Genomic DNA, 113,876 nt, shown 5'->3' with positions numbered 1-113,876 from the left:
CCACGCTTCGACTTCTCCCAGGTCCCAAACGACGCAGCGGGGAGTCAGATTGAACCGTCGGGGGAACTCGCCTCGTTGTTCCATTTCATAAATGGTCGTGTCCGATAACGGGACGATTTCTCGCAATTGCGATCGGCGAACAGTTCGCACGACCTGTCGCGCCTCAATGTGCGGTAGAACCGGAAGGGAGCTGTCCGCTGGCGCGGCGGCCTCTATGCCTTGGCAGCTTTTGCATTGAGTTGGCTTCTGCCGTTTGACCATGTGCATACCGAAGGGCTCCTTCGGATCAAAGATCGTGCATCTGCTCCAATCCAGCTATAGCTCTCAACTACGATCCCATCGTCTCCTTTGACCAGCAGGCGAGATTTGGAGGCATTATGATAGCGAGGTCTGGAATCTTCTATCGCCATCACGCCAGCTCATCTTCCGCATACGGACGCCAACAAGCCCCCTCAGCCGTATCTCCTGCCGCTGGGTGGCACTAGGCAGCAAATGTCCACGTCGATTCTCGCCGCTTGCAACGCCCACAAACCGAGTGCACACGGGCATTTTGCAGGCCCGAATGGCCGCCCCTCCGCATGACTCCGTTCGGAAGGGCTTTCGGGATGCGAGCTGGCGAGCCACCCCACGGCCGAGTTCTACGATGTTGTGCCGTACCTCTAGCTCTTCCAGGTCAAAGGACATACTAGAAGGACAGTAATACTGCCTTAATTGCTTGTGCTTTCTTACTCACAGAACAGGAATCTCTGTTTACTTGCCAATCAAGTTCTGCATAAAAAAGAGGCAGGCGCCGATTCGGTAGCCTGCCTCTGTCTCTACGCGTACTCGCGGTAAATGTGGCGCCGAGTGGACGAACAAAGACCGCGAGTCCGCTCCCTAGCAGGTCGGTAGCTAGCGTCCTGAGGCTTCATTGGCAAGCCACAGGAGTAAGACTAATGGCGAAGAATCCTCCCCTTCGGCCTGGTCAACCCGCTCCACGGTCAGGTCAGTACGAAATTACTGGCCCACGTGGCGGCAAAGGACCGGAAAGAACAGTGACTCGCAATGAGCCACTGCCGCCGACTCCGTCAAAGGGATCCACTTACAAGCTTGTGGATCCGACCAAGCACGGAAAATAAAGTGACGGCGGGCTTCGGCCCGCCGGTTTCGCGATCAGCTGAGGGACGAATGGTTAAGAAGATTGAAGTTGTTAAAAGGCCTGCCGGTGACGGGAAGACTCGCACTGGCGCAACCAACGAAACAAAATCTCTGAGTACCGATCACTACAAAGCGAGGCTGGGCGTGAAAAGCGGCGGGAAGAAGTCTTGAGTCTCAGCAATTTGGCCGATCTCTTCACAGTGATCGGCTTTCCTCTTGGCTTGGTTGGCGTCGGACTAGTTTTGTACCAAATGCGAACCGACAAATTGTCAGCCTCGGCAGGGGCCGTGGCTACACTACACGAGAATATTCGTGTACGTATCGACATGTTGTCCCGCTTAGAGCCCACCCTCGGCGATAGCAAAAACCCTGAATGGACCGGTGCCTTTCGCGACCTCCTAAACGATCTGGAAGTAGCTTGCGCCACCTACCTAGATAGCCAATTCAGCGGTAGGACTGGAAAGCTGGCCGAATTCCTCATTCACGACATGTTGAAGTTATTCCAAGATGATGAGTCGCTACGGGAGCATCTAAGGGCTCAATCCACGATCCAGATACATTCGCTAACATCAGGGATTTTTTAGCTCTGGAGAACTAGACGGAGGGTGACCCCAGGGTCATCACAGCTGGTAGGCGACACCGAGCCGTCTACGATATCCTCTTGCGTCGCTCTCTAGCGTTAACCCCAAGCGATCGGTGACGCTATATGCCACCTTCCGGCGCATCCAACCTATGTGCTGTTTGGCGCAGTTGATCGGAACAAAGAGAGAGCAAACTGGGTCTGAAGACGGCTCCATCGCGTCTCTAGGTTCGGCAATTGTCCCATACAAAATGGCGCGATTGCTTGAGCAGGCAGCCCGTCCCGTCGGCCTTCAAATATTGAGGCTTAGCCGGCATGAAACCCTTTATTCACAAATTTCAAACGCGACTGGTTTTTTTCTTGCGACTGCCATTGCGTTAGGTTCTATGTGGTTCGTTCTGCATGGGGGTGTAGTTGTCTGACGTGGAAAAATCGGTCTTCCAGAGCGATCTGCCTCTGAGGGAGAAACTCGAGCGTGCCAGGATGGAGCTGCTCGACCTTTCCGCGCGCAATCGGCTTTTGAACGTGCCGCGGTTTTCCAAGAGCGCGAAGACGATCGACATCGTCGATGAGAAGTCGTCCGAGATTTATCGGTTGCTGGTGAAGGAAGGCAAGGCCTTTACCTTCCTCGCCGGCAAGCCCGATAGACCGAAGGCAGGCCAAGAAGCCGCCGCGGATGACGAGATTGACCACTCGCTCATTTCCCTGGCTCAGCCAGAGGACGATGGGGTCGACGATCGGGGGATCTCGGCGCGACATTCAGACACCAAGCTGCAGACGCGGATGACTCCCACCGGCTTGCAACGCCGCCTTCTTGATCTCTACCACGATGCCAGGACGCTAGAAGAGGAGCAGGGCGTTAACGTCCTCTTTCTGGCGCTCGGAATGCTGAAGTGGGTTGACCCGAACAACAAGGAAAACATTCGTCAAGCACCGCTCATTTTGGTACCGGCTCGTCTCGAGCGAGGAACGGCCGGAGAGAAGTTCCGGTTACGCGCACGGCCTGAGGATCAGAGCGCGAATCTCTCTCTCGAACTCTATCTCGATCGGATGCACAAGCTCGCCATGCCGAGCTTCGATGCTGGAGACGACTTCGACGCCTCAAAGTACCTCGATGCCGTGGCCGCAGCGATCTCAACCAAAGAGGGTTGGGAGGTGCTCCGGGACGACATGGTGCTGGGGTTCTTCTCGTTCGCGAAGTTTTTGATGTACCGGGACCTTGATCCCGAAATCTGGCCCGATGGCACCAAGATCATCGAACAGCCAAAGATCCGCTCGCTCCTTTCAGACGGCTTTGAAGCACCCGAGCCGCTGATGTCTGACGATATCGCGATCGATCCGCACATTGCGCCTGCGGAGATGTTGCATATCGTCGACAGCGACAGTTCCCAGACGCTCGCGATCCATGATGTCAGGAAGGGGCGCGACCTTGTGATCCAAGGTCCTCCCGGCACAGGCAAATCGCAGACGATTGCAAACGTTATCGCGTCGGCCGTGGCCGACGGAAAAACCGTCCTTTTCGTAGCCGAAAAAATGGCCGCGCTGGAGGTCGTTAAGCGTCGCCTCGACAATGCCGGGGTAGGGGACGCTTGCCTGGAACTCCACAGCAACAAGGCGAATAAGCGCATGATGCTGGAGGAGTTGCGCCGCACCTGGCAGCTCGGATCGCCACGAGGCCAATTTCCGTCTGCGCTCACCGACCAGTTGTTGCAGGCGCGAGATAAACTCAATGCGCATGCCGACCGGCTGCATGTACCGTTTGGCTCATCCGCCCTGACGCCGTACCAGGTGTTCGGCCAGTTAACACGGCTCAGGCAGAGCGGGCAAAAACCCGTTGATATCAAACTCGAGGGTGCCACCGATTGGACGAGTGAGGGCGTCTCGTCACGCCGGAAGCTGCTCGACGAGGTCTCTCAGCGGATCAACGAAATCGGGCTACCCATCCACCATCCCTGGAGAGGGGTTGGCCTGGATGTGGTACTGCCGACCACCGTCGAACGGTTTGTCCCGCGGGTATCATCCTTGCTGGATCAAGCGAAGGCCGTACAGGCCAAACTGATTGACATTGCCGCGCGGATCGAGGCCGAGCCTCCGCGAATTCTGAGCGACAGCGGCGAGATAGAAGGTCGCGCGGAACTTCTTGCTTCTGCACCAGAGCTGCCCGCCGACGCGTTGGTCTCGCTGGCGTGGGACGACCAGCCGAAGGAAATCGCGTCGGTCCTTTGGACAGGAACGGATTTCGCCCGCAAATTCGAAGACGTTTCTCAGCATTTGGCGGCGACGGCGATCGACACCCCAATTGACGATCTCGAGACAGAGCTTGCGAAACTGCCATCGGAATTTCCGAAAGACGGCTTTGTCCGCGCGCACCAGCTGGCCGTTCTGCTCCCGCGATTGCGGGATGAAGCGGAGCGGTTGAACCAGGAGCTGGGGTCAACGGTTGTACCGGACACGCTGGCAGGGCTCGTTAGACTCATCGTGATGGGGGAAAGAGTTGCGGCCGCACCTGACGCAAGTCCGGAAGCGTTTGCTGCGACTGTGTGGGACTCAGGACTTGAACAAGCAGCAGATCTTGCCGAGAGCGTCGCAACGCTTGAGGCGGTTCAAGCAGAACTGAGCGGCAAGGTTGTCGACGCTGCCTGGAACACGGACGTAGCACCGACAAGGCAGGCTCTCGCCACCCATACCGGACTGTTGAAGGCACTGAGCGGCGACTACCGTCGCGCCAAAGCACTTGTGCGATCCCTTCTGGTTGATTCCAACGCGCCGCCGACCGAGATCGTGCGTCTCCTAGACGTATTGATGAAGGGACAAGCGGCGGCCTCGAGGGTCCGTGATGGCGACACCTTTGGTCGTTCCGCCTTCGGAGCAGATTGGCGCCGGGAGAAATCGTCGTCGGCACCGCTCCTGGCGCTGGTGGAATGGATGCGCACGCTGAGGGGGCTTGGCTCGGAACCGCGTCTTATCGCTGGGCGGATGGCCGAACGCTCCGAAGCGGGCGCGCGGGCGCTCCGGGTTCGCAAGGTGATCGATATCGGCCGGCCGATGATCGAGGGCTTCTGGAATGATCTCAGTCACCTCGCGCCGTCCATGCTGGGTGACGTGGCTTCCGCAGAAAGAGCTTCACTGCAGCTGATGGAAGTGAAGGCGCGCGCCGTGGCACAAGCGGACGAAGCGTCTAGAGAGCTTCTGGCCACCGTGCCCGATCAGTTGTCGCATCGGCTGGAGCTCGTAAGACGCCTGGGCGCCCTACAGACGCTTGCTCAAGAGATCGATGCGGCTCACGCCCTTGGCACGTCAGCATTCGGTTCGTCTTGGCTCGGGCGAGGATCCAACTGGGCCGCGCTTACGCAGGCCGAGCTCTGGCTGAAAAATAATAGCGCACTTCGACACCTTGTCGCCCGTTTGCCTGACAGGGTCGAGATTGCGAAATCAGCTCGTGCAACGCGAGAAGCGACCCAAGCCGCGGCGCTGCAATTCAGGGCGGTTGCAGAGGATTTGAAAGCAGACGCTTCGTCGTTGTTTGGAATAGGCGATTTCTCCGAGGTCGTGATACCCGAGTTGATTGCTCGATTGCAGGGTTGGGTCGAGCATCACGAACAGCTCTCGAAATGGGTTGCCTACGAAGAACGATCCGACACTGCCCGAAAGGCCGGATTAGGGCAGTTGATAGACGGCCTTGCCAACGGCCAGATTCCAACCGCATTGGCGCGGTCGGTTTTCGATATGGCCTATTACGAGAAAATGCTGACGGCGATGGCTTATAGAGAGCCGGAGCTAGGGAGGTTCGACGGCGAGCTCCATTCCAGAGCTGTCCGCGACTTTGCTGATTTGGACCGACAAAGGATCAAGGCTAGCGCCATCGAGGTCGTGACCGCACATCATCGGAAGATACCTCCAAGAGATGGCGGAGCTGGGCCTGTCGGATTACTTCGATCTGAGATGGCTCGCAAGAGAGGCCATATGCCTGTCCGGCAGTTGATGCTCAAGGCAGGGCCTGCTGTCCAAGCGCTGAAGCCGGTGTTCATGATGAGCCCGCTTTCGGTGGCACAGTTTTTGTCGCCCGGTCGGATGTCGTTCGACCTCTTGGTTATGGACGAAGCGTCTCAGATCCAGCCGGTGGATGCGCTCGGCGCAATTGCCAGGGCGAACCAGGTGGTTGTCGTTGGCGATGAACGGCAACTGCCGCCGACCACATTTTTCGCGAAGATGACGGGCTCGCAGTCTGAAGATGATGACGGAGAGGGTGCACAGGTCGCTGATATCGAGAGCATCCTCGGGCTTTTCACGGCTCGTGGTTTGCCGCAGCGGATGCTTCGATGGCACTACCGCAGTCGCCATCAATCGCTGATCGCCGTGTCGAATAGCCAGTTCTACGAGAACCGGCTCTTCATTGTGCCGAGCCCCTTCACCCAGGAGGCCGGCATGGGGCTGCGATTCCATCACGTGCCGGACGGGGTGTTCGATTCAGGAGGGACCGGAACGAACCCGATCGAGGCGCGAGCTGTAGCAGAAGCGATCATCCGTCATGCGAAATCGAATCCGCAGGAGTCTCTGGGCGTTGCGACTTTCTCTGTTAGCCAGCGTCGTGCGATCCAAGATGAGCTTGAAGCGCTGCGGCGACTGAATACCGACACGGAAGACTTCTTCCACGCCCATCCGAGTGAGCCGTTTTTCGTCAAGAACCTGGAGAACGTTCAAGGCGACGAGCGGGATGTGATCATTATCTCGGTAGGGTACGCGAAGAATGCCCAGGGCTATATGGCCATGCGCTTCGGCCCACTCGGTTCGGAAGGCGGTGAGCGTCGCCTCAACGTTCTCATAAGCCGGGCCAAGCGTGCCTGTGAAGTGTACGCGTCGATAACAGATGAAGACATCGACCTTGAGCGCGGAAAGGGCAAGGGGGTGTTCGCCTTCAAGCTCTTTTTGCACTATGCGAGGACCGGGCGTATCTCGCTCGCCCAGACGACGACCCGGGAGATGGATTCAATCTTTGAAGAACAGGTAGCCAACGCATTGATTGAACGAGGCTATCAGGTCCATGCGCAAGTCGGTATCGCGGGCTTCTTCATCGATCTGGCGGTTGCTGATCCGGAGCGGCCAGGGCGCTACCTACTAGGCATCGAATGCGACGGCGCTGAGTATCATTCGTCGCGCTCTGCCAGAGATCGGGATCGGCTGCGTCAGGCTGTCCTGGAAGACCATGGCTGGATCATACATCGCATTTGGAGCGCTGATTGGTTCCAACGGCCGCGCGAACAGCTCGAGCGGACAGTGGCAGCGATTGATGCTGCGACAAGAGAACTCGCTGAACGAGCAGAGTTGGGAAACCAGAGAAGCCGTGCCGCAGCCGTACAAGTCGTAACCGTCGACCGAGGTAATGTCACCGAAATCGGCTTGGAAACCGCCAACGGAACCGCGGCACCAGATCGGACCTACTCGGAAGCCCATATACAGAGACCGCCCGGCCAGTTTGAACTTCACGAGACGCCCACCGGTCTTCTGGCTGGGCTGGTCGAGCAGGTCGTGGCTGCGGAGACGCCAATCCATCTCGATGAGGTAGTATCGCGTATTCGGCTTGCGTGGGGCCTGCAGCGGGCCGGCGGTAGAATTCAGGACGCGATTGAGCGCGGCCTTCTTGTCGCCGAAGCACGGGGAGCGGTGGCACGGCGGGGCGGCTTCTGCTTTAAGCCCGGCGCCCCTATTCAGCTACGGGACCGCAGCGGTGTCATGTCCCCTGGATTGCGTAAGCCCGAAATGATCTCATCGGAAGAAGTTGCCCAAGGAGCCATTGAGGTGGTGAGATCCAATCTCGGCGCGACGGAGGACGAAATTGGACCGAGCATCGCGAGGATGCTGGGCTTCAAAGCCACAAGCGCTCAATTGAGGCAATTGATTTCAACGGCGGTCGCCGCTGCTGTCGCCAAGGGATCGTTGCGGTACCAAGACGGGCTGCTGATAGACGGCGCAAACGCTCAGTAAGAAATCAGCGAAATGTGAGGGTGGGCTTAATCGCCCTCGCTAAATCAGAGCGAACCTGGGACGAACCCTGTCCTTGGCTGGAGACTGAATGGCATTTCGATTTGTTCACACGGCCGACATCCATCTCGATTCACCGCTGCGTTGTTCAGCGAGTTGTTACGCTAGTTTCGATGATTGAGTTGACGCCAGAGAATCCAATTTGCGAATCGTATTTTTCAGCTGAACAACTAGACTTGCTCACCCGCAGATGGCCGGTAGAAATAAATGATACTGTTCTCCACAATGGATGGTCCGCCGAACGTGGGTGCGAATCTCCGCGTCTACAAAGTCCTTAGAAGGAAGAGGGTTTGATGCATTAGAAATCTGACTGTATATTATTCCACTTCCAAATAGGTAAGTGTAGCGAGGTTAAGGCGCAGCTGGACATGGCGCTCCGTGAGGAGACCGCTGCCATTCGCTGGCGGAAGGATCGGACCTCGCACCGGCCTGATCGCTTAAGCCCAGACCTGACTGACGCGTGCGTCACGATGGACGACTATCCACCAGCGCCCGCCAACTTGCCGCGGGCGCAAGATGGCCGTTCGAAACTTTTCGGCGGAACCCGCCAGGCGTTGCGAGTGCTGGTTGGCTAGAGCAACGAATCGCATTTTAGGGTGGACATTATGTTCAGACGTATTTCTAGCATCAAGGATTTCGGTGTCTTCAACAACTTCACCGGAGGTACCTTACCGGAGTTCGCGCCGTTCAATCTGATTTACGGCTGGAATTACTCAGGAAAGACAACGCTGTCGCGTGTGTTTCGCTGCCTGGAAGATGGCGCACTTCATCCGGATTATCCCAATGCGCGCTTTGACGTGGTGCACGCTGACGGCACACAGTATGATCATTCCTTTGCAACGCCCTGCAACGTACGTGTCTTCAATGAGGATTTCCGCAAAGCACATCTTCGTTGGGATGATGCCGACGGTTTCAATCCCATCCTCCTGCTCGGTGCCGAAAATATCGAACGACGCGATAACCTAGTACAGAAGCAAATGCAGCGCGCGCAACTCGACGATCAGCGTAAGGCAGCCGTCGCTGAGGCCAAGAGACTTGATGACAGAATCAGTAAGGCTGAAACGGATTGTGCCAGCCAGATCGTGAACGAGCTTCCGGTCGGCCGTTTCAACAGGACTAACCTGCGTCCCATAATCAGTGCTTGGAATGGCACGATGCCCGATGCGCTACCTCCCGAGCAGGTTCAGGCAGCACGCGGCAAAGTGAGTGCCGAGCAGAAGGATGTTCTGCCCGATCTTCCGATTGTCACGCACTCCATCAACCAACTCTGGCGCGACGGCATTGCTCTCCTGAGCGACCAGATCGATTCATCTGCCACGATCGCGCGCCTTGTGGAACACCCGGATATTGCAACATGGGTTGAACATGGGCGACACCTGCATGACGGCAAGTCGCACTGTGAATTCTGCGAAGGAGAACTGACTACCGCGCGCAAGGCGGCACTCAACGCCCACTTTTCCGATGCGTTTGATGATCTCATGAAGCGGATCACCACAACGATTGATGAACTTACTGGGCAACGGATGGAGTTTTCCGGTGCCGCCTATCCCCGATCAGGCTTTTATGCGGATCTGCACGATGGACATATACAGGCTGGTCGCGAGCTGGCACTCGCTAGAGACGGCTTCAACGGTGCCATACAGGCGCTCATCGATGCCCTGAAGATAAAGCAGAGAAATCCGTTCGACATTGTGCAGGCACCGGACGTCGAACCACAATCCGATCCACTCGCTGCGGCAGCGAGGCGTTTTCAGGCCCTGATAGACGAGAACAATGATCGCACCCGTCGGTTCAGCTCCGCGCGCAACGAAGCTGTTGCCATGCTAAAGGATCATTACGCAGCCGACGCGATGCGCCGGATAGATCGGTTTGCACTTGAGGTCCGAATTGGTGCTCAGAAGAAAGCTGTAACGGACTCTGAAGCGCCCCTTGTTGTCCTTGATCTGGAGATCGCCAACCTTCAGGCGGAACTCTCAAACGCGACCAAAGGTGCGGAAGCCATCAACGAGACCCTTCGGCAATTTTTCGGGAAAGCCGATATTCAGGTGAAAGTCACTGACAGCGACCGTTTTCAGCTGATGCGCGGCGAAGCACCTGCCCGAAACTTGAGCGAAGGCGAGCGTACGGCGATCGCCTTCTGTTACTTCATCACCAAGCTGCTCGAAAACGGAAACAATCTCTCGCAGACCATTGTCTATATCGACGATCCGATATCGAGCCTTGACGCGCACCATCTTCTGCACGTTTGCGCATTCATCAGAACCATATTTTACCGGTTCAACGAAGGGGCGCCCAAACCCGCCAGGCATGAATGTCTGGCCAGGCAACTGTTCATCTCGACCCACAGCCATGAGTTTTTCAATCTCATGCTGGATTGGATGAGGAAGATGACTGATCAGATGTATCGGACATATCTCGTTGAGCGGACGGACGCGAATGGCCTTGTCGCTTCGAAGATTATTCCATGCCCTGACAGCATTCAGAAATATCGCTCCGAGTACCTCTACATCTTTCACCAGATTGCCGGCTACGCCGAGAACCCCCAGAATGATCATCAGATCATCTTCAATCTCGGCAATATGGCGAGGAGATTCATCGAAGGGTACGCTTCGTTCAAGTTCCTCGAGCACGTTAACATAGATAGCAGTATTGATCGTCTCATCACCGATCCGGTTGATGCTGAGCGCGCCCGCAAATTTATGCATTTCTATTCTCACACGCTTTCGAGAAGTGCCGGAATGCGTTTACCAGACATGAGTGAGGCGCAAGCAATCGTTACATTGATCCTGGATGCCGTGCGGAACCACGACCCCGTTCATTACGGCTCGCTTGAAGCAACACGCTGACACTCTTCAGGAGCCTGGATGACTGGCGTTGCCGAACGATCAGTCGCCTGTGAGCAAATGGCAGTAATCCGCTGCAGTCGTTCCGATAGCCGACGGTCTGCAGTCGTGACAGAGGTGACCTTCGCGATCAGCTTGAGGAGATATCTTCTGATGCCGCATTTTGAGCGGCAACAGTGGCGGAACCGTACGGAACGATACGGGAAGGTTCATGGATAGGTGCCCACGAAAAAGGCAACAGAATCAACGATTTTCATTCGCCCTCCGGGCCCACCATTATCGCTATTTATCAATAAGTTGTCGTGTTTTATTTGCCTCGGTTAGCCAAATCAGGTTGGCGAATCTCCGTCGATCTCGTTGAATTCACTGATTTATAATGGGCTCCCGAGGACTGCCGATCAAACTGCTTTACAACATAGGGCGGCGCGAAAGGAATCGAACTGCCGCAATGCGCTCGTTCCATCCGTTTCGGGCGGGTGCAGTCCTTCGGCGCGACAGCGGGCTAACTCTCCGCAAATATTTCCGCCGTGCTCCCGGGCTGATCGAGTTTCCAGACACGGGCTATGCAGCGACGCATCTCGTCAGCGGTGGCCCCGCCTCGAAATTCGGCAAGACGTATGGCCTTGGCTTCCAGTTCCTGTTTCGAAAGGGTGTTGCCGGGATCTCCCTTGGGCTCGTCGACGCGGGCATTGAATTTGCGGCCGTCAACGGTCGTGACGCTCACCTTGCCGACCCACTGCTTGGGATAAAGGGTGTCGACCTCGGCGTCGAGTTCCATACGCACCTTCGCGCGGAAGCGTGCGACGCGGGTGTCCGCAAGCGCGTGGTGTTCGAACGCGTCGAGGTCGGCGACGCCGTGAACGGCGATCAGCCCCAAAACCGTGCCCATGGAGAACTTCGCCTGGTGGACGGTTTGCGGAATGACCACCGCGCCCAGGACATCGATGGCTCCCTGATGGACATGGGCCACCACGTCGGTGATGTCGTCCGGACCGAGCCCTTCGCGGCGCATGAGAGACTGCAGCGCGTCGGCGGCCGGATGAGTGTGCCGGCAGGCTGCGTGCCATTTGAAGGAGGTCTCCTCGGTTGTCCAACGGCTGCCGAGCCCGTCCGTCAGGCGGGCCGGATCGGCGTCGCTGGACATGCCGGCAGCCATTCCTTGCTGGCCTTCGAGGATCCGCGCGGCGCCCTTGAAGCCATCGCGCGCCAGATAGGCAGCGAACAGACCGTTGGCGGCCGCTCGCGCGGTATGGAGTTGCTTGGAATCGGCAGCGTCACGCAGAAATTCCCAGAGACCTGCCGCCTGCGTACCGGCCGAGCCGACAGCATGGTTGAGCCCGGCTGCGTCCAACCCGATCAACTTGCCGACCGCCGCGGCTGCTGCCACTGCGCCAGCCGTGCCGGTGGTGTGGAATATCTCGTAGTGCGAGCGTCCGAGGAATTCTCCCACGCGGATGCCCACTTCATAGCCGGCGATGCAGGCAGTCAGGACTTCGCGGCCGGTCTTCCCCTCAGCCTCCGCAACCGCCAAAACGGCCGGAAAGATCACCGCCGCCGGGTGAAAGACCGAGCCGTTGTGAACGTCGTCCTGTTCCACGACATGGGAGGCCGCCGCATTGACCATCGCTGCGAAGTAGGGGCTTGTGCGCCGCCGCGTCGGGATGATGGTGCTTGGGCCGTCCGCCGGCCCCATGGCACGCGCAAAGCCGTCGATCATCTCGATCTGGTGCGCGCCCTTGCCGGCCAGCGCCGAGCCGAGCCAGTCGATCATCAGTCCTTGCGCGAAATGAACGACGCGCGGCGGGATCTGTTCGAAGTCGAGTTCGGCGATGAAGGCGCAAAGCCTGGCGGTCGGCCAATCGGCGGTGTCCGTGCTCATCGGTTACTTCTCCTCTGCATGCCCTTCAGACCAAAGCGGCCCGGCGCAGGACTTGCCTTGCACGTTTGACGACCGGTCGATCCACCATCTCGCCTTTCACCAGGCTGACTTCGCCTGGTGAGGCCGCGCCAATGATGTCGCGTGCCCATGCGATGTCACTATCGCTCGGGCGAAAGCCATTGCGAATCGGCTCGATCTGCCTCGGATGGATGGCCATCTTGCCGCCAAAACCCATCTTCATGGCGTGGCGGGCGTCATCCTCGGTGATTTCGGGACTGTTCAGGTCGGTCGTTACGCCGTCGATCGGCGCGGCCCGGCCAGCCGCGCGCGAACGCCAGACGATTTCGTTGCGAGCCGCAAGCAGGATCAGCCGATCATGCGCGCAACCGAGATCGAGCGAGAAGTCGACCGAGCCGAAGGCGGCGGCAACGACGCCAGAGGTGGCCAATATGTCCGGCAAGTTGGCGAGACCGACGGCGCTCTCGACCAGCGCGATGACGGAAACGCTGCGTGCCATGTGCCTGGCCATATCGGCAATGTCTTCCGGATGTTCTGCCTTGGGCAGCATGACGGAGACGCCGTCGAGGCGCCGCACGGCGTCGATGTCCGCTTCGTGCCAGGGTGTTCCCGCGGCATTGATGCGGACCACGACCGCGGATTTCAGCGCGGCTGCATGAGCAACGACCGCTTCCCGAGCGCGGTCCTTGTCGCCAGGGGCGACAGCATCCTCGAGGTCTAGAACGACCGCGTCCGCGCCGCTGCTGTCGGCTTTGGCAAACCGCTCAGGACGTGAGCCCGGCACGAATAGCGGCACGACAGGCGTGACGAAGCTCACCATTGCGCCGTGGCTTTCACCGTCACATGGCCGTCGGACGACCGTGCCTCGAGAGCCATGCCGTCCTGGCCTGGGGATGTTGCGCTCAGAAGCAGGCGCTGCGGGCCAGTCGCCGGATGGACGCCGCGGAATGAGAAACGGCGCGGCGACTGACCGACAATGGCGGCGGCGAAGTTCATCAGCAGCGTCGCCTGCAGCGGGCCATGGATGACGAGCCCGGGATAGTGCTCGACCCCCGTGGCATAGGGCGCGTCGTAGTGGATGCGATGCCCGTTGAACGTCAGCGCGGAATATCGAAAGAGCAGCACGGGATCGATGTCGATCGTGCGCTCGTGCGATGTGGCCAGGGGCGAATTGGCCGGCGGGGCAGGGGACGCAGCAGCGGCTTCGGCGCCGCGATAAACGATGGTCTGGTCCTCCTCGATGACCGGACCGGAATCGTTGGCGATGTCGTGCCGGACCGTGACGAAGGTGAGCGGGCCGGTGCGGCCCTGCTTCTCCTCGATGGCGGCCAACGTCGAGCGGCGGCGGATGCGGTCGCCAGAGCGGATCGGCGCTATGAAACGCACGTCGCTGGCAGCCCACATGCGACGCGGAAGCGGCACCGGCGGCAGGAAGCCGCCTTTGGCCGGGTGCCCGTCAGGTCCGAGTTCTCGCATGGCGGCAATGTCGGGTGTCAGGCACCAATGCAGTCCGGGCGCGGCCGCGCCCTCGGCAGTCTGCGCCGCGTGGTCCCCAAGCGTGGCGCCAAAGCTGGCCAGCAGGCGCGGGGTCACAACATCCTCGACCTCGTGCGTGCGTCCAACCCATTCCTGCAGTGTGCTTGTGTCCAGGCTCATGAGGTCCTCGTCAGGCGGCGAATTCGGACCGGATCCGGTCCGTATCGGCGCCAAGCGCGGGGACGCTTGGAACCGTTGCAAATCCCTCCGGCCGCCCTGCCGGCTTGGGTACTGCGATGCGCTTGCCGTCCGGCAGTGCCACCTCCGTCCGGCGGAGCGCCTTGTGGTGCGGCAGGTCGCGCATTGCACTCACCCGGCCCCAGGCGATCTGCGCCTCGTCGAGACGGTCTATGGCCTCGTCGCAGTCGATTGCCGCGAAGATCGGTTCGATCTCGGCGTCGAGCGCCGTGCGGTTGGCAACCCGCCAGGTATTGGTGGCGAAGCGTTCGTCGGCGAACAGATCCTGCCTTTGCAGCACGAGCGTGCAGAAGCGCTTCCATTCATTGTTCTGCTGGATGGACACGACCACGCTGCCATCCCGACAGGCATAAGGTCGATAGGGGTAGATCGAAGCGTGTGCCAGGCCATATCTCTGGGTCTCGCAGCCCGCATATTCGTAGTGCAGCAGCGGCACGGTCATCCAATCGGCCATGGCGTCGAACATGGCAATCTCGACAATGCGGCCGCGCCCGGTTTTCTGGCGCGCCAACAGGGCTTCGAGGATCGCCGCATGGGCATTCATGCCGGTGGCGATGTCGGCGGCGGAAACCCCGATTTTGCTTGGCGTGTCCGGAGTGCCGGTAACGGCGCAGATGCCGCTTTCGGCCTGCACCAGCATGTCGTAGGCGCGCATGGCCGCGTAGGGCGTGTCCTGCCCGTAGCCGACGATGTTGATGGCTATCAGCCGAGGAAACTCTTTCGCAATTGTATCGGCCGAGAGGCCGAGCCTGTCGATGGCGCCCGGCACGAGATTCTGCACGAGGACGTCGGCGCGCGCGACCATCCGGTGCAGGAGAGCCAGGTCGTGCTCACTCTTCAGGTCGAGCACCGCGCTCTCCTTGCCGCGGTTGAGCCAGACGAAGTAAGCCGACATGCCTTCCACTGCGGAATCGTAATGACGCGCGGTTTCGCCTTCCGGACGCTCGATCTTCACGACGCGTGCGCCGGCATCGGCAAGGCGGACCGTGCAGAGCGGAGCGGCGACGGCCTGCTCGATCGAAACGACAAACAGGCCCTCCAGCGGGCGGGCGTCAGACATTGCGCTGCACTCCCGAGCGCGCCAGCACGCCAGGCTTCAGCCGCTCGTTCTTGCCGTAGTCCTCGGCTGCGTGGAAGAACAGATGCGGCGTGCCATCAATGTCCTCGAGCCTCTTGCGGTAGGCGTCCAGATAGGCCTTGCGGCCATCGTCGCCGACGCGGCCCGGCATGTAGGCGACGAAGGGCGGCAGCACGTCGAAGCCGGAATAGCGCAGCAGACCATTGTGGATCGGCCACAGCACCGTGAGGATGTCGCCGTCGATGCCATCGGGCGCGTAGGTGTCGGCCGACGTGCCCGTGGTGGCGGCCACCATGGCGAGCTTTCCCCTGAACATGCCGGTGTCGTATTTGCGGCCCGGCAGATAGGCGAAACCGCGCGCGAAGACGCGATCGGCCCAGCCCTTGAGCATTGCTGGCATTCCGAACCACCAGACCGGGAACTGGAACAGCACGAAGTCCGCCCGCTTCACCTTTTCGATCTCTGCACTGATATCGGCCGACAGTGCGCCGGCCTCGTAGGCGGCGGTCTGTTCGCGCGGCAGGCTGAAGAAGTCCGGATCGTTACGCTCGCCCGATACGTCGCCCGGCCCTGCGACAGGATTGAAGCCCATCGCATAGAGGTCGCTGACGACTACATCGTGGCCTGCGCGGGTCAAGGTTTCCACGGCCAGATCCTTCATGGCGCCGTTGAAGGATTTTGCTTCCGGGTGTGCATAGACGATGAGGACGTTCACGGACGACTCCTAGTAGGAACGCGGCAGTCCAAGCACGTGCTCGGAAAGGTATGACAGGATGAGGTTGGTCGAGATCGGCGCGACCTGATAGAGACGCGTCTCGCGGAACTTGCGCTCGACATCGTACTCTTCCGCGAAACCGAACCCGCCATAAGTCTGGATGCAGACATTGGCGGCTTCGTTCGAAGCGTCGGCCGCCAGCATCTTGGCCATGTTCGCTTCGGATCCGGGGTTCTTGCCGGCCTCGTAGAGGTTCAGCGCCTCGCGCACCATCAGTTCGGCCGCGCGCATGTTGGCGTAGGCCCTTGCGATCGGAAACTGGATGCCCTGGTTCTGGCCGATCGCCCGGCCAAACACATGCCGCTCCTTTGCGTAGGTGCTTGCCTTTTCGATGAACCATTTCGCGTCGCCGACGCATTCGGCTGATATCAGGATGCGCTCGGCGTTCATGCCCGAGAGGATGTAGCGGAATCCCTTCCCCTCTTCGCCGATCAGGTTTTCGGCGGGTACGCGCAGATCGTCGAAGAAGACCTCGGTGGTGGCATGGTTCATCATGGTGCGGATCGGCCGGATTGTGAGGCCGTTGCCGACGGCTTCGCGCATGTCGACGATGAGGACGGAGAGGCCGTCGGTCTTTTTCATGCCGTCCTTCAGCGGCGTGGTCCGCGCCAGCAGCAGCATCAGATCCGAATGCTCGGCGCGGCTGGTCCAGATCTTCTGGCCCTTGACCACGAAATGATCGCCGTCGAGGCGAGCAGTGGTCTTGAGCGCCCCCGTGTCGGTCCCGCTGGTCGGTTCCGTGACGCCGAATGCCTGCAGGCGCAGTTCTCCCGTGGAGATCTTTGGTAGGTATCGCTGCTTCTGCGCTTCCGAGCCGTGGCGAAGAAGCGTGCCCATCGTGTACATCTGGGCATGGCAGGCGCCGCCATTGCAGCCGGCGCGCTGAATTTCCTCCAGCACGGCAGCGGCGGCCGAAAGCGGCAGGCCCGAGCCACCATATGCCTCCGGGATCAGGATCGAGAGCCAACCGGCCTGCGTCAACGCTGCGACGAAGTCGCCGGGATAGGCCATGTCCCTGTCGAGTGCGCGCCAGTATTCTCCGGGAAAGCGCGTGCACAGCCTGGCGACGGCATCGCGAATGTCCTGATAGGCTTCCATGAGGTTTGTCCGGGTTTTCGTCTTGCTGCGGGCCTCACTATCGCGCCTCCATGCCCTGTCAGCAATGCAGAGCGGACGTGAGCAGATATAACGCAATTCGAATGCTTATGGTGGAGGGCCGAGAAGTTGGCCGACCCAGACGGCCCGCCCGACAAGATCCTTGGCGATGTCCTCTATCGCTTGTCCGGCAAACCGCGCCAGCCGCGAGGCAGGCCGGTCCGCCGGGTAGGCAAGGATCAGGCGGCGCACGGGCACCGGATCGATCAATGGCGCGGCGGTGAGCAGCCCGGCAGTCACGTCGGCATGGATGGGAGCGAGCGGCAGGATCGTCCAGCCATGGCCGTTGCGCACCAGGTCCTTCAGCGCCGAATAGGAGTCCGCTTCGATGCCGACATCGAGCGTGATGCCGGCATCCGTGGCGCAGCGTTCGACGATGATGCGCAGCCCGTGCTTGATGCTGGGCAGCAGCAGGCGCTTGCCGGCGAGCGAGGCGAACGATACGGCGCGCACAGTTGAAAATCCCGCATCCGGCGGTCCGATCAGGAAGAGGTTTTCCAGGAGCAGCGGGCGCGAGCGCAGCGAACGCGCCATGCGCGGGTCATAGAGCACCGCGACGTCCACCTCGCCGCGGTGCATCCAGTCCAGCAGATAGCCGGTGTAGGCGCTGACAAGTCTGAGCTTCGCCTTGGGATGGGCCTTGCCGAAGGCGGCCGCCAGCGGCAGCGAAATAATGTCGGCAACGGTGGGCGGCAGGCCGATGGCCACTTCGCCGGTCAGCGGCGCATCGGCGGGCGTGGCCGTGGCGCGGATCTCGTCGATCTCGGCCATCACGCGCATGGCGTGCGCCAGCACCTCCTTGCCCTGCTCGGACAGCACCATGCCGCGTCCATGGCGCAGGAAAAGGGCAAAGCCCAATTCCTCCTCCAGCATGCGCACCTGCCGGCTGAGCGCCGGCTGCGCAATGTGCAGCCGGTCGGCGGCCTTGCTGAGGCTGCCGAGTTCGGCGACGTGGATGAGGGTGCGTAGCTGCGATAACTCCATGAGCTATCGAATACCATTATATCTGATCACGAGAAAGAGACGAAGATTGCATCGGTCAAGCGCGCTAGTCTAATGCCAGTCCAATATCTCGGAGATGCAAGGTGACGGCGAGCATACAAGCAAAACCTCCGGAAGCAGCAGCGCTTGCCGCCGCTCCGACCGTGTCTGAAAGGCAGTGGCCGGATCAGGTCTATGAGGTGCTCAAGGCTGCCGGCATCAGCCACATGTCCTATGTGCCGGATGCCGGTCATACCACATTGATCCGCCTTTTCAGTGAGGATCCCGAAGTCGTCACCAATGTGCTGACGACGGAGGAGGAGGGCATCGCCATCGCAGCAGGCTCCTGGCTCGGTGGCAAGCGGAGCGTCGTGCTCATGCAATCCTCCGGTGTCGGCAATTGCATCAACATGCTGTCGCTTCCCGTGCAGGCGCGCTTCCCCTTGCTCGTCCTGGTGACGATGCGGGGCGAATGGGCCGAGTTCAACCCGTGGCAGGTGCCGATGGGGCAGGCGACGGAGGCGTCGCTGAAGGCGATAGGGCTCAGGGTGCTGCGCGCCGAAACCGGTCCCGACCTGGTGGAGACGGTGGCGCAGGCAGCCTTGATGGCCTTCGACGCCGACCAGCAGATTGCCGTGCTGATCGGGCAGCGGCTGCTCGGCAAGAAGAAGTGGTGAGCGACATGAATTTACCGACGATGGACCGCCGGGTTGCGGTGAAGAAGCTGCTTGACGCCCGCGACGGAGCCCTGGTCGTGACCGGTCTAGGCTCGCCGAGCTACGACGTGCATGCTGCCGGTGACCGCAACGACAACTATTATCTGTGGGGCGCCATGGGGGGTGCTGCGCTGATCGGCCTCGGGCTTGCCCAAGCCCAACCCGACAAGCGGGTCATGGTGATCACCGGAGATGGCGAACAGCTGATGGCGTTCGGTTCGCTGGCGACGATCTCGGTGGCGCGGCCGAAAAATCTCGACCTGATCGTGCTCGACAATCAGCATTTCGGCGAGACCGGCATGCAGTCCAGCCATACCGGCAAGGGCATTGGTTTCGACAAGGTCGCGGCCGCTTGCGGTTTTTCGAAGACCGCCGAGCTGCGTACGCTGGAGGAGGTCGACATGCTCTGTGGAGAACTTCGGCGCCCGGCCGACGGTCCGCGCCTTTTCGTGCTGAAAATCACCGCCGAGAACCTGCCGCGCTCGCTGCCGCCGCGCGACGCGGTCGAGGTCAAGAACCGCTTTCGCGCCCATCTGGGCTTTGCCACCTGTTGAGGACCGATATGGCGCTGGTCAGTTTCCAGAACACGGTCGGCGGTCGGTTGCAATCGACAGCCGATACATTCGAGAGCCATGATCCGTTCACCGGCAGGCCCTGGGCGCTGATCCCGCGTGGAGGAGCGAGCCAGGTGGACGCCGCCGTGGCGTCCGCGAAGGCAGCATTCCGGTCGAAGGAATGGGCCGGCATCACGCCGACCGCGCGGGGCAAGCTGCTCGTGCGGCTGGCCGATCTGATCGCCGAGAACGCAGATCGTATTGCCGCCATCGAGACGCGCGACAATGGCAAGCTGCTCACCGAAATGACGGCACAGCTGCGCTATATCCCGGAATGGTTCCGCTATTTCGGCGGTCTTGCCGACAAGATCGAAGGGTCGGTGCTGCCGATCGACAAGGCTGGCATGTTCGCTTTCACCCGCCACGAGCCGCTGGGTGTCATTGCAGCGATCGTGCCCTGGAATTCGCCGCTTTTACTCCTGACATGGAAGCTCGCGCCGCTGCTGGCGGCAGGCAACACTGTCGTCATCAAGCCGTCGGAACACGCCTCGGCCTCGACGCTGGAGTTCGTGAAACTGTTTGCGCGGGCAGGCTTCCCGCCCGGCGTGGTCAACACCGTTACCGGCATGCCGCTTGATGTCGGCGCGCCACTCGTCTCTCATCCCGACGTCGCCAAGATCGCCTTCACCGGTGGTGAGCCTGGCGGGATCGCGGTCTATCGGGCGGCTGCCGAACAGCTAAAAGTCGTCACGCTGGAGCTCGGCGGCAAATCGGCCAACATCGTCTTCGACGACGCCGATATCGAGAGCGCGGTCAACGGCGCGATCTCAGGCATCTTCGCGGCCAGCGGCCAGACCTGCATCGCGGGTTCGCGGCTGCTGGTGCATCGCAAAATCCACGACCGGTTCGTGGAAGGCGTCATAACGCTGGCGGCCAGCGCTCGATTGGGCAATCCGGCGCTGCAAGAGACGCAGGTCGGGCCGATCACCACGCAAGCCCAGCGCGAGAAGGTGCTGTCCTATCTCGGCATCGCGCGCCGCGAGGGTGCGCTTTGCGTGCTGGGCGGCGGCAAGCCGGCCTCGGGTGAACTGGCCGAGGGCTGGTTCGTCGAGCCCACCATCTTCACCGGCGTGAACAACACCATGCGGATCGCGCGTGAGGAGGTGTTCGGGCCGATCCTGTCCGTCATCCCCTTTGACGACGAGGACGAGGCCTTCGCCATTGCCAATGACAGCCCCTATGGGCTGGCGGCGGGAATATGGACCAGCGACATGGGCAGGGCGCTGCGCGGCGCGGCCGCGATGGAAGCGGGGATGGTCTGGATCAACTCATACCGTGCCGTCTCCTACATGGCGCCCTTCGGCGGCTACAAGAGGAGCGGTATCGGGCGCGAAAGCGGGCAGGATGCCATCAATTCCTATCTGCAGACCAAGACGGTGTGGATAGACACCGCCGGCAAGACCGCCAATCCCTTCGTTATCCGCTAGGCTAGGCTTCGGTGGGAGAAACCCCATTCCTAGCCAAGCTCGGCCCATGCTCCCTGAGACGGTGGCCGACTTACAAATGATCGAAGGATTGGACATGAGACAGGCAGGCAAGGTGGCGGTTGTCACAGGCGCGGCGCGCGGCATCGGACGCGCTTGCGCGGAACGCTTTTTGGCCGAAGGCGCGAAGCTCGTGCTCGGCGACATCGATGCCGTGGAGTTAAAAAAATGTGCCGCTGAAATCGGTACCACCGACAGCGTCCTGGCGGTCGTCACGGATGTCAGCAAGAAGGACCAGGTCGATGGGCTGATTGCAGCGGCGGTGGCGAAGTTCGGCCGTGTCGACATCATGGTCAACAATGCCGGCATCGCTCCGGTCCAGGACTTTCTCGACATCACAGAGGCGGACTACGACAGGGTTCTCGCCGTCAATCTCAAAGGTGCGTTCATGGGCACCCAGGCCGCAGCCCGCCAGATGATCGCGCAAGGTGGAGGCGGCGTCATCATCAACATGTCGTCGATCAATTCGGGCCTCGCCAACCCACGTGTCGCCACCTACGCGATCTCCAAGGGCGGCATGAACCAGGTCACCAGCACCGCGGCCGTCGCCTTCGCCCCCCACGGCATCCGCGTGGTCGGTGTCGGGCCGGGCACCATCGCCACGGACATGGTCATGGACGGGACATTCATCGACTCGGAAGAAATGCGACGGGCGGTCCTTTCGCGGACACCTCTCGGGCGCCTCGGCACGGCAGCCGAGATCGCCTCGGTCGTGGCATTCCTAGCCAGCGACGACGCTTCCTACATCACCGGCGAGACGATCTACCCCGACGGGGGGCGCCGCGTTCTGAACTATACGGTCCCGATCAAGGAGTGAGAAGAATGGGGAGTGACGACATGGGCAATTTCGACAAGCTGCATCACATCTGCATCGTCGTGCACGATATCGACAAGGCGCAGGCCTATTATGACTCCATCGGCATCGGGCCATGGGAGTCCTATCCGCCGCTGGCCGAATACGAAGAACTCCAGGTCCCAAGCCCCGAGGGTTTCAAGGCGATGCAATACCGGATTTGCAACTTGCCGAACGTTCAGCTGCAGCTGTGCGAGCCGAACGGCGATCCTTCACCGCAGCGGATTCATCTCGACAGCAAGGGTGAAGGCGTCTTCCATATCGGCTTTGAGGTTCGCGATGCGGATGCAGCCGAGGCCAAGGCGCAGGACGACGGGCTTCCCGTGCTGATGCGCGGGCGCCGGGAAAACCGCACCGGCTTCACCTATTACGATACGGCCGACAAGGCGGGCGTGATCCTGCTGACGAGGGCGACCAATCTGCCCGGCAAATGATCTTCGCGCGAAGGATTGGGGCTGGACAAGGAGACGGGGCGACTGATCAGCTGCCCCGCAATTCCTCAAGCCGGTCGACCAGGAATTTGCCGCTGGTGATGATATGCATTTCCAAAAGGCCGACGGCGCGCAGCGTATCTTTGGCTTCGCATAGGTCGATGAGCTGCCAGTGGTCGCGGTCGGACTGGGCCTGGATCTCGGTGAGCGTCACCATCATGCGCGTGTAGCGTTCCAGCTGCTGATAGATGCGCCCGACCAGTTCGATCGTCGCCTTGCGGCCGGACGGCGCGTAGAGCGCGGCGTGGAAGTTCCAGTTGAGCTGGTTCGAATACTCGCCGGTCTTGCCCTGCTCCTGGTGCTGCTTTGCGCGCTCGCGGGCCAGCGCGAGGTCGGCCTCCGTCATCCTTGGAATGGCGAGGGCCAGTAGCCATGTTTCGATCCGGGCCCGCAATTCGTAGAGCTCGAGGATCTCGTCCAGGGAAATGGAGGTGACGACGGCGCCCTTGTGGGAAACCAGCGTGACGAAGCCTTCCGAATGAAGCTGATGCAGCGCCTCTCGCACCGGAATTCGGCTGACGCCGAACTCGGTGGCCAGATGCTCCTGCCGCAACTGAAAGTTGGCCTCGTATTCGCCGATCAGGATCTTCTGCCTGATGGCATCGGCGACCTGGGTCGAGATGGTTTTCTTCTGTACGAGCATGAATCAGCCTGAGGCGGCCGCCGTGTTTGTTGACTGGCGCCGTGTTGATTGAAGAAGTGGACGCATAGCACCGTTGTCACCGCGATGCCATGTCGCCCGTTTCGCTTCAGTAGACATGTTCCTCGATAGGTTGATTGCCAGCGATCCGTTCGTAGCGGAAGGCCGACAGGTCGACAGAGCGGTACTCGCCATAGGCAATGAGATCACTGACGCCCGACCCGGTCGCCGCTGCATGCATCATGCCGTGGCCGCTGAAGCCGGTGGCCAGGACAAAGTTCGAAACCTCGGGATGCCGGCCGATGATACCGCTGTGGTCGAAGGTGTTGTATTCGTAGAGCCCCGCCCAGGCGCGCAACATCCGCAATTGCTCAAACCCGGGCACACGATGGGCGAGCGCCGGCCAGATCAACTCGTCGAACAGGTCGTAATCCACATCCAGTTCAAAATCGTCCGGCTCGTTCTCGCGCACCGGCGGAATACCGCACAGGAAGAGCTGGCCTTCCGGCCGCAGCCAGAAGCCGCTCGTGTCGAAGACGAAGGGGCAGTTTTCGATCCTTGCCGGCGTTTCGAAGACGAAGACGCAGCGCTTGCTCGGGACAACCGGCAGTTCGGCGCCGGCCATCTTGGCGATGCCCGCGCTCCACGGTCCGGCCGCGTTGATCACCGTGCCGGCGGCAAGCCGGTCGCCATTGTCGAGCACCACTTCGCCGACCTTTTGGGGAGACGCCATGGTCAGTCCGGTCACCGTCGCGGCAAGATAGTCCACGCCCTGCGTGCGCGCCTTGCGGCGAAAGGCCTGCATCAGGCCGGGGCCGTCGAACCAGCCTTCGCTGCCAAGGCCGAGCGAGCCAAGGGCGAGATCGTCCGTGTTGAGCCACGGGAAGCGTCGTGCCAGATCAACCTGCTCGATCAGTTCGGCGTCGACGCCCATGCCGCGCTGAACGCGGTTCTTGGCACGCTGCGCGTCTGCCCGCTCGGGTGTCGCCAGCACGAGGTAACCGGGCTCATGCAGGCCGATGTCGGCCAACTCGTCGCCGATGGCAAGCCGCGTCTTTACCTGGCGCAGGAAGTCGATGCTGAACTTCGACATGGCAATGTTGGGCGCCGTGCCGAACTGCTGGCGGATGGCGCTGGTCGACAAGGAAGACGAGGAGGCCGTGTAGTAGGGGTCCCGCTCGATCACCGCAATACTGCCATCGAAATCCGGATTGGCTGACAGGAAATAGGCGATCGAGCTGCCGACAACGCCGCCGCCGACGATCACCACATCATAGTTTGTGCCCATTCCAATCGTGTTCCCTATCTCGAATGTCATACGCGGCGATGAAGGATTGGATACTTTCCTCTATCGACCCACCACGGGAATGAGACATAACCCGGTCTTCGATGCAGAAAAAGGGGTTTGACGCGAAAATCAGAATACATTATCCAATCTTCACCAGATATCACCTGCCCGGCAACGTCGCGGCAGCCATGACGAGGATTTCCCGTGGGCCTCATCGCTCCCCGTCTTGACGTCATCAAGCCAAGCCCCAGCATGGCGGTCACCGCGCGGGCAATCGAAATGCGCTCGGCCGGCATCGACGTCATCAGCCTGAGCGCCGGCGAGCCGGATTTTCCAACGCCTCCGCACATCGTCGAGGCGGCCTACGAGGCGATGCGCAGGGGTGAAACGCGCTATACGGCGGTCGACGGCACCGCCGCGCTGAAGAAGGCGGTGGCCGGGAAATTCAGGCGCGAGAACGGCCTCGACTACAAGCCTTCGCAAATCAGCGTCGCGGGTGGCGCAAAGCAGATCATCTACAACGCCCTGCTGGCAACGCTGGCCCCCGGTGACGAGGTGGTCGTCCCCGCGCCCTATTGGGTTTCCTACACCGACATCGTCCTGCTCGGCGAAGGCAAGCCCGTGGTCGTTCCTTGCACGGAGGCGCAGGGCTTCAAACTGACACCGCAAGCCCTGCGAGCCGCGATCACCGGGCGCACCAAATGGCTGCTGCTCAACACGCCTTCCAATCCGACTGGCGCCGTCTACAGCCCCGACGAACTTGCCGGCCTGGCCGGGGTGTTGCTCGATCACCCGCATGTGCACGTTCTGACCGACGACATCTACGAGCATATCCTGTTCGATGGACGTACCTTCCATACCATCGCCGGCGTCGAGCCGAGGCTGAAGGACCGTACGCTGACAGTGAATGGCGTGTCGAAGGCCTATGCCATGACCGGCTGGCGGATCGGCTATGCCGGCGGGCCGGAACCGCTGATCCGCGCCATGGCCACCGTGCAGAGCCAAAGCACGTCGAACCCGTCATCCATCTCGCAGGCCGCGACCATTGCCGCACTGGAAGGTCCCCAGGACTTTCTTCGCCCTCGGGCGCTCGAATTCCAGGCTCGGCGCGACCGCGCTCTGGAGCTGCTGCGCAAGATTCCCGGCCTTACCTGCCAGACGCCCGAGGGCGCCTTCTATCTCTATCCCAATTGCTCGGCCCTGATCGGCCGTCGTCGCCCCGACGGCACTCCCATCGGCAGCGACGATGATTTCTCGCTTTACCTGCTCGATCAGGCGCGGGTCGCGGTGGTGCAGGGCTCTGCCTACGGGCTGTCGCCGCATTTCCGCATTTCCATAGCCACGTCGATGGATCTGATCGAAAAAGCGATCGGGCGAATCGCCAAGGCTGTCGAAGCGCTGCGATAGGGTCGGCGATGGATCTCGACTTCGTCCAGAAGCTGATCGAATTTGTCTCGCGTTCGCCCATTGCCGAACTGGAGATCGAGCGCAATGGCGTTCGCATCCGCATGTCCAGGCAGATGGCGCCGGCGCAATCCGCGTCGCAAGCGCAATCTGCGTCGCAGTCGGGGCCAGCCGCCGTCCCTGCCGTCTTCACAAATCCGGCTTCGACATCTCCGCCCATCGCACGCTATTCGATCCGCGCGCCGCTGACGGGCGTGTTCTACCGCTCCGGCACCGAAGGTGAACCGCCGCTCGCTTCGGTTGGCGATGTGGTCGTGGAAGGGCAGAAGGTTGGTGTCCTCGAAGCCATGAAGACGTTCAATGTCGTGGAATCCGATCGCGCTGGGCGGATCGTCCAGATCGCGTTCGACGACCATGCCGCGGTGCAGTCCGGCGATGTGCTGTTCGTTCTCGAAGATTTGGGCTGAGGCGATGTTCGACACCGTCCTCATCGCCAATCGTGGTGAAATCGCGCTGCGCATCCTGCGCGCCTGCCGCGACCTCGGATTGAAGACGGTGGCGGCGCACTCGGAAGCGGATGCGAGCCTTCGACATGTCGCGCTGGCGGACAGGGCGATCTGCATCGGACCGGCGGCCGCGACGGAGAGCTATCTCAACATCGCCGAGATCATCGCGGCCGCGCAACTCACCGGCGCGGGCGCGATCCATCCGGGCTACGGCTTCCTCTCGGAAAACGCCGCCTTCGCCGAGGCTGTCGAGAATGCCGGCCTTGCCTTCATCGGGCCGTCGGCGGCGGCGATCCGCACCATGGGCGACAAGGTCTCCGCCAAGCGCACGATGATCGCCGCCGGCGTTCCCTGCGTTGCGGGCTCGGAGGGGGCGCTGCCGCAGGACGAGCAGGCAGTGCGCGCCATTGCCGAGGCCATCGGCTATCCGGTCATCGTCAAGGCAGCGGGCGGCGGCGGCGGGCGCGGCATGCGCATCGTGCGCGAGCAGCACGCCCTGATGGAAGCCGTTTCAATGGCGGTGAAAGAGGCGGACCGGGCCTTCGGCAACCCGCAAGTCTATCTGGAAAAATTCCTCGAGCATCCGCGCCATATCGAGATCCAGATTCTGGCGGACAAGCATGGTAGGGCGGTCTGGCTCGGCGAGCGGGATTGCTCCATGCAGCGCCGCCACCAGAAGATCATCGAGGAGGCGCCGGCGCCCGGCATCGCCCGCGAGGCGGTTGCCGAGATCGGCGAGCTGTGTGCCCAGGCATGCCTGACCATCGGCTATACAGGCGCGGGCACATTCGAATTCCTCTACGAGGACGGGCGCTTCTCTTTCATCGAGATGAACACCCGCGTGCAGGTGGAGCATCCCGTCACGGAACTTGTCACCGGCATCGATATCGTGCGCGAGCAGATCCGCATCGCCCGGGGCGAACCCCTGTCGTTCAGCCAGGAAGACATCCGCATCCAGGGCCACGCCGTCGAATGCCGCATCAACGCTGAAGATTCATACAGCTTTCGCCCGCATCCGGGCCGGGTCGAGCGCTGGACGCCGCCCGGAGGTCCCGGAATCCGCGTCGAATCGCATCTCTACTCCGGCTACACCGTGCCGCCGCACTACGATTCATTGGTGGCCAAGCTGCTGGCGCATGGCGTGACGCGAGCCGAGGCGATCCGGCGCATGAGTGGCGCGCTGGGCGAGATGGAGGCCGTCGGCATCGCCACCAACGCGCCGCTGCACGGCCTCCTGATGGACGAGCCCGGCTTCGCTGCCGGCGGCTTCGATATCCATCATCTCGAACGTCTCATTGAAGGCGGTCTGCTCCAGGGACGAGGCGGCGATGACGGTTGAGGAGATCGAAAGGCTGGCCGCCTGGTGCGCTAGCGCCGGCATCGGCGAGATCGAAGTGTCGGAGGCCGGGTTTTCGTTGCGCTTGCACATGCAATCCGTTGTTGCCTCGACACCCCCGGTCGAAGCCCTGAAGGCCGAAACGGTCTTCAAGGGCGTGCGCGCGCCCGGCGTCGGCGTGTTCCGTCTCGATCACCCAACGACCGGTCGTCCGATCGCCGAACCTGGCCAGACGGTTCGCAAGGGCGAGACGGTCGGCGTCCTGCAGGTCGGCCCATGCCTGAAGGCAATCGTTGCGCCGGCAGACGGTGTGCTGGGTGCAGCGCTGATCGAGGACGGAGCGGTCGTCGGCTACGGGACGCCGCTCTACGAGCTGGTGTGAAGCAAGGCGACGGTTCGAACCACTGAGGAAAGCGCCATGGCGGCCCAAGGATTGCAGGTCGATATCAATTCCGACATGGGCGAGGGTTTTGGAGCCTACAGGCTCGGCGACGATGCGGCGATCCTCGACATCGTCAGTTCAGCCAATGTGGCCTGCGGCTTTCATGCCGGCGACCCCGAGATCATGGCGGCCACGTTCTCGATGGCGCGCGACAAGGGCGTCGCCGTTGGCGCGCATCCGAGCTTTGCCGATCTGTGGGGGTTCGGACGCCGCATCATCCCGCATTCCATGGATGAGATCGAAAGGCTGGTCGCCTACCAGATCGGCGCGGCGCAGGCGCTTTCCGCCTATGCCGGCCACCCGATCCGCTATGTGAAGGCGCATGGCGCGCTGGGCAACCTTACCCAGACCGACCGTGGCGTTGCCGAAGCGGTGACGCGCGCGGTCAAGGCCGTCGATCCCGGCCTGATCTGCCTGTCCATTGCGCTCGGCTTCCAGGACAGGATCGCGCGCGACGCGGGCCTGACGGTCAGGTCCGAAATCTTTGCCGACCGCGCCTATACGGAGGAAGGCTTTCTTGTCTCGCGCAAGCTGGAAGGCGCTGTCATCCACGACGCCGAGAAGGCGGCAGAACGGGTCGTGCGGATGGTCAAGCAAGGCGCCATCGAGACGCTTTCCGGGCAGATGCTGCAGACGCCGATCGATTCGATCTGCGTCCACAGCGACACGCCGGCAGCCGTCGCCATCGCCGCGCGCGTTCGGCGACGGCTGGAGGCGAGCGGCGTCAGGGTCAGAGCGTTCGCGGCCTGAGCACGGCCGCGTCCGTTTCAGAACCAGACGTCGCTGAGGCGATGCCCGCGTGGATAAGGGTCTGTCGGGTCGAGGCCATATTGGCCGATGCTGGTGATCCAGGCCTGTCCGGCGATGGTGACCACGACAGCGTCGCGATCGCCGAGGCGCGTATTGGCGATCACGCGGGAATCGAAATGGGTCCCGATGATCGATCTGTTGCGGAACAGCTCGCCCTTGGCGATCTGCCCCTTTGCCGACATTACCGCCAGCCGCCCGGTGGTGCCGGTGCCTGTCGGCGAGCGGTCGAGCCTGCCATGCAGGCACACCGTGCCGTTGACGCTTTCCACGCGCCCGTCGACGCGCTCGATCGGACCTTCGAAAATCACGTTGGACACGTCGCGGATCTTCGGGTTCTCCGGATGCACGACCTCGAGCTGTTCGTTGACCGCCTTCTTGATGCGTTGGCCCATCAGCGACATCTGGTGGGCCTCGTCGGGTGTTATGGAAAAGCCGAGTGCGCGCGCATTGACATGGGCGAAAGTCATGCCGCCATAGGAGGTGTCGACGGTGATCGTGCCGAGCCCTTCCACCTCGACATGCGTGTCGAGGTGGAGTGCAAAAGCCGGTACATTGGTGAACTCCACCTGCTTCACCTTGCCGTTCTCGCAGAGACAGCGCACCTCGATCATGCCGGCCGGCGCTTCCATGCGCAGCAATGTCTCAGGCTCCTTCATCGGCACCATCCCCGTTTCCAGCGCCACTGTGGCGACGCAGATGGTGTTTGAGCCAGACATGGGCGGGTATTCCGTGCTTTCAATTATGACGTAGCCGAGATCCGCCGAGCGATCGCAAGGCGGCAGGATGATGTTGCCGTTGACGTAGGGCGCACCGCGCGGCTCGAACAAGAGCAGCCCACGAATGTCGTCCATATGCGCTTCGAGATACTCCTTCTTTTCGAACATGGTCTTGCCCGGAACGTCCTTGACGCCTCCGGTGATCACATTGCCGACTTCGCCCTCGGCATGGCAGCCGACGACCGTGAATGTTTTCGTCCAGCGCATTTTTCTCCTCCTGTGATTGGTCTTGGCCCTGGCGATACCGATTCAGACCGCGTCGAGCCCTCGTTCGAGAAAACGATCGAGTTGTTCCATTTCCTGGTGCGATAGGACGATACCGTCGCGCTCCGACGTCTCGCGGGCTAGGAACCGCCTTTGCGAGGGCAGGCGCGCACCCTGGCCCAAGATCGCCTCGAACAGCGCTTCAGCACGGCCCAGCGGATTGCCGGGCCGGCCGGCGGCGAAGGCTTTCGGCGAGAAAGCGATGACCAACTCTCCGTGCGACGGATAAAGCGTCGTGGTGCCAAGCAGCTCGAGCGCCTCGGGGCTGGTCAGGTCGCCGATCATGATCCCGGCGAGCAGCTCGATCATCGTCGCGATGGCGGAGCCCTTGTGCCCGCCGAAGGGAAGCATGGCGCCCGCCAAGGCAGCTTCGGGATCGGTCGTTGGCCTGCCGTCCGAATCCATGGCCCAGCCTTCCGGCAGCTTCTTGCCGGCCCGGCGGTGGAGCTCGATCTCGCCGCGCGCGGCAACCGAGGTCGCGAAGTCGAAAACGTAGGGAGGCTGCTCTTCTCGCGGCCAGCCAAAGGCAAAAGGATTGGTGCCCAGCAACGGTCCGTTGCCACCGGTCGGAGCGACGGTGGCATAGCTCGGGCACATGGCCAGGCCGGTCAGGCCTGCCTGTGTCAAAGCTTCGACCTCCACCCAAAGGGCGGAAAAATGCACCGCATCGTTGATCGCGAGTGCGGCAATGCCGCACGACCGTGCCCGCTCGATCAGCACGGGCAGACCCAGTTCGAAGGCTGGGTTGGCGAAACCATGCTTCGCATCCACTTTGACGAGGGCGGGAGCGTCTTGCGGCAGCAACTCGGGCAGCGCGTCCGGTTTTACCTTTCCGGCCTTGATCGTCCGCAGGGCGCCTTCGATCCGGTAGATGCCATGCGACTTGCAGGCATCGCGTTCCGCCGCGACGATGACCCTTGTAATGGCGCTGGCCTGAATGGGGTTCAGTCCGGCCTTGCGGAAAATTGCATCGACGCGCTCATGCAGGGCATCGATGGTGATCGTGGTGTTGGTCATTTCTGGCCTTCGGGCTTGGCTGCGCGCAAACGCTGCCTTTAAAAATCCAGACCACCGGCAAAGGCTCTTAGATCCTGTGCAAGCAAAGCGGGCTGCTCGAGGGCTGCGAAATGACCACCGCGCGGCATCGCTGTCCACTGGCGGATGTCCTTGAAGACGCGCTCGACCCAACTCCTTGGCGGCATCGGCAATTCCTTGGGAAACAAAGCCACTGCAAGCGGGACGTTGATCGCCGTGCCGGGCGCGAATGCAAGCGGACGGGCGCGCGTTTCCCAATAGAGCCGCATCGACGAAGCGACGGTCCGGGTGAACCAGTAGAGCGAGATGTTGGCGAGCATGTCGTCGCGCGAAAAAGCGGCGTTGGCCAGATCGCCATCGCAATCGCTCCAGTCGCGGAATTTTTCGATCATCCACGCCGCCAGTCCGACCGGCGAATCCGTCAGCCCGTAGGCAAGCGTTTGCGGGCGCGTCGCTTGAATATGAGCATAGGCGCCATGAAGATCCGCCCATCCGGCTTTCCGTTCCAGGAAGGCGCGTTCTTCCAAGCTCAGGTCGCCATCCGGGCCTGGATCGTGAGGAGGTGAGTATGAGCCGGGGATGAAGTTCAGATGCACGCCGGCGAGACTGTCTGGATACGCGTGCGCCAGGCAGGTCGACACGCCGGCGCCCAGATCGCCACCTTGCGCGAGATATCGTTTGTAGCCGAGACGGCTCATCAACTCGGCCCAAAGGTCGGCGACGGTGAACAGGTTGAGACCAGGCCTGGTCGGTCGGCTTGAAAAGCCATAGCCGGGAATCGAGGGGGCCACGACGTTGAAGGCGTCCTCCTGTCTTCCGCCATGCGAAAGCGGATCGGTCAGAAGCGGGATCAGCCTGTGAAATTCGAAGACGCTGCCTGGCCAGCCATGGGTGAGTATGACCGTTCTGTTGGTCGCCACAGCGGCACGCGCATGGATGAAATGGATGGTTTCGCCGCCGATATCCGTCTGGTAGTGCGGATGGATGTTCCAGGCGGCTTCCTGCTTGCGCCAGTCGAAGCCGGTGCGCCAGTGCTGCATTAGTCGGCGCAGTTCCTCGTGCTCCGTTCCCTGCGCCCAGCCTATCGCCTGCAACTGGTCCGGCTCGTGCCAGGTCGAGATGCGCTTCTTCAAATCGTCGATTTCAGACTGGGCAATCTCGATGGTGAAGGGGCGAATTTTCATGGAGTCCTCTGCTCGCCGGCCATAAGGTTTCGGGCGGCGATAAAGTCGTGACTTTGCTGCCGGTTCGCGCGAAGCGCTTCCGTCGACGCTTCTATCGAGACCGCTGAGAAACGCAGGCGCGCGCCGACCGGCGCTTGCGCCAGCCGCCAGAGGTCGGCTTCGATCACCGTAGCGATCTTCGGATAGCCGCCGCAAGTGTTGGCATCGGCAAGTTGGATGATCGGTTGGCCGGACGGCGGCACCTGGACTGTGCCTGGTACGATGCCGTGCGAGAGCAGTTCGAGCGGTGAGAGGAGCGAAAGCGTCTCTCCAGCAAGGCGATATCCCATACGGTTGGCGTCGTTGGTGATGCGCCATTCGCTGCCGGTGAAAGCCGCCTGGGCCTCCGGCGTGAAGGCGTCGAACTCGGCGGCCGGCAGAACCCGCAATTCGATTGCCGAGGCCAAGGCGTCCGCCGCGCCTCGTCGCTCCTCCAGCGCTGCGCCGATGCCGCCCGCGGGAAGGCGGCATTGCGCAGGTTTGAGCGCAAGCCGGTCACCGCGCGACAGGCCGCGTCCAGCGAACCCGCCGAAACCGCCTTTCACATCCGTCGCGCGCGACCCCATGACGGGCGGCAGATCGATCCCGCCGGCAAAGGCGATGTAGGAACGAGCACCGGCGCGCAGCGCCTCAAGGACAAGGGTCTCGCCTGCGCGGATCGTCATGGCCCACCAGGGCGGGCAGGGCCGGTCGCCGATGCTGACGGCGCAATCAGCGCCGGTGATGGCGACGGCGGTGTCGATATGCGCGCGCAGCCGGAACGGGTGAAGCGCGACCTCGATCCCGGCGGCCGAAGGATCATTGCCTAGCATGAGATTGGCGATCGCCAGTGCCTGCTTGTCCATGGCGCCGCCATGGCTGACCCCCAGCGCCAGATGGCCGGGCCGGCCGAGATCCTGGACCGTGTTCGGCAGGCCGGTGGTGAGGATCTCGATCATGCCTCGATCCCTGCAATTGCGAAGCGAATCTTGTCTCCGGGCCTGAGCAGCACGGGCAATTCCGCTTCGGCCTTGAAGAGCTTCACGTCGGTATGGCCGATGATGTGCCATCCGGACGGCGCTGTCATCGGCATGATACCCGCCTGCGCGCCGCCGATGATGACGGCGCCCTCGGTAACTTTGAGGCGAGGCGTGCTGCGCCTTGCCCAGGCAAGCCGCGGGTCGAGACCGGACAGATAGGGAAAACCCGGCATAGCGCCGATGGCGGCGACGGTGTAGCGGGCCGCCGCGTGGCGCCTGACGGTCTCGTCGACAGACAGGCCGCAATGCGCGGCCCAGCCGGTGAGATCCTCGCCGCGCGCGCCGCCGTAGTGAACGGGAATCGCATGATGCGTGCCGGTCACCGGGTGGGCATCGGTGGCGGACCAGAGCGACATCAGTTGATCTCCGACGCTGTGGGCGTCTGTGGCGAGGGGATCAAACACCACCAGCAGGTTGTTCATGCCGGGAACGGCCTCGCGCACCCCTTCGAGGTCCAGCGCGGCCTTCGCCACCGCCCAGACCAGTTCCTGGGTGGCATCGTTGAAAGCCCCCTGCGTTCCATCGAGCAGCAGCGCGCCCGATCCCGCAACACTGATGTGGGGCGTACCGACAACCATGAGCGGTCAGTCCTTCACCGGCACCGTATAATTCAGGATCAGACGGCCGCCGTCCGGATAGATGGTCTGGCCGACAATGTAGGAAGCGTCGTCGCTGGCCAGGAAGGAAGCGACGCTGGCAATCTCCGATGGCTCGCCACAGCGGCCGCTCGGCGTGCGCGACAGGATGGTCTGGCGCTGCGCTTCGCTGGCCATGACCGAGCTCTTGACCATGTCGGTCAGGATGGTGCCGGGGCCGATGGCATTGACGCGGATATTGTGCGGGATCAGTCCGACGGCCATCACCGCGGTCAATTGCTTGATGCCGCCCTTGGACACGGCATAGGCGACGGAATTGGGGATGGCCAGAATGGCGTTGATCGAGGACATGTTGATGATCGAGCCGCCGCGTCCCTGTGCGATCATGGCTCTTGCCGCGGCCTGCCCGAGCAGGAAGGGCGCCTTGAGATTGATCCGCTGAACCAGGTCGAACGCCTCCTCGGGGAAGTCGACGAAATCGTCCAGATGGATGATGCCGGCATTGTTGATGAGGACGTCGACGCCGCCGAATCGCTCCGTGGCCTTGGCAACAATATCAGCTGCCATTTCCTGCGTGCATTCGGAGAGATCCGCCGATAGCCAGGCGGCACGCTCACCAAGACGTTCGGCATGCTCGCGCCCGCGATCGGCCTGTATGTCGACAAGCACCACCTTGGCGCCATCGGCATGAAAGCGCTCGGCGCAGGCAAGGCCCAGGCCTCGTGCCGCCCCGGTGACGATCACGACTTTTCCTGCGTGCTTCACAACCCAATCCCTTTTTCACAATACGCATTCATGGATATGTTATCCAATCTATCTTGAACTTCGACGCCATTGCAAGCCCCGGATAAGTGGATCTGTTGGGTCGGTTCTGCAGCCGTTTGCCGTTCCTAAGCCACTTTTGGCTTTTTTCTGCCAACCATCTTAAGCCGGTTGACTCCACTGAATTAAGTGTGATTGGATATTATATTCATAAAGTGACGACGGCGAGGAGTGTAGGCGATGGCGGATGGATCTCAGGAAAGCGAACTGATCGACGCGTTCCGCGCCCTTGCGACGGCGTTGATCAGCGACAATCTCGCTCGTGTCCCCGGGGCTGTCGGGTTACGGCCGTTTCATCGGGTGAGCGGCGTCATGGCGGGGAGGGCGCTGACGGTCAGGACCCGCCCCGGCGACAACCAGTTCATCCATCGTGCGCTCGATCTGCTGCAGCCCGGCGACGTCATTGTCGTGGACGGCGGTGGCTATGAGGGGCGCGCGCTGGTCGGCGAAATCATGACAAGTGTCGCGGCTTCGCGCGGCGCCGCAGGCATTGTCATCGACGGCGCCATTCGCGATGCCGGTGCCATCGGCCGCAATCCGTTCCCATGTTTCGCGCGGTCGGCCATCCATCTCGGACCTTACAAGGATGGTCCGGGAGCCATAAATGTTCCCGTCTGCATAGGCGGCATGGTCGTCGGTCCTGGCGACATCGTCGTCGGCGACGAGGATGGCGTCGTGGCATTTCCAATCGACGGTGCCGCGGCCTTGCTGGCGGCCGTCCGGGCGCAGGAAGCCCGCGAGGCCGAGATCATGCAGAGCATCCAGGAGAACCGTTATCAGGGAGCCTATGCCCGGGCTTCAAGCGGCAGTCACTGATCTGCCGGGTCAGTCCTTGCCGGTGACAATCGTGTGGCCGGCTGGCGATCCTGCTCAACATAACCGCTCCGCAGCTAACCGAGGGGCGAAACAATGCATTTCGGGCACGCCGCCTGGATGCACCAACAGGGGAAAATGGAGAGAATTGATGGTTGTTTCCTTCAAGAGGCTAGCTTGCGCCACCGCCCTTGCCGGGCTGGCTCTGACCACGATGGCCGCGGCTGCCGACATCAAGATCGGCATCGTGGCCCCCATGACTGGCCAACTGGCCAGTGAAGGGCAGGATATGGAGAACGCCGTGAAGATGGCGATCGATGCCGTCAACGCCAAGGGCGGCGTAAACGGCGACAAGATCACTATCACCACCGCCGACGACGCCTGCGATCCGCAACAGGCGGTGACCGCAGGCAGCAAGCTTGTCTCGGAAGGCGTGACCGCCATCGTCGGCGGCTACTGCTCGGGCGCCGTCTTGCCGACATTAAAGATCTATGGTGACGCCGGCATTCCGTTCGTCATCATCGGAGCGAACTCGACCAAGCTGGTCGCCGCCAATCAGGGCAATGCCTTCCTCGCCAATTCGACCGGCGACATGCAGGCGACGACAGCCGTCGAACTCTTCAAGAAGAATGGCTACAAGAAGTTCGCGTTCGTGGACGAAGGCGATGCCTATTCGTCCGACCTGGCCAAGTTGACCGCCGAAGCTTTCAAGAGCGCTGGCGGCGAAATTGCCGCCAAGGAGACCACCACGGCCGGCGAGCAGGACTATTCGGCGGTCGTCACCAAGATCAAGTCGAGCGGCGCCGATGCTGTCTTCTGGACCGCCTACCATGCCGGTGGCGCTCTGCTCACCAAGCAGCTCCGGCAGGCCGGGTTCCAGGGCGGCATCGTGCTGGGCGACGGCAACAATTCACCGGAATATCTGGAGATCGCCGGGTCGGCCGGTGAGGGCGTGTACCTGTTGTCTCCGCCGACTGTCGACCTCTTGTCCGGCGCCGCCGACTTCAAGGCCAAGTACAAGGAAACCTATGGCCGCGACGCCGGCGCCTATGCGGCGCTCTCCCACGATGTGGGCGACCTGATCGTCGATGCGATCACGCGGGCCAAGTCGGCGGATCAGAAAGCGATCATCGAGGCGCTCAAGGCGAGCGATTTCAAGGGCCTCGCCGGTGAAATCAAGTTCACCGACAAGAACACGCTCCAGACCTCGAACTTCCGCCCGGTGATTGCAAAGGGCGGCAAGTGGGTGGCTGTCGAATAAAGGCCAACCGGATTGATGCCGAGGCAGGCCTTGTGGCGGCCTCGGCGTCACCGCCGATTGTCTGGTGCGCCGACGCTGCGCCCAGACAAGACTTTTTCAATTCTGCCCTGGAGCATCAATGACGCTCGACCTGCTTATTCAGCAACTGGTGAACGGTCTTATCGTCGGCTCGTTCTATGCCCTGATCGCGCTTGGCTACAGCATGGTCTTCGGCGTCATCAAGCTCCTGAATTTCGCCCATGGCGACATCTACATGAACGGCGCCTTCGTCGGCCTCATCGTGTTCTCCTTTGTCGGCATATGGGTCGGCAATGGCTGGCTGGGCGTGGTCTGCGCCCTGCTTGTGTCGATGCTGGCTGTCGGCTTGCTCGGCGTCATCATTGAACGCTTCGCCTATCGGCCGATGCGCAATGCGCCGCGCCTCTCCATCCTCATCACGGCGCTTGGTGCCTCGATGGTGTTGAACGGCACGGCACTCGCCCTGACCGGCGGGCGGCATTACGCCTTCAACACCGACCTCGGTTTTGCCGGTGTCGACATTTCCACCGTTCATATCACCTACACGCAGATGGTTCTGGTGGCCGCCTCCATTGCTCTTATGGCAGGCATGCAGGCCTTTGTCTCCCGCACCATGTACGGCAAGGCGATGCGCGCCGTGTCCATCGACATGGGGGCGAGCCGCCTGATGGGCATCGATGTCGACCGGGTGATCGCCTTGACGTTTTTCATGGGCTCGGCGCTCGCTGCCGGCGGTGGGGTCATGGCCGGCGCCTATTATGGCAGCGTCCATTTTTTCATGGGCTTCATCATGGGGCTCAAGGCCTTCACCGCCGCTGTCATAGGCGGGATCGGCAGCGTGCCGGGCGCCATGCTCGGGGGCTTGCTGCTCGGCCTGCTCGAGGCTTTCGGTTCGTCCTTGCCCTTCGTCGGATCGGAGTGGCGTGACGTCTTCGTTTTCGGGACCCTGATCCTGTTCCTTGTGTTCAAGCCGACCGGCCTTCTTGGACGCTCTGTCGTGGAGCGGGTGTGATGATCGACGAAGTCAGAACCATGCCGACCGCCGTGCAACCGCAATTGATGCGCTGGTCCGTCGTGCTGCCCGGCCTGACGGCACTCGCCGTCGCGCTGGTGTTGCCGCAATTCGCCAACGGCTATGTGACGGAGGTGGCAACCACGGCGCTGCTCTATGTCGTTCTGTGCCTCGGCCTCAACATTGTCGTCGGCTATGCAGGCCTGCTCGACCTCGGCTACGCCGCCTTCTTCGCGGTCGGCGCGTACACGTCAGGCATCCTGACCGCCGAATTCGGGTTCAATTTCTGGCTCACCATCCCGGTCGCCATGGCGGCAGCCTGCGTGGCTGGCATCATCATCGGGGCTCCGACATTGAGATTGCGCAGCGACTATCTGGCGATCGTGACGCTGGGCTTCGGCGAAATCGTGCGCATCATCGCCCGCAACCTCGACATCACCGGTGGCGCGAGCGGACTCATCGGCATCGAGCGCCCGGAGATATTCGGCTTCAGGTTGATGCAGGTGCAGCACTTCTACTATGCGTTCCTGGTGCTTGCGCTGCTCACCGCCTTCGTCTGTCTGAGCGTCGAGCGATCGCGAATGGGACGAGCCTGGTTCTACGTTCGCTACGATGAGGACGCCGCCGCTGGCATCGGCATCAACCGTGTCACGGCCAAGCTGCAAGCCTATATGATGGGCGCCGTGATCGCTTCCGTGGCCGGATGCCTCTACGCAGCCAAGATGACGGCCATCTCGCCGGAGAGTTTCACCTTCAACCAATCGCTGCTCATCCTTCTCGGCGTCGTCCTGGGCGGCATGGGCCGCATTCCCGGCGTCGTTCTTGGTGCTGTTCTCGTGGCCCTGCTTCCGGAGGTGCTGCGCGGCGCGGGGACCTATCGTCCCCTGGTGACTGCGGTTGCGCTGCTGGCAATCATGCTCTTCAGGCCGAACGGGCTGTGGCCGGACAAGCGAGTTTGACCATGGCGCTGCTGGAAGTCCGCGATCTGCGCCTCAGTTTCGGAGGACTGAAAGTCCTTCACGACATTTCGTTCTCAGTTGAGAAAGGCGCCATCAACAGTCTTATCGGGCCGAACGGGGCCGGCAAGACATCACTCTTCAATTGCCTGACCGGCTTCTACAAGCCGAAGGGCGGCTCGATCAGTCTGGGCGGCCGGCCAATCACCGGCTTGCCGCCGCATCGCATCACCGCGCTCGGCCTCGCCCGCACGTTCCAGAACATCCGGCTGTTCAAGGAAATGACCGTTCTGGAAAACGCCATGTCCGGCCAGCATTGCCGCAGCCGCCACGGCATCATGTCGGCGATCCTGCACTTGCCGGCGCAGCGGCGCGAGGAGGAGGCGATCCGCGCGGCTGGCATGCGCTGGCTCGATTTTGTCGGTATCGAGCAGCATGCGCATCGCCGTGCCGGCGGTCTCTCTTATGGCGATCAACGGCGGCTCGAACTCGCAAGAGCCCTGGCGTCGGCGCCCGAGCTCATCCTGCTGGACGAGCCCGCCGCCGGCCTGAACGAGCGCGAGAAGCTGGACCTTGTGCACCTGATCCGCCGCATCCGTGACGAAACCGGTGTCACCGTCCTGCTGATCGAGCACGATATGGGCCTGGTCATGCAGGTGTCGGAGAAGATCGTGGTGTTCGACTATGGGCAGAAGATCGCCGACGGACCGCCGGAGGCCGTGCGAACAGACCCCAGGGTCATAGAAGCCTATCTCGGTACGGAGGAATGATGGACGCCGAAATCGTTCTTTCCGCGGACCGCATCGTCGCGCGCTATGACGGCATCGAAGCCCTTCATGGTGTCAGCCTTTCGGTCAAACGCGGCCAGATCGTCGCCCTGCTTGGCGCGAATGGTGCGGGCAAGAGCACCACGCTGCGCACGCTGTCCGGCCTCGTTGCCGCATCCTCCGGATGTGTCCGCTTCCTGGGCGAGGATATAACCAAAGTCCCTGCCCATCGCCTGCCGCATCGCGGGCTCGTCCACGTTCCGGAGGGAAGGCGTATTTTCGGCGACATGACGATCAAGGAGAACCTTGACCTCGGCTCTTTCACGCTTGCCGACGACGCCGAGCGCCGCCGGCGGCTGGATCATGTTTTCGAGCTCTTCCCCATCCTGGCGCGCAGACAGAATGGCGATGCAAGGAACCTCTCGGGAGGCGAGCAGCAGATGCTGGCGATCGGCAGGGCCCTCATGGCCGCGCCCAAGGTGCTGTTGCTCGACGAGCCTTCCATGGGTCTGGCGCCGCAACTGATCAAGGAAGTCATGAACATCGTGCAGCGCCTCAATCGTGAAGGCGTGACCATTCTGCTTGTGGAGCAGAATAGCAAAGTCGCCTTGAAATTCGCCGACTATGGCTATGTGCTCAAGGCTGGGCGCGTTGTGCTTGAGGGACCAGGCAGTGATCTTGCGAGCAACGAAGCGGTCATCAGCGCCTATTTAGGTGGCGTCGCTGCTTAGCTGGCAAAGCTGCCAACTCCCGGATTTTTACAAAATGAGGCCGCCACTCCAGTCCAGCCCCTAACATATTGATTTGTGCAGGAAGCACTGACCCTCAGAGACATAATCATTATTTGTCAACAGGTTACGAAGCCGTTCGCTCAAATCGATTCAGGAAGCTGATCCAGCCATTTCGCTGACCGAATTTATCTCAAGCCGAATGGCGGCTTTGCGCCTCAAGTCGGTCATTAAGACCAGCTTCGCCGTTTCCCGAAAGCCGACATCATCGGACTACGCTGGCTTAAGATGACTGTTCCTCTAGACGGACGGCGGCGACAGGATGAAAAGCGCTTGCGCCTGCTTGGTGGCGGAACTGTTGCGGAAGGTGTGGAGGCGTCTTGGGTCGAAGGTCGTGGCGTCGCCTTCGAGCAGGACGACCTCAATTGATGACGCAGGCTGAGCGTGAAGGAATGGATCGCGGCCTGTGAGAGCAAGACGAGCGTCGAGTTCCAGGAACATCCGTCGTTGATTTGCGTTTGCTCTCCGAGGTTAGACGTTTTCAAACCGAAGGAGAACGGTGTTATGGACTGGAACCGCGTGGAAGGAAACTGGAAACAGGTGAAAGGCAAGGTCAAGGAGCAGTGGGGTAAACTCTCGGATGACGACCTTGACCGCATCGCCGGCAAGCGCGATCAACTCGAAGGCAAGATCCAAGAGCGTTACGGCCTCGAAAAGGACCGTGTGCGGCGCGATATCGATGACTGGTACGGTCAACAGGGCTGGTAAGCGCGTGAGCCCCGGGCCGCGGCCAATTCCAAGACGCGGCCCAACAGTCCGGCAGGTCCGGCTCATGCAGATGCCGAGCCTTATCGTCAGTTGAATTTTGCAGCAAGGATTTCGTACTGTGTCAGAAGATATCTCTCGCAAGCAAGAGCAACGGGGGACAAGAAGGATCGTCATGTGGGCGATCGCAGTTACCGCTGTGATTTTCCTTGTTCTGCTGGCTACATTCGTGTTCGGCCCGCTGGTATGATTTTCGTCGCGATGATTGAGTTGTTTCCAGCGAGATCCGGGGATGATCGGGCGTTTGAGGGCGCTTGCAGCGGCCACCGGGCCGCGTCTTGCGACTGCGGCAGCCGGCGCGGATGAGCCGACAACCCGTCAGGTTGATGCCATCCGCGCTGCCCTGGGTGGCAGGCGTATCCGCGGCAATCGCCATTGTTCCGGTAGTTTGCGCCGTCAATTTGGTCCGCGGCGACAATCTCCGGGAAACCACCATTGCACAGGCCATCGGTGGCGACCCTGACCGGGCCGTCCCGGCAATGATCCGCAACGGCTGTGGCGGATGTCACGAAATCCCGGGAGTGCCCGGCGCCCGTGGCACCGTCGGTCCATCCCTGCAAGGCGTCGTCGAAAGAGGATATACCGGGCCGTCGCGAGCCACCCCGGATGCGATGATGCGCTGGATCAGCAGGGCGCGGGACGTTGACCCGAAGACGGCCATGCCCAATACAAATCTGTCGCCTCAAGAGGCGCGCGACATTACCGCCTATCTCTATGCGCGAACATGAGGCGCGCTGAAGTCGCCCCACGGCGCAGGCGTCTTGCCAGCAAAAGCAGCAGGCCAAGCATCAACACGGCGGCGCCCGCTACAAGTGATTGAGCCGCCAGAATCATGATCGTCTGGCTGGTTGTCGTTCCTGCCCGCATCTGGCGTACATCGGCCGCAGTGACGCTGAGGTCGGGATTTCCGAACCGCGCGGTGACGTAATTTGCAAGAGCTGCCACCTGGCCATCGTCCAGCCAGCCGCCGAAGGCCGCCATCGATTGACGCCCGGCCACGTCACCAGCTTTGACGCCTTCAAGGATGGTCATGACGACATCCTCGGGCGTGGCCGCGCCGGGGGTGCTGTTACGGGTCAAGGACGGATAGGATCCGTCTGATGATCCGCCTCCGTTCGCCCCATGGCACGTCGAACAGAGCGATCGATAGAGATCATCGCCGGTTGCGGTTCCGCTGCCTTGCGTCATCCCCTCGGTTCCAGCATCGCCGTCTGCCGCGGCCGCGTTACCCCATGAGAAACGCGGCTGCTTCTCGTCCCCCGGTTGGGCGGGCACGTCCCTGAGATAGGCGACAATAGCCTGGATGTCGTCGTCGGAAAGATGCTGCAGGCTGTTCATGACCGTTTCCGCCATCGGCCCGCCCGCGTAGGCCTTCCCGGGCACGACGCCGGTTTTGAGGAATCGAGACAACTCTTCGTTGCTCCAGCCGCCGACGCCTGCGATCTTGTCGCTGGTGATGTTGCCAGATGCCGGCGGTGCCGCCGGCAAGCTTGTGGTCTTCATCCATGCCGAACGTCGCATTCCTTGGCGTGTGGCAGGCACCGCAGTGGCCGAGCACCTCGACAAGGTAGGCTCCCCTGTTCCATGCGGCGGTCCGGCTCCGATCAGGCGTGAAACTGCCGCTTTGGAGGTTCGTGAGCTTCCACAGCGCAACCGTCCAGCGTGAATGGAAAAGGCAGAATGTTTCGCGGCCGCGGCTGGGAAATCGGCGGCTGCGCAAGGAGATAGGCCCGGATCGCAAGCACGTCCTCGCGGCTCATTGCGGCGAAGCTGTCATAGGGCATGGCGGGGTAGAGATCGGCTCCGTCGCGCCTGATACCTTTCTGCACGGCTCGCACGAACTCGTCCGCGGAATAGCGTCCGATGCCCGTTTCGAGATCTGGTGTGATGTTGGTCGAGTATACATCGCCGAAGGGTGTCGGCACGCGATAGCCTCCAGCGAAGGGGCGGCTCGGATTGGACGTGTGACAGCCGATGCAGTCGGCCGCTCGCGTGAGATATTCACCCCTCTGGATTTCGCTCGCCCGCAGCTCGGTGCAAAGCGCCTACGACGACCGCCCGAGAAATGACGGCTGGGAATGGAATGCCCGTGGCAGGCCAAAGCGCGTACCGGCGGCGGATGGCCAATCTCCGCGTCTTTGGCGTCGTCACAGTTCGCACCCGCTGAAGATCAGCCCTGCCACCACTTGCGCCAGCAAGATGAGCGTGAACAGCGCCCCGATGCCCACCGAAGTCCTGGCAAGGAACGCGCGCGTGCGCGCCTTCCGGGGCGGGATCGTACCATGCCCGCGGTCATGAACGGCGTGCCACGACAGGAGCGTGCCTGCCAGGGCGACAGCGGCGCCTATCAATGAGAACAAGGCAGTGGGACGAAAGCCGGCATGGCACTGCCAGGATGCAATGGAGTAATCGAGCTGCAGGGCTATTGCCCATGCAACTGGCCCGCTGACCAGGCCTGCCCAGGAAACGCCGGTACGGATCGCCTGCATCTCACATCCTCGGAGCCCAATAGATAACAAGATAGAGCACGACCCATGAGACGACGACGAAGTCCCAGTAGAACGCATTGTCCGAGACGTCGCTGAAGCGGCGGCCCGCCTTGCCTTTTTGCGTGAACATGAGAACCGCCAGGACGATCGTGTCGCCGACATCGCTAAGAAGATGCGTGGTATGCAGTCCAAGCAGGAACCACACGATCGATCCGTAAGCGTTCTGATCCCAGGAAATCCGCAGAGCCGGAAATTCCCAGATGCGAACGATCAGCGGAAGAATCCCGACGACCGACATGACGACCATGCCAAGGCGAACTTTCGCGAGGTCCTGGCGACGCGCCCAAAACTCGATCAGGTGGTTGGGCACGACGCTCGCAACCAGAATGATCAACACTGCCGTGCCCGGCAGCAAATCTGGCGCCGGGGCTCCGATGGGCCAATGCCGGGCCAGCACGGCCAAATAGAAGTAGGTGCCTATCGCCAAGGCAAAACCTGTTGCCTCGAGAGCAATGAAGGCAAGGGTTCCCCACCACATCGGGCTCGCCGACCCGAAATCATATGTGGGCAGGTGGCTGACGTCGGCGACGGGACGGTGCCTCATTCCTCGTCCTCCGGCTCGCCTTTCGGCCAGAACCAACAGATGAAGCCGATCGAAACCGGGATCGCTCCCCAGACCACCGCCCATGGCGTGTATATCGAACCGAGAAATGCACCGCCCACCGCAATGGCCGACAGAAGCGGCCAGATGGAGTTGTCAGCCGATGGCACCCTTAGTTGCGGCACCGCATCGGCGACCGTGCCGGCGAGCACCTCGCGTGCGTCGACACGCAGACCCTCGACCACGGGAAGCGTATCGGGCTCGGCCCAAAGCGGTTCGAGGTGAGTTACCACGGGCAGCCGCGAAAAATCGTAGGAGGGCGGCGGCGATGTCGTCGCCCATTCGAGCGTGCTCGCGCCCCAGGGATTGTCTCCGGCAATGCGGCCGTTGCGAAGGCTGAGCAGGAGGTTCAGGAAGAAAAGCGCAAAGCCGGCGAACACCACCAGTGAAGAGAGGCTGATGAAGAGGTTCATCTCGCCCCAGCCGCTCGCCGGCGGATACGTATAAACGCGGCGCGGCATGCCTTGCAGACCGAAAATATGCATGGGGAAGAAGGTGAGATTGAACCCGAGGAAGACGAGCCAGAAATTCCAGCGGCCGAGCCTCTCGGACAGCATGCGTCCGGTGATCTTGGGAAACCAGTAGTAAACGGCGCCGAGCAGGGGGAAGACGGCGCCCCCGACCAGCACATAGTGGAAATGGGCAACCACGAAATAGGTGTCGTGTACCTGCAGGTCGAGCGGCACCGAGGCGACCATGACCCCGGTCAGGCCGCCGATCACAAAGGTGAAGATGAAGCCGAGCACGAAAAGCATGGGCGTGGCGAAGATCGGCCGGCCGCCCCAGATCGTCGCAATCCAGCAGAAGATCTGAATGCCGCTCGGAATGGCGATCATCATCGAGGAAGCGGTAAAGAAGCTTTCGCCGAGCTGCGGCAGGCCGGTAGCGAACATGTGGTGCACCCACAGGCCGAAGGAAAGAAAACCGATCGCGATCAACGACAGGACGATCCCGAGATAGCCAAAGATCGGGCGGCGAACGAAGGTCGGCAGGATCGCGGAGACGAAGCCGGTCGCCGGAATGAAGATGATGTAGACCTCGGGATGGCCGAAGAACCAGAACAGATTCTGCCACAGCAGTGCATCGCCGCCTGCAGCGGGATCGAAGAATTTCGTGCCGACCAGGCGGTCCAGGATCAGCATTGTGCTCGAGACCATCACGGCCGGCATGGCGAACAGGATGACGAAAGCCGTGACGAGGACGGACCAGACATAGAGCGGGATGCGGTCAAGCGACATGCCGGGAGCACGTTGTTTGAACACTGTCGCGATGATCTCGACCGCTACCGCGAGCGCGGACACTTCAGTGTAGGTCACCATCTGCGCCCAAAAATCGGGGCGCTTGCCGATGCCATATTCGGGTCCGGCGAGCGGTACGTAGGAAAACCAGCCGGCATCCGCACCGGTTTCGAAGGCGAAGGCGATCCAGATCATCAGCCCGCCGGAAAGATAGACCCAGTAGCTGAATGCATTGAGCCGCGGAAAGGCGACATTGCGAGTGCCGATCATCAGCGGCACCAGGTAAATGGCGAAAGCTTCCATCACCGGCACGGCGAACAGAAACATCATCGTCGTGCCATGCATGGTGAACAGCTGGTTGTAGAGATCGGGGCCGATGTGGCCGGCCTCAGGCTGGGCAAGCTGGAAACGCATGGCGAGCGCTGATAGACCCGCAAGGATGAGAAACAGGAAAGCCGTCACGATATAGCGCCGTCCGATCAGCTTGTGATCGACCGTGACCAGCCAGCCGTAGAAGCCTTTCGGCGTTCGCCAGGCATGCCCCAGAAAGGCGCGCAGTCTCACCTCTTCGAGGCCGGTGTCACGGATGCCTTTCAGGCCCTCCTGGGTATGCTCGGCCGGCTTTCTCCCAAAGCCGCTCATTCGAGGCTTCCGAGATAGGCGACGACCGCGTTGAGATCGTCGGCGCTAAGGGCAATGCGCGGCATCTTGGCGCCGGGCTTTACCGACTGTGGATCGGCAATCCAGGCGGCGAGCGCGCCAGGGGTCATGGCCAGCGTATCTGCGGCCAGTGCACGTCGGCTGGCGAGATGCGTAAGATCAGGACCGACCGTTCCGCTGGCAGGCGTGCCTCTTATCGTATGGCAGAGCGCACAGCCGGTGAAAAGAAATGCCTGTTGGCCGCGGCGTTCTTCCTCGCCGCCAGGCGCGGATGCGACGGCGTTTTGCCTGGATTGCCATGCGTCGAACGCTTCGCGGCTTTCCGCGATGACGGTGATGGCCATATGGGCGTGCTGATAGCCGCAGAATTCGGCACACTGGCCACGATAGATGCCGGGCTTATCGGCGATGAGGGTAAGCTGGCTTGGCCGGCCCGGAATGAGATCGCGCTTACCGGCAAGGTTCGGCACCCAGAAGCTATGAATAACATCGAGCGAATCGAGTTCGACCTTGACCGGTTCGCTAACCGGGACATGGATTTCATTTGCCGTGACGATCGATTGCGAGGGATCATTACCGGCATACCGGACCTCCCACCACCATTGGTGCCCCGTGATCCGCACGGCAAGCGTTTCCGTTCCGCTCAGCGAAGCAATGGATTTGCCGGCGAAAAAACTCGCTATCGTCATCATGACGAGCACCAGAACGGTCAGCGCAACGGCGCTGCCGACAGCGCGGGTAAATCGGCGCTCCTGATGTGAATCGATCTCGAGCGGCGAGCGCGTTGTCTCGGAGAGGCGGCGACGCAAAAGCGCTGCCGCCAAGACCAGCATGACAAGCAGCCACGTGGCCGCCGCGACTGCGCTGAAAGACCAGATCAGATCAAGGATTCTCCGGGCGTTCGCACCGTGTGCATGGAGGGCCGATTGCCGATCGCCGCAACGTCGACGCTGCGCTGACCCACCTCAAACGCGGTTGCGCAGCCTTTCCCGGAACAATGCCAGTCAGGATTTGCGTTGGACATGTAAAGGCAAGCGACATTTGCGGTCATGTCCGCCTGCGAGAGCGGGCCAACGGACTCATGCACCTCGCCATGAAGAATCCACCATCGTTGCCAAGGCCATAACGCAGCTGGCTGAAAAAGGATGCTTGGCAACACCGCCCGGTGAAAACCGACGTGAAGCGGTGCGGGTTAGACGATGCGCAACTCCTGGGGAGCCTGATGCCGCCGGCTGCTCGTTTGAATCCAGAAAGCGACCGAGAGCAGTGCGGCTCCGCCATAGATCAGGCCAGCGGGAATCCACATGATCAAGCCTGCAAGTTGCTGGTCCTCGAGCGGGCTGAGCCCCCACAGATCCGAGCCGACGGCATTAGCCGGATACCACAGCTTTGGCGAGACGACGAGCAAAACCCCGAGCAGCCCGGTGTGGAGCGAGGTGAAGAAGAGATGCATCACCGCATTGCCGCAAGCGTGCTCGCGGCCAGGGCGAGGCAGCAGCACCCACCAGAACAAAAGCCCGGTACCGAGGAAGCTCGCATGCTGGGCATAGTGCAGGAAACCCTGCTGGAGGGCAGCCTCGAACAGCGCCGGGACATGCCAAATCCATATCGCGGCTCCGTGCAGGACGGTCGCGACCACAGGGCGGCTGATGAACGACCAGATCGCCCGAAGCGTATTTGCATGTCCGGCCGCTCCGAATATCTGGCGCAGCTGTACCGGCAGTGCCCACATCATCGCCGCTGTCGGGCGGGAGGCAACCAGCAGAGGCGCTGCGACCGCCATCAGCAATTCATGCTCGATCATGTGCGCCGCAAACACATGTTCGCCCAACGCATGGATCGGGCTTACAAGGGCGAACGCCAGGACGGCCCAGCCGGCAGCAAACTGGAAGTCCTGCCGTGATCGCAAGCGACGTCCGCGTCCGCTCCGTCGCCACAGTCGGCTGGCGCCCGCTGTATAGAGCGACACGACTGCCAGGAGCGGCAATGTGATTGGAAGCGCCAGTGTCCAACCGGCTTGCGGGGCGCCGTTGCCATAGCAGATCGAGGTCGAAAAGAGCGCGTCGAAGCTCATGATCCGCATCCGTCAGCCGGAAGAGCACCGGAGCTCCGGTTCATCTGGAAAGATCCAGATTGAAGCCACTGAGGCGCTGTTCTCACCTCCGTGCCTCTAGGCGTCCATCATCGATTTCGCCGGCTCCCGGGCGATGTTTTCTTCTATGCGTTCGTGTCCCGGCGTCCGCGGCAGGGCCTGGCGGAAGTTCTTGGCGTAGTCTGCCGGCATTTTGGGCGGCATCAGCGGCTCATACGCATCTACCAGCGCTTCGATCACGACTGGGCCTTGCGTGGCGAAAGCCTGGTCGAGAACCGTCTCGATCTGATCGGCCCGCTCGATGCGAAAACCCTTTGCGCCCATTGCTTCCGCCGCCATGGCAAAATCGATCGGCTGCAATTCGCAACCGAATTGCGGATTGCCCAGAAACATCATCTGCTCCCAGGCGATCTGATTGAGCATGTTGTTCTTGATCACCAGAACCTTCAGCGGGATCTTGTAGCGCACCGCCGTCGAGAATTCGCCAAGCTGCATGGCAAAGCCGCCATCCCCGACGATGGCGGCAATCGGTCGACCGGGGAACGCGATGCCGGCAGCGATGGCGTAGGCGAGACCGCAAGCCATCGACGCCAGCGATCCGGACACCCCGAATGCCTGGCCGCTGCGAAGATCGACATGGCGTGCGGCCAACTCCGTGTTCTGACCGGAATCCGTGGCCAGCACTGTGTCGTCGGCCAACCGTTGTCCGAACGCCCGGGCAATCGCTTGTGGCTTCAAGGGTTGCGCCTGCATGTCTTCCGACTGCCGCATCATCTCGCGCCATTTTCTCATGGTCTCCTGGGAACGGTGCAGGAATTCATCGGAGGGCTTCTGCGTCAGACGTTGGTTGAGCGCGCGCAATGTCTCGGCCGCGTCGCCGACAAGGCCGGCCTCGACCGGAAAGCGCAAGCCGATCCGCTGCGCATCGCTGTCGATCTGGACGCCACGGGCCTGCCCGGGCTGCGGGTAGTATTCGATATAGGGAAAGGTCGAACCGACAATCAGCACCGCGTCACAGCTCTCCATCGCCTCTTGCGAAGCCAGGGTTCCAAGAATGCCGATCCCGCCGGTGGTGTAAGGATGGTCGTCCGGCAGCACCGCCTTGCCCAGCAAGGCCTTCGCGACAGGCGCCTGCAACAGGCGCGCCGTGTGTTCGAGTTCGGCGGCCGCGCCGATGGCGCCGCGTCCGGCCAGGATCGCAACCCGCGAAGCGTCATTGAGAATGGCGGCGGCTTTGTCGAGCTCAACCTCCAGCGGTACGCTGTGACCGGCGAACATATCCTGCGGCGTGTGCGCCGGGCGATTGCGCTTGGAGCGCTTCGACGGATCGCTCTCCTGCTCCTGGATGTCGCTGGCAATCGAAAGATGGGCGACGCCCTTGCGCGCCAGCGCGGTTCGGCAGGCAAGGCTGGCGACGTTTTCCATATGCGCGGCGTCGGCGACATGTGCATTGTAAACGGAGACATCGTGGAACACGCGCGTCAGATCGACATCCTGTTGCGTGAACGTCTCGATCAGATCGTGGAACTGCATGCCCGTAATCGCCAGCACCGGAGCCTGGTCGAGCTTGGCGTCATAGAGGCCGGTCAGAAGATGTGTTCCGCCGGGACCGGACGTCGCAAGGCACACGCCCAGCTTTCCTGTCCACTTGGCATACGCACATGCCATGAAGGCAGCCGACTCTTCATGCCGGACCTGAACGAAGGCAATCTTGTCGCGCCGCGTCCGCAACGCTTCCATGACGCCGTTTATGCCGTCTCCCGGCAAGCCGAACACCACCTCCACGTCCCAGGCGACGAGCGTATCGATGAGAATTTCTGCTGCATTTGGCATGTCGGGGTAGCTCCGGTGGATGGTGTCCGAACCGGTGAATCCCGAGTTGGTTCCTTCGTCACAATAAATCGTGGAAGCGATCTTCCAGGAGCGGTCTATTCGATCTGCTCAAACGTGCATTGCCGTGGCGCCTTGTCGGGGCGCCAGCGCAGCAGTTTGGTGCCGTGGCGGAACCGATTGCCGGTAACGTGGTCGAAGCGGACCTCCACCACCAGTTCAGGCTGCAAGGGTTCCCATTGTCCGCTGCGCTCCGTGCTCCAGCGGCTCGGGCCGCCGGGCGCCTTGCCGGTGAATCCGGGCTCTGACCGCAGCCCTTCCAGCCGGCGCGTGAGCGCTCCTCTGTCGGTCCTGGCGATGGTCGACGTGAAGCCGACGTGATCGAGCTTGCCGTCGTCATTGTAGAGGCCGAGGAGCAGCGAGCCAACCTCACGACTGTCCGCGAGATAACGGAAACCGCCGACAACGCAATCGGCGGTGCGCCTCGGCTTTACCTTCACCATCGCACGTTCGCCGCACAGATAATGCCCATCAAGCACTTTGGCCATGATGCCGTCGGTCGATGCATGGCCGGAGCCGTGTAGCCATCGAGCCGCCGTGGCTGCATCATAAGTGCACTTCGACAGGCGAAGATCTGGACTGTTCGAGGAGGTCACCAAGTCCTCGATCGCTCGCCGCCGTTCCACAAGTGGCTTGCCCGTGATGACCTCGCCGCCCGGCCTGGCAAGCATGTCGAAGAGGATCAGACTGGCAGGCGTCTGCGAACTCAGTTTGCGGATTCTGCTTTGTGCCGGGTGAAGGCGCATCTGCAGCGCCTCGAAGGAAAGCTCACCGTCAACCTCAATGACAATCTCGCCGTCGATGACGAAGTGCCCGCGCTTGAGGTCACGCAAAATGTCCGTGATTTCCGGAAAATAGCGGCCGAGCGGCTTGCCGGATTTGGCGCGCAGGTCAACGGTGTCGTCGCTCTTGAAAGCCAGGCAGCGAAAACCGTCCCATTTGGGCTCGTACTGCCAGCGGTTTCCATCCCGGGGGATTTCATCGGCAAGCTTGGCCTCCATCGGAGACGTGTCCAGCGGGAGCGGGAAGGCGTTTATTGGTTCATGCACGGGTAGGCCTCCAAAACCGGTTCAGGAACGGCTCCGGCTTTTTTCAACTTCCAGGACTGGCACCGCGTTCCATCTGACGGTTCATGCCTGGTTCTTCGCGATGGGACATTTTCATTTGCCGCGGAACCCGGATGACGGCTGGCCGCTTTGATGTCATCGGCAGCGCTAACGGAGATGCCCCATCGATCCCTCATTGTGGATAGCTTTTGTCGGAACCGTCATTCTCATGCAGGTGCCGCCAGGTCCCGACAGCATGCTGGTGATGGCCCGCGGCATTGGACAGGGGCGCGACGTGGCGCTGTTCACGGTGCTCGGCATGACGCTGGGCGCCGGACTTGTGCAGCTTCCGCTGATTGCATTCGGCCTGTCCTCGCTTGTCCACGCCTCGCCCCTGGCGTTCAATCTGCTTCGATGGGCCGGGGCGGCCTACATCGTCTGGCTGGGTGTCCGGCTGCTGCTTTCATCCTCGGCAACCATTCCCACAGGTGACCTCAAGGCCCTGCGGCCGCTCGCCGCCGCCCAGGAAGGAATGATCGCCAATCTGAGCAATCCCTGGCCTTTGATGTTCATGGTTGCGTTCCTGCCGCAGTTGTCGATCCGCACAGGGGCTCCGTCACGTTGCAGCTGGTGCTGCTTGGCGCAACACAGAAGATAACCGGTGTGCTGGTGCTGGGAGCCTATGCCTTGGCATCGGGCGCGGCCGGCGCATGGGTCATGCGGCACCCTCGCGCAAGGCTTTGGCAGCAGCGGCTCGCCGGCTGTCTCATCATCGGCCTCGGCTTACGGATGGCGATCGGCGGCGGTACGAGCCGCTGACCAAGCGGATGAACGGGCTGGGCCGAACACTCGACTTTGGCGCCGCGGGATTTTCTTTAGGGGAAAGTTTTGTGCCAAGTCGCCTGAATGACAGGCTCCGACACCCTTCTTCAGTGGAGCGGAGCATTCGCTTGGATGTCCGGCTCCGCCGAAAGAACCCGCATCGGATGAAACGTCGTCGCGGGCCGGGACTGGTCCAGGAACAAAAAGCCTGACCAGAGGTTCGAGCCTCGATCTCAATGCAGCTTGAAACGGCTGCTTCATCGCCGTCCGATTGGAATGTTCGTCATGATTTCTTGCGTGGCAAGCGGGCAAAAAAAGGGCGGCGTCGTTCGGGCTCTCGGGCTTGGTCTGATCACCGGCGCGGCCGATGACGACTGCTCGGCCATCGGTACCTACGCGAGCGCCGGAGCGCGGTTCGGGCCTGACCTGCTGTGGACGGCACCTGTCACGCTGCCGATGATGTATGTCGTCGTCTATCTTTCATCCAAACTAGGCCAGGTTTCGGGTCGCGGGCTTTTCAAGGTCATATCGCACTTCTATCCGCGTTGGCTGCTATGGTCCGTGCTGGTGGGCGTGCTGATTGGCAACACGATCGAGGCAGCCGCAGATCTTGGCGCCATGTCGGCGGCCATCGTGCTGTTCGTTCCTCTGCCTGCTCCCTTGGTCGTCATTGCCGTTGCGGTGGTCATTTTTGCCCTGCAGGTGTTCGGATCGTATAAATTGATCCGAAATGTGTTCCGGTGGCTGGCTCTGGCTCTGCTTGCCTATGTGGTCTCCGCGGTGCTTGCCAAACCGGATGCAGCCTCCGTTCTGCGCGGCACGCTATTGCCAAAAATCGAATTCAGCCGCGAATACCTGTCCATCCTCGTGGCCATCATCGGGACCACGCTCTCCGCATACCTTTACACGTGGCAGTCCAATCAGGAGGTGGAGGAGGAGATAGCCAAGGGTCGAACGAGCCTCGAAGAGCGCAAAGGCGCCACGGAGAGCGAACTGCGCCGATCCCGCCGCGACATCCTGATCGGCATGACGTTCTCCAATCTGATCATGTATTTCATCATTCTTTCGACAGGTTCGACGCTCTACAAGGCCGGGCAGACGCAGATCGAGACAGCGGCACAGGCGGCCGAAGCGCTGCGGCCGCTTGCCGGCGACGCTGCCAGCATTCTGTTTGCGGCCGGTGTAATTGGCGTTGGCTTTCTGGCCGTGCCGATCATGACCGCTGGCGCCGCTTTCGATTTCGCTCAGGCGATGGGATGGAAGAATAGCCTGCATTCCAAACCCCGCCAGGCTCCCAAATTCTACATCGTGATCGGGATCATAACGCTGGTGGCGGTGGGCCTCAATTTCTTCGGCTTCAACCCGATGAAGGCCCTGGTCTGGTCGGGCATTGTGCAAGGATTTTCAACGCCACCTCTGCTGCTTCTCATCCTCATCATGACCAACAACCGCAAAATCATGGGCGACAAGGTCAACAGCACAAGCACGAACATCCTGGGCGGCGTGACGATCCTGGCGATTTTTGCGGCGTCGGCGGGACTGGTGGCAAGCTGGTTCCTGTAGCTCGCCGGGCGGGAAGGATGTTCAGGCGCGGTGGAACATCGGCGGTCAATTCTCGTTGAGACGCTTGTGGGAGAGGAGATGTCCATGTCAAAGTTGCAGGCCGCCACTCCGGATCGTCTAAGACAACTCAGGCTTGAGGCGTCGGCCCATTTCGCTCCGTTAATGCTGCACGAGGCTTTGCTGCGTCTTTCCCATGCCTGTGGGAGTGAAAGTCTTGAGCGGTTCGAGAAAGCCATGGTCAATCGCATCGAAGAAGCAAAAGACGATCGTGCGGACTTCGAAACTATCAAGGAATTAGCGATCGAGCAGTTATATTCCTTGATTCGAGACGCGAACGATTCGCCAAAAAAGAAACAGCCGCTGGAGAACATAGAAAGTCGCAGAACGCACGGCCGCTCCGAAGAACCCCAAACACTCGAGGATCAGTTACAGGCAGGATTGGAGGATTCTTTTCCGGCCAGCGATCCGCCTGCGGTCGTATCCACAGCAATTCCGGGTGGAGCGAAGAAGCTGGTCGGAACCGACGAAGTTTTGAAAAAGCAGCGAGAACAAGCAGCTAGAAAGAGCAGCTAATCATAGCGCGCCGTGCCAGAAGGCTAGGAGGCGAACCACCCAGATTGCGGCAGCCGGCATCTTGCCGGCTGTTATCGCGTCAAAGCTTTACAGCCGCCTCCCTTGCCCAGAGCCGCAGTTTGCGGCACGACTGCACAAATGTCTCGACCGAGGCTGCCGTATCCAATGCTATCAGCCCCTCATCGGCATCGGGAGCGACGCCTGCTTTGGCCAGGAGCGGCTCGGCCCCCGGGGTGAAGCCGATGAACTTGCAGTGCGCAAACGCGTCAGACACGAAATCCTTCGCAGCGGCCTCCTTAACCAGCAACTCGGCGCCCGCCTCGGAGAGGAGCAGCACCACCGCGTCGAACAACACGGACGGACCGCCGTCGATCATGTGCCTTGCCTCGATGTGAGTGCCGTCGGCGGCTTCGACGCCGCCCACCTTGGGCGCAACCACCTCCATCACCGCGCCTTCCGCTTCGATGGCGGAACGAAGTTCCTCGAACAGCGCGACATCGGCTCCATCGCTAAGCATGACACCGACTTTGCGGCCCTCGAAACTGTCAGGCCCGTTTTGGATGATGCTGAGCGCCGGCGACGGCGGCAAGTCATCGCGCGGTGAAACGGCGGCTTCGGCAGGTTGGGGCATGTCACGGATGCCGAGCTTGTCGGCGACCGTGGTCGCCAGCGTTTCATCGATGTTCAACAAATGCGAAACCATGCGCTCGCGGATCGCCGGCGCCTGGACCTTGCTCAGTTCAAATGTCAGCGCCATCGCGATGTGACGCTGCTCCGGTGGTGTCTGGCTGTTGAAGAATTGCCGGGCCTGGCTGTAGTGATCGGCGAAGCTCTCCGCGCGCAGACGTACTTTCTGCCCTTCTTCGGCATCGGCGAAAGAACGGAAGCCACGCTGCGGATCCTCGCGCGGTCCCAGTCCCCATGAGTTCGGCTCATAATTGGCGCGACCGGCCGGATTGCGCATGGCCATGTGCCCATCCTGTTGAAAATGGGCGAACGGGCACTTCGGCGCATTGATCGGCAGATGGGTAAAGTTCGGGCTGCCCAGTCGCTTCAATTGGGTATCGAGATAGGAGAAGTTGCGGCCTTGCAGAAGCGGATCGTTGGAAAAATCGATTCCGGGCGGCACATTCTGCGTCATGAATGCAACCTGCTCGGTCTCGGCGAAGAAATTGTCCGGCATCCGGTCGAGCACCAGCCGACCGACTGGAATTGGCTCGAGGATCTCCTCCGGAATGATCTTCGTTGCGTCCAGGATATCGAAGTCAAAACTGTCGGCAAATGCCTGATCGAACAGTTGCACCGTCAACTCCCATTCCGGGAAATTGCCGGCCTGTATGGCCTCCCACAGATCGCGGCGATGGAAGTCGGGGTCGGCGCCATTGATCTTGACCGCCTCGTTCCAGACCACCGATTGCATGCCGAGCTTCGGTTTCCAGATGAACTTGACGAAGGTGGATTCGTCCTTCGCGTTGACGAGGCGGAACGTGTGCACACCAAAGCCTTGCATGAAGCGGAAGGAACGCGGGATCGCGCGATCCGACATGATCCACATCACCATGTGCATCGATTCCGGCATCAGGCTGATGAAGTCCCAGAAATTGTCGTGCGCCGTCTGTGCCTGCGGGAAGGCACGGTCCGGCTCCTGTTTGGCGGCGTGGATCAGATCGGGAAACTTGATGGCGTCCTGGATGAAGAAGACCGGGATGTTGTTGCCGACCAGATCCCAATTGCCCTCCTTGGTGTAGAGCTTGACCGCGAAGCCGCGCACGTCGCGGGCGAGATCGAACGAGCCCTTGTTGCCGGCAACAGTCGAGAAACGAACAAATGCCGGCGTCTTTTCGCCAACTCGCTGGAAAATGTCGGCACGTGTGTATTTGGCAAGTGACTCGTAGGTCTCGAAAAAACCATGCGCGCCATAGCCGCGGGCATGAACGACCCTTTCCGGGATGCGTTCGTGGTCGAAGTGGAAAATCTTCTCGCGAAAGTGAAAGTCTTCGATCAGCGATGGTCCGCGCTCACCGATCCGCAATGTGTTTTGGTCGTCGGAGACAGGCGTTCCGAGCGCCGTCGTGAGCGCAGGCGTTTCGTCCCCCGCGATCTGGTGCAACTCGCCGCCATTTCCGCGCGCGCTATTCTGATCCAGTCCACTTGCCGATTGGCGAGCGGAGGGGCGAGCGGATTTGGCCATGACAGGTCCTCGATCGATACCGGAAGGTTGAAGTGGTCAAGCCATCAAACTGCCGGTGAGCGGCTTTGTTCCCGTAAAAATGGACGCTGAAGACACCGCTGTCGGTGGAGCCGTGACTGCTGCGGCGATGGTGCGCGCCAATCGGATGACAGATATCTCCGCCTGCGCAGAATTTATGAAGAGTTGCCTCCAGCAGGAGGAACGAACCAAACTTCCATGCATTTAGCTGGGGCTGCGTTCACACACTCTTTCTTCTGGGAGCTGGACCATTGTCATCCGGAGGCTGCCTTTTGGCCGACCAGGAAACCAATGAAGTTTCCATCGTTGACCTGATACCTGCTCTGCGGGCATTCGCGCGCACCTTCTGCCGCGTCCCCGACGACGCCGACGATCTCGTGCAGGAGACACTGACCAAGGGTCTCGCCAACATCGACAAGTTCGAACCCGGTACGCGCATGAAGTCGTGGCTCTTCACCATCATGCGCAACACTTATTATACCCGGGTCAAGATCGCTGCCCGGGAATCGCCAGGCTTGCTCGACTGCGCGTCTTCGAGACCAATTTCGGAAGCCACCCAGGAATGGACCGTTCAGAGCAAGGAAGTTCACGGCGCCATTCAAAGGCTGCCTGAACACCAACGCGAGGTCCTGATGCTGATCGGCGTTTTGGGAGTGAGCTACGAGGAAACCGCCGACATATGCGGTTGCGCGGTCGGGACGGTCAAAAGCCGCCTGAACCGTGCGCGCGCCAACATCCTTGAATTCCTGGGGGAGAGTTCGCTGCAGACATTGATGGAAAGACGAAACCAGCTGTCGGATGGTCAGCTCGATGTCGAGGTCGACGGCCGGAGATAGTCAGTTCTTCACGTCGCGCCGACGTTTCCCGACGAGCGCGTTCTGCAATTCGATCGCCAGCTTGGTCAGGCGGTCTGGAATTTTTTCCTGCTCTATGGCGGCCAGCAGGGAAGCAATCTCCTGATCCACAGCCATCTCGACATGCGGATCCGGGGTATCGTCGCTCGAACGAGACATCACATTCTCTTGATAGCGGGTCCCTTGATCCTAGTGTGGTGATAAGCGCCTGGCATTACAAGGCGGTGTCCGCCGCCAAGAAGCTCACCAGCGGCCCCTTGCACAGATTTATTTCCTTGCTGCTCCTTCGTCGTCCCGGGCCATGGACGCGCGGCGGTGGCGTTCAATCCCTAGGCAATCGGTCAGCGGCGTGATCCTGATATTGATCGGGCTTGATCCGATTGCCGTCCAGCCCGCGCTCCTGGCCATGCTGCTTCTTGTTGCGATTCGACAAGACCGCGTTTTCTTCGATCTTGTCCCTCTCCAGGGAGGTCATCGCGCCGGCGCCGGCACTCTTGCCTGGCTGCTGCGGCCGAATTGTTTTTTACCGCCGGATGCCATGATTATCCTCCTTCAAATAGGGTACACTCGTCGGTGCCCGTTGTTCGACGTCCGAACTGGCATCGCGCTGTAATGTTCCGCTTCACCCAGCGAGCAGAAAGGCGCTGCCATCCCACGACCGAAACGGCTTCTCGCCGTCGATGAGGACCCGCAATTGATGAGCTTGCGCCAGACGGCCGATATCATCGCGGTCTGAGAGAAGTGATCCGCGATAGGAATAGTTCAGCAAGGCGAGCCAGCCCGGCCGTTTCAGAACGCGCGCAATTTCGTCGAAATGCCGATCAGCCATGCCGGCCAGAACCAGATAGGGAAAGCTGTCCACCGCCAGCACGCAATCGAAACTGGCATCGGCGAATTCGGACAGATCGAGACCGGAGGTTTGTCGCAACTCGACATTGCCGAGTGCGGCGCATTGCTCGGAGGCGATGGAGATCATCCGCGGCGATATGTCGATGCCGACCATCCACTTGAAGGATTTGCACAGCGCGCGCTCGAAACGGCCGATGCCGCAACCGATGTCGAGAATGCTCCGTTCCCTTCCGGTGAATCCTCGCGCTTCCAGCCATGCGACGATTTCGTTGGTCGTGACTGTGAGCCTTGCCTCATCGCCGAGGGATGCCAGTTGGACACTCGCGGCTCCCGAAATCGCTGCCGCGGCATCGAAGCTGGAGGCCAGCCGCATGACGACAGCGACATTCGTCTCGTCCTCATCGCGCTCATGCCGAACGGCGCCACCCGTTGCCCGCAACATGGCGAAGACGTCTGGTTTGCAGCGCAGCAGTCCGGCGACCTTTCGCAGCCTTGCTGCGTCGCCGGCATCCGCCGGCTGGACCTTCAGCACGACCTCCGCCAATTCCGCCGCTCCAATTGTGGGCGGCAGGTGGAGCGCCAGCCTGACGAGAACACCTTCGGCGCAAATGCCATCGGCCATGCAGTCTTCAACCGCCAGCCTGACCGATGTCGTGCGCCGGGCGGCTTTCGGTGCGGTTACACTCATGCATCAACTCCGCGTCCAGACCCTGCGCATCGTCCACCTGTCGACGGCGCCCCAGCCATATTTATAGGCCTCCTGGCCGCGCAGAAAATCGAACTCGCGCGCATCTTCGCGGATCGCTTCCGCGATTGCGTGGCCAATCAGGATCGCACCTGGGCTCTCCTCGGCATAAGCAGGGTCGAAACCACCGAGATAAGCATAGGCACGGCCGCGGTGGTGAAATCCGTAATAGGCGCCGACGGTTCCGCCATCGATCGCGAACAGCCAGCATCGCACCAGACCGTGAGCGTCGAGCAAGGGAAGTGAGAGCCGATGGAATTGCTCGACGGCGGCGTTGGCCAACACACCGCCTCCTTGTTCGGCCCAGCGCATATTGTGCAGGCGGATCAATTGATCGAGGAAAGTTTGCGGACTGCCGCTTGCCGACAACAGCGCGATCCGGCCGCATCTTGATGCGGCTTGACGCGCCCGACGCAACTGGCGTCTGCGTCTTGCGGGGACGCAGCCTGCAAGCGTTTCGTCGCCGGCGAGGGCGAGCACGGGGCAGGCGGCATGGGCGGTCGGCCAATCGATCTCGGGATGCGTCATCGCAAGGGAGAGGCTGTCCTGCGGCAAGTCCGACAAGATCCATTGCGCCCACCCGATCGAGAGGATCGACTCGGCGACAATGTCGACGACCTCGGCTTCGCTCCCAGGGACAGCCAGAATGTCCAGATAATCGCTGAGCGAAATGCCGACCGGAAGCAGCTTCGAACCGGATATCCCATGCTCGAGGTAGAATGGCGCCAGCCCGACCAGATCGTCGCCACGCCAGACCGCGACCGTCGCCAGTTCACCAGGTGCGAATGCGTGCCACCACGGCACCAGCCAGGCGGGAGATTGAAACGGAGTCGCCGAGGGACTCTGCTGCCACAGTTTCCACCAGTGCGGCGTCAAGGCGTCCAATTGTGCGAGGTCACCGATGATTTCGCTGCGCAGCACAGTTTAGCTCACGGCGTCGCCGCGAAGCGCCGGCGACCAGTGCCAAGCTGTGCCAGCGCCTGATAGGCGTCCATGTAAGACGAGATCATCCGTTCCAGCGAAAACCGCCGTCGCGCTTCGGCCCTGCATGTCTCGGCATCCAAGCTGGGCGCCGCAAGAATGGCTTGGGCCATCTCGTCGACCGTGTCGACGAGAAAGCCCGTTCTGCCGTGCTCTATGACATCGGGAAGCGCACCATTTGGAAAGGCGACCACCGGGGTACCGCAGGCGAGGGCCTCCATGGCCACAAGCGAGCTGGTCTCGGCTGCGAGACTCGGAATGACCAGACAGCGCGCTGCATTGAGAATGCGTCGCTTGGCGATGAAGCCGAGCGGACCAAGGAAGCGGCGGCGGCCATCGAGGCGAGGTTGGACCTCATCGCGAAAGTACCGCGTATGCATTTCATAGGGATAGACCTTGCCGCCGATGACCAGTTGCACATCTGCCTGTTTGGCTGCGTCGAGCGCCAGGTGGACGCCCTTTTCCGGACAAACCCGGCTTAGAACAAGGGCAAAGTCGCGCTTCGACTGCAGCAGGGTCAGTGCTTCGATGTCAACGCCGTTCGGAATCGGCGCCGTCAGCCGGGCGTCTGATGGCGCGGTTTTCTGCTGGGTGGGCGAGACCGCATGGAGCCAGAGGTCACCGCGCGTCGGGCGCAATGCCGCGGCCGGATACCAATCCAATGGCAGGTGGAGGGTCACCAAGGTCGGACCATCGTCGGGCAGATAAGCGTCGAAATCTATGCCGTGCAGATGAACCACGTCGATGGGCCATCGGGCACGGGCAGCCGCGATCGCCTCGCGATGGGCCTGTTGCGCGCGGCTCTTCGCCGCCTCGTCGAGTACGCCGTTTTCGGCCGGTATTTCCACAAGCGTGCCGCTCGTTCTGGAGCCTCGGCAGCCAATGACGATAGATCGATGACCGGCCTGAACCAGTGCCCGATCGAGCATCGACAGAACCTGTTCGGCACCGCCGACAGCGTCGGGGCCGACGGGCGCGAGAGGGTAGGCAACATTGAGGACGGTGAGTGTCTCGCCTGGGCACGTCTCGTTGCCCTGCGCCGTATCCCCACCCGTCAACGGCGTCGCGAAGTCCTGCATCTGATGCATGGGCAGCATGACATTTCACGCGGCCGAGGCCCGCTGCGTGGGGAGCGAGGCGGATGTCATGCCAGGCGCATAGCGGCGGATCATGGTTGAACAGAATTCAGCGAACTCCTCCGGCACCAGGGGCGGGCTGGTGTGGTGGGGCATCATTCCGCGGTGCTGAGGTGTGAAGCAGAAGGTGACCGTCACATCGAAATCGGCGAGTGCTTCCATCTGCCGGTCGAACCAGTCCAGCGCATTCGGCCGAAAACTGTCCGCCCAGGAAAGCCCGGTACGCATATTGGTGACACCCAGCCGCTTCATCCAGGCGACGGCATCGTCCAGCCGCGGGTCTTCGAAATGAAACCACTGCACCAGGCCCATTGCGGGTGTATGGCGCAGGAATTCCTCCAGCGCGGGCTTTGGCGTGCCGTCCTGGCGTAGCAGCCCCATATGGAAATGCCGGTAATAAGAGGAGCCCTCGGCTTCGCGGTGACGCGTCGTTGCTTCCCATTCACGCGGAAGATCGTAGAGGCTGTACCATTGGATGCGTGGCGCATTGCCGAGCAGCAATTCAGCTGTGCGCTTGAGCCCCCAGACTTGGATTTCCTCGGCGCCGAAGGTCGATACGCCGACTTCGCTGACCCAGATGGGAAGATCGGTGACGGTCGCGATCTCGCCGATCTTCTGCGGCCATTCCTGGATCTGCCACAGATTCCAGTCGAGGGGAAAGCCGTGCACGGCGACGGCATCGACATGATCCAGCACGCCGAATTCCTTCATGCGGGTGATGAACCCCGGATCTATCGGCGAGATGCCACCGAGCACTTTGGTCAAAGCCGGGTTTTCAGATGCGATTGCGTCCGCCGCCAGGATTGCCATCCTGGCGAAGCGGCTCCAATCTGGATCGAGCTCGGGATCCCAATGCGATTTGTTGTTGGGCTCGTTCCAGATCATCGCGGCTTCAATCATGGCGCTGTCCTTTCGAGGGGTAGACGGGACCCCCACTGGCCGCGCCGCCGGCGGCGCGGCAGAAATAGACCTCCTGCTCCGGATGCAGGACGATTTCAAAGCCGGCGCTGCGCAGCATCGCTTCGGTGCAGGCGCGGTTGGGTATCCACCAGTTGGTCGGGTCATCGGCATAGCGGTGCTCGATGAAATGGAGCTTGGGAAATTCCGGCCGGTCGAACAGGTCATGCGTCCAGAAATGATAGTTCTCTTCCATCTCGGGCAGATCTGTGCTGCCGCGCTGCATGGACTGGAAGATCATCAGGTCACCGGCGACGTGCTCACGGATAAGGTCGAGCGCGAGCAAGGGGTGGCGCAGGTGATAAAGCACCCCCATGAACAGCACGACATCGAACGTTTCACTCAGGGCGCCGACGTCGTAGACCGAAAGTTTCTGGAATTCGATCTCGCAATCGGCGATCTCGGCGGCAAAGCGGGCCTGCGCCAGATAGGCCTCATCGAAATCGATGCCGAGGACACGGGCAGCACCTCGCCGTTTCATCTCGATGGAATAGAAACCGGCATTGCAACCAATATCCAACACCGTCTTGCCTGTCAGATCGGCGGGAATGGCCTCGGCGAATTTGCGCCATTTGATCAGCGGATAATTGCCGAGAAAATGGTTGGGAGCGGTTTCGACACCCGCCAGTTCCATGTTGTGGAACCACGGGCCGAGAGCATCGATACGGCGGCGGATTTCGGCATGGGAATGCAGCATGATCAGGCTCCTTCGCCGGGAACGACAGGCACATGCGAACGGGCACCTGGCATAATCGTGGCGGGTTGGTGATGGACGGGTGCGGCGCCGTCCTCGAGCAGCCGCAGGGCCGTGCGATAGCCGTTGAAAGTGCCGACATCGACATAGGCGGACCCAGCCTTGATGCCGGAGGCTTGACCTCCGGCCGCAAGGTAGGCGTTGACCAACGTGCCGATATATTCGTCACGGCATTCCCGTTCACGCCAGAGTGCCGCAAGCTGATGCAGGATCTGGCCCGGCATCTTGAACGCACCCCAAACCCAGTTCGTGGCGGCGTCCTGTTGCTTGACCTGGATTTCGATCACGCGCTCGTGGTCATCGACAACGACGGCGTCGAAGAATTCGGGACGATCCACCGGGAAGAGCAGAAATGAAAGCTGATCGTCAGGCAAATGACAGAAGCCGTCCTCGGGAAACCAGATCGTGTCGGGAAGGCCGACCAGGACGACCTCATCGGACGCGACGAGAGGCGCTGCCCGAAAAATCGCATCGCAAAGTCCAACGGGAATGGGCTGCACCACGAAGAGAGCCGCGGCCTCACCATAGCCGGCAGCGTAATATTCGAGGATGTCGGATTTGCCCGATCCAATGATGAAACAGATCTTGTCGACGCCAGCGTGCACCATCCGCCGCACCAGATACTCGCTCACGGCGCAGGGACGCTCGGTCTGTCCATCGATCCGGCTGCCGACCGGCAGCAGCTCTTTCGAGAAGCCGAGCGGTTGAATGCGGCTGCCGCGCCCGGCAGCGGGCACAATGCCCAACATCAGACTGCTTCCATCATCGGTTCGCCGGGAGATCTTTGAAAGGCGTCGTTTAGAATCTGGTCCAGCTCCGCCGCGCGCCGGCCAGAAGTGTGTTCGTCGAGAACCCGTTGGCGCGCACGGGTTTTGATAGCATCGAGTTCTCCTGCGGGTAAGGCGAGCGCCGCGACCACGTCATCGGTGTCGTGGGCCAGCAGGATCTCGCTGCCGGGTTCGAAGAAGCTGCTTAGGCCCGGCCATGTGTCGGTTACGATAGGCACTCCACATGCCGCTGCTTCGAACAACCGGCCCGAAGGGCACCAGCCCTTTTGCGCCATCGCCTCGCGGGTCACATTCAGTGTCAGACGAGAGGATGAGAAAAACGCCGGGTGATCGGCCGGCGGAAGGTGCCTGACGAAGAAGATGTTGTCGCTCCACGGGAATTCCTGCGGATATTGTGCGCCGCCGATGATGAAGCGCTGGTCCGCCAAGCGCGCAGCTGGGCGAACCAGCAGATTCTCGACGGCCGCCTGGCGATCGGGCGCGTAGGTTCCGAGATAGGAGAGATCGGCCTTGAACTCGGCCCGCGGCGTAGCCGGCCGGTGTTGATCCGGATCGACATGCCCATAGAGCGGCACCACGTGACGCGCGCCCAGAACCGCCTTCAGCGCGTCGACCGCCGAGCCGCCTGTGTAGCTCAGGACGAGGTCGAAATCGGCAAGACCCTCGGGGCCGAAATAGGGTGGACGCTCACCTTGTTCGATGCGGGCAAGCGTGACCGGAGTGTCCAGATCGTAGAAGACCCGCAGTCCGCGCCCTGCCTGCTGCGCCAGCCGCGAGGCGTCCACGGCATCGGGACAATAAGAGGTGACGATAACGACATCCGATCGTTTGATCGTTTGCTCCGCGACCCGGCGGATATCCTCCCAGTCCGGATAGAGCACGATGTTGCCGCCGTCCAGATGATCAACATCGCGCGTTCCGGCATAGTAGGGTGTGTCGCGTTCGAAGAAGGTGATGGACCAGCCGCGCCGGGCGAGGGCTCTGATCAGTCCCCTCCATAAGGTGGCATGGCCGTTACCCCATGAAGACGTGACGGTAAGACCGAAAATGACCATCTGCATCCGGCAAATCCTCGTCAGGCAACTTCGTTCAATCGGATCAGCTTCGCCCCCCAGTCGCCCGACACGATCGTGGTGATCGAGGCGGGATCGATGTCGAAGCGAAAGCAGTCGCCGGCCGGCAAGCCAAGGACTTTGCAAACGGCGGCCTTGATCACATCGGCGTGGCTGACCAGGGCGACACACTGATTCTGATGCTGCTCGTGGACAGCGTTCATCACCGCGACGACGCGCTGCTGGACATCCAGCATGGTTTCGCCGTTTGGTGTCCTGGCCTCCTGCCGCTGGTCGTTCCAGGCTCGCCAGCCGGCGTTGCCGCTCAACTCATCGAAGGTCTTTCCCGACCAGTCGCCGAAGTCGATCTCGTCGAGTTCGGCACAGATCGCGATTTCCCCGACGCCGCAGGCGAGCGCGATTGGCAGGGCCGTCTCCCGGGTCCGCTCGCGCGGGCTGCACAAGATCGCTGCAATCGGCTCCCGGGCCATGCGGCAGCCAAGCTGCGTTGCCTGCGCCTTACCAGCATCCCCGAGGCAAACGCCGTCCATACGGCCTGCCAGATAGGAGCCGACATTGTCGTGTGCCGCATGGCGGATCAGAAAGAAGGTCGTCGTCGTCATTCCGCGGCATCGAGCAAAGGCTCGTCCTTGCCGGCGATGAACGCAAGCGTGCGCTGCCGCGCTTCGGCGTCGGTGAACTGTTCGGGAGGCGACTTCATGAAATAACTGCAGGGACCGGTCAGCGCTCCGGCCATGCCGCGATCGAGCGCCAGTTTGGCGCAGCGTACCGCATCGATCACCACGCCGGCCGAGTTGGGCGAATCCCAGACTTCCAGCTTGAGCTCGGCGTTGAGCGGCACGCCGCCGAAAGTCGTGCCTTCCACCCTTATATAGGCCCACTTGCGATCGGTCAGCCACGGTACGTGGTCGCTGGGCCCAACGTGGATATTGCCTGGCTCCAGGGGAACATCGAACTGGCTGGCCACGGACTGTGTCTTCGAGATTTTCTTCGATTCCAGCCGCTCGCGTTCCAGCATGTTGAGAAAATCGGTGTTGCCGCCGAAATTCAGCTGATAGGTGCGGTCGATGCGTACGCCGCGTTCGCGGAAGAGATTGGCCAGCAGCCGGTGCACGATGGTCGCGCCGACCTGGCTCTTGATATCGTCGCCGACCAGCGGCAGTCCTCGCTGCTCAAAGCGCCGGCGCCATTCCGGGCGTGAGGCGATGAAAACTGGTATGCAATTGACGAAGGCGCAGCCGGCCTCGAGCGCGCATTCGGCATAGAAGCAAGTTGCCTCCTCAGAACCCACCGGCAGGTAGGAAACCAGCACGTCAGCGTTGCTGTCGCGCAGGATCTCGCTGACATTGGCTACGGGATCCGGAGCTTCTTCAATCTCGTCGCGCAGATATTTACCGATCCCGTCCAACGTCGGCCCGCGCTCGACGCGAACGCCGGTTGTCAGCGCGTCGGCGAAGCGGAACGTGTTGTTCGGGGCGGCGTAGATCGCTTCCGCGACGTCGCGGCCAACCTTGCTCCTGGCGACATCGAATGCGCAGACAATCTCAATGTCGTCGACATGATAGCCGCCTAGGTCGGCATGCATCAGCCCAGGGATTGGTTCGTTGCTTTTCGCGTGACGATAAAAGGAGAGGCCCTGCACCAGGGAGGATGCGCAGTTGCCGACCCCAACGATACCAACACGAACCTTTTTCGATCCCACGAAACCGCCACCCTATGTTGTTCAAAGGTAAGTTCCTGGCGCCGAACCATCAGCGTGCCGGAATGTTCCTCCGCCCATCGAAAAATTGCGCGAGACTGCATGGATCGAAGCTGCATTCGATGCGTTGCCGCACGGCAACATTGGAAAACCGATCGATGATCGTCTACGGCGACCACAGGCAGACCGAGAGCGCAGAGCAGCTTCGGGAAGCAGCAAACGAAATGGCCGAAAGCCTGGATCGGATGTCTCATGGCGTCCAACGCCATGCTGCATTGGTCGGACTATTCATCAGCGTGTCGGAGCTGGTTCAGGCGCTTGCCGATGTCGATTTCCAAACCAGCGGCATCGACATCTTTTCGCCGCGACAACAGCAAGGCGCCAGGTTGTTGGTCGGACTTGCGGCAGAGGTGGCGAAGTCGTGGCAAAGCGGTTTCGGCGTCGGCGGTGGCATCGATCCGGGACTTCTCAAACAGCTGGCCGGGCTCGACTGCAAGGCCGAGGTTGTGACCGGCTCTGCCGAGGGTTATGCGCACTATGCGCTTTATCCCGAAAGCTATTTGGACGCGGCGCAGAAGTCGGGTCTCGATGCGAACACATGTGTGATCGGCGTCCGCAGCATCGGCCTCGGGCTGGCAGCTATGGTGGCGGCCTCGATTGGTGCGCCGGCACCGTTCAGCGTTCGCCCGATCGGCCATCCCTTCCGCAGGTATATCAACGCCGATCCGCAGTCGATCGCCACTTGGATGAACAATCCGTCGGCGCGTTTCGCCGTTGTCGACGAGGGTCCTGGCCTGTCCGGCAGTTCGATGCATGCCGTTATCATGTGGCTGCGTGAACTGGGTATCGATACGGACCGCATTCACCTGTTTCCCAGCCATTCAGGCGGCCCGGGCATCGAAGCGTCGCGGGAGGCTCGGGAGACATGGTCGCGCTGTCCGAAGCATGTGGCGACGGCGTTTGAATGCACCTTCTCCGAAAGCTCGAAAATTCCCACGTTGCGCGATTGGGTGGCCGAGGCGGTCGGCAGGCCGGAATTAGGCCTGACCGAGCTATCTGGCGGCGAGTGGCGGGCCGCCCACTACGCCGACGAAGGGCGCTGGCCGCCGAGCCCTCGCGGTACCGAGCGGCGTAAATTCCTGGCGTCCGCCGGGCGTGACCGCTGGCTCGTCAAATTCGCGGGCCTCGGCGAAACCGGACGGCGCAAGAAACGAACCGCGACGATGTTGCATGAAGCCGAGTTCGGATCGCAAGTTGTCGCGCTTTGCCATGGCTTTCTGGTTGAACGGTGGATTGACGGCACCACGATGGATCAGGCGCCGCTACCCAGGGAAAGACTGATCGCGGAGTTCACAAATTACCTGGCCTGGCGTGCGCTCAATCTTCGAACTTGCGAACCGGGTGCATCATTGCTTGCACTCGCGGAGATGGCTGTTTCCAATACGTCGGAAGCCTTGGGCGAAAAACGCGCGGCAGCCTTGCGCGGTTGGCTCTCGAAACAGGCCCCCGCGAGCGGGCTGCAGCGCGTTGAAATCGATGGAAAGCTCCAACCATGGGAGTTTCTCGTTCGCGCCGACGGCAGGGTGCTTAAGACAGATGCCGTCGACCATTGCCGGGCACACGATTTGATCGGCTGCCAGCCAATAGAGTGGGACATTGCCGGCGCCCGTGTCGAGTACGGGCTATCCGACAGCGATGTGAGGACCCTGGTCCAAGGAATGAAGCTTGCCATCGACAACTGCCACATCGGCTTTTTCGAACCGTGCTATTTGGCATTCCAGCTCGGGCTCTGGAGCACGGCTGCGCAATCCGAAAATGGCCGGGAAAAAGCAAGGCTCGCCGCGACGGCAGACCGATATAGGATGCGACTGATAGGATTCCTGGACGAATGCCTGATATGATCGTTCCGATCAGTCCAGCCTTCGCAGCATGTCTGCTTCCTTCTCGAGAATAGCGGCCACTTCCTCGCGCTGCAGATGCGTCATCATCAAGCTGACGCAGCACTCGAGATAGGTGATCGAGGCGCGCCGCAGATAGGCAGCCGTCTCGCGTTCGGCCATCTGGTCGATATCCCTCGTGGGTCGCTTGGGTTGCATGAGGATGATCCTCCGTATCTGGTCCTCCCACCGAACCACAAGCTGGGGCGGATGTTCCGCGCGATCTCGGGAAAGATTCGGCGGCCGTCTCGCATCACGCCGGAAGGTTCTGTAGCCCGCCGGATGCCGGCCTCGCTCTTTTGGCAAAGCCTGTCATCTGATCGCCGATGCGACTGCCTTCGAGCGCCGCGAAATAATCGATCGTCAGCTTGAGCCCTTCATTGAGGGGCACCTTCGGCGTCCAGCCGAGCAGCGCTTTTGCACGCGAAATATCGGGCTGCCTGCGCCGAGGATCGTCTTGCGGCAGCGGCAGAAATCTCAAATCCGATTTGGTGCCGGTCATCGCCTTCACCAGTGCCGCCAGTCGCACGATGGTGAATTCTCCGGGATTGCCCAGATTGACCGGCTTGCCCGGATTGGGATCGATATCCATCAGTCGCCTCAATCCATCGATCTGATCGGAGACATAGCAGAAGGACCGCGTTTGCAAGCCGTCGCCGAAGATCGTCAGAGGACGTTTTTCTAACGCCTGCATGATCAGGTTTGAGACGATGCGGCCGTCCGCCGGATCCATTCTCGGACCGTAGGTGTTGAAGATGCGCGCGACGCGCACGTCGGCTTTGCCGGCTCTAAGATAGTCGAAGCAAAGCGTTTCGGCGGTGCGCTTGCCCTCGTCGTAGCAGGCGCGTGGGCCGGTGCAGTTCACATGGCCAACATAGTCCTCCCTCTGGGGATGTTGCTCCGGATCGCCATACACTTCGCTCGTCGAGGCCTGTAGCAGCCGCGCGCCATATCGGACAGCGAGTTCGAGCAGGTTGAGCGTGCCGATCACGCAGGTTCGCGTGGTGTGTATCGGGTCGGCCTGGTAACGCGGCGGCGAGGCAGCGCATGCCAGGTTGTAGATGCGATCCACGGGCTCGCCGAGATCCAATGGCCGGCAGATGTCCTGCTCGATCAATCGGAAACCCGGCTGATCCATGATCGAGATGATGTTTTCCATGCGCCCAGTCAGGAAATTGTCGGCGCAGATCACGCGCCAGCCGTCGCGGAGCAATGCTTCGCAAAGATGCGAACCGAGGAATCCCGCACCGCCGGCAACAAGCACTGCCTTTGCCCTTTGCGCGTTTCTTTTTTGTCGCATCGTCGTTTTCTCCTGTATGCCGGTCATGCTGCGCTTCCGATGTCGAAATTGAGGGCCGCCGCCCTTGGCTGTGTCAACGCCGTCACGAATTCGCGGGCTCTGGCCGCACCGGTGTGGGATGCGAGGACGCGTTCGCGGGCCCGGCGGGCCATGGCGAGGCGTGTGCGCTCGGACTCGCCGAAGAGGATTTCGATGACATCGTCCGTTTCCCCGGCGTTGTGGATCGCCGATGCGGGAAAGAAGCTGTCGAGCCCTGGCCAGCGATCGCTGATGATGGGCGTGCCGCAAGCAGCCGCTTCGAACAGGCGCACACTGGGTGACCATCCGGCAGCGATCATGGAACTGCGTGTGACGTTCAGCGTGTAACGCTGACGGCTGTAGAACGCGGCATGATCGGCCGGCGGCAAATGTTCGATGCGTTCGACATTGTCCGGCCAGATGATGTCGGATGGGTATTGCGAGCCGGCTACGACGAAACGGCGGTCCGGCATATGCCGTGCTGGTTCGAGCAGCAGCGCGTTCAGCGTTGCCTGCCGGTCGGCACTGTAGGTGCCGAGATAGCCGAGATCCCAGCGGATCGGATCGCCGGTCCGGTGGTGCCGTTCCGGGTCGACCGAGCAGTAGAGCGGTTCGGCGCGGCGCGCGCCGAACTCCTCCACCAGACGGCCAAGCATCGGCCCGCCGGTGAACGAGAAGTAGACGTCGAAATACGGAATCTGCCGCCAGCTCAGGTAATCGCAATCATCGGCTGAAAGCTGCGCCACGGTTACCGGCGTGTCGATGTCGTAGAAGCAGAAGCGCCCCTTGCAAAATGAAGCGACGATGTCGATGACCACGCGCCCTTCCGGCACGAAGGAGCCGATGACGACGATGTCGGCCTGCTCCAGGCACCGGGCGTAGTCGCGTTGCAATTCCGCTGTGGTTTCGTAGTAGCGCAAGGCGCAGAAATCCGGATCGCGCAGATCGCGGTGGTTGGCGTACCACGGCACGTCGCGCTCCAGAAAGGTCACGCGGTGGCCGAGTTCGTGCAGACCTTTCAGCAGGCCTCGAAACGTCGTGGCGTGGCCGTTTCCCCAGGACGAGGACAGCGACAGGCCGAGAAAGACGATGTCCAATTGCTTGGTCATTCCGCTGCCTCCACGGTCCCCTGCTCGAAATGACGTTTGAAGACGGCATCGGCCACGTCCGCCCGCAGCGCGTAGGTATGGTCGGCCAGCACGCGGCAAAGTGCGGCCTGGCCGATTGCTTTTGCGCGACTGGAGGTCAGCGAGTGCATGATCTCGGCGACATCGCCGCCGTCGCGCGCCACCAGGATCTCCTCGCCTGGTTTCAGGAACAGTTCCACGCCCAGCCACGCATCGGTGATGAGGCAGGCACCGGCGCCGGCTGCCTCGAAGACACGCGTGGCCGGTGAAAAACCGTTTACGGCCATGCTGTCGCGACTGATGTTCAGCACGGCCTTGGGAGTGACGTTGAAGGCATTATGATCGCGGGTGCCAACGTGACCGAGCCAGCCGACATTGGCGGGAAGCGGCTTGTCCCCCCAGCCCGATCCACCGAGCAGAAAGCGCTGTTTCGGCAACTGGCTTGCGGGATCGAGGAAGAATGCTTCGACACGCGCCTCACGATCCGGCAGCCGGTTGCCGAGGAACGCCAGATCGCAAGCGAAACGCGCATTGCTGGCGACCGGGTGATGCGTTTGAGGATCGAGCGCATTGTAAATCGGCACGCATTCGTTCGCCCCCATGGCACGGTAGGCCCAGACGACGGGGTCGCCGCCGCCATAGGTCAGCACAAGGTCGATTTCTTGCAGGGCGCCATGGAGCGGATGGTCCGGTTCGTCGCGCAACTGGGCAAGGGTTGCCGGAGCGTCCACGTCCCAGAATACCACCAGCGCGTCGCTGCGGGCATGGTCGAGAACGGCGCGCAGCAGCGCCTCGTCCTCGAAACCGACGCCACTCGCCTTGACGACGATGTCGGCGCTGGCGGCGCGTGCCGCGACCTGCATCAACGCGTGCTGGGTCGCTTCATAAACTACCACAGTGCACCAGTCAGGGGCCTCGATGTCGCGGTTCTTCTGCCGGTCGTAGACGTCGGGCTCATAGAAGGTGATTTCGTAGCCCAGTTGGGCAAGCGCCTTCAGCAAGCCGCGATAGTAGGTCGCGGCACCGTTCCAGTAGGACGACAAGAGGCTCGATCCATAGAATGCCATCTTCATGCGGCGGCTTCCTTTGCGGTGGTCTTGTTGATGGTATGTTCGGTTGTGCATTCCATGAGCACGCCGAACAACTCGTCGACGCGGTGCTGGCAGGTGTGCCGCGAGCGGATGGTCTCGAGACCCGAAGTCACCAGGGAAGCCGCGAAATCCGCATCGGCCAACACCGCCCGCAGGTGTTGCCGCATTTGCGAGCCATTGTGGGCGAACAGGAAGTCGACGCCGGGCCTGAACAGCTGCTCGACATCGGACCATGGTGCTGAAATCAGCGGAATGCCGCAGGCGAGTGCCTCGAACATGCGGATCGTCGGAATTCCAGGCAAACCCTCACGATAGGGGCGCCGCGGGATGTGGACGGTGACACGATGCGCGGCGAACGCCTTCGGCACGTCGGCATTGGCGATCCATCCGTCATAGCGCAGTCCGGCGGTGGCCAGATCCGCAAGTGCGGGCTTGGGGTAGCGTACGCCGTGCACGGTGGCATCGAGACCGAGATCGCGCACCGGCTTGATCAGAAATTCCTTGAGTTCGGCGGTCCGCTCATCGTCGCCCCAGTTTCCAATCCAGACCAGATCGGACGTGGGGTGGATCTCCGGGTGTGGCTTGAACAGGCGATCGTCCGCGGCTTCATGCCAGGTGAAGACGCGCTTGCCCCAGCCGGCGCGCAGATAGCTCTCGCGCAAGGCCTCGCCAAAGGCGAGAACGCCGTCATAGTGCTCCAACCGCAGCGCCGAGATTGCCTCGGTCGCCGATACCGCCCGGTGGTGGGTGTCATGAAACAGAAGGATGAAGTTGCCGCCAGCGGCCCGGGCACGGCCGATGCGTGCGACAAGCTCCGGATCCGTCCACTCATGAACGATCACAACGTCGGCCTCAGCGATCCAGGCCTCGTGATCGAACCCGGCATCATAGGTCACCGGCATTAGTTCTGGGAAATCCTTGCGGAAGCGTTCGATGGCGAAGGATCCCTTCTCAGCCAGCAGGTTCGAACGGCTCCAGCCGTCGGACGGCTCCAGCGCGACCGCCTGGTGCCGGCGCGCGACCAGTTCCCGCATGATACCGCGCAGGAAATGGGCATTGCCGTGGTTCCAGTCGGAAACGACCGAGTGGGTGTAGAACAGAAAGCGCATGGTCAGCGCCCCGCCATGGCCAGGGCCGCCTTGTCGTAGACGCCTCGCATGGCCGCCGCTTGCCTGGCCAGTGTAAACCGGCGGCTTCGTCGCATGGCTGCCTGACCGAGCTCTCGCCTGAGCTCGGCATCAGTGGAGAGACGATTGAGGCAGGCAGCGAGGTCGTGCGAATTGCGCGCGTCAAAGAACATCGCGGCCCCGTCCCATAGTTCGCGATAGGTTGCGATGTCGGAAAGCACCAGGGGCGTCGCCGACATGGCAGCTTCCAGCGCGGCCAGACCGAATGGCTCATAGATTGATGGCGACACGAAAATGCCGGCGCGCGCCATCAAGGAGCGCACCTCGTGAGACGGCAGTGCTCCCAGAGGAACAGCATAGCTGAAGCTGGTACGCCCGCCGTTGGGACCGTGCATCGAACCGGCGGCAAAAACGGGCCATTGCGTCAGCGACGCGGCCTGGTCGATCACCGCCGCATTCTTGCCCTCGTCCCACCAGCGGGCAGCGGCGAAGACGAGCGGTTGGCGCTTTTCGGTCTTCGGCACCGGACTTGCACTATTTCCGACCACACTCAGACGCGCGATCGGGCCATAGCAGGTCTCAAGCATGTCGGCATGGCTGCGGCTCGGCACGATGACTGCGTCGGCCCGATCCAAGCCGCGCCTGTTGCGCTCCTTCTGCCAGGCCCATGCGCCATCCACCGCCTGTTTCCTGACGGCGTGGAACCATGTCGTCACGCAGGAATGGGAGACCACCACGGCTGGGCATGGCGCATCGAATCCCGATGCCTGCGTCGGCGCGTTGAAATGGACTAGGTCAATGGCGTGGTCGCGCATGGGCGCAAGCAATTCCCGCGGCAGCGCGTCGAGGTCGCCGCCGCTGCTGGTCATCCAATCCGGCGGCGTATTCAACCAGATCAGCGTCGTGAAAGCCTCCGCCTCCTCGGCCTGCTGCCTTGACGGTTGCGGACCGAGGCCGGCAAGCACCACGCTGTCGCCGCCGTTCACAAGTTCCCCTGCCAGATCAAGGGCATAGCGCCATACGCCGCCCACGGCATCGACGGTCATCAGGATGCGCCGCGAGCGCGGCGTCAGTGTCCGCAACATGTCGCCTCCAGTTCCGCCAGCGGCCGCGGCCGCCTCTCCTGGATGTCACTGAATTTCTGGAAAGATGCGAGGTAGTGGTCATGGGCGCGTTCCCAAGCAAGGTCGTCGGGTTCGCCCCAAAGCTCGCGGTAGCTGGGCGAACTCGGATACGGATAAAGCGGCACAGGTTCGTTAGCCCATACGCCGTGGTCGATCAGGTGGGTTCGCCAGTGCTCGACCAGGGCGGGATCATCCTCGACCACGCCGATCAGATTGGCCTGAACGAATGGAACGTGACGTCTGGCATCGACGAGCAGCGCGGCGAGTTCCTCGGTACCCAGCCGGCAGCGCTTGGCCAGCATTGCCCGACCTTCGACGGTCAGGCTTTCGAGACCGGCCTCGATGGAGACGCAGCCCGCGGCGCCCAGCAATTCCAGCAGCTCGGGCTTCCACAGATCGATGCGGGTCTGTACGCCGAATTTCACGTCGCGATCGACCAAGGCTTCCAGCAACGCTTTTTGCGGCAGGAAGATCTCGTCGATGAAGTAGATGTAGCCGACACCTTGGGCAATCAGCCGATCGATCTCCGCCACCACCGCTTCGTGGTTTCGACGGCGATAGGCATCACGGAAATCGATCTTGGCGCAGAAGCTGCAATTGTAGGGACAGCCGCGCGATGCCTCGACTTCCGCACCGAACCCCACCTGATTGTCGTCAAACCTGTGATGGTGATGCGAATGGGCTGCGATCCAGTCCGCTGGCCATTCGAGTGGCGGATGGTCGGCAAACGAGCTGGCGTGGACGCCGCCGTTCGAAACCACCCTGGCATCCCGCAGATAAGCGGTTGAGGGCACGGCGCTCCAATCGTCGCGCCGGGCAAGTTGCTCGACGACTTCTTCACATTCGCCGCGCACGACGATGTCGACGCCGAGCTTGCGCAAGGTCGGCGCGGGCGTCGCCGAGCCGTGCGGCCCGACCGCGACCGTGCGTCCACCGCGCCCGGCGAGACGGTTGAGGAAATCGGCCGGCACACGCAATTCCGGCGGTGCGCAGCGCCAGAACAGATAGGTCGGGGCGGTACTGACGACGGTCATAGCCGGGGCGAAATCAGCCACCCGCTCGCAGAGACCGGAATTGTCGAGCTTCTGCAACTGCCCATCCAGCATCAGCACCTCATGCCCGGCGGCTTCGAGCAGGGCCTTCGAATAGCCGAGTTCCAGCGGCAGATGTGGTTGGCGGCAGCCGAAATAGATGCTGTCGTCGTAGGTCCAGAATGGGTTTACCAAAGCGATTTTCATGCGACGTACCTCACGGCTTCAGGGCGAGGCTCGAGCCGATGGCGCTGCAGCCAGTCGGCGAGGTCGCGGACGCCTTCGCGCCATGAAACATGGGCCATCCAGCCAAGCGCGGTTTTGATCTTGCGGGTGTCGGCGACGAAGAAGGGCTGGTCGCCGGTGCGTTCCCCATCATGGCGGATTGAAAGCTCATGGCCGGTCAGGCTACGAATCTCGCTCAACAGCCTGCGCAGGCTGACCGCATTTTCCGGGCCGCCGCCAAGATTGAATGCCTGGCCTTTGGTGGTCTCGATGCGATCGAGCACGGCCCTGTAGGCGGCAACGGCATCGGAGACATGCAGGATATCGCGCACTTGCCTGCCGTCGCCGTAAATGGTGATCGGGCGTCCCGTCAGCGCGCTGAGCAGGAAGTGCGCGACCCAGCCCTGATCCTCGGTTCCGAACTGGCGCGGTCCATAGATGCAGCTCATCCGCAGCACCGCCGTCGGCATGCCGTAAGATTTGGCATAGTCGAGCACATACTGATCCGCCGCGCCTTTGGAGCAACCGTAGGGCGTGCAGAAGTCCAGGCCCCGAGCCTCATTGATGCCGTGCGCCTGGATGACGCTGTCGCAAGGCACATAGCGATCGCCGTCCTCGCGGACCGCGACGTCAGGCAGGCTGCCATAGACCTTGTTGGTGCTGGCGAAGATCACCGGGATACGCTCGCCGCTCAGTCGTGCCGCCTCCAGAACGTTGAACGTTCCCCGAAGGTTGATGTCGAAATCCTCGCCCGGCTGGACCAGGCTTGTGGTGACGGCGGTTTGCGCGGCCAGATGGAAAATTGCCTTCGAAACCATCAAGACAGGCGCCAGGGCGTTGGCGTCTCGCACGTCGACCGTCTCCACCGTGAGGCGACCGCCGTGTTTTTGCGCCAGCCATTCAAGGTTCTGCTCGACGCCCGGACGGCTGAGATTGTCGATCACCAGTACCGGCTCGCCATCCGACAACAGGCTGTCGGCGAGGTTCGATCCTATGAAGCCGCTGCCGCCGATGATGGCGACCGGCGCGTCGCGTCGATTGCGTGTGTTCATGAGACCAACCCGCGTTCTTCGAGCTCGCGCTTCATGTCGGCGCCGCGGTCGACGGCGGACGTGTTACGCACCCAGGAAACGAACTCGCCGAGCGAATTCTCCAGTTGCCGCACCGGCTCGAAACCGAGCAGCTCACGGGCCTTGGAAATATCAGCGAAGCAGTTGCGGATATCGCCGGAGCGGGCTTTGCCGAGCAGTTCCGGCGAGCGGTTCGGTGTCCCCATGGCCTCGGCCAGCAATCGCGCGACTTCGCTGATCGCGTAGGCGCGGCCGCTGCCGATGTTGATGACATGACCCTTTGCCTGGCGTTGCTGCAGAGCAAGGCGAAAGGCGCGGGCGACGTCCTGCACATGGACGAAATCGCGCTTCTGTTCGCCATCCTCGAAGATCATTGGCCGTTGGCCGTTGGCGAGACGCGAAGCGAAGTTGGCCAGCACGCCGGTATAGGGATTCGACAACGCCTGGCCGGCGCCGAAGACATTGAACAGGCGCAGCGCGACCGCATCGATGCCATAGGCCTCGCCGAAGATCAGCACGGCGCGTTCCTGGGCGTATTTTGTCAGCGCATAGATGGAGGCGAGATCGACCGGCTTTTCTTCGTCCGTCGGCAGCGGCGAGAGGGCGTCTCCACCTGGCGACAGCGGGTTCCATTGCCCGCTCCTGATGTCGCTTGCCTTGCGCCGAGCATTGTCGATACGCCGGCCGTCTGGCGTTGCATAGAGCCCTTCGCCATAGACGCTCATCGACGAGGCGACGACGATCCGTTCGACCGGGTGCTTGATCAGCGCCTCGAGCAGCGTTGCGGTGCCGAGATCATTGGCGCCGACATAGCGCGCGATCTCGTACATCGATTGTCCGACGCCGACTTCCGCCGCCAGATGAATGACCGCGTCAACGCCTTCCAGCGCATTGGCGACCGCCTCCCGGTCCCGGACATCGCCCTTGATCAGCTCGGTCCCGGCGGGAAGCGCGACGGCTTCGCCCGCATGCACCTGCTCCAGCAAGGCATCGAGGATGCGAACCGAATAATCCTGCTCGACGAGTTCCTGTGCGACATGCCGGCCGATGAAGCCGCAGCCTCCTGTAACCAATATGCGTTTCACGACGACTCCTCAGACAAGTAACCTCGGCGCCCCGAACTTTTCGGCAAAAGGTTTGTTCCCTTTGCTTCAACAAAGTTCCTTTGGCCGGCTTCGTTGGGAGCCGGCGCCGCGATCACCGCGCTGTGCTGGAACATTGACGCCCTTGTGCTGTTAGGACGCCCGACAGCCCGCGCGTCCCATGTGGCAACGCCGATCAAAGGAGATTTCAATGTCTCAGTCGCAAACGACCACCAACCATGACGAAATTCGCAAATGGGCCGAGGAGCGGGACGGCCGGCCGGCGGTGGTGCGCACCAAAGGCGAGGGCGGTATACTGCGGATCGACTTCGGCGAGCCCGAGGAAGCATTCGAGCCCATCGAATGGGACGAGTTCTTCCGGATATTCGACGAGAATGATCTGGCCTTTCTGTATCAGGCCAAGACCGGTGAGGGGAAAGCCAGCCGTTTCAACAAATTCGTCGAGCGCAATCAGAAGGGCTGATGACGCCGGTCAAGCGGCCTATCTGTACGGCCAAGTTTTCGAGATGTGGTGAACAATGACGCCCCCGGGGCTTGGAACTTCAGCCTGAGAGGCCTTGGAAGGTAAAACTAATGCATCAGTTTTGCGCCGCGGGTTTTCGCCATCTCTCGCATGATGCCGTTGAGCCAGTTTTCAGTGGATTGACCAAGCTGTCTGCGGTCGACATCCCGGATCGCTTGCTCGAGCGTCCTCTCGACGAGCCGATCCGATGCGTCGACGTCTCCCAGCAAAAGGCGCGCCGCAAGTCGCAGTTTGGGCAAAAGCGCGAAGACGTCGTCGGACGGGTCCGGTCCGGGGGTCGCCCGCCCGGATGCCTGCGGGGGAAAGAGTGCGTTGAACACCGCCTGGCTGCCCGAGGATTTCCGCAAATTGCTGGCGTAGCGGAGATGATCGGGAATGGCGATGTCGTCATCGCCACTGAAGAACACGAAGGGGACACCCCGGCGCATCAACTCATCGGCGATTGGAAACACGCGTCGGCCATTGAGATTGACGTCGAGGATTGCAGCTTCGGCCGTCCCGGTGTGTTTGGAAGCCTGTTCGACGGTTGCAGCGGGACCAAGGATTATGGCGCCCATATTGCTGAAAAACCGCGCAAGATCTCCCGCCATCGTCCATTCGTCTTCGACTATCAGAATATGCAGCCCCCGCAGGTCGCGCACGTCGTCATCCTTTCTTGGAACGGAGATTAGAATGCAGAGGATTTGCTTTGCGAATTCTGTCATCCAAGGCCGCCTGCAACCGTTTCGCAAGCGTCAGCATGCGATCCGGGACGGGCCCCGCATGGGAACCTTCGAGCGATCCAGGCGCTCCTGATACCACCGGCGTCGGGAGTTTTATGTCAGCAGATCGTTTTGCCATTGAACCACCATTGATATCGGGTTCAACGTCATCCCTGACGTCTTGTTCCATCCGTCTTGCGCGCTATATGGTTGTGTCCTGTTCGATCCGGCCTTGAGGAGACTTCATGTCGGGTCGGCGAAAGGGGGACATGCCGTGACTGCCCGATCGACTAGATTTCCCATCGTGGGCATAGGCGCGTCCGCGGGCGGCATTCCCGCGATGGAGGGCCTTTTCAAGGGCGTGACCGGCCAGCCCGGCATGGCGTTCGTCATCATCACGCATCTCAGCCCCAACAGGGAGAGTCTGTTGCATGAGGTTGTCAGCCGCTACACCGAGATGCCTGTTTCGGTGGTCGAGGATGGCACGGTGGTTCAACCTGACCACGTCTATGTGATGCCGCAAAACGTGACATTGGCCATTGAATCGGGGGTGCTGCACCTGCGTCGGCCCAATGGGCTTACCCAGGAGCGCAAGCCCATCGATATCTTCTTCAGCGCACTGGGTGAAGACCAGGGCGAATATGCCGTCGGCGTTATCCTGTCGGGCGGTGATTCCGATGGAACCCTGGGCGCCAAGGCCATCAAGGAGCGGGGCGGGTTTATCGTCGCGCAAGCGCCGGACGGCTACGGGCCGCGCAATCCCGACATGCCGCAGAGCGCTATTGCCAGTGGGCTCGTCGATGTCGCAGTGACTGCCGAGGAGATCGGGGCGAAGCTGGAGGCTTTCGCCCGCGGCTTCGACACGCTGGACGGGTTGGCGGAAGACGATGGCGATGAAACGCCCGACATCGACAAGGTGCGAGAACAAATCTACGCCATTCTGCGCAGCCACTCCGGCCATGACTTCTCGGGCTATAAGACCAAGACGTTCCTGCGCCGCGTGAAGCGACGCATGCAGATCGCCCAGGTCCATTCCATCAGCGGCTATATAGACTGGCTGAAAAAGGATGCTCGCGAGGTGATGAACCTTTTTCGCGATTTGCTGATCAATGTCACCAACTTCTTTCGCGACCCCGATGCCTTCGAGTTGCTCGAGCGAAAAATCGTACCACAACTGTTCGAAGGCAAGACAGCCAGCGACACTGTCCGGGTCTGGGTTCCCGGATGCGCCACGGGCGAGGAGGTGTTCTCCATCGGCATGCTGCTGCGCGAACACATGGAGACGCTTACGGTCGTTCCGCGCGTCCAGATATTCGCCACCGACATAGACGAGCCGGCGCTGGCGGTGGCGCGGGCGGCACGCTATCCGGAAGCCTTGCTGCAAGGTCTTTCTCCCGAACGCAAACAGCGGTTTTTCAACGGCGATGGCGAAAGCTATGTCCTCAGCAATGAGATACGCGAACTGTGCATCTTCTCGCCGCACAGCGTCATTCGCGATCCACCCTTCTCGCGCATGGACTTGGTCTCCTGCCGCAATCTGCTGATCTATTTCGGCCCGATCATCCAAAGCCGCGTCATCCCTGTCTTCCATTATGCGCTGAAGCCGGGCGGTTACCTTTTCCTCGGCACCTCAGAAAGCGTCGGGCAGCACGACGATCTGTTCGCCACCATCGACAAGAAACATCGCATCTTCCAGGCGCGGGAGCATGCCTCACCGCACATCAGACTGCCGGCCCTGCTCGGGGAAAGCCATTCCAACCTCTTCCCATCGGAAAGCGCCGTCTCGAAGAAGGGACTTGTCGGCTATCCCATGCGGCAGGCGGTCGAGGCGCAGGTGCTGGAACGATTCGCGCCGCCGCATGTCCTGGTCAACGCCGACGGCGATGTCGTCTATTATTCGGCCAGGACCGGCAGATATCTCGAAGCGTCACAAGGGATTCCCAGCCGGCAGTTGCTGACGATGGCAAGGCGTGGGCTGCGGCTGGACCTCCGCGCCGCACTGCGCGAAGCGACGACCACACGCCGCACAGTGGTGCGGGAAAACCTGACCGTGGAGGAAGACGACGAACGGGTCCAGCCGATCAGGCTGACGATCGAGCCCCTCGCCGAACGCGGCAATGGCGAGCCGCTTTATCTCGTCCTGTTCGAACCGTCGGGGCCGACCCAGGCCCGGTCCAACGAAGGTGGCGGCAGCCGTGACAGTGACACCACCGCCGATCTCGAGAGGGAACTGCGCGACACCAGAGAGCGCCTGCAATCGACGATCGAGGAATACGAGACCGCGCTGGAGGAGGTCAAATCGTCGAACGAGGAACTCGTCTCCGTCAATGAGGAGGCGCAATCCACCAATGAGGAACTCGAAGCCTCGAAGGAGGAGATGCAGTCGCTCAACGAGGAGCTCAACACGATCAACGCCGAGTTGACGGCCAAGATAGAAGAGCTCGACCACGCCAACGGCGATCTGCGCAACCTGTTCGAAAGCACCGACATCGCGACTATTTTCCTCGACCGCAGCCTTGTAGTCCGCACCTTCACGCCGGCGGCGTCATCCTTCTTCAGCCTGCGCCCCTCCGATGTCGGCCGGCCGCTGACGGATCTGTCGAGCCAACTCGACTATCCCGAGTTGAAGCAGCACATCGACAAGGTGTTCGAGACGGGCGAGATCCTGAATCACCATCTGGCACGCGATGCCAGGGGCCTGTTCCACATGGTCCGCATCAATCCCTATCGCGACAAGGGAAACAGGATCCAGGGCGTGGTGGTGACACTTGTCGATGTCACCACGCTGGCACAGGCGGAAGAGCATCAACAGGTGCTCATCTCGGAACTCAACCACCGGGTCAAGAACATGCTTGCGGTGATTGCCAGCATTGCAAGCCGCACGCGGGAAAGTTCTGATACGAAGGAGGAGTTCGCGGACGCGCTGATCGGTCGCCTGCATGCCATGTCGCGGGCCTACGGCCTGCTTACCCGGGAGAGATGGAAGGAAGCCTCGGTCAGGGAATTGCTCCAGCAGGAGCTCGAACCATTCGGCATCGAGCGGATCGAACTCGATGGCGAGGATGTCAAACTAGGTCCGCAACAGGGGCTTTCCCTGAGTATGGCCATTCATGAACTGGCCACCAACGCGGCCAAATACGGCGCTTTGTCAAAAACCGATGGCAAGGTCAGTGTGCAATGGTCGATCGAGGACGACAGTTTCACATTTGGCTGGCGAGAAAAGGACGGCCCTCTTGTAAAGGCGCCGTTGGACAACGGCTTTGGCCTGACCCTATTGCAGGGAGAAATCGGTTACAGGCTCGGCGGCCACGTCGAAACCGCGTTCCACAAGGACGGCCTCAGCGTCCAGATCGCGTTTCCGGCAAACCACAAGGAGGCGCCGTGAGCGACGACAAGCCGCGCGTTCTGGTGGTCGAGGACGAATGGCTGATCGCCGAAGACATCGCGTCACGCCTGCGTGCGGCGGGTTATCCGGTGATTGGCCCGGTCTCGTCGGCCGCCGCGGCTCGTCAGCTTATCGATGCAGGCAAAGCCGACGTGGCGCTGCTGGACATTCAATTGAACGGTGAAACAAGTCTGCCCGTGGCCGAAACATTGCTGGCTCGCGGCATCCCCTTCGCCTTCATGACCGGATTTGGGCCGCGCGACGTTCCCACACCCTTCCGAAACTGCAAATTCGTGCCGAAGCCGGCAGGCGACGCTGCACTTCTCAACACCCTGGCCGACCTGGCATCGCTTCGTCCCGACAAACACTCGTTATGAATTCAAGAGGCCGGTTTCGATCAGTCCAGGGGGCTTGTCCGTCGGCCTAGGCGTGGTGCTCGCCTGACGCGGCCGCCCCGCGTTTCGATTGGCAACCGGATTGTCCAGCGGCGGGGCCGATGGCCGGGACGTGCCGGCGGTTTTCGGCGTCAGCGGCTTGGCACCGGCATCCGTGTCACTGGCGTCCCGTCTCGGGTGCGGCAGAGCATCGGCGTTCGGAGACCGGACGCTGGGTTTGGATGTGGAATTCTCATTGCTCATGGCGATAGCTTCCTTCGCAGCGGGCGGGCACGACAGTCTCGTCGCCCTGAGTTTATTCTGCGGGTCAACCGCCGCCACGGTCGAAAGTTCCAGGTGCCTCGGCAGCGTCGGTGCTATCCTTGGCGGGAATCCGCGCAAGGTGGACCCCGCGCGAGATGCCGACATCTCAGCCATGCGGTCGCATTACCACCTTGATGCAGCCATCCTGCTTGTCACGGAACGTCTTGTAGAGGTCCGGTCCCGCTTCGAGGTCTGCCCGGTGCGTGATCACGAAGGAGGGATCAATGTCGCCCTTCTGCACCATGGCGAGGAGCGGTTCGAGATAGCGTTGCGTGTGCGTCTGACCCATCCGGAAGGTCAGTCCTTTGTTCATGGCGGCGCCGAACGGAATATGATCGACGAGGCCGATATAGACGCCGGGCACCGAGATGGTGCCGCCTTTGCGGCAGGAGTAGATTGCTTCGCGCAATACATGCGGCCTATCGGTGCCGAGATAGACGGCAGCCTTGACCTTGTCGAGCATGGAGTCGGCACTGGCGGCGGGATCCGACTCGGTCCCGACACAGTCTATGCAGCGATCCGGACCGCGGCCATCGGTCATCGCCATCAAAGCGTCGTAGATATCGGAATTGCTGAAGTCGAGCGTCTCGGCCTTGCCGTGCTCGCGAGCCATCACCAGCCGCTCCGGCACCTTGTCTATGGCAATGACGCGGCCGGCGCCGAGCATCCATGCGCTCTGGATGGCGAACTGACCAACCGGACCGCAACCCCAGATGGCGACGGTTTCGCCTGGCTCAATGCCGGCGTTTTCAGCTGCCATATAGCCGGTGGGAAAGATGTCGGAGAGGAACAGCACCTGTTCGTCGTCCATTCCCTCGGGCACCTTTATCGGACCGACGTCGGCGAAAGGAACGCGCAGATATTCGGCTTGCCCTCCCCAATAGCCGCCCACCAGATGCGAATAGCCGAACAGGCCAGCCGGGGATTGTCCCATCACTTCGGCAGCCTGCTTGGCATTGGGATTGGACCTGTCGCAAAGCGAGAACAGCCCCTTCTGGCAAAACCAGCACTCGCCGCATGAGATGTTGAAAGGCACCACGATGCGGTCGCCCTTTCTAAACTTCGAATGGCCGCTGCCGACTTCCACGACCTCGCCCATCGTCTCGTGTCCGAGCACATCGCCCGACTTCATCGTCGGCATATATCCGTTCATCAGATGCAAGTCCGAGCCACATATGGCGCAACAGGTGACTTTGATGATGACGTCGCGATCATCCTCGATGGTGGGATCAGCCACCTGGTCGCATCGAATGTCGCCTTTGCCGTGCCATGTGAGCGCTTTCATGATGGTGCTCCTGCTTGGAGAAGGTCGGCAGAAGACTCTGCCGGACTTTTTTTGGTTTGCTTGAAGGCCGAAGGTCAGTCTTTGGACGCTGAACCCGGCTCGGCCATCTTGCGATGCTGTTCGGCCAGCGTGCCTGCCGGCGTCACATGCGCTGCGGCGACCTGCAGCTTGTTCTTCCAACCGCTGATGATTTGTTCCTCACCGTCCATCATCGCCTCGTAGCCTGCTTTGGCGACATCGGCGGGATTGTCCTTTTCATCGGTGCCGACCTTGGTATCCATCATTTCGGCGCGTTCGAAGAACCGCGTCTGCGTTGCCCCGGGCATCAGCACGGTGACTGTGACCCCTGTGTCCTGCAACTCATGACGCAGTGCGATCGAGAAGGAATCGATGAATGCCTTGGTGCCGTTGTAGACCGCCTGGAAAGTGCCGGGCATGAAACCAGCGATCGATCCTGTGAAGAGGATGCGGCCTCGGCCGCGGCGTGCCATCCTGGCTCCGAGTTGATGCGCGAGATAGACGGTCCCGGTGATGTTGGTGTCGATGATGCGGCGGATTTTTTTCCAATCCTGATCGACGAAACCACGGCCGAGCCCACGTCCGGCATTCAGGAACAACAGGTCGACATCGCGATCGCCGATCCCGGCGATCAAACGATCGACACCTTCCTCGGTCGCCAGATCGGCCTCGATGGCTTCGACAGTCACACCATGCGAACCGAGCGCCTCGGCGGCCTGCCGGATCGCAGGTTCGTCAGCGGCTATGATCAGATGGTAGCCGTCCCTTGCGCACAGTTTGGCGAGTTCCTTGCCGATGCCGCTTGAGGCGCCCGTCACCACGGCCAACTTTTCATTCTTCATCACGTCCTCCGAACCTCGCTTCGGCCGAACCACTATCGGGGTTGATTGTTCCGTGCGGGTTGATGCGCGGCCATCCGAGCCATGAACGATGCGGCGTGGAGAGGTGGAACAACTCAGGTCGATGCGAGTTCGATGTCCGTGCAGCGTCGTTGCTCCCCCTTTTTGATGCTGCATGATCGGGTCCCCTCAGCCTGGTCCAGCCCGCGCGTGCCCTGTCCGGGAGGCGCGGGCTTTTCGTGATGGCGACGGTGATGTTTTGAGATCCAGGAGGGAACAACAAACCCGTTCGGCAGTTCGGGGCGCAGGAGGAATAAAATGCAATACGCCGAAGAAATCGCGCTCAGGCGCGTGAAAATGCTGGTCGAACAATATGTCGTCGCCAGGAGCAGGAGATATGATTTCGTCTCGACGGAACTTGCCTGCAAGGCCATTCGCCAAGTCGTACGAAGTCCGATCGAAGACGCCGAGCTAGACCATTTGCTGGCTAGAAGCGCGGTCAAACAGGGGCTCTCGGTGCGGTTCGACCGGATAGGTCATTGGCAGGCGGCTTCGCCCGGACTCAGCCAGGAGAAATCAGCATGAGGGGAGTGTTCTTGATGTCAGCGGCATTGCTCGCCTTGGCGGGGTGCAACGACAATGCCGATCCAGCCAAGTCCAAGACGGATACTACGAACAGCCAGCCCGTCGACAAGAATCCCACGACGGACACCAACCCGACGCCGCAGACCAGCACCGGCGGCGACCAGCAAGGTACGCAGCCAACCCAGCCGGCATCTCCCAAGCCAAGTGGTGGCTAGGCCTATGGAGCGACGCAACGCAATAATCTCGCTGGTGATAGCGGCGGTCATCATTGTCGGTTTCGTCGTGGGCTTTTTCTACGTCGATATGGGCTGGCAGACCTCGCCGCTGAAACGCGCGCCGGAGCAGAACCAGGGCGGCAATGCCCCCGCGGATACCGCCCCGGCTGCCGGCGTCCAGAAAAATCCCAGGGAAAACACGGAAATGCCGGGGCAGCAGTGATCGACGGCCGGCAGCAACAGGCGAGGCGACGTCGCGGTGACGGTGCCGAAGTGAGTTCGATACAGCACGGATCTGGAGTGTGGATGATGGGCATTCTTTCCGACCTCGACAAGAAACTGACGGACAACATGTACGAGCATGGCAGCGAATTCACCGATGCGGGTTCGGATCTGCCCGAAGCAGTCGTTGAAGCGGTCGAACGGCTGATGTTTTTCATCCAGCCCGACGCGCGCGACACAGTCAGAACTCAGGTTCTCGGCCTCATTCACGAATACAGAATCCAAGACGCTCCGAACGGGGATCGCCCCGCCTGACCTTCAGCTTACGCTGATGCGGCAATTGAAACCGATCGGGACCTGGCTCGCCGCCTCGTGCTCCGGATCGGCGGGCGCGGTCGTTGACGGACCCGACGAATGCTCTAGATCAGATTTACGCCGGCCACGGTTTTGTTGGGTCGGGGGAGACTATTCGGTGGCGCACCAAACGCCTGATTTGATCGTTAGACGCCGCTATCTCAGGCTCGACTGCTTGTGCTTGCTGTCGATGATGTTGTCGGCATGCTCATCTTCCGATCAGATCGAGCAGCAATCACGAACAGCGGCCTCCGCATCGCAGACCGTGTTGATGGCGCTGGACGCCTGGGCGGCAGGGGCGGCGCCGACCGCATACACGGCGGGTACGCTGCAATCGATCGGCAAGACGCTTGCCGATGCCGGGGCGCAAATCCGGTCCGCCGAAACCAGTGAACCCGCCGAGCAAGCTTCGCTGACGAAGGCAGTCAACGATTTGTCGGTCGCGGTGGCACGTGCAGAGGCCGGATTGCAGGCGGGCGACCGGCCGGAAGTCCAAGATGCGCAACAGGATCTACGGCTGGCGTCGCGTTCGCTCGCTACCGCCTACGCCAACTATTTCGCGCCAAAGCCATGAAGAAGCTCATGGAAATATCCCTCGGCGTCGTCACCAGCGTCGGCGGCTTCCTCGAAGTTGGGTCCATGGCGACGGCGGCGCAGGCAGGCGCGATGTTTGGCTTCCAGTTGATCTGGGCGGTGGTGCTCGGCACCATCTGCATCATCTTCCTTGTCGAAATGTCCGGCCGGTTCGCGGCCGTGAGCCATCACACAATCTCCGACGGTATCCGCGAGAGATTCGGCTTCAACGTCTTTCTATGGCCGTTGCTTGCCGCCCTGCTGGTCAATTTCCTGGTGCTGTCCGCCGAGATCGGCGGCGTCGCCATTGCACTCGAATTTGCCACCGGCATAGGCTTCCAGTGGTGGGCACTGCCGGTGGCTTTGTTGGCGTGGCTGCTGCTTTGGAAAGGCACGTTCGGCTTCATCGAGAAGGGCGTATCTATTCTCGGTCTGGTGACGCTGTGTTTCGTCGTCGGAGCGGTGATGCTGAGACCCGATTGGACGGCAGTCGCAAGGGGCGCCGTGCCTTCGCTGCCGGTCCACGATGCCGCCAATTACTGGTTCATGGCGGTCAGCATTCTCGGCGCCTCGATATCGCCCTACCTCTTCATGTTCTATTCCTCGGGGGCCATCGAGGACCGGTGGGACAAAAGCTATCTCGGAGCCAATCGGGCCATAGCGGGGTTGGGCATGACTTTCGGGGGGACCATCTCGATCGGCGTGTTGATCGTGGCCGCTCTCGTGCTCGCCACGCATGGCGTCACCCAAGTGGATGACTATCACCAGTTGCCGTTGATGCTGATACCTATATTCGGCTTCTGGGGCTTCGTGCTGTTTGTTGCCTCCCTCGGCATTGCCTGCTTCGGCGCCGCACTAGAGGTCGGGTTGCAACAGGCCTATCTTGTGGCCCAGGGTTTCGGCTGGAATTGGGGCGAGGATCGCAAGCCGCGCGACGATCCGGGTTTCAGCGCCACCTACACGATATCATTGCTTTTGGCGGCTATTCCCATCGCGCTTGGTCTCGATCCGCTGAGGCTCACCATCTTCTCCATGGCGCTGACGGCAGCCAGCCTGCCGCTGACGGTCGTTCCTTTCCTGTTTCTGCTGAACGACAAACGTTATGTCGGCGAGCATCGCAATGGCATTTTGTCGAATGCCGCCGTCATCTTCATCATCGCGCTCGGCTTCGTACTGGCGGTGGTGACTATCCCGCTGCAGATATTCGGAGGCACATGATGAAGTTGCTGCGTGATCTCCTGGACAAGCAGGTGGTCGACCGCGAGCAGGTCAAGATCGGCAAGGTCGACGGGTTGGTGGCGGAGTTGCGGCCCGGCAAGCCGCCTCGGATCATTGCGATCGAGCTCGGCTCCATCACCCTGGCGCGTCGTCTCGGCGCACGGCCTGGGCGCTGGATAGCGCGGCTCGCGGTCAAGCTGGGTGGCAGGCAACATGGCGAGCCGCATCGGATCGCCTGGCAGAAGGTGAAAGATATCGGCATCGATATCGAGTTCGACATCGACGTGCGAGAAACGTCGATCTTCGCCTGGCAGGACTGGTTGCGCGACCATGTCATCGGGCGCATTCCGGGAGCTTGATGATGACCACGGTCAATCTCGAGCATCTGTCAGGGCGACGCGTACTCTCGCAACGCGGCAAGAATGTCGGCTATATCGAGGAGATCCGCGCCGAACGGGACGGTGACGATTTCGTCGTCACCGAATTCCACGTCGGGGTCTACGCCGCTTTCGAGCGTCTTTCGGCCTCGGCCATAGGTGTGGCGGTGCTGGATCTTTTCCGATTGCGCCGCCGCGACGGTCTATACCGCATCCCTTGGGACAAGCTCGACATCTCCGATCCCGCGCGACCGCGGCTGCTGTGCCCAATGACCGAACTCTCAGGCATGAAGGGCGCACCAGACCTCCAGGAATAGGTCGTGGAGCCGCATCGTCGGGATCATTCTCAGCGCAGCATGCTTGCCGTCAGGAAAACCACGGCTGCTATCAAAACGACAGCTGCAATTACCAACACCGGCCAGTTGCCGCCGGGCCGCAGTTCCGGCTCGCCTTCGACCGGGCGCATGGCATTGGCAAAGCTGGCATCGTTTTCGAAATTTGGGCGAGTGCGCGGCGGACTTGTCCCAGCGACCGGATTTTGCGTGTCCGCGGCTTCGGCGTCTGTCTCAAGCGGGGCAATGGCGGGATCGAACCCCGGCGTTTTGTCCTGCGTTGCTCCTGCCTGCACTTCGCTTCTGGCCGCGGCAGGCGTGGGACTTGAAACCTTGATCATGATTTCTCCCTTTCGAACCAATCTCGGCAGAGTCGCACTTGCAGGCACCGGCGAGGCGACCCACCACGGTCAGACTTGCTCGCTCAGCAGAATCTTGGCGTCCTTGGCCGCAACGATGAACGCCTGTCGTGCGGTCTTTGTAGGCTTTTCGCCTCGCATGACGGCAAGGCACGCTCTGATCGCGGCAAGACGCCTCTCGGATGTCGGCTTTGGCCAGTCCCGCAGCAGCACTTCGGCTGCGTCCGACACCGAAACCACAACCCTGTCGCGGTCTATCCGGCCAGGTTGAATGATAATCGGCTTTCTGAAATGTCCAGTACGCACATTGCCTCTCCGGCGGGATGCACTCTATTCGACACGTCGCTGCAAGACTGCGCGTCGCGACGCGTTTAACTCCGCACTCGTCGATTTGTTCCAGAGCATCTGGCGTTTGAAACAACTAGCCGATGGCCATCCGTGCGCCCTGTCCCAAGACTTACAGCAGATCTTTCCGAAGGAAGACTCGGGCATGTCCAGGGATCCCGAATTCGACTTTGCCGAATTCCTCGAACCCGTGCTGCATGTAGAATAGCGGCGCCTGGAAACTGCTCGTCTCCACGACGGCCTTCTTGCAGCCCCGCCGGATGGCTTCTTCCTCGATCGTCGTGAGAAGTTGTGAGCCAAAGGATTGGCCACGCAACTGCTCAGGCAGGAAGAACATGTCGAGAAACAGGAGCCCAAGCTCCGTCCTGCCCCAAAGCCCGCCCCAGGTCTTTCCTGACTGGTCGCGAAGCTCCGCTCCGATATCAGCTCGGTCGTCGATCCCGGTCTGTGCGATGTTGTATTGATAGAGCGCTGCGGCGGACTGCGCTCTTTCATCGTCGCTATAGGTCAAAGTGGTTGTAAATCTCTCGGATCGGAATGACATGCATTTTCCTCCTGGTGGGCACAGGCATGAGATCCGCCGGCAACGTCGGTCACGGCCAAGATGAACTCGTTGCCAACGCCAGAAATAAATCCGGCATCCATCTCGGGCGCCTTCGAACGCCGTGGGCTTTGTCTGATGGTCTTCACAAAATATTACGTGAGGGAACGTTCGCGCCTGACTCGTCTTAGGCAATCGAGGCGGTTGTCGCCTCGCGGATTGTGAAGGAGAAGAACAATGCCTAATCAAGGTGGTAGCCACGAACAGCACGTGAAGGCAGGCCAGCAGAGCCACAAGAACGCCGACAACAAAAACCGTCAGCAACAGCAGGCCTCTGGTGGTGGTCAACGGCAGCAGGGCGATGGATCCGGCATGCGTGGTGGAACCCACGAACAGCATGTGAAAGCTGGCGAACAAAGCCACAAAAACCGCTGATCGCGTGTGATTTCAGCAGACCCACCCCGAAGTATCGGGGTGGGTCTGATTGCATCTGAAGGGTACCGACGAAGAGGGCGCGAGGCCGGGTCGCGAAGTCGCCCGGCGGCTTGGCGCCGGCGCGACGACGCCCAGTCAGGCAGCTTGCTGCAGGGCGCGCTCATTGACACCGCCTTCGCCCAGCCCGGAAAGCGCTTCGTCCGTCGCGACCTCCTCTTTCAATGTCTCGTTGAGGAGCTTGACCACGTCGCTCTTGCCAAGCTGTTCAGCCCACGCGACCAACGTGCCATAACGCGCGATTTCATAGTGCTCGACGGCCTGTGCCGCGCCGACCAGTCCTGCATCCAGCGCCGGGTCACCCTTGTATTCGTCGAGAATTTCCGACCCTTCCTCAAGAATGCCGTCGATCGCCGGACAGGTCTTGCCGCGGGCCGGTTTGTCCATAAGTTCGAACACTTGCTCGAGCCGATCGACCTGGCCTTCGGTTTCCATGCGATGTTTCTCAAAGGCCGCGGCCACCTCCTCGGATTCGGCGCCCTTTGCCATCTTCGGCAAGGCTTTGAGTATTTTCTTTTCAGCGTAGTAAATGTCCTTCAGCCCATCGAGGAACAAAGCCTCCAGTCCTTTTGTCGTCGCTCTTTTTGCAGTCGCCATGATTTGTCTCCCTTGGATTGTCATGAAAGCTCACCGGCGGTGTAGCCATGGACTAACTTTCCATGGAAGCAGTTGTTCCCTGGGCGCGACTCGGAAGGGGCAGCACGCCAAATACCGCTTTTGTCGAGAGCCGATCGCTATCAAAAGGCGATGGACGATGACGGTGTGAGAATCGCCGGCAGTGACGGAGAGCACCGGGGTTCGTCGCGCCATATGGAGTAGATGGGAGTTCATATACGAAATCATATTTACATATAAAACAAATAAGGATGATCTTGCAGTCGTGCAGCGCGGCTAAGGTGGTTGGTTCCGGCGTACATCGCTGAGCCTGAATGCCAGCAGATGATCGTGCGCAAATGAAATCAACATGATGTCGCGGTCGAGTCAGCCGTGCATTGATCGGATGTAGGGAGTGCGGCATGCCCTTTGATGTCATCGTTATCGGAGCCGGCGCAGCCGGAGCTGTTCTTGCTGCCCGGCTAACCGAAGATGCTGCCACGAACGTGCTTTTGCTGGAAGCGGGGCCGGACTACCGGAGCGGCGAGCAACCTGCCGAGATGGCGAGCCCAAATCCCTTCAACCTGCTTCTTCCCGACCATTTTCAGCAACAATACATGTATCCCGACCTGATGGCTCGTCGCACGAAGCGGCAGGAACACCGGGTCTACTGGCGCGGCAAGGGGCTTGGCGGTTCGACGGCCGTCAATGGGCAGATTGCCATTCGCGGTGTGCTCCATGCATTCGACCGCTGGGAGGAAATCGGATGCAAGGGCTGGTCGGGAGCCGACGTGCTGCCCTTCTTCTGCCGCCTGGAGGATGACCCGATCGCGGCCAATTTTCACGGCAGCGGCGGCCCGATTCCGATCTACCGCGCGCCTGTCGAAAGCTGGGGCAGCGTCGACAAGGCCATGCGCCAAAGCGCGATGGCTCTCGGCCATCCCTGGCATGACGATCTCAATGCTCCGGATGCCGAAGGGGCTTGCACCTATCCCATCAACAGTCGAGCCGGCAAGCGCGTGTCGGTCAATGACGGCTATCTGGAAGCTGCCCGCGACCGGCCGAACCTTACCATCATCGGGCAGGCGACGGTGGACAAGGTGCTTTTCGATGGCAGGAAAGCGATCGGCGTTTTGGCCATCGTGGCCGGGCTAGTTCGCAAATTCGAGGCGCCGCTGGTCATCGTCTCGGCCGGCGCCATCCACTCTCCGGTCATCCTGCAGCGCTCGGGCATCGGTCCTGCGGCTCTCTTGAAACGAAAGGACATCGAGGTGCTTGCCGACCTGCCGGTCGGCGAAGGTTTCTTCGACCATCCTTATTGCCGCATCGAACTGAAGCTGAAGCCGGGATTCAAGGCGACCGATGTCGACGCGCGGCATACCAACTGCTGTGTGCGGATGAGTTCGGGCGTGCCGGGCGCTGAGCGCGACGACATTCTCTACGTCGCCATGAACCATGGCGGCATCGGCGTGGAGTCCGACAGCGCCCAGTTCGGCGAGGCGATGGTCAATCTGATCCTGATGGAGGCCAAGAGCCGCGGCACCGTGCAACTGCGTTCCGCCAACCCTTTCGACCAGCCGCTCGTGGAAGAGAACATGCTGGACGATCCAATGGATCTCCAGCGCATGCGTATCGCCTATCGCCACCTTGGCGAGATTGCCCGGCAGGCGCCGATCCAGGCGATCGCCGAGCGCGTCCTGCTGGGGGATTCCGATCTGCCTTTGTCATGGCTCGAAACGGCAAGCGACGAGGAGGTCGACAATTTCCTGCTGGCGCAGTCTTCCGATGCGCAGCATGGGATCGGAGGCTGTTGCATGGGAAGGCCCGGCGAGGCCGTGGTCGATCCGGAATGCCGGGTCTACGGTTTGGAAGGACTGCGGGTTATCGATGCGTCGATCATGCCGCTCGATTGCCAGGCAAACACCAATCTCACCTCGATCATGATTGGCGAGAAAATGGCCGACAGCCTGCGCCGGTCCACCTGACAGCTCGAGGGCAAGCCCGCGCACAAGGCGCGGGCCTTGGAGTCAGCGGGTGATATCCACGGTAATCGTCTTCAGGTCGCACATTTCCATCAGCGTGTGCCGACCCCCGGTGCGGCCGAGGCCGCTCTGCGTCCCGGCGGCGCCGCCGGCAGGAATATGCGGCTCCCAATAACAGCTCATCTCGTTGATGTTGACGATGCCGACCTTCAGGCTTTCAGCAAAGGCAAAGGCGTTCTTGATGGTGCTGGTGAAGACCGCGGCCGACAGGCCGTAGGGGCTGGACGCCGCAAGTTCCATCGCCTCCTCATCGGTCTCGAAGATCAGCACGGGTGCGATCGGCCCGAAGGATTCCTCGACATTGAGCAGGCTTTCCCGGGTCAGTCCTGTGACGATCGACGGCTCGAAATAGAGATTGGTGGCAAAACCCGACGCCACATTGCCGCCGGTGACGATCTCGGCGCCACGCGCGCGGGCGTCCGCGATGTGGCTGAGTACCTTGTCGACGGCCACCGCATTGTTGATCGGACCCATCGTCGTCGCGGGATCGAAAGGGTCGCCCATTTTCACCTGCGCGGCCGCTTTCACGAGACCTTCTATGAAACGGTCATGGACGGATTTATGCACCAGCACGCGTTCGGTGGCCGTGCAGATCTGCCCGGCATTGGCAAAGCAGCCGGCCCCGACCTGGGCGGCGGCCATGTCGATATCGGCATCGGCCAGCACGATGGTCGGACCGTTGCCGCCCATTTCGAGCAGAAGCGGCTTGCCCGCTCCACGCCGGGCGATCGTCGCGCCTGTGACAGAACTGCCGGTGAAGCCGATGGCATGGGTGCCCGGATGAACGACCGCCTCGTCGCCCACCTCCGCACCGTCACCCAGAACGAGATTGATGGCGCCGTCCGGCAGGCCCGCCTCGATGAAGCATTCGACAAGTGCCGTGGCAATCAGCGACGTCGTCGGCGCCGGCACCCAGACGACGGTGTTGCCCGTTGCGATGGCCGGTCCGAGATAATAGAGGCAGGGCAGGGCGAGCGGGAAATTCCAAGGTGTGATGATGGCAAAGACACCCTTCGGCTGCAGGAAGCTGAAGGCGCGCTTGTTGGCATCGGCAAGCGGAAACGCCGCCGTCTCCAGCCACTTCATCTGCTCTGCCGCATTGCGGAAACCGAGAGCTGCCGCCGATGCTTCGGCCTTTGCCTCGCTGTGGAAGGGTTTACCCTGTTCCAGGCAGAGCAGGCGCGCGAGTTCCTCGGCGCGCCTGTCGATCGCGTCGGCGATGCGCATGCACAGTTGAGCGCGTGCGAAGGTTCCCATCTTGCGCATGGCCTCGCGTGCGCCTTCGGCGGCTTTCACCGCGCGGCCGACATCGGCGCGGGTGGAAAGTGAGAGATAGCCGAGGTGCTCGCCCGTCGACGGACTGTCGATTTTCAGGAACTTGCCGGAGCTGCCGGCAATCCACTCGCCGCCGATACGGTTGATGCCGATGCGGGCGGCTGCTTCCGGCTCCGAGACGATCGCCATGCCGCGCAGGTTGGGGCCTTCGAGAGAAGATTTGAAATGGACTGTCATCATGCGTTCCTTTGGCCGAATTCGGATTGGATGTTCAAAATGGCGGCGCGGCTGCGTTCCACGGCTGCGATGAAAAGTCTGCTGCCGGCCTCCGCGCCCGCCTGCGACGGCGTACCGATGACGCCGTTGCCGCGGATGGCTTCGAAACGGCGCCAGACGGTGACGGCCGGCGCGGCGTAAAGGTGAGGATCCGGCCAGGATGGCGGGGTGCCGCCCGGCGGGATGAGATCGCGGCGAACGCTGTCGCCAAGCACATGCATCATCAACGAGGTTTCAAGCGCGCAAGCGTGACCGGTGCCTGTAGCGGCATCGGGCAGGGCCTCCGCCGCCACGTCGGCGATGAGATCGAAATACGAGAAACCCGCGGTGACGATGCCACGCTGGCCAAGGGTGGTGATCGCCACCTGGATCGCGGCGCGGTTTCCGCCATGGCCGTTCAGCATGACCGGCAGGAAGCCGTCTTCGGCAAGGCAGGTGCAGAGATCGACGAGAACGGCGATGAAGGTCTGCGGGCTGAGGCTCATGGTGCCGGAGAAGGAGCGATGATGCTCGGACGAGCCATAGGCGAAAGGTTCGGCGACACGCATGGAGGCCTGTCCTTCCGCCGCGGCGAGCGCAACCGCTTCCGCAAGCCAGCAATCGACGCCGAGCGGCAGATGGGGGCCATGTTGCTCGACAGCGCCGAGCGGCAGAATGACGACGGGTTTATGCACGCCGGCTGTCGCGTGTCTTTCCGTATCCGGCGAGGTCATCAGCGCAAAGCTGGACCCAGGCGGGATCGGCAATGCCGGAACTGGCTCGCTCATCGTGCTGCCTCGACAAGCCGGGCCTTGGCGTAGGTCATGCCGGAATCGGCCAGGAGAGCGACCATGATGATTGCCCCCTTGTAGAGTTCGAGGCTGGACGGGTCCGTGCCGAACACCCGAAGCGCCGTCGTCAGCAGGCTGACGATCAGGGCGCCGACGACCGCGCCCCACACCGTTCCCCGTCCGCCGAAGATACTGGTGCCGCCGAGCACGGCAGCGGCGATCGCGTCCAGAAGCAGCGAGGTACCACCGATATTGGGCGTCACGACAGGCACCCGGCTGATCATGATCACAGCCGTCAGGAAGACGAAGATACTGGAGGCGCAATAGACGAGGATCGTGTGTTTCGTCACCGGGATGCCGGCAAGTTCCGCGGCCCCGGCATCCGACCCGAGCGCATAGGTACGCAGCCCGAAACGGCTGTGCCGCATCAGGATTGCTGCTACGGCGACGATCAGCAGTGTTGCGAAGATGACATTGGGAATGCCGAAGCTGCGCTCGATGCCGACCGCGCGAAGCGTCGGATCCTTCAGCATCAGGACGCCTTTGGAGGCAACCGCAAGCGTTGCGCCCTGCAGCGCGACCATTGTGGCCAGTGTCGTCACGAAGGGCGGTATCTTCAACAATGCGATAACGGCGCCGTTCGCGAGGCCGATCACCACCATCACGGCAAAGCCGACGAGCAGGGCAAGCGGCAGGCCGGCGCCGCCGTCGATCAGGCTGGCGATGAAGACGGCGCAGAAGGCGACGCCGACGCCGGCGGACAGGTCGATGCCCGCCGTCAGCAGAACGATCAGAGCCCCAAGCGCCAGGATGGCGATCGGGGTCGCCTGGGCGACGATGTTGATGAGGCTGGCGGTTGAAACGATGCGGGCGTCGATGAGCGCGAAGATCGCCAGCAGGATGACCAGCAGGATCAACGGCGAGAGGTCGAGAAAGCGCCTGCACCAGATGTTCTGTTGGCGGGTCATGAGGATCCTCTCATCGGATGTGCCAATCTTCGACCGGTTCGCGCAGGCCTGATTTGACGCTGCGCAGGATGGCATCATTGACGGCGACGGCGCGCAGGGCGTCGCCGACCGGCATCACGAAAGGGGTGTCGTCGCGAACCGCCGAAATGAAATGGTGGACCTCCTCGAAGAGATCCCCGGTGATACGGCCATTGACGGTCGGCCAGTGCAGGGCGTCGGGTTGCGACCACTGTCCACGCGACAGGATGCGTAGACCGTGGTCGCGCACGTCGAGGTCGATCATGCCTTCCGTGCCGATGATTTCCGTGCGTGCCCAGATGCCGGTCGGAACGGTCGGTGGCAGCGTCCAGCCGAAATAGAGCTGTCCGCTCATTCCGTTCGACAGCTCGACGGTGGAGAAGATCGCGTCTTCGGAGCGAACCCCGAGCGAAGGCATGAGCTTGGCGACGGGCCGAGAGTAGACGGCGATGATGTCCGAACCTGAGATCCATTGCAGCGCATCGACGTCGTGCACGCCGAGGTAGAAGCAGACGCTCGAGTTTCCGTTCATGCGAAGACCGACTTCGCGATTGGTGAAACGGCCGCTGCTGCCGTGGATCGGCTCGCCGATCCGCCCGGATTTCACCGCTGCCGCGGCCTCGCAATAGCGCGGGTCGAACCGCAGGATGTGGCCGACCAACAGGCGCGCGCCGTTTCTCTCCGCCGCTCTGGCAATCGCCTTGGCAGCGGAAAGATCGTGAGCCATCGGTTTTTCGAGCAGCACCGGCTTGCCGGCATCGAGCAGCGTGCGGCAGACGTCTTCATGCAGCGCGTCGGGTGCCGCCACGATATAGGCGTCGGCGGCATTGGCGGCCAGCGCGGTGGCGGCATCGCGGAAATGCCGGGCACCGAAATCCGACGCGGCCTTGCTCCCCGTGGCAGCATTCGGATCAACGAATGCCGACAGTTCCGCGACAGGGCTCGCGGCAACCACCTGCGCATGCAGGAGACCCATGTAGCCGGCACCGACGATGGCGATCTTCAGCTTGCTCAAAGGGTTCTCCTTACAGGCATGGTGCAAGGTTGGATGCTGGCCGGGGTGCGCAGGCTGGTGGCGTGATCGTGCGATCACCGAAGGCCAGCGTCATCACGTCTTCTTCCGTCGCCCCACGAGCCAGCGTGCCGACAGAGTGGCCTTCGCGCATGACGACGATGCGGTCGGCAACGCCGAGAACCTCGGGCAACTCGCTCGACACCATGAGGATCGCCGCGCCCTCGGCCTTCAATCTTGCGATCAGGTGATGGAGTTCGGACTTCGCGCCGACGTCGACGCCCCGTGTCGGCTCGTCGAGCAGGATGATCTTCGGTTTGGTGGCAAGCCATTTGCCGATGACGACCTTCTGCTGATTGCCGCCCGAAAGCTCGATGGTCATTTTGTCGGGCTGGGCCGGCCGCACGCCGAGTGAGCCGATGAGATCGCGGGCGAGTGCCAGGATGCGGCGAGGTCTCAGCAGGCCGAAGTGACTGTTGTCGCGAATCCAGGCGAGGGACAGGTTGTCCCTGATCGACATCGTGCCGACGAATCCTTCCAGGTGCCGGTCTTCCGGTATGTAGACGATGCCGGCGCGATTGGCGGCCTTGGTGTCGCCGCCGGTCTGCTGCCCGCCGAAAATTCTGAGCGTGCCGCCATGCATGGTCTCGAGGCCGGCAATCAGCCTGAGCACCTCGGAGCGGCCGCTTCCCATCAGGCCGGCGAGCGCGACGATTTCGCCCCTGCACACGCTGAGCGTGGCCGACTTCAAGAGCTTGCCATCGGAGATGTTGCTGATTTCGATCGCGGTTTCGCCGACTTGCGCTTCGAGATAGGGGAAGATGTCGCCGACATCGCGCCCGACCATCATCGAGACGATCTCGGCCTCGCTGGTCTGGCGGGTCTGGCGCTCGCCGATGAAGCGCCCGTCACGCAGAACGACGACGCGGTCGCACTGGCTGAAGATCTCTTCCATCTTGTGCGAGATGTAGAGGATGCCGGCGCCGCGAGCTCTCAGCCTGTCGATCAGGTCGTAGAGCTGGTCGCGCTCGCGGTTGGAGAGCGCGCTGGTCGGCTCGTCCATGATGAAGAACCAGGCATCGGACAGAACGGCACGGGCAATTTCCACCATCTGCCGGTGCCCGACGGAAAGTGTTCGCAGCTCCGCGCCAATGTCGATATCGAGCGACAGCTCGTCCATGATGGATTTTGCATCGCGCCGCATCCGAGCCCGGTCGAGAAATCCCAGGCGGGTATGCGGTTCGCGGCCGATGAAGAGATTCTCGGCCACCGTCAGGTCCGGCGAAAGGCTGAAATGCTGATGGATGACGCTGATGCCCCTGGCGTCGCTGGGGGAGTGGAACTGGACGGCGTTGCCGTCGATGATGATCTCACCCTCGTCCGGGCGATGCAGACCGGAAATGCACTTCACCAGCGTCGATTTCCCGGCCCCGTTCTCGCCGGCAAGTCCCACCACCTCACCGGCCGAGACGGCAAAGCTGACACCGTCGAGTGCTTTGACGCCCGGAAAAGACTTGCCAAGCCCGCGCAAGGCGATGCTGTGTTTGCCGACCGGTGTTGCGGCGATGTTGCGGGGCGACGGGGTGGACTTGCGGCCACCGGTCTTGAACAGGGCGGCGACACTCTCCGGCTGGCTGGTAAGAACGGCCACCAGAATGAGGCTCGCGGTCACGAAATAGATCAGGATCTGCGGCACCTGCAGGAAGGACAGGCCGGTGTTGATGACGCCCAGCAGCAGCGCCCCGATCGCCGTTCCCCAGATGGAGCCCTGGCCGCCGGACAGTTTCGTGCCGCCGATGATCGCGGCTGTAATGGCTGTAAATTCGAGCCCGGTGCCGGCAAGCGGCTGTGCCGAACCGAGACGACCGATGGTGAGTATCGCGCCGAGCCCGGCCGTCGCACCGGCAATCAGGTAGACGGAGATGCGCACGAGGTCGACGGGAACCAGTGAGGCCCGCGCCGCGCCCGCATTGCCGCCGACCGCATAGATCCAGCGTCCGTAGACCGTACGATTGAGCACGAACCACCAGAGGCCCAGGCAGATGGCGGCGATGATGACGGAGACCGGCAGGAGGCCGATCGTCTCGCGTCCCGCGAAAAGCAGGACCGGATCGGCGACCGCGATGCTGGATGCGCCGGAGAGGCTGAGCGCCAGGCCGCGCGCAAACGCCATGGTGGCGAGCGTTGCGATGAATGGGGAGATGCCGGCAAAGCCGATCAACGTTCCATTGAGCAGACCGATTGCGGCACCGCCACCGATCGCGGCGAGAAGGCTCAAGCTCGCCGAGCCGGTTGCCGTGTAGGCAAGACCCGCGGCGATGCCGGAACAGGCAAGATTGCTGCCGACGGAAATATCAATGCCGCGCGCGATGATCACGGCCGTCATGGCAAAAGAGATGAGGGCGATGACCGCACTCTGCTGCGCGATGCTGACAAGATTGCCGGTCGACAGAAAACGCGGATCGATCCAGCCGAAGACGGCGATGGCGACCAGCAGCACCGCGATGAGAACCGGTTCGTTGCGCCGCAGTAACGGAGAGGTCCAGGACTGGAACATGGGTCGGTCCTCTTATCGAGCATCATGCGCGGTCACCACGGAGCGGCGACGGCGATCGTCAGGAAAAGGGGACGCCGGATGATACGTCATCCGGCGCTTGAGCCGCTCTAGGCTGTTACTTTGCCAGGGTCATGGCGGTCGCCGGAACCTTGGGACCGAGTTGCTCGGTATAGTTCTTGGCTTCCACCGCCTCTTTGTCGGTGTTGATGTATTCGAAGGTGAGGCCATCCGCCTTGAGCTTCGCGGCCGTCGCATCCGAGGTCACGAAATAGGTCGGCATGTAGAGATCCTGCGGCAGCTTTTCGCCGTTGGCCAGACGAGCGGCAACGGCGATGTTCCAGTAGCCGACACGATAGGCGCCGGTCAGCACGTCCATCACCATCTTGCCGTCGTCGATCAGCGGCTTCATCTCGGCGTCGCCGTCATAGCCGCCGTAGAGCAACTGAGTTCCCATCGAGCTGGCAACGGAATCGGCGGCCAGGCAAAGGCTGTCGGAGATGCAGCCGATGGCCTTCAGATCCGGATAGGTGGTGAGCCAGGTCTGGGCGGCATTGGTTGCCTTGGCTGCGTCCCAGCCGGTCGGCTCGATGCCGACAACCTTGATGTCCGGAAACTCCTTTTTCAGGGTTTCGACAAAGCCTTTTTCGCGCGTGTCGGACACGAAGTTGCCACGCGAACCGACGAGCAGGGCGACTTCGCCCTTGCCGCCAAGCGACTTGCCGAGCGCGCGGGCAACCATCGACATGTTGTCGTAGTCCGGATAGAGCGTCGAGTAGTTCGAGCCGGCCTCGACCTTGTTGCCCATGGTGATCACCGGAATGCCGGCGGCGGTGGCTTTCTGGATGACCGGAATGACCGCGTTCTTGTCGATCGGATCGATCAGGATCGCGCTGACGCCTTGATTGATGAAATTCTCGATGATGCTGACCTGTTTTTCCAGACTGCCCTCGGCGCTCTGCCAAGTGGATTTCACCCCATAGTCGGCGGCAGCCACGTCGCCCGCTTCCTTCATGCGGACGAAGAAGGAGTTCTGCAGGTCGATTGCCGCAAGCCCCAAAACCTTTTCCGCGGCAAGCGAGGGCGTCGCGATGGCGAGTGCGAGCAGAGCAATGGATGCTTTCAGGGAAATGCGCATGTTTCAGTTCTCCTCTTGTTGCGACAGGACGATTCTTCGCCTCTTTTTCATGTCCCGCACGACGACCGTCCCAGTGACAGGCATTCCGGCGGTATTTCGCGGCACTCGTGCCGTATTCATGTCAGGGCCGCGTCTGCGTGGACCGGCCTTGCTCAACCTCAGCCATTCAGGCCCTCGACACCGGCGCCACAGACAAGCCCGGCGATGCGGGCGCCGCGCGGTGGCTTGAAAGCGCCGCTCATCAAGGCGGCCAGCGATGCCGCGCCGCTGAGGTCGGCGGCGATGCCGAATTCGAACCAGAGCAATTCAGCGGCCTTCTGCATGTCCGCATCCTCGACAAGGACAATGTCGTCGACGTGCTTGGCGACGATCTCGTAGATGCTTTCGTCCGTGCGGCCGCAGGCCATGGTCGCCACCTTCGTCGTTATCTCGGGCAAGCGAACCACACGGCCGGCAGCCAGGGAGGCGTGAAGGGTCGGTGAACCGGTCGGCTCGACACCGATGATCCTGGCTTCGGGTTTGACGTGCTTCAGGACTTCGGACATGCCGCTGATGAGCCCGCCACCGCCGATCGCGACGATGTAGATGTCGGCATCGGGAATTTGATCGACCATCTCCAGCGCCACGGTTCCCTGACCGGACACGATCTGCGCATCGGCGAAGGGATGCATGTAGAAGGCGGCGCTCGCCTTTGCCTCGGCCAATGCCGCCTCATGCGCTTCATCCCAGACATTGCCTTCGAAGCGAACGTCAGCCCCACATTTGCGCAGCTTTTCCGCCTTCAGCGGGCTTGCATTGTTCGGCAGGTAGATGGTGGCGGGAACGCCGGCCCGGGCAGCCACATAGGCGGTGGCCAGGCCGTGATTGCCACCGGATGCGGCGATCAGTCCGTTTTCGATCCGGCTTGGCTCGAGCGTTTTAACCCGGTTCGTGGCGCCCCGAATCTTGAAGGAGCCGCTCACCTGGAGGCATTCCAGTTTCAAATAGACATCATTTTGAAGGTTTGCGCCCGTGGCATGGTCGAGCTTGACGACCGGGGTTCGCCGTATGAAGGGGGCAATGCGCCGGGCAGCCGCCATGATGTCCTCATGGCTCATCGGTCAGTGCCTCCGGATATTCGTTGGCAAGCACGAAGCAGCAATTCCCCGGACGCACGCGGCCGGGCTGACGCTTGGCGAAAACGATGCCGTCGATGGGGTGAAGGAGATCGATGGGCGCGCGTGACGGCGTGTGGAGGAAGTGAATGCGTCCGGCAAGGTCGCCTTTGCTGACGGCACTGCCGAGCGGGCTCAAGGGTTCGAAGACACCGTCCTCCTCGGAAAGCAGATAGCCTTCGCTTCCGGGAACCTTGAGCACGCGCGCGTTGGCGCCAGTGGCGATGTCAGGCGCGCCATTCAGAACGCCTGCATGTTTCAGCACATTGCGGATGCCCCTACGGCAGATGGCCAGCGCATCCGGACTGACAAGGCCGCCGCCGGCCATCTCACTGCCGATGACGATCAGCCCCTGGTGGTTGGCGGACGCGGTCGAGGTCCGGGTTTCACCGAGATTGTCGACCATGACAACGGTCGGCGCCCCGAAGGCGAGCGTCGCCTTGATGTTCTTGCGATGCCCTTGCGCGGTCGGGGAGGGCTCGATGATCGCGCTCGGCAGGATCATCAGGGACGAACCGCCGGAATGGAGATCCAGGAAGTAGTCGGCCATCGGAAACAGGACGTCATGCACGTAAGCCGCGATCTGGCTTGTCAGCGTGCCGTTGAAATCGCCCGGGAAACTGCGGTTGAAATTCAACCCGTCGACCGGGGAGGTGCGGGTGCCGGCCTCGACGGCCCGAATGTTGATGGCCGGAATCGCAATGATGCGTCCGGCAATATCCCGTGGATCGATCTCGCGCAGAAGCTCGCCGAGCGCGATCGGCCCCTCATATTCGTCGCCGTGGTTGCCACCCTCGATCAGGACCGTCGGACCGTCACCGTTCTTGATGACGGCGAGCGGAACGCGGACCGTGCCCCAGGCATCGTCGTGCGGCGATTGAGGCACATGGAAGAAACCGATCTGCTTGCCCTCGCGATCGAAATCGACCGACGTGTAAACACTGTTGTTCCGGGGAATGATGGTTGCGCGCACAGTGTTTGCCGGTCTCTGGACGGTCATCGGGTCGGCCTCGAAATTCATTGTCCCCGTCATCATGTCAGTTTTATATATGGTGTCAAGTTTGGATATAAAACCAATGGCAATTCCGATTTCTTGTCTCTATCGTGCGGGACCACCGGGGATTCTTCGAATGGCAGATGATGCAAAAGAGAGTGGCAAACCGACCTATTCGGCCCCCGCGCTGACCAAGGGTCTGGATGTCCTGGAACTGCTGGCGGAGGCGCGGGCGCCCTTGACGATGAAGGAGATCGCGGAAGGCCTCGGCCGTTCGAAGAATGAGATTTTCCGGATGCTGATCGCGCTGCAGGAGCGTCAATATATCGAGCGCAACGCCGAGACCGACGCCTATTCGTTGACCGACAAGCTTTTCAAGCTGGGGCTGCACACGCCGAGCGCTCAGGATCTCATGTCCGCCGCCATGCCCGAGCTGACGCAGATTGCCGGGGACTCAAATCAGTCGCCGCACCTGGTCGTCTTCAATCATGGCTTGACCGTCGTGACCGCGGCCGCTCCCGGCGGCGAGGACATGGCGTTCACGCTGCGCCTCGGCTACGGCCGCCTGGCCACCGACGCGACCTCCGGCCATGTGATACTTGCCTTCCAGTCACCAAAGGTCGCAGCGCGGATGATCGATGAATGTGCGGCGCATTCACCGGCGCCGCTGGATCGTGACGCGCTGGAAAAGCAGCTTCGTACCATCCGCGCGGACGGCTACTGGATGCGCGAGAGCCGTGACTTCGTCGGCATCACCGATATCTGCTGTCCGGTCATCGGGCCGGACGGCAGTGCCGTCGCCTCCATCATCGTCGCCTATATCAATCGCCATACGCGTGAAAGCCGCCATGCCTATACTCTGGAGGTCCTGCGGGCTGCCTGCGATCGCATCTCCATGAAGCTGTCACCGAGGGTTCGCTAAGGGATCGTGATGCGCTGAGGGCGCGGCGAAGCACCGTCCGCTGGCCGTTTGCACCGGATTGATAATACCAGTATAGGTCCAGTCAGGAATGTTTTGATCCTGGGTGCTTCTCGCGCGGGAGGAAGGGCAATGACAACCGTGAACCTGATCGGGCTTGTCAGTCGGGAAATGGAAGCGACAGCGTCCGATGTGCCGCTTTACAGACGGTTGAAATCGGCGATCGAGGCGGCGATCCGCTCCAACGCGTTGAAAGCCGGCGCGGTTCTGCCAGGCGAGCGGGTTCTGGCGGAAGCCCTGTCGATCTCGCGAGTCACTGTGAGAAAGGCCCTGGCGCTGCTCGAAGAGGAAGGGCAGCTCAATCGCCGGCACGGTTCCAAAACCGAGATCGGGTCGCGGGTCGAGAAATCGCTTTCGACGCTGACGAGCTTTTCGGAGGACATTCTGGCGCGCGGCCTGAAGCCTGGATGTCTATGGCTTTCCAAGCAGATAAGCCGTCCATCCCCGGCCGAAATGATGGCCCTGGGTATTGCGGGCAATACCAATGTGGTTCGCATGCGTCGTGTGAGGACGGCCGATGGCGCGCCGATCGCCGTCGAGGTCTCGGCCGTGCCGGTTCGCTTCCTTCCTTCGCCCGAGATGGTTCAGGATTCCCTTTATGAAGCGCTTGATGCACGCGGCTTCCTGCCTCAGAGGGCAATCCAGCGCATGCGCTCGCGCGGCGCGTCGCTGGAGGATGCAAAGCACCTTCATTGTGACGCGGGCGCACCGCTGCTGATGACCGAGCGCCGCTGCTTTCTCGCCGACGGACAGATCGTGGAATACTGCGAGACACGCTACAAAGGCGACGTCTACGATTTCGTCTTCGAGCTGCAAAGATAATACCAGTTATGAACTGGTTGTAATCTGGTATTTTCCATTTATCGTGATGGCGACAAGGGAGTGCCGACGTGCAGCGGGAAGACATCGCCAACAGTCTCATCGTGTCCTGCCAGCCGGTTCCCGGCGGCCCGATGGACAGTGCGCAATTCGTGACGGGCTTTGCCAGGGCCGCTGTTGAAGCCGGAGCCAAGGCCCTCCGCATCGAATCCGTGCCCTATGTCGCGGCCGCCCGCCTGGCCGTCCGCGTGCCGATCATCGGTATCGTCAAGCGCGATCTCACCGACAGCCCCGTGCGCATCACACCCTATCCGGCCGATGTCGAGGCCCTGGCCGAGGCGGGCGCCGATATCATCGCTTTCGATGCGACGGAGCGTGTCCGTCCCGTTCCTGTCGAAGCGCTTGTGAAAGCCGTCAAGGCCAGGAACAAGCTGACCATGGCCGATTGCTCTTGCCTTGACGATGCGCGCCGGGCCCTTGCCGCGGGTGTCGATTTCGTCGGCACGACGCTTTCCGGCTATGTCGGCGGGCCGGAGCCGCAGGATCCGGATATCGCCCTCATCGCTGAAATGCGAACCCTGACCCCCTACGTCATTGCCGAAGGGCGTATCCGGTCGCCTGAGCAGGCGGCTGCCGCCGCGCGCGCCGGCGCCTGTGCCGTGGTTGTCGGCTCGGCGATCACCCGTACCGAGCACGTCACCTCATGGTTCCACCAGGCGCTTTCCGACGCCTATGCGGCGAGGGGCGCGCAAACCGCCCTTGGCACAAGTGTCCTGGGCCCAACCGTTCTGGGCCCATCCGTCCTGGGCATCGACATCGGGGGAACCAAGACGATGGCCGCGCTGGTCAACGATGGCACGGTGGTCGAGGACATGATCGTGCCGACTGCGCGAGAGGCTGGACCCGAGGCCTGGCTTGCGTCCTTGGCGCAAAGTACGTCGGCCTGGTCGAGCCGCTTCAGCCGCATCGGCATTGCGGTGACCGGACTGGTGCAGGATGGACGCTGGTCGGCATTGAATCCGGCAACCCTTGGCATTCCCGACGGCTACCCGCTGGTCGAAAGAGCATCCGCTGTTTTCGGCAAGCCGGTCTGTGCGTTCAACGATGCCCAGGCGGCTGCCTGGGGCGAATACAAATTCGGCGCCGGGCAAGGTCGCGACATCGTCTTTCTGACCATCTCTACCGGAATTGGCGGCGGCATCGTTTGCAACGGCCGATTGCTGTCCGGTCTAGCCGGTCACTTCGGTCTGATCCGTGGTCTGTCTGAAGACCGGGCTCCGCTCGAAGACAGCACGTCCGGCCGCTGGATCGCTTCGGAGGCCCTCAAGGCCGGTTCCAAGGCGGACGCCGCCGATGTGTTCGGACACGCGCTGAAGGGCGAGGACTGGGCCGGCGCCATCGTCTCGCGAAGCGCCTCGCGGGTCGCGGCGCTGTGCCGGGACATTCAGATGATGTTCGATCCGAAATTGATCGTCATCGGTGGCAGCATCGGTCTTGCAGAAGGCTATCTCGACCGGGTGCGCGCACATCTGAGCGAGGTCCCGCCGCGCCTTTCCCCCCATCTCGTGGCGGCGAAGCTCGGAGGCCACGCCGGCGTCATCGGTGTTGCCGATCTTGCCGAATGGGCAAGGTAACGGCGCCCCGGTCGTGTCATGCAAAAATCATCAAAAAAGAAGGGAACGATCATGAAATTGAGCAGGACATCTTTTGCGCTTATGGCCACCCTCCTTGCGGGGACGGCTTTGCCGACCTTTGCCAACGCAACCGTGACCGTGCTCGGCTGGCCTGGCGGCTCCGAGGAAACCGCACTGCGGGCAACCGTGGAAACCTACAACAAGCAGGCCAGCGATGCCGACAAGGTGGAACTGCTGTTCTTCAACCGGGAAGGCTTTTACGACAAGCTGCAGGCTGACATGGCGGCCGGATCCAGTGCCTTCGACGTGAACCTCGTCGCCACCTACTCGCTCGGTCGCTACGCGCCCTATATGGAGCCGGTCGATCTTGGCGCGGACGCGGCCAAGATTTTCGGCGAATCCGTTCTCAAGACGATGCAGTTCGACGGCAAGCAATACGGCGTCCCGACAGACCTTTCGTTGCACTTCATGTACCACCGCAAGGATCTCATCGACGCCTTGATCAGGGATGACGCCGCCAGGAAGACCTATGGTGAAATCGCCCGGAAATATCTCGGCAAGCCCCTGCAGCCGAAAGACCCGGATAGCTGGACCTGGGACGACTGGGCGGCCACCGCCCTCTATTTCACCAAGCAGGTGAACCCCGACAGCCCGGTGCGTTATGGCACGGTCCTGCAGATGAAGAACCTGCTGTTCAACATGATGGTCTTCCAGTCCCTGCCGCGTTCCTACGGCGGCGACTGGATGGACAAGGACGGCAATGTCACGGTGGATTCCGATGCCTACAAGACCGGCCTCGAACTCTACAAGAAGCTCTATGATGCCGGTTCTTCGCCCAAGGATTCGCTGAGCTACGAATATGCGGAAACCAACGCGGCCTTCGCATCCGGCCAGGCCGCGACGGCGCTGCAGTGGAATGCCGCGGCGGCGGATCTGACCAGCACCGAAAAATCCCCGGCCGTCGCCGAGGTGACCGGGATCGTCGCGCCACCGGCAGGTCCCGACGGACGCGCCGATCACATCCACGGCCTTGGTTTGGGCCTTAACAAGAACGCCAAGAACAAGGAAGGCGCCGTCAAGTTCCTGAAGTGGCTCGCCACCGAGGATGCGGCCTTGCTCTATGCGCGCAGCGGCGGTTCGCCGGCATTGTCTCCCGATGTCGTCGCCAAGGTTGCGAAGGAACGTCCCGACCTCGTCAAGCTCGGCGAATTCGCCAGCAAGTACGGCTATGTCATGACCGGAGCGACGTCCGCGAGTGCGCTCCCGGTCTATGAGCTGCAGGCAAAGGAGTTCACCGGCTACTGGTCCGGCCAGCAGAGCCTCGAGGATGCGCTCGCCCACACCAAGGCGGGCATGCAGGACCTTCTGAAGAAATAAATTATTGGCCGGATGCCGGGCCGAGGCCCGGTATCCGGCGCGTTTGGCGGATCGACATGGCCCTTGTGACACGTGCCGAAGGCAGGATGTATCTGACGCCGCTGGTCGGCTTCTTGCTTCTGTTCCTCGGCTTTCCGGCGATCGTCAATCTGATCTATTCCGTTTCGACCGTCACATTCGAGACCTTGCGCAGTCCGGTGTTGAGCGGTTTCGGTAACTATGTCGCGGTGTTGAACGACCGCGAATTCTGGAGCTCGGCCTGGTTCTCGCTGCGCTTCGGTATTCTTACCGCATCGGCGGAATGTCTGATCGGCCTTTTCCTTGCCATCTTCCTGGCGCCGCTTCTGAGCAAGCGTCCAGTCCTGATGGCGCCGTTGATGCTGCCGCTGATGGTCGCACCGGCCATGGTCGGTCTCATGTACCGGCTGGTGCTGCATGAATTCGCGGGCCCCGTCCCCTACTATCTCTTCGAATGGTTTGGCGACAGCCCGGCCTTCCTCGACATCAACAATGCCTTCCGCACCCTTGTCGTCGTGGAGACGCTACAATGGACGCCTTTCGCCTTCCTGCTCTTCTACATGGCCTATTCGGCCATACCGCTCGACGTGCGCGAAGCCTCCTCGCTCGATGGCGCATCACCGTTTGAGATCGTCCGCTGGATCGATCTGCCCTTGATGAAGCCGACGCTGGTCATCGCGTTTTTCATTCGTTTCATCGACGGTTTCCGGGTGTTCGACAATGTCTATGCGCTGACCGGCAGTGGCGCTGGCGGTTCAACGACGTCCTTGTCGATCTACATCTATCAGGCCTTCTTCAAGGAAGGGGCTATCGGCAAGGCGGTCGCCGCTTCGGTTATCCTGTTCCTGGCGTCGTTCATCGTTCTCCACGGCCTTAACCGGCTTGCCGGCCGCAGGAAGCGTTGACGATGGTCAGGGCACTGCGCTGGATCGTTTTTGCCATCGCCGTGCTGGCGATGAATTTCCCCATTATCGTGACGCTGATCACATCGCTCAAAAGCCAGCGCGAGCTTTCGACGAACCCCGGTTTGTGGATCAGCCAACCGACGCTCGACAACTATCTGGAGGTTCTGACGCAGACCAGCCGCTTCAACATCTATGCCTACCTGCTGAACAGCACCGTGGCGGCGCTGATCGGAACCGGCCTTGCGATCGTGCTCGCGTTCCCGGCTGCCTATGCGATCGCGCGTAGCGAGGCGGGAAAGCGCTTGGTCCTGCCGATCGTCATCAATCTTCGCGCCGTGCCGCTGATCATCTTCGCGATCCCGCTTTACATGATGTACCAGTGGCTGGGCCTGCTCGATACGCGGATCGGGCTCGGGCTCATCCTGACCATCGTCAACGCGCCGCTTGCGCTCGTCATCCTGGTGAACGCGATTTCAGATGTACCGGTCGAACTCGACGAGGCGGCGAAAGTCGATGGCGCAAGTTCCTTGCAGGTGATGATGATGATCGTCCGGCCCGTCATCCGACCGGCGCTGGTCACGACCCTCATCTTCGGCTTCATCACCGCCTGGAACGAATTCCTCTTCGGCCTCATGCTGACAACCAGCCGTGCCGTCCCGATGACGGTCGGCGCATCGTTTTTTTTCGCCGCAAGCGGCGGCGGCGTAAAATGGGGAACCGCTTCCGCGGTCATGATGCTGGGCGCCTTGCCGCCGGCCTTGCTGGGTCTTGTGATGTATCGGCAGATATCAGGATCCATGACCGCTGGAGCGGTCAAAGGCTAAAGCAAGACGAAGTTCGTCGTTCTGACTAGTTGGGCAACCCTATCCGACAGGGCGAGCGCACTTGTCAGGCCAGGTGACTCGATTCCGAAAAGACTGATCAGCCGTCCGGACTGATCTGCCAGAATGTCGAAATCGCCGAACTGCAACCCGTTCGTTTTAGGCCGCAGCCCGCAATAGCTCGGCTCCAGTTCCCCGTCCCTCAGCCCCGGCCAATAGCGTCGGATGGCCGCGTAAAATGGTGTGGCCCGAGTTGCGTCGACCGCGTAGCCGACCTCATCGACGGGCTCGACGTCCGGCCCGAAACGAACCGATCCGGCCATATCCAGCGTCAGGTGAACTCCGAGGCCGCCTGGTTCCGGAACCGGATAAACAAGATGGTTGAAGGACGGGCGGCGTCCAAGCGCAAAGTAATTGCCTTTGACGTAGGTGACATCTGGGATTTTGCCGCCATGCCCGCCCGCAAGGCTCCGGGCAACCAGATGGGCTAACAATCCGGCCGCATTGATGACCAGATTTGCGGCGATCCTATAGCCTTCCATATCGCCGCCAAACTGGAGCTCGCAGCCCGTTTCGGCGACGCTGCCGCCGAGAACCGGCGCGCGAAACGCAAAGGTGGCACCGGCATTCTCGGCATCGCCCTGTAGCCCCAGCATCAGCGCGCGGCTGTCGACGATCCCCGTGCTTGGGGACAAAAGCGCGCCGGCAACGTCCAGTTCAGGTTCAAGCCGTTCCACATCCGCGCGGCTGAGCATCTCCAGGTCCGCAACACCATTGTCCGCAGCCTTGGTCCGGATCCCCTCCAGAATCGGCAACTCCGCGTCGCTGGCGGCGACGATCAGCTTGCCGATGCGTTTGTGCGGAATCCCGCGCGCTTTGCAATAGCGGTAAAGCGCGTTCTTTCCTTCGACGCATAGCTGCGCTTTCAGGCTGCCCTTCGGATAGTAGATGCCGGCATGAATGACCTCGCTGTTGCGGCTCGACGTGCCCAGCCCTGGGCTGTCCTCGGCCTCCACGACAAGAACTTCGCGTCCCTCGAGCGCCAGCCGCCGCGCAATCGCCAGGCCGACGACGCCGGCGCCGATGACGATGCAATCGACTTTCTCGTCGGGGACCCCCATCGTCATTCGCCAGCCCCTGGGGCACAATGCAGGACGTGCAAGCAGGCCTCACCAGAATTCCGGCCCGCCGAAAGCACCACAAGCATGACATGTCACTCCATCGGCCGTTTCTGTCCGAGCGTGCAACGAAATAAGCACCGCGATTGCGGCAAATACCATAATGTTGGTGATCGACGAAGCGCATAGAGCTCCGGCTTGACGCCATAGCGCAGTGCGCTCCAGGCGACCGATGGCATGGTAGGCGTGGCGCCGGGTAGAACGAGATATTCGGGCCATTGAGCGACAGCACGAAGGCTACGATCAGGCTGCCAAATAAGCCCGACCATGCAGGAATGCGTCATCGCCATCGATTATCGAGGCACGCCGAGGAAGGCCGCTGCACGCCTTTCCTGGAGGTGCGCTACAGAAACTATCCCCGGCCCAGGATCATCTCCGCTGCCCGCTGCCCGATCATCATGCTGGGGGCATTGGTGTTGCCGCCGATCAGCTTCGGCATCACGGACGCATCCGCGACCCGCAAGCCACCGATGCCGCGCACCTTGAGCGTTGCCGGGTCGACGACGGCCATCGCGTCGGTCCCCATCTTGCACGTCCCCACCGGATGATAGACGGTGAGCGCTTCGGCACGCAGATAGGCGAGGATCTCGTCATCGCTGCGAACATCCTTGCCCGGCAGCATCTCCGTCCCCCTGATCGGGTCGAACTCGGATGCGGCAAAGATTTGACGCGCGATCTTGATGCCTTCGACCAACACCCTGGCGTCCTCGTCGCTCGAGAAGAAGCGATGATCGATCAGCACATCCCGGTTCGATGCCTGGCCTGACAGTTTGAGTTCGCCGACGCTTTTGGGCCTGAGCACGCAGGTGTGGATTGCGTAGCCATGGCCGTACTCCACCAGCCTGCCGCGATGGCTGCGATAGCCGGGCACGAAGTGGAACTGGATGTCGGGAATGCCGTTCGCATACTTCGTCCGGGCAAAGCCGCCGGCTTCGACGTAGTTGGTGGTGAGCATGCCCTTGCGGCCGGCAAAATACCGGAAGGGCGCAGCCAGCACGCGGGGCAAGTTGGGCAGCGACAGGCCGAGCGTCTTCGTGCTCGAGGAGCGGACCGTGATCATGCCGTCGATATGGTCCTGAAGGTTCTTGCCCACGCCCGGCAGATCGACAACCGGCTTTATACCGATCGCCTGCAGCTCGGCGGCTGCGCCGATGCCGGACGCCAGCAAGATCTTCGGTGAATTGATCGCCCCGGCCGAAAGCACGATTTCGCGGCGGGCCGACAGCGTCTTCTGCTCGCCCTTGTACCGCACCCGTACCCCTGTCGCGCGCCCCTCGGCTATATCGAGGTCGATCACTTCGCATTCGCTGAGGATTGTGAGATTCTTGCGATCGAGCACCGGGCGCATGAAGGCGGTGAAACTGCTGAAGCGCTGGCCGCGATCCTGGGTGACATTGTAGATGCCGAGGCCGAACTGGCTTTCGGCATTGAAGTCGCTGTTGGCCGGAAGACCGGCATTGTTGCCGGCCTTGACGAACATCGACGACAGCACATTCGGATCGCGCGGCTTGTCGACCAGCAGTTCCCCGCCTGTACCGTGGTAGTGCGGGTCCTGGCCAAGCAGGTTGCGCTCGAGCTTCTTGAAGACGGGAAGCACGTCGCTGAATGCCCAGCCTGCGCAGCCGAGTCGCGACCACTCGTCATAGTCCTGCGCGGCGCCCCTGATGTAGACCATCGAGTTGATGGAACTGGAGCCGCCCAGCGCCTTGCCGCGATTGACCGGAATCCTGCGGCCGTTGAGGTTGGGCTGAGGCACGCCGACATAGCAGTAGTCATAGTTCGGATTGCCGTAGAGCGAGAGGATGCCGGCAGGCACCTTGACCCGCAGCCCGTTATCGCTGCCGCCGGCTTCGATCAGGCACACTTTGTGGGACGGGTTGGCGCTCAGGCGATTGGCAAGGACACAACCGGCCGAGCCTGCGCCGATGACGATATAATCGTAGTCAAGATTTTCGGTCTGCATGGCCAGCCCCTTTGAGAATGGAGATGCCGGGGCGGCGCGCGCCCCGGCTGAGCGGCTCATTGCAGAAGCTGCGTCCAGACCTTGGTGACGAGTTCCTGCGCCGCCGGCGAGCAGGCCTGGCCCATCTTGACGGGAACGGTCGGGAACAGCTCCGGAGCGTTCTCCTTGTTGTAGAGCGCCTTGCTCTCGTCGATCTTCACCGGCGAAGAGTGGCCGTAATAATTGTACTGCGCCGTCGCGTTGTCGATCTGGGTCATGAAATCGATGAACTTCTTGGCGTTCTCGATATTGGCCGCGCCCTTCGGCACGACATAGGAATCCAGCCAGCCGACCAGACCTTCTTTCGGCATCGCGTATTCGACATTGGCCTTGTCGTTGCGGCGAAGCCTCATGGTGTTGCCGTCCCACCAGAAATGGGCGGCAACCTCGCCGCTGCCGATGCGGTTTTCGATGTTGTCGCTGGAATAGGCCGCCACGAATGGCTTCTGCGCCAGCAAGAGGTCGAGCACGCGCTTCATCTCCTGCGGGTCTTCGCTGCAATATTTGATGCCGAGATAGTTTTCCGCTGCCGGAATGACTTCGTCGGGCTGCGCCAGGCTGGCGATCTTGCCGCGCAGCTCCGCCGGTGGCTCGAAGTAGGTCTTCCAGCTGTCGACCGGGCCTTTGTAGAGGTCGCGGTTGACGGTGTAGCCGGCATTGCCGAAGGCGAGCGGGATCGAATGATTGCCTGTCGCATCCCACCACGGTTTCTGCCAGTCCGGCAGGACTTGGCTGTAGGCCGCCATCGAGCTGGCGCCGAAATCCTCAAGCAGCCCGCTGTCGATCATGATCTTCACGAAGTGCTGCGAAGGCGTGACGATGTCGTAGCCCGACGAGCCGGCCTGCAGCTTGGTCAGCAGGTCCTCGTTGGATGAGAAGGCGTCGACCGTGACCTTTATGCCGGTTTCCTTCTCGAATTTCGTGACCATCTCGGGCGAGATGGAATCCGCCCATGCGTAGATGGCCAGGCTGCCCTCGGCGACAGCGGGCACGCTAAAGGCGAGGCTCATGGCACCGGCCATGGCGAGCGCTGCAATTTTGGTCGTCATGTCATTTCCCTGTTTGTTGTTCTCCCAGGGGCGACGATAACAAACCGTCGGGTTCGATAAATTCGATTTGCCCGACGCCTTGATTAG

107 protein-coding genes and 1 pseudogene (1 of these 108 only partly in view) are annotated in these 113,876 nt (G+C 61.5%); 44 read left to right on the top strand and 64 right to left on the bottom strand.

Translation table 11 applies throughout. The features are described 5' to 3' along the window. Window positions 1-261, bottom strand: partial view of a helix-turn-helix transcriptional regulator gene (locus tag AC0L24_RS21390; RefSeq protein ID WP_473564132.1) — the 5' portion only. Its footprint begins 105 nt before the window's first position; 261 of the gene's 366 nt are visible here — the first part of the coding sequence; it begins with the start codon at window positions 259-261; its stop codon lies off the left edge, out of view. Between the two features lie 1,870 nt (window positions 262-2,131). Between AC0L24_RS21390 and AC0L24_RS21385 the strand changes: the two genes are divergently transcribed. Continuing rightward, window positions 2,132-7,699 carry a DUF3320 domain-containing protein gene (locus tag AC0L24_RS21385; RefSeq protein ID WP_473564129.1) on the top strand — a complete coding sequence of 1,856 codons (5,568 nt, stop codon included), beginning with the start codon at window positions 2,132-2,134 and terminating at the stop codon, window positions 7,697-7,699. A 662-nt stretch (window positions 7,700-8,361) separates the two neighbouring features. Beyond that, a complete protein-coding gene (locus tag AC0L24_RS21380; protein ID WP_473564128.1) occupies window positions 8,362-10,602 on the top strand; it encodes an AAA family ATPase in 2,241 nt (746 codons plus the stop codon). Between the two features lie 499 nt (window positions 10,603-11,101). Here the strand turns inward: AC0L24_RS21380 and AC0L24_RS21375 are convergent, their stop codons facing one another. The 7 genes from AC0L24_RS21375 to AC0L24_RS21345 all read right to left on the bottom strand — a co-directional run bounded on the left by AC0L24_RS21375 (window position 11,102) and on the right by AC0L24_RS21345 (window position 18,222). Further along, on the bottom strand, window positions 11,102-12,478 hold the full coding sequence (locus tag AC0L24_RS21375; protein ID WP_292335177.1) for an MmgE/PrpD family protein: 1,377 nt from the start codon (window positions 12,476-12,478) through the stop codon (window positions 11,102-11,104). 25 nt (window positions 12,479-12,503) lie between these two features. Then, window positions 12,504-13,316 (bottom strand): HpcH/HpaI aldolase/citrate lyase family protein, encoded by an 813-nt coding sequence (locus AC0L24_RS21370; RefSeq protein WP_292335179.1) that lies wholly within the window; start codon window positions 13,314-13,316, stop codon window positions 12,504-12,506. Further along, window positions 13,310-14,152 carry an HTD2 family dehydratase gene (locus AC0L24_RS21365; RefSeq protein WP_292335180.1) on the bottom strand — a complete coding sequence of 281 codons (843 nt, stop codon included), beginning with the start codon at window positions 14,150-14,152 and terminating at the stop codon, window positions 13,310-13,312. Before AC0L24_RS21365 ends, AC0L24_RS21370 begins: the two co-directional genes overlap by 7 nt. 10 nt (window positions 14,153-14,162) lie before the next feature. Next, entirely contained in the window at window positions 14,163-15,290 is a 1,128-nt protein-coding gene (locus tag AC0L24_RS21360; protein ID WP_292659438.1) for a CaiB/BaiF CoA transferase family protein, read from the bottom strand. Further along, window positions 15,283-16,023 carry an NAD(P)H-dependent oxidoreductase gene (locus tag AC0L24_RS21355; RefSeq protein ID WP_127318279.1) on the bottom strand — a complete coding sequence of 247 codons (741 nt, stop codon included), beginning with the start codon at window positions 16,021-16,023 and terminating at the stop codon, window positions 15,283-15,285. The genes AC0L24_RS21360 and AC0L24_RS21355 overlap by 8 nt, the downstream gene beginning before the upstream one ends. 9 nt (window positions 16,024-16,032) lie before the next feature. Continuing rightward, complete coding sequence (locus AC0L24_RS21350) at window positions 16,033-17,181, bottom strand: acyl-CoA dehydrogenase family protein (RefSeq protein WP_127809635.1); 1,149 nt, start codon at window positions 17,179-17,181, stop codon at window positions 16,033-16,035. 105 nt (window positions 17,182-17,286) lie between these two features. Continuing rightward, entirely contained in the window at window positions 17,287-18,222 is a 936-nt protein-coding gene (locus AC0L24_RS21345) for a LysR family transcriptional regulator (protein WP_127267891.1), read from the bottom strand. Between the two features lie 161 nt (window positions 18,223-18,383). Here AC0L24_RS21345 and AC0L24_RS21340 point away from each other — a divergent pair, with 161 nt between their 5' ends. From AC0L24_RS21340 to AC0L24_RS21320, 5 genes are all read left to right on the top strand, one after another. Continuing rightward, a complete protein-coding gene (locus AC0L24_RS21340; protein ID WP_164748823.1) occupies window positions 18,384-18,896 on the top strand; it encodes a thiamine pyrophosphate-binding protein in 513 nt (170 codons plus the stop codon). 5 nt (window positions 18,897-18,901) lie between these two features. Beyond that, on the top strand, window positions 18,902-19,489 hold the full coding sequence (locus tag AC0L24_RS21335; protein WP_127269711.1) for a thiamine pyrophosphate-dependent enzyme: 588 nt from the start codon (window positions 18,902-18,904) through the stop codon (window positions 19,487-19,489). An 8-nt stretch (window positions 19,490-19,497) separates the two neighbouring features. Beyond that, a complete protein-coding gene (locus tag AC0L24_RS21330) occupies window positions 19,498-20,976 on the top strand; it encodes an aldehyde dehydrogenase (RefSeq protein WP_127809636.1) in 1,479 nt (492 codons plus the stop codon). Between the two features lie 94 nt (window positions 20,977-21,070). Continuing rightward, on the top strand, window positions 21,071-21,850 hold the full coding sequence (locus tag AC0L24_RS21325) for an SDR family NAD(P)-dependent oxidoreductase (RefSeq protein ID WP_024503240.1): 780 nt from the start codon (window positions 21,071-21,073) through the stop codon (window positions 21,848-21,850). Window positions 21,851-21,855: 5 nt separating this feature from the next. Further along, window positions 21,856-22,320: a VOC family protein gene (locus tag AC0L24_RS21320; RefSeq protein ID WP_245463670.1), complete on the top strand. Its 465-nt coding sequence runs from the start codon at window positions 21,856-21,858 to the stop codon at window positions 22,318-22,320. A 46-nt stretch (window positions 22,321-22,366) separates the two neighbouring features. On the opposite strand, the gene AC0L24_RS21315 is transcribed toward AC0L24_RS21320, so the two are convergent. Next, window positions 22,367-23,020, bottom strand: a complete 654-nt coding sequence (locus tag AC0L24_RS21315; protein ID WP_023809526.1) for a GntR family transcriptional regulator — start codon at window positions 23,018-23,020, stop codon at window positions 22,367-22,369. A gap of 106 nt (window positions 23,021-23,126) precedes the next feature. Then, the gene (locus AC0L24_RS21310) at window positions 23,127-24,305 is read right to left on the bottom strand and encodes an NAD(P)/FAD-dependent oxidoreductase (RefSeq protein WP_127809637.1); all 1,179 of its coding nucleotides are present in this window, start codon (window positions 24,303-24,305) and stop codon (window positions 23,127-23,129) included. A gap of 204 nt (window positions 24,306-24,509) precedes the next feature. Between AC0L24_RS21310 and AC0L24_RS21305 the strand changes: the two genes are divergently transcribed. The 5 genes from AC0L24_RS21305 to AC0L24_RS21285 are packed head-to-tail and all read left to right on the top strand — an operon-like array spanning window position 24,510 to window position 28,743. Beyond that, entirely contained in the window at window positions 24,510-25,712 is a 1,203-nt protein-coding gene (locus tag AC0L24_RS21305; protein ID WP_127269418.1) for a pyridoxal phosphate-dependent aminotransferase, read from the top strand. An 8-nt stretch (window positions 25,713-25,720) separates the two neighbouring features. Next, on the top strand, window positions 25,721-26,176 hold the full coding sequence (locus tag AC0L24_RS21300; RefSeq protein WP_127809638.1) for an acetyl-CoA carboxylase biotin carboxyl carrier protein: 456 nt from the start codon (window positions 25,721-25,723) through the stop codon (window positions 26,174-26,176). A 4-nt stretch (window positions 26,177-26,180) separates the two neighbouring features. Then, window positions 26,181-27,554: an acetyl-CoA carboxylase biotin carboxylase subunit gene (accC, locus tag AC0L24_RS21295; protein ID WP_127809639.1), complete on the top strand. Its 1,374-nt coding sequence runs from the start codon at window positions 26,181-26,183 to the stop codon at window positions 27,552-27,554. Then, window positions 27,544-27,933 (top strand): acetyl-CoA carboxylase biotin carboxyl carrier protein, encoded by a 390-nt coding sequence (locus AC0L24_RS21290; RefSeq protein WP_127809640.1) that lies wholly within the window; start codon window positions 27,544-27,546, stop codon window positions 27,931-27,933. Before accC ends, AC0L24_RS21290 begins: the two co-directional genes overlap by 11 nt. Before the next feature lie 36 nt (window positions 27,934-27,969). Further along, entirely contained in the window at window positions 27,970-28,743 is a 774-nt protein-coding gene (locus AC0L24_RS21285; RefSeq protein WP_127809641.1) for a LamB/YcsF family protein, read from the top strand. A 17-nt stretch (window positions 28,744-28,760) separates the two neighbouring features. Here the strand turns inward: AC0L24_RS21285 and AC0L24_RS21280 are convergent, their stop codons facing one another. Genes AC0L24_RS21280 through AC0L24_RS21255 form a run of 6 tightly spaced genes read right to left on the bottom strand, consistent with a single transcriptional unit; the run spans window position 28,761 to window position 34,481 of the window. Beyond that, complete coding sequence (locus AC0L24_RS21280; protein ID WP_127809642.1) at window positions 28,761-29,786, bottom strand: proline racemase family protein; 1,026 nt, start codon at window positions 29,784-29,786, stop codon at window positions 28,761-28,763. Between the two features lie 42 nt (window positions 29,787-29,828). Further along, window positions 29,829-30,860, bottom strand: a complete 1,032-nt coding sequence (locus AC0L24_RS21275) for an Ldh family oxidoreductase (protein WP_127326620.1) — start codon at window positions 30,858-30,860, stop codon at window positions 29,829-29,831. Between the two features lie 38 nt (window positions 30,861-30,898). Further along, window positions 30,899-32,062 (bottom strand): epoxide hydrolase family protein, encoded by a 1,164-nt coding sequence (locus AC0L24_RS21270; RefSeq protein WP_127809643.1) that lies wholly within the window; start codon window positions 32,060-32,062, stop codon window positions 30,899-30,901. Beyond that, window positions 32,059-33,039 carry a 5-oxoprolinase subunit C family protein gene (locus tag AC0L24_RS21265; RefSeq protein WP_127809644.1) on the bottom strand — a complete coding sequence of 327 codons (981 nt, stop codon included), beginning with the start codon at window positions 33,037-33,039 and terminating at the stop codon, window positions 32,059-32,061. The genes AC0L24_RS21270 and AC0L24_RS21265 overlap by 4 nt, the downstream gene beginning before the upstream one ends. Next, on the bottom strand, window positions 33,036-33,698 hold the full coding sequence (pxpB, locus tag AC0L24_RS21260; RefSeq protein ID WP_473564127.1) for a 5-oxoprolinase subunit PxpB: 663 nt from the start codon (window positions 33,696-33,698) through the stop codon (window positions 33,036-33,038). Before pxpB ends, AC0L24_RS21265 begins: the two co-directional genes overlap by 4 nt. A 6-nt stretch (window positions 33,699-33,704) precedes the next feature. After that, a complete protein-coding gene (locus tag AC0L24_RS21255; protein WP_164873809.1) occupies window positions 33,705-34,481 on the bottom strand; it encodes an SDR family NAD(P)-dependent oxidoreductase in 777 nt (258 codons plus the stop codon). A gap of 237 nt (window positions 34,482-34,718) precedes the next feature. On the opposite strand from AC0L24_RS21255, the gene AC0L24_RS21250 reads away from it, so the two are divergent. The 8 genes from AC0L24_RS21250 (at window position 34,719) to AC0L24_RS21215 (ending at window position 41,646) form a co-directional block, all read left to right on the top strand. Then, window positions 34,719-35,354 (top strand): RraA family protein, encoded by a 636-nt coding sequence (locus AC0L24_RS21250; RefSeq protein ID WP_127396967.1) that lies wholly within the window; start codon window positions 34,719-34,721, stop codon window positions 35,352-35,354. A 148-nt stretch (window positions 35,355-35,502) separates the two neighbouring features. Further along, window positions 35,503-36,612 (top strand): branched-chain amino acid ABC transporter substrate-binding protein, encoded by a 1,110-nt coding sequence (locus AC0L24_RS21245; RefSeq protein WP_127326424.1) that lies wholly within the window; start codon window positions 35,503-35,505, stop codon window positions 36,610-36,612. A 118-nt stretch (window positions 36,613-36,730) separates the two neighbouring features. Beyond that, window positions 36,731-37,642, top strand: coding sequence for a branched-chain amino acid ABC transporter permease (locus AC0L24_RS21240; RefSeq protein ID WP_023809510.1), 912 nt, complete (start codon window positions 36,731-36,733; stop codon window positions 37,640-37,642). Further along, a complete protein-coding gene (locus AC0L24_RS21235; RefSeq protein WP_245466214.1) occupies window positions 37,642-38,601 on the top strand; it encodes a branched-chain amino acid ABC transporter permease in 960 nt (319 codons plus the stop codon). Before AC0L24_RS21240 ends, AC0L24_RS21235 begins: the two co-directional genes overlap by 1 nt. Window positions 38,602-38,603: 2 nt before the next feature. Continuing rightward, the gene (locus tag AC0L24_RS21230; protein ID WP_127809645.1) at window positions 38,604-39,368 is read left to right on the top strand and encodes an ABC transporter ATP-binding protein; all 765 of its coding nucleotides are present in this window, start codon (window positions 38,604-38,606) and stop codon (window positions 39,366-39,368) included. Next, window positions 39,368-40,096: an ABC transporter ATP-binding protein gene (locus tag AC0L24_RS21225; RefSeq protein ID WP_127266690.1), complete on the top strand. Its 729-nt coding sequence runs from the start codon at window positions 39,368-39,370 to the stop codon at window positions 40,094-40,096. Before AC0L24_RS21230 ends, AC0L24_RS21225 begins: the two co-directional genes overlap by 1 nt. Window positions 40,097-40,657: 561 nt before the next feature. Next, window positions 40,658-40,861: a CsbD family protein gene (locus AC0L24_RS21220; RefSeq protein ID WP_127809647.1), complete on the top strand. Its 204-nt coding sequence runs from the start codon at window positions 40,658-40,660 to the stop codon at window positions 40,859-40,861. 383 nt (window positions 40,862-41,244) lie between these two features. Then, a complete protein-coding gene (locus tag AC0L24_RS21215) occupies window positions 41,245-41,646 on the top strand; it encodes a c-type cytochrome (RefSeq protein WP_164873810.1) in 402 nt (133 codons plus the stop codon). On the opposite strand, the gene AC0L24_RS21210 is transcribed toward AC0L24_RS21215, so the two are convergent. From AC0L24_RS21210 to AC0L24_RS21165, 10 genes and pseudogenes are all read right to left on the bottom strand, one after another. Then, window positions 41,618-42,421, bottom strand: a complete 804-nt coding sequence (locus AC0L24_RS21210) for a c-type cytochrome (protein WP_164873811.1) — start codon at window positions 42,419-42,421, stop codon at window positions 41,618-41,620. The two genes, AC0L24_RS21215 and AC0L24_RS21210, sit on opposite strands and share 29 nt — an antisense overlap. Window positions 42,422-42,522: 101 nt before the next feature. Next, on the bottom strand, window positions 42,523-42,843 hold the full coding sequence (locus tag AC0L24_RS21205; RefSeq protein ID WP_348629625.1) for a hypothetical protein: 321 nt from the start codon (window positions 42,841-42,843) through the stop codon (window positions 42,523-42,525). Window positions 42,844-43,065: 222 nt separating this feature from the next. After that, entirely contained in the window at window positions 43,066-43,407 is a 342-nt protein-coding gene (locus AC0L24_RS21200; RefSeq protein WP_127266688.1) for a hypothetical protein, read from the bottom strand. 1 nt (window position 43,408) lies between these two features. Continuing rightward, window positions 43,409-44,011, bottom strand: a complete 603-nt coding sequence (locus tag AC0L24_RS21195; RefSeq protein WP_127811353.1) for a cytochrome c oxidase subunit 3 — start codon at window positions 44,009-44,011, stop codon at window positions 43,409-43,411. After that, window positions 44,008-45,948, bottom strand: a complete 1,941-nt coding sequence (ctaD, locus tag AC0L24_RS21190; RefSeq protein WP_127809648.1) for a cytochrome c oxidase subunit I — start codon at window positions 45,946-45,948, stop codon at window positions 44,008-44,010. The genes AC0L24_RS21195 and ctaD overlap by 4 nt, the downstream gene beginning before the upstream one ends. After that, window positions 45,945-46,295 carry a c-type cytochrome gene (locus AC0L24_RS21185; protein ID WP_281040165.1) on the bottom strand — a complete coding sequence of 117 codons (351 nt, stop codon included), beginning with the start codon at window positions 46,293-46,295 and terminating at the stop codon, window positions 45,945-45,947. Before AC0L24_RS21185 ends, ctaD begins: the two co-directional genes overlap by 4 nt. Further along, window positions 46,272-46,859 (bottom strand): annotated as a pseudogene (coxB, locus tag AC0L24_RS21180) (cytochrome c oxidase subunit II); the annotation flags it as partial. The gene AC0L24_RS21185 and the pseudogene coxB, both read right to left, overlap by 24 nt. Window positions 46,860-47,158: 299 nt before the next feature. Then, on the bottom strand, window positions 47,159-48,040 hold the full coding sequence (locus AC0L24_RS21175) for a cytochrome c oxidase assembly protein (protein ID WP_127809649.1): 882 nt from the start codon (window positions 48,038-48,040) through the stop codon (window positions 47,159-47,161). 96 nt (window positions 48,041-48,136) lie between these two features. Next, window positions 48,137-49,891 carry a thiamine pyrophosphate-dependent enzyme gene (locus AC0L24_RS21170; protein WP_127809650.1) on the bottom strand — a complete coding sequence of 585 codons (1,755 nt, stop codon included), beginning with the start codon at window positions 49,889-49,891 and terminating at the stop codon, window positions 48,137-48,139. 95 nt (window positions 49,892-49,986) lie between these two features. After that, window positions 49,987-50,997, bottom strand: coding sequence for an ATP-dependent DNA ligase (locus AC0L24_RS21165; protein ID WP_127809651.1), 1,011 nt, complete (start codon window positions 50,995-50,997; stop codon window positions 49,987-49,989). Window positions 50,998-51,223: 226 nt separating this feature from the next. Between AC0L24_RS21165 and AC0L24_RS21160 the strand changes: the two genes are divergently transcribed. From AC0L24_RS21160 to AC0L24_RS21150, 3 genes are all read left to right on the top strand, one after another. Beyond that, window positions 51,224-51,652: a LysE family translocator gene (locus AC0L24_RS21160; protein ID WP_245481686.1), complete on the top strand. Its 429-nt coding sequence runs from the start codon at window positions 51,224-51,226 to the stop codon at window positions 51,650-51,652. Between the two features lie 440 nt (window positions 51,653-52,092). Continuing rightward, the gene (locus AC0L24_RS21155; RefSeq protein ID WP_473564126.1) at window positions 52,093-53,379 is read left to right on the top strand and encodes an Nramp family divalent metal transporter; all 1,287 of its coding nucleotides are present in this window, start codon (window positions 52,093-52,095) and stop codon (window positions 53,377-53,379) included. A gap of 84 nt (window positions 53,380-53,463) precedes the next feature. Next, window positions 53,464-53,952, top strand: a complete 489-nt coding sequence (locus AC0L24_RS21150) for a hypothetical protein (RefSeq protein WP_127397664.1) — start codon at window positions 53,464-53,466, stop codon at window positions 53,950-53,952. Between the two features lie 79 nt (window positions 53,953-54,031). On the opposite strand, the gene katE is transcribed toward AC0L24_RS21150, so the two are convergent. Then, window positions 54,032-56,143, bottom strand: coding sequence for a catalase (gene katE / locus AC0L24_RS21145; RefSeq protein ID WP_127809652.1), 2,112 nt, complete (start codon window positions 56,141-56,143; stop codon window positions 54,032-54,034). A 290-nt stretch (window positions 56,144-56,433) separates the two neighbouring features. Here katE and AC0L24_RS21140 point away from each other — a divergent pair, with 290 nt between their 5' ends. Beyond that, entirely contained in the window at window positions 56,434-56,997 is a 564-nt protein-coding gene (locus AC0L24_RS21140; protein WP_127326434.1) for a sigma-70 family RNA polymerase sigma factor, read from the top strand. Here AC0L24_RS21140 and AC0L24_RS21135 read toward each other — a convergent pair whose 3' ends face one another. From AC0L24_RS21135 to AC0L24_RS21090, 10 genes are all read right to left on the bottom strand, one after another. Further along, entirely contained in the window at window positions 56,998-57,174 is a 177-nt protein-coding gene (locus AC0L24_RS21135) for a hypothetical protein (RefSeq protein WP_127809653.1), read from the bottom strand. A 463-nt stretch (window positions 57,175-57,637) separates the two neighbouring features. Continuing rightward, complete coding sequence (locus tag AC0L24_RS21130) at window positions 57,638-58,552, bottom strand: class I SAM-dependent methyltransferase (RefSeq protein ID WP_127809654.1); 915 nt, start codon at window positions 58,550-58,552, stop codon at window positions 57,638-57,640. Window positions 58,553-58,555: 3 nt separating this feature from the next. Continuing rightward, a complete protein-coding gene (locus AC0L24_RS21125; protein WP_164873812.1) occupies window positions 58,556-59,530 on the bottom strand; it encodes a GNAT family N-acetyltransferase in 975 nt (324 codons plus the stop codon). 8 nt (window positions 59,531-59,538) lie between these two features. After that, window positions 59,539-60,687 (bottom strand): glycosyltransferase, encoded by a 1,149-nt coding sequence (locus AC0L24_RS21120; RefSeq protein WP_127809655.1) that lies wholly within the window; start codon window positions 60,685-60,687, stop codon window positions 59,539-59,541. A gap of 6 nt (window positions 60,688-60,693) precedes the next feature. Next, entirely contained in the window at window positions 60,694-61,626 is a 933-nt protein-coding gene (locus AC0L24_RS21115) for a glycoside hydrolase 5 family protein (RefSeq protein WP_127380957.1), read from the bottom strand. Beyond that, on the bottom strand, window positions 61,619-62,380 hold the full coding sequence (locus AC0L24_RS21110; protein ID WP_127326439.1) for a TIGR04290 family methyltransferase: 762 nt from the start codon (window positions 62,378-62,380) through the stop codon (window positions 61,619-61,621). Before AC0L24_RS21110 ends, AC0L24_RS21115 begins: the two co-directional genes overlap by 8 nt. Before the next feature lie 2 nt (window positions 62,381-62,382). Further along, window positions 62,383-63,186, bottom strand: a complete 804-nt coding sequence (locus tag AC0L24_RS21105; protein WP_473564125.1) for a sugar phosphate nucleotidyltransferase — start codon at window positions 63,184-63,186, stop codon at window positions 62,383-62,385. Continuing rightward, window positions 63,186-64,286, bottom strand: a complete 1,101-nt coding sequence (locus AC0L24_RS21100; protein ID WP_127398006.1) for a CgeB family protein — start codon at window positions 64,284-64,286, stop codon at window positions 63,186-63,188. The genes AC0L24_RS21105 and AC0L24_RS21100 overlap by 1 nt, the downstream gene beginning before the upstream one ends. Window positions 64,287-64,300: 14 nt before the next feature. Next, window positions 64,301-64,900, bottom strand: coding sequence for a histidine phosphatase family protein (locus AC0L24_RS21095; RefSeq protein ID WP_127809657.1), 600 nt, complete (start codon window positions 64,898-64,900; stop codon window positions 64,301-64,303). Next, entirely contained in the window at window positions 64,897-66,000 is a 1,104-nt protein-coding gene (locus tag AC0L24_RS21090) for an inositol-3-phosphate synthase (protein ID WP_127809658.1), read from the bottom strand. The genes AC0L24_RS21095 and AC0L24_RS21090 overlap by 4 nt, the downstream gene beginning before the upstream one ends. A gap of 155 nt (window positions 66,001-66,155) precedes the next feature. On the opposite strand from AC0L24_RS21090, the gene AC0L24_RS21085 reads away from it, so the two are divergent. Further along, on the top strand, window positions 66,156-67,898 hold the full coding sequence (locus AC0L24_RS21085; protein ID WP_127399008.1) for a hypothetical protein: 1,743 nt from the start codon (window positions 66,156-66,158) through the stop codon (window positions 67,896-67,898). A gap of 9 nt (window positions 67,899-67,907) precedes the next feature. On the opposite strand, the gene AC0L24_RS21080 is transcribed toward AC0L24_RS21085, so the two are convergent. The 9 genes from AC0L24_RS21080 to AC0L24_RS21040 form a co-directional block, all read right to left on the bottom strand. After that, entirely contained in the window at window positions 67,908-68,093 is a 186-nt protein-coding gene (locus AC0L24_RS21080; protein ID WP_127809659.1) for a hypothetical protein, read from the bottom strand. 94 nt (window positions 68,094-68,187) lie between these two features. Beyond that, the gene (locus AC0L24_RS21075) at window positions 68,188-69,234 is read right to left on the bottom strand and encodes a UDP-glucuronic acid decarboxylase family protein (protein WP_127398875.1); all 1,047 of its coding nucleotides are present in this window, start codon (window positions 69,232-69,234) and stop codon (window positions 68,188-68,190) included. Between the two features lie 23 nt (window positions 69,235-69,257). Then, window positions 69,258-70,361, bottom strand: a complete 1,104-nt coding sequence (locus AC0L24_RS21070; protein ID WP_127809660.1) for a CgeB family protein — start codon at window positions 70,359-70,361, stop codon at window positions 69,258-69,260. Continuing rightward, window positions 70,358-71,452 carry a CgeB family protein gene (locus AC0L24_RS21065; protein WP_127809661.1) on the bottom strand — a complete coding sequence of 365 codons (1,095 nt, stop codon included), beginning with the start codon at window positions 71,450-71,452 and terminating at the stop codon, window positions 70,358-70,360. The genes AC0L24_RS21070 and AC0L24_RS21065 overlap by 4 nt, the downstream gene beginning before the upstream one ends. Further along, entirely contained in the window at window positions 71,449-72,579 is a 1,131-nt protein-coding gene (locus AC0L24_RS21060; protein ID WP_128288171.1) for a CgeB family protein, read from the bottom strand. Before AC0L24_RS21060 ends, AC0L24_RS21065 begins: the two co-directional genes overlap by 4 nt. A gap of 2 nt (window positions 72,580-72,581) precedes the next feature. Continuing rightward, window positions 72,582-73,682: a glycosyltransferase family 4 protein gene (locus tag AC0L24_RS21055; protein WP_473564124.1), complete on the bottom strand. Its 1,101-nt coding sequence runs from the start codon at window positions 73,680-73,682 to the stop codon at window positions 72,582-72,584. Continuing rightward, a complete protein-coding gene (locus AC0L24_RS21050; protein ID WP_127396821.1) occupies window positions 73,667-74,959 on the bottom strand; it encodes a TIGR04295 family B12-binding domain-containing radical SAM protein in 1,293 nt (430 codons plus the stop codon). The genes AC0L24_RS21055 and AC0L24_RS21050 overlap by 16 nt, the downstream gene beginning before the upstream one ends. Next, on the bottom strand, window positions 74,956-76,029 hold the full coding sequence (locus AC0L24_RS21045) for an NAD-dependent epimerase/dehydratase family protein (RefSeq protein ID WP_127396822.1): 1,074 nt from the start codon (window positions 76,027-76,029) through the stop codon (window positions 74,956-74,958). Before AC0L24_RS21045 ends, AC0L24_RS21050 begins: the two co-directional genes overlap by 4 nt. After that, a complete protein-coding gene (locus AC0L24_RS21040) occupies window positions 76,026-77,132 on the bottom strand; it encodes an NAD-dependent epimerase/dehydratase family protein (RefSeq protein WP_127809664.1) in 1,107 nt (368 codons plus the stop codon). Before AC0L24_RS21040 ends, AC0L24_RS21045 begins: the two co-directional genes overlap by 4 nt. Before the next feature lie 208 nt (window positions 77,133-77,340). Here AC0L24_RS21040 and AC0L24_RS21035 point away from each other — a divergent pair, with 208 nt between their 5' ends. Continuing rightward, window positions 77,341-77,613, top strand: coding sequence for a hypothetical protein (locus tag AC0L24_RS21035; RefSeq protein WP_023809470.1), 273 nt, complete (start codon window positions 77,341-77,343; stop codon window positions 77,611-77,613). A 107-nt stretch (window positions 77,614-77,720) separates the two neighbouring features. On the opposite strand, the gene AC0L24_RS21030 is transcribed toward AC0L24_RS21035, so the two are convergent. After that, on the bottom strand, window positions 77,721-78,314 hold the full coding sequence (locus tag AC0L24_RS21030) for a response regulator (protein ID WP_164895670.1): 594 nt from the start codon (window positions 78,312-78,314) through the stop codon (window positions 77,721-77,723). Window positions 78,315-78,648: 334 nt separating this feature from the next. On the opposite strand from AC0L24_RS21030, the gene AC0L24_RS21025 reads away from it, so the two are divergent. Both AC0L24_RS21025 and AC0L24_RS21020 read left to right on the top strand, forming a co-directional pair. Then, on the top strand, window positions 78,649-81,759 hold the full coding sequence (locus AC0L24_RS21025; RefSeq protein WP_128288816.1) for a CheR family methyltransferase: 3,111 nt from the start codon (window positions 78,649-78,651) through the stop codon (window positions 81,757-81,759). Then, window positions 81,756-82,136, top strand: coding sequence for a response regulator (locus AC0L24_RS21020; RefSeq protein ID WP_127272254.1), 381 nt, complete (start codon window positions 81,756-81,758; stop codon window positions 82,134-82,136). Before AC0L24_RS21025 ends, AC0L24_RS21020 begins: the two co-directional genes overlap by 4 nt. A gap of 427 nt (window positions 82,137-82,563) precedes the next feature. Here AC0L24_RS21020 and AC0L24_RS21015 read toward each other — a convergent pair whose 3' ends face one another. Both AC0L24_RS21015 and AC0L24_RS21010 read right to left on the bottom strand, forming a co-directional pair. Continuing rightward, complete coding sequence (locus tag AC0L24_RS21015) at window positions 82,564-83,742, bottom strand: zinc-dependent alcohol dehydrogenase (RefSeq protein WP_128288817.1); 1,179 nt, start codon at window positions 83,740-83,742, stop codon at window positions 82,564-82,566. 74 nt (window positions 83,743-83,816) lie between these two features. After that, the gene (locus tag AC0L24_RS21010; RefSeq protein WP_128288818.1) at window positions 83,817-84,602 is read right to left on the bottom strand and encodes an SDR family NAD(P)-dependent oxidoreductase; all 786 of its coding nucleotides are present in this window, start codon (window positions 84,600-84,602) and stop codon (window positions 83,817-83,819) included. Between the two features lie 315 nt (window positions 84,603-84,917). Here AC0L24_RS21010 and AC0L24_RS21005 point away from each other — a divergent pair, with 315 nt between their 5' ends. The 8 genes from AC0L24_RS21005 (at window position 84,918) to AC0L24_RS20970 (ending at window position 88,460) form a co-directional block, all read left to right on the top strand. Then, entirely contained in the window at window positions 84,918-85,184 is a 267-nt protein-coding gene (locus AC0L24_RS21005; protein ID WP_027036323.1) for a hypothetical protein, read from the top strand. Next, window positions 85,181-85,399 carry a hypothetical protein gene (locus AC0L24_RS21000; protein ID WP_127395837.1) on the top strand — a complete coding sequence of 73 codons (219 nt, stop codon included), beginning with the start codon at window positions 85,181-85,183 and terminating at the stop codon, window positions 85,397-85,399. The genes AC0L24_RS21005 and AC0L24_RS21000 overlap by 4 nt, the downstream gene beginning before the upstream one ends. Before the next feature lie 4 nt (window positions 85,400-85,403). After that, complete coding sequence (locus AC0L24_RS20995) at window positions 85,404-85,622, top strand: hypothetical protein (RefSeq protein WP_013533184.1); 219 nt, start codon at window positions 85,404-85,406, stop codon at window positions 85,620-85,622. 83 nt (window positions 85,623-85,705) lie between these two features. Then, window positions 85,706-85,936: a hypothetical protein gene (locus tag AC0L24_RS20990; protein WP_127395836.1), complete on the top strand. Its 231-nt coding sequence runs from the start codon at window positions 85,706-85,708 to the stop codon at window positions 85,934-85,936. Between the two features lie 229 nt (window positions 85,937-86,165). After that, the gene (locus AC0L24_RS20985; protein WP_245481900.1) at window positions 86,166-86,549 is read left to right on the top strand and encodes a hypothetical protein; all 384 of its coding nucleotides are present in this window, start codon (window positions 86,166-86,168) and stop codon (window positions 86,547-86,549) included. Then, window positions 86,546-87,766, top strand: a complete 1,221-nt coding sequence (locus AC0L24_RS20980; protein WP_367226945.1) for an NRAMP family divalent metal transporter — start codon at window positions 86,546-86,548, stop codon at window positions 87,764-87,766. Before AC0L24_RS20985 ends, AC0L24_RS20980 begins: the two co-directional genes overlap by 4 nt. Next, window positions 87,766-88,125: a hypothetical protein gene (locus tag AC0L24_RS20975; RefSeq protein WP_127809669.1), complete on the top strand. Its 360-nt coding sequence runs from the start codon at window positions 87,766-87,768 to the stop codon at window positions 88,123-88,125. The genes AC0L24_RS20980 and AC0L24_RS20975 overlap by 1 nt, the downstream gene beginning before the upstream one ends. 2 nt (window positions 88,126-88,127) lie before the next feature. Continuing rightward, window positions 88,128-88,460 (top strand): hypothetical protein, encoded by a 333-nt coding sequence (locus AC0L24_RS20970; RefSeq protein WP_127809670.1) that lies wholly within the window; start codon window positions 88,128-88,130, stop codon window positions 88,458-88,460. A 29-nt stretch (window positions 88,461-88,489) separates the two neighbouring features. On the opposite strand, the gene AC0L24_RS20965 is transcribed toward AC0L24_RS20970, so the two are convergent. The 3 genes from AC0L24_RS20965 to AC0L24_RS20955 form a co-directional block, all read right to left on the bottom strand. After that, window positions 88,490-88,816: a hypothetical protein gene (locus AC0L24_RS20965; protein ID WP_127809671.1), complete on the bottom strand. Its 327-nt coding sequence runs from the start codon at window positions 88,814-88,816 to the stop codon at window positions 88,490-88,492. Between the two features lie 69 nt (window positions 88,817-88,885). Further along, on the bottom strand, window positions 88,886-89,140 hold the full coding sequence (locus tag AC0L24_RS20960) for a DUF982 domain-containing protein (protein ID WP_127809672.1): 255 nt from the start codon (window positions 89,138-89,140) through the stop codon (window positions 88,886-88,888). A 151-nt stretch (window positions 89,141-89,291) separates the two neighbouring features. Next, on the bottom strand, window positions 89,292-89,723 hold the full coding sequence (locus AC0L24_RS20955) for a GNAT family N-acetyltransferase (protein WP_128288822.1): 432 nt from the start codon (window positions 89,721-89,723) through the stop codon (window positions 89,292-89,294). Between the two features lie 234 nt (window positions 89,724-89,957). Between AC0L24_RS20955 and AC0L24_RS20950 the strand changes: the two genes are divergently transcribed. Next, window positions 89,958-90,155, top strand: a complete 198-nt coding sequence (locus AC0L24_RS20950) for a hypothetical protein (RefSeq protein ID WP_127268256.1) — start codon at window positions 89,958-89,960, stop codon at window positions 90,153-90,155. Window positions 90,156-90,290: 135 nt separating this feature from the next. On the opposite strand, the gene AC0L24_RS20945 is transcribed toward AC0L24_RS20950, so the two are convergent. Continuing rightward, window positions 90,291-90,809 (bottom strand): YciE/YciF ferroxidase family protein, encoded by a 519-nt coding sequence (locus AC0L24_RS20945; RefSeq protein ID WP_127268257.1) that lies wholly within the window; start codon window positions 90,807-90,809, stop codon window positions 90,291-90,293. A gap of 419 nt (window positions 90,810-91,228) precedes the next feature. On the opposite strand from AC0L24_RS20945, the gene AC0L24_RS20940 reads away from it, so the two are divergent. Continuing rightward, window positions 91,229-92,791, top strand: coding sequence for a GMC family oxidoreductase (locus AC0L24_RS20940; RefSeq protein WP_127380972.1), 1,563 nt, complete (start codon window positions 91,229-91,231; stop codon window positions 92,789-92,791). Between the two features lie 42 nt (window positions 92,792-92,833). Here the strand turns inward: AC0L24_RS20940 and AC0L24_RS20935 are convergent, their stop codons facing one another. The 8 genes from AC0L24_RS20935 to AC0L24_RS20900 all read right to left on the bottom strand — a co-directional run bounded on the left by AC0L24_RS20935 (window position 92,834) and on the right by AC0L24_RS20900 (window position 103,049). Then, window positions 92,834-94,360, bottom strand: a complete 1,527-nt coding sequence (locus AC0L24_RS20935) for an aldehyde dehydrogenase family protein (protein WP_127395838.1) — start codon at window positions 94,358-94,360, stop codon at window positions 92,834-92,836. Further along, on the bottom strand, window positions 94,360-95,166 hold the full coding sequence (locus AC0L24_RS20930) for a creatininase family protein (RefSeq protein WP_127271522.1): 807 nt from the start codon (window positions 95,164-95,166) through the stop codon (window positions 94,360-94,362). Before AC0L24_RS20930 ends, AC0L24_RS20935 begins: the two co-directional genes overlap by 1 nt. Further along, window positions 95,163-96,137 carry an ABC transporter permease gene (locus AC0L24_RS20925; RefSeq protein ID WP_023809451.1) on the bottom strand — a complete coding sequence of 325 codons (975 nt, stop codon included), beginning with the start codon at window positions 96,135-96,137 and terminating at the stop codon, window positions 95,163-95,165. Before AC0L24_RS20925 ends, AC0L24_RS20930 begins: the two co-directional genes overlap by 4 nt. Window positions 96,138-96,147: 10 nt before the next feature. Continuing rightward, window positions 96,148-97,170: a Gfo/Idh/MocA family protein gene (locus AC0L24_RS20920; RefSeq protein WP_127809674.1), complete on the bottom strand. Its 1,023-nt coding sequence runs from the start codon at window positions 97,168-97,170 to the stop codon at window positions 96,148-96,150. Window positions 97,171-97,180: 10 nt separating this feature from the next. Next, window positions 97,181-99,724 carry an ATP-binding cassette domain-containing protein gene (locus AC0L24_RS20915; RefSeq protein ID WP_127809675.1) on the bottom strand — a complete coding sequence of 848 codons (2,544 nt, stop codon included), beginning with the start codon at window positions 99,722-99,724 and terminating at the stop codon, window positions 97,181-97,183. Window positions 99,725-99,839: 115 nt separating this feature from the next. After that, a complete protein-coding gene (locus AC0L24_RS20910; protein WP_013530435.1) occupies window positions 99,840-100,859 on the bottom strand; it encodes a sugar ABC transporter substrate-binding protein in 1,020 nt (339 codons plus the stop codon). Between the two features lie 158 nt (window positions 100,860-101,017). Next, complete coding sequence (locus AC0L24_RS20905) at window positions 101,018-101,956, bottom strand: threonine ammonia-lyase (RefSeq protein WP_128363563.1); 939 nt, start codon at window positions 101,954-101,956, stop codon at window positions 101,018-101,020. Further along, window positions 101,946-103,049 carry a succinylglutamate desuccinylase/aspartoacylase family protein gene (locus tag AC0L24_RS20900; protein WP_473564123.1) on the bottom strand — a complete coding sequence of 368 codons (1,104 nt, stop codon included), beginning with the start codon at window positions 103,047-103,049 and terminating at the stop codon, window positions 101,946-101,948. Before AC0L24_RS20900 ends, AC0L24_RS20905 begins: the two co-directional genes overlap by 11 nt. Before the next feature lie 94 nt (window positions 103,050-103,143). Between AC0L24_RS20900 and AC0L24_RS20895 the strand changes: the two genes are divergently transcribed. From AC0L24_RS20895 to AC0L24_RS20870, 6 genes are all read left to right on the top strand, one after another. Further along, window positions 103,144-103,929 (top strand): IclR family transcriptional regulator, encoded by a 786-nt coding sequence (locus tag AC0L24_RS20895; protein ID WP_127267085.1) that lies wholly within the window; start codon window positions 103,144-103,146, stop codon window positions 103,927-103,929. Between the two features lie 129 nt (window positions 103,930-104,058). Further along, window positions 104,059-104,808 carry a GntR family transcriptional regulator gene (locus AC0L24_RS20890; RefSeq protein WP_127326625.1) on the top strand — a complete coding sequence of 250 codons (750 nt, stop codon included), beginning with the start codon at window positions 104,059-104,061 and terminating at the stop codon, window positions 104,806-104,808. A 68-nt stretch (window positions 104,809-104,876) separates the two neighbouring features. Further along, on the top strand, window positions 104,877-106,439 hold the full coding sequence (locus AC0L24_RS20885) for a putative N-acetylmannosamine-6-phosphate 2-epimerase (RefSeq protein WP_127396150.1): 1,563 nt from the start codon (window positions 104,877-104,879) through the stop codon (window positions 106,437-106,439). Window positions 106,440-106,520: 81 nt separating this feature from the next. Then, window positions 106,521-107,816, top strand: coding sequence for an ABC transporter substrate-binding protein (locus AC0L24_RS20880; RefSeq protein ID WP_245481693.1), 1,296 nt, complete (start codon window positions 106,521-106,523; stop codon window positions 107,814-107,816). A 56-nt stretch (window positions 107,817-107,872) separates the two neighbouring features. After that, a complete protein-coding gene (locus tag AC0L24_RS20875) occupies window positions 107,873-108,739 on the top strand; it encodes a carbohydrate ABC transporter permease (protein WP_127809677.1) in 867 nt (288 codons plus the stop codon). 2 nt (window positions 108,740-108,741) lie between these two features. Beyond that, on the top strand, window positions 108,742-109,563 hold the full coding sequence (locus AC0L24_RS20870; RefSeq protein ID WP_127809678.1) for a carbohydrate ABC transporter permease: 822 nt from the start codon (window positions 108,742-108,744) through the stop codon (window positions 109,561-109,563). Here the strand turns inward: AC0L24_RS20870 and AC0L24_RS20865 are convergent. The 3 genes from AC0L24_RS20865 to AC0L24_RS20855 form a co-directional block, all read right to left on the bottom strand. Then, the gene (locus AC0L24_RS20865) at window positions 109,560-110,687 is read right to left on the bottom strand and encodes an NAD(P)/FAD-dependent oxidoreductase (RefSeq protein ID WP_245486663.1); all 1,128 of its coding nucleotides are present in this window, start codon (window positions 110,685-110,687) and stop codon (window positions 109,560-109,562) included. The genes AC0L24_RS20870 and AC0L24_RS20865 overlap by 4 nt on opposite strands. Window positions 110,688-111,090: 403 nt before the next feature. Then, on the bottom strand, window positions 111,091-112,701 hold the full coding sequence (locus tag AC0L24_RS20860; RefSeq protein WP_473564122.1) for a GMC family oxidoreductase: 1,611 nt from the start codon (window positions 112,699-112,701) through the stop codon (window positions 111,091-111,093). Between the two features lie 56 nt (window positions 112,702-112,757). Next, complete coding sequence (locus tag AC0L24_RS20855; protein ID WP_127809680.1) at window positions 112,758-113,789, bottom strand: extracellular solute-binding protein; 1,032 nt, start codon at window positions 113,787-113,789, stop codon at window positions 112,758-112,760. Window positions 113,790-113,876: the final 87 nt, after the last annotated feature.

The sequence above is a fragment of the Mesorhizobium sp. WSM4809 genome (genome assembly GCF_055811655.1).
This window is presented reverse-complemented; position numbering and strand designations above follow the sequence as displayed.

Excerpts from the sequence above, each read along its gene's own strand:
- AC0L24_RS21380 (WP_473564128.1), top strand. The coding sequence starts at position 8,362 with ATGTTCAGACGTATTTCTAGCATCAAGGATTTCGGTGTCTTCAACAAC.
- AC0L24_RS21375 (WP_292335177.1), bottom strand. The coding sequence starts at position 12,478 with ATGAGCACGGACACCGCCGATTGGCCGACCGCCAGGCTTTGCGCCTTC.
- AC0L24_RS21370 (WP_292335179.1), bottom strand. The coding sequence starts at position 13,316 with ATGGTGAGCTTCGTCACGCCTGTCGTGCCGCTATTCGTGCCGGGCTCA.
- AC0L24_RS21365 (WP_292335180.1), bottom strand. The coding sequence starts at position 14,152 with ATGAGCCTGGACACAAGCACACTGCAGGAATGGGTTGGACGCACGCAC.
- AC0L24_RS21360 (WP_292659438.1), bottom strand. The coding sequence starts at position 15,290 with ATGTCTGACGCCCGCCCGCTGGAGGGCCTGTTTGTCGTTTCGATCGAG.
- AC0L24_RS21350 (WP_127809635.1), bottom strand. The coding sequence starts at position 17,181 with ATGGAAGCCTATCAGGACATTCGCGATGCCGTCGCCAGGCTGTGCACG.
- AC0L24_RS21345 (WP_127267891.1), bottom strand. The coding sequence starts at position 18,222 with ATGGAGTTATCGCAGCTACGCACCCTCATCCACGTCGCCGAACTCGGC.
- AC0L24_RS21335 (WP_127269711.1), top strand. The coding sequence starts at position 18,902 with ATGAATTTACCGACGATGGACCGCCGGGTTGCGGTGAAGAAGCTGCTT.
- AC0L24_RS21330 (WP_127809636.1), top strand. The coding sequence starts at position 19,498 with ATGGCGCTGGTCAGTTTCCAGAACACGGTCGGCGGTCGGTTGCAATCG.
- AC0L24_RS21325 (WP_024503240.1), top strand. The coding sequence starts at position 21,071 with ATGAGACAGGCAGGCAAGGTGGCGGTTGTCACAGGCGCGGCGCGCGGC.
- AC0L24_RS21320 (WP_245463670.1), top strand. The coding sequence starts at position 21,856 with ATGGGGAGTGACGACATGGGCAATTTCGACAAGCTGCATCACATCTGC.
- AC0L24_RS21315 (WP_023809526.1), bottom strand. The coding sequence starts at position 23,020 with ATGCTCGTACAGAAGAAAACCATCTCGACCCAGGTCGCCGATGCCATC.
- AC0L24_RS21310 (WP_127809637.1), bottom strand. The coding sequence starts at position 24,305 with ATGGGCACAAACTATGATGTGGTGATCGTCGGCGGCGGCGTTGTCGGC.
- AC0L24_RS21300 (WP_127809638.1), top strand. The coding sequence starts at position 25,721 with ATGGATCTCGACTTCGTCCAGAAGCTGATCGAATTTGTCTCGCGTTCG.
- accC (WP_127809639.1), top strand. The coding sequence starts at position 26,181 with ATGTTCGACACCGTCCTCATCGCCAATCGTGGTGAAATCGCGCTGCGC.
- AC0L24_RS21290 (WP_127809640.1), top strand. The coding sequence starts at position 27,544 with ATGACGGTTGAGGAGATCGAAAGGCTGGCCGCCTGGTGCGCTAGCGCC.
- AC0L24_RS21285 (WP_127809641.1), top strand. The coding sequence starts at position 27,970 with ATGGCGGCCCAAGGATTGCAGGTCGATATCAATTCCGACATGGGCGAG.
- AC0L24_RS21280 (WP_127809642.1), bottom strand. The coding sequence starts at position 29,786 with ATGCGCTGGACGAAAACATTCACGGTCGTCGGCTGCCATGCCGAGGGC.
- AC0L24_RS21275 (WP_127326620.1), bottom strand. The coding sequence starts at position 30,860 with ATGACCAACACCACGATCACCATCGATGCCCTGCATGAGCGCGTCGAT.
- AC0L24_RS21270 (WP_127809643.1), bottom strand. The coding sequence starts at position 32,062 with ATGAAAATTCGCCCCTTCACCATCGAGATTGCCCAGTCTGAAATCGAC.
- AC0L24_RS21265 (WP_127809644.1), bottom strand. The coding sequence starts at position 33,039 with ATGATCGAGATCCTCACCACCGGCCTGCCGAACACGGTCCAGGATCTC.
- pxpB (WP_473564127.1), bottom strand. The coding sequence starts at position 33,698 with ATGGTTGTCGGTACGCCCCACATCAGTGTTGCGGGATCGGGCGCGCTG.
- AC0L24_RS21250 (WP_127396967.1), top strand. The coding sequence starts at position 34,719 with ATGGCGGATGGATCTCAGGAAAGCGAACTGATCGACGCGTTCCGCGCC.
- AC0L24_RS21245 (WP_127326424.1), top strand. The coding sequence starts at position 35,503 with ATGGTTGTTTCCTTCAAGAGGCTAGCTTGCGCCACCGCCCTTGCCGGG.
- AC0L24_RS21240 (WP_023809510.1), top strand. The coding sequence starts at position 36,731 with ATGACGCTCGACCTGCTTATTCAGCAACTGGTGAACGGTCTTATCGTC.
- AC0L24_RS21235 (WP_245466214.1), top strand. The coding sequence starts at position 37,642 with ATGATCGACGAAGTCAGAACCATGCCGACCGCCGTGCAACCGCAATTG.
- AC0L24_RS21230 (WP_127809645.1), top strand. The coding sequence starts at position 38,604 with ATGGCGCTGCTGGAAGTCCGCGATCTGCGCCTCAGTTTCGGAGGACTG.
- AC0L24_RS21225 (WP_127266690.1), top strand. The coding sequence starts at position 39,368 with ATGGACGCCGAAATCGTTCTTTCCGCGGACCGCATCGTCGCGCGCTAT.
- AC0L24_RS21220 (WP_127809647.1), top strand. The coding sequence starts at position 40,658 with ATGGACTGGAACCGCGTGGAAGGAAACTGGAAACAGGTGAAAGGCAAG.
- AC0L24_RS21215 (WP_164873810.1), top strand. The coding sequence starts at position 41,245 with ATGCCATCCGCGCTGCCCTGGGTGGCAGGCGTATCCGCGGCAATCGCC.
- AC0L24_RS21210 (WP_164873811.1), bottom strand. The coding sequence starts at position 42,421 with ATGAAGACCACAAGCTTGCCGGCGGCACCGCCGGCATCTGGCAACATC.
- AC0L24_RS21200 (WP_127266688.1), bottom strand. The coding sequence starts at position 43,407 with ATGCAGGCGATCCGTACCGGCGTTTCCTGGGCAGGCCTGGTCAGCGGG.
- AC0L24_RS21195 (WP_127811353.1), bottom strand. The coding sequence starts at position 44,011 with ATGAGGCACCGTCCCGTCGCCGACGTCAGCCACCTGCCCACATATGAT.
- ctaD (WP_127809648.1), bottom strand. The coding sequence starts at position 45,948 with ATGAGCGGCTTTGGGAGAAAGCCGGCCGAGCATACCCAGGAGGGCCTG.
- AC0L24_RS21175 (WP_127809649.1), bottom strand. The coding sequence starts at position 48,040 with ATGAGCTTCGACGCGCTCTTTTCGACCTCGATCTGCTATGGCAACGGC.
- AC0L24_RS21170 (WP_127809650.1), bottom strand. The coding sequence starts at position 49,891 with ATGCCAAATGCAGCAGAAATTCTCATCGATACGCTCGTCGCCTGGGAC.
- AC0L24_RS21160 (WP_245481686.1), top strand. The coding sequence starts at position 51,224 with ATGCAGGTGCCGCCAGGTCCCGACAGCATGCTGGTGATGGCCCGCGGC.
- AC0L24_RS21155 (WP_473564126.1), top strand. The coding sequence starts at position 52,093 with ATGTTCGTCATGATTTCTTGCGTGGCAAGCGGGCAAAAAAAGGGCGGC.
- AC0L24_RS21150 (WP_127397664.1), top strand. The coding sequence starts at position 53,464 with ATGTCAAAGTTGCAGGCCGCCACTCCGGATCGTCTAAGACAACTCAGG.
- katE (WP_127809652.1), bottom strand. The coding sequence starts at position 56,143 with ATGGCCAAATCCGCTCGCCCCTCCGCTCGCCAATCGGCAAGTGGACTG.
- AC0L24_RS21135 (WP_127809653.1), bottom strand. The coding sequence starts at position 57,174 with ATGTCTCGTTCGAGCGACGATACCCCGGATCCGCATGTCGAGATGGCT.
- AC0L24_RS21130 (WP_127809654.1), bottom strand. The coding sequence starts at position 58,552 with ATGAGTGTAACCGCACCGAAAGCCGCCCGGCGCACGACATCGGTCAGG.
- AC0L24_RS21120 (WP_127809655.1), bottom strand. The coding sequence starts at position 60,687 with ATGCTGCCCATGCATCAGATGCAGGACTTCGCGACGCCGTTGACGGGT.
- AC0L24_RS21115 (WP_127380957.1), bottom strand. The coding sequence starts at position 61,626 with ATGATTGAAGCCGCGATGATCTGGAACGAGCCCAACAACAAATCGCAT.
- AC0L24_RS21110 (WP_127326439.1), bottom strand. The coding sequence starts at position 62,380 with ATGCTGCATTCCCATGCCGAAATCCGCCGCCGTATCGATGCTCTCGGC.
- AC0L24_RS21105 (WP_473564125.1), bottom strand. The coding sequence starts at position 63,186 with ATGTTGGGCATTGTGCCCGCTGCCGGGCGCGGCAGCCGCATTCAACCG.
- AC0L24_RS21100 (WP_127398006.1), bottom strand. The coding sequence starts at position 64,286 with ATGCAGATGGTCATTTTCGGTCTTACCGTCACGTCTTCATGGGGTAAC.
- AC0L24_RS21095 (WP_127809657.1), bottom strand. The coding sequence starts at position 64,900 with ATGACGACGACGACCTTCTTTCTGATCCGCCATGCGGCACACGACAAT.
- AC0L24_RS21085 (WP_127399008.1), top strand. The coding sequence starts at position 66,156 with ATGATCGTCTACGGCGACCACAGGCAGACCGAGAGCGCAGAGCAGCTT.
- AC0L24_RS21080 (WP_127809659.1), bottom strand. The coding sequence starts at position 68,093 with ATGCAACCCAAGCGACCCACGAGGGATATCGACCAGATGGCCGAACGC.
- AC0L24_RS21075 (WP_127398875.1), bottom strand. The coding sequence starts at position 69,234 with ATGCGACAAAAAAGAAACGCGCAAAGGGCAAAGGCAGTGCTTGTTGCC.
- AC0L24_RS21070 (WP_127809660.1), bottom strand. The coding sequence starts at position 70,361 with ATGACCAAGCAATTGGACATCGTCTTTCTCGGCCTGTCGCTGTCCTCG.
- AC0L24_RS21065 (WP_127809661.1), bottom strand. The coding sequence starts at position 71,452 with ATGAAGATGGCATTCTATGGATCGAGCCTCTTGTCGTCCTACTGGAAC.
- AC0L24_RS21060 (WP_128288171.1), bottom strand. The coding sequence starts at position 72,579 with ATGCGCTTTCTGTTCTACACCCACTCGGTCGTTTCCGACTGGAACCAC.
- AC0L24_RS21055 (WP_473564124.1), bottom strand. The coding sequence starts at position 73,682 with ATGTTGCGGACACTGACGCCGCGCTCGCGGCGCATCCTGATGACCGTC.
- AC0L24_RS21050 (WP_127396821.1), bottom strand. The coding sequence starts at position 74,959 with ATGAAAATCGCTTTGGTAAACCCATTCTGGACCTACGACGACAGCATC.
- AC0L24_RS21045 (WP_127396822.1), bottom strand. The coding sequence starts at position 76,029 with ATGAACACACGCAATCGACGCGACGCGCCGGTCGCCATCATCGGCGGC.
- AC0L24_RS21035 (WP_023809470.1), top strand. The coding sequence starts at position 77,341 with ATGTCTCAGTCGCAAACGACCACCAACCATGACGAAATTCGCAAATGG.
- AC0L24_RS21015 (WP_128288817.1), bottom strand. The coding sequence starts at position 83,742 with ATGAAAGCGCTCACATGGCACGGCAAAGGCGACATTCGATGCGACCAG.
- AC0L24_RS21010 (WP_128288818.1), bottom strand. The coding sequence starts at position 84,602 with ATGAAGAATGAAAAGTTGGCCGTGGTGACGGGCGCCTCAAGCGGCATC.
- AC0L24_RS21005 (WP_027036323.1), top strand. The coding sequence starts at position 84,918 with ATGCAATACGCCGAAGAAATCGCGCTCAGGCGCGTGAAAATGCTGGTC.
- AC0L24_RS21000 (WP_127395837.1), top strand. The coding sequence starts at position 85,181 with ATGAGGGGAGTGTTCTTGATGTCAGCGGCATTGCTCGCCTTGGCGGGG.
- AC0L24_RS20995 (WP_013533184.1), top strand. The coding sequence starts at position 85,404 with ATGGAGCGACGCAACGCAATAATCTCGCTGGTGATAGCGGCGGTCATC.
- AC0L24_RS20990 (WP_127395836.1), top strand. The coding sequence starts at position 85,706 with ATGATGGGCATTCTTTCCGACCTCGACAAGAAACTGACGGACAACATG.
- AC0L24_RS20985 (WP_245481900.1), top strand. The coding sequence starts at position 86,166 with ATGATGTTGTCGGCATGCTCATCTTCCGATCAGATCGAGCAGCAATCA.
- AC0L24_RS20980 (WP_367226945.1), top strand. The coding sequence starts at position 86,546 with ATGAAGAAGCTCATGGAAATATCCCTCGGCGTCGTCACCAGCGTCGGC.
- AC0L24_RS20975 (WP_127809669.1), top strand. The coding sequence starts at position 87,766 with ATGAAGTTGCTGCGTGATCTCCTGGACAAGCAGGTGGTCGACCGCGAG.
- AC0L24_RS20970 (WP_127809670.1), top strand. The coding sequence starts at position 88,128 with ATGACCACGGTCAATCTCGAGCATCTGTCAGGGCGACGCGTACTCTCG.
- AC0L24_RS20965 (WP_127809671.1), bottom strand. The coding sequence starts at position 88,816 with ATGATCAAGGTTTCAAGTCCCACGCCTGCCGCGGCCAGAAGCGAAGTG.
- AC0L24_RS20955 (WP_128288822.1), bottom strand. The coding sequence starts at position 89,723 with ATGTCATTCCGATCCGAGAGATTTACAACCACTTTGACCTATAGCGAC.
- AC0L24_RS20950 (WP_127268256.1), top strand. The coding sequence starts at position 89,958 with ATGCCTAATCAAGGTGGTAGCCACGAACAGCACGTGAAGGCAGGCCAG.
- AC0L24_RS20945 (WP_127268257.1), bottom strand. The coding sequence starts at position 90,809 with ATGGCGACTGCAAAAAGAGCGACGACAAAAGGACTGGAGGCTTTGTTC.
- AC0L24_RS20940 (WP_127380972.1), top strand. The coding sequence starts at position 91,229 with ATGCCCTTTGATGTCATCGTTATCGGAGCCGGCGCAGCCGGAGCTGTT.
- AC0L24_RS20935 (WP_127395838.1), bottom strand. The coding sequence starts at position 94,360 with ATGACAGTCCATTTCAAATCTTCTCTCGAAGGCCCCAACCTGCGCGGC.
- AC0L24_RS20930 (WP_127271522.1), bottom strand. The coding sequence starts at position 95,166 with ATGAGCGAGCCAGTTCCGGCATTGCCGATCCCGCCTGGGTCCAGCTTT.
- AC0L24_RS20925 (WP_023809451.1), bottom strand. The coding sequence starts at position 96,137 with ATGACCCGCCAACAGAACATCTGGTGCAGGCGCTTTCTCGACCTCTCG.
- AC0L24_RS20915 (WP_127809675.1), bottom strand. The coding sequence starts at position 99,724 with ATGTTCCAGTCCTGGACCTCTCCGTTACTGCGGCGCAACGAACCGGTT.
- AC0L24_RS20910 (WP_013530435.1), bottom strand. The coding sequence starts at position 100,859 with ATGCGCATTTCCCTGAAAGCATCCATTGCTCTGCTCGCACTCGCCATC.
- AC0L24_RS20905 (WP_128363563.1), bottom strand. The coding sequence starts at position 101,956 with ATGAGCCATGAGGACATCATGGCGGCTGCCCGGCGCATTGCCCCCTTC.
- AC0L24_RS20900 (WP_473564123.1), bottom strand. The coding sequence starts at position 103,049 with ATGATGACGGGGACAATGAATTTCGAGGCCGACCCGATGACCGTCCAG.
- AC0L24_RS20895 (WP_127267085.1), top strand. The coding sequence starts at position 103,144 with ATGGCAGATGATGCAAAAGAGAGTGGCAAACCGACCTATTCGGCCCCC.
- AC0L24_RS20890 (WP_127326625.1), top strand. The coding sequence starts at position 104,059 with ATGACAACCGTGAACCTGATCGGGCTTGTCAGTCGGGAAATGGAAGCG.
- AC0L24_RS20880 (WP_245481693.1), top strand. The coding sequence starts at position 106,521 with ATGGCCACCCTCCTTGCGGGGACGGCTTTGCCGACCTTTGCCAACGCA.
- AC0L24_RS20875 (WP_127809677.1), top strand. The coding sequence starts at position 107,873 with ATGGCCCTTGTGACACGTGCCGAAGGCAGGATGTATCTGACGCCGCTG.
- AC0L24_RS20870 (WP_127809678.1), top strand. The coding sequence starts at position 108,742 with ATGGTCAGGGCACTGCGCTGGATCGTTTTTGCCATCGCCGTGCTGGCG.
- AC0L24_RS20865 (WP_245486663.1), bottom strand. The coding sequence starts at position 110,687 with ATGACGATGGGGGTCCCCGACGAGAAAGTCGATTGCATCGTCATCGGC.
- AC0L24_RS20860 (WP_473564122.1), bottom strand. The coding sequence starts at position 112,701 with ATGCAGACCGAAAATCTTGACTACGATTATATCGTCATCGGCGCAGGC.
- AC0L24_RS20855 (WP_127809680.1), bottom strand. The coding sequence starts at position 113,789 with ATGACGACCAAAATTGCAGCGCTCGCCATGGCCGGTGCCATGAGCCTC.